The organism is Streptomyces sp. NPDC088747, assembly GCF_044751025.1.
GTDB lineage: Bacteria > Actinomycetota > Actinomycetes > Streptomycetales > Streptomycetaceae > Streptomyces.
Genome location: NZ_JBIVKZ010000005.1, coordinates 115,344 through 229,603, shown reverse-complemented (window position 1 = coordinate 229,603; position 114,260 = coordinate 115,344). Strand labels below are relative to the sequence as shown.

105 protein-coding genes and 2 riboswitches (2 of these 107 cut by a window edge) are annotated in these 114,260 nt (G+C 71.3%); of the genes, 57 read left to right on the top strand and 48 right to left on the bottom strand.

Translation table 11 applies throughout. The annotated features are described in order from the left end of the window. Both ACIP79_RS14390 and ACIP79_RS14385 read left to right on the top strand, forming a co-directional pair. Positions 1–152, top strand: the 3' portion of a protein-coding gene (locus ACIP79_RS14390) for an acyl-CoA dehydrogenase family protein (protein WP_401223006.1). Its footprint begins 1,024 nt before the window's first position; 152 of the gene's 1,176 nt are visible here — the last part of the coding sequence; the start codon falls outside the window, past its left edge; it ends in the stop codon at positions 150–152. Between the two features lie 316 nt (positions 153–468). Beyond that, positions 469–969: a flavin reductase family protein gene (locus ACIP79_RS14385; RefSeq protein WP_401223418.1), complete on the top strand. Its 501-nt coding sequence runs from the start codon at positions 469–471 to the stop codon at positions 967–969. A gap of 149 nt (positions 970–1,118) precedes the next feature. Here the strand turns inward: ACIP79_RS14385 and ACIP79_RS14380 are convergent, their stop codons facing one another. From ACIP79_RS14380 to lipB, 4 genes are all read right to left on the bottom strand, one after another. Then, complete coding sequence (locus ACIP79_RS14380; protein WP_401223004.1) at positions 1,119–1,817, bottom strand: DUF4191 domain-containing protein; 699 nt, start codon at positions 1,815–1,817, stop codon at positions 1,119–1,121. Positions 1,818–1,903: 86 nt separating this feature from the next. Then, on the bottom strand, positions 1,904–2,101 hold the full coding sequence (locus tag ACIP79_RS14375) for a hypothetical protein (RefSeq protein ID WP_401223002.1): 198 nt from the start codon (positions 2,099–2,101) through the stop codon (positions 1,904–1,906). Between the two features lie 401 nt (positions 2,102–2,502). Next, positions 2,503–3,468, bottom strand: coding sequence for a lipoyl synthase (gene lipA, locus ACIP79_RS14370; protein WP_401223000.1), 966 nt, complete (start codon positions 3,466–3,468; stop codon positions 2,503–2,505). Between the two features lie 134 nt (positions 3,469–3,602). Continuing rightward, complete coding sequence (gene lipB / locus ACIP79_RS14365; protein WP_401222999.1) at positions 3,603–4,400, bottom strand: lipoyl(octanoyl) transferase LipB; 798 nt, start codon at positions 4,398–4,400, stop codon at positions 3,603–3,605. Positions 4,401–4,687: 287 nt separating this feature from the next. On the opposite strand from lipB, the gene ACIP79_RS14360 reads away from it, so the two are divergent. Beyond that, entirely contained in the window at positions 4,688–6,127 is a 1,440-nt protein-coding gene (locus ACIP79_RS14360; protein ID WP_401222997.1) for a regulator, read from the top strand. A 3-nt stretch (positions 6,128–6,130) separates the two neighbouring features. Here ACIP79_RS14360 and ACIP79_RS14355 read toward each other — a convergent pair whose 3' ends face one another. Together ACIP79_RS14355 and ACIP79_RS14350 are read right to left on the bottom strand one after the other, a co-directional pair. Next, positions 6,131–7,552, bottom strand: a complete 1,422-nt coding sequence (locus ACIP79_RS14355; protein WP_401222995.1) for an NAD(P)/FAD-dependent oxidoreductase — start codon at positions 7,550–7,552, stop codon at positions 6,131–6,133. Positions 7,553–7,779: 227 nt separating this feature from the next. Then, entirely contained in the window at positions 7,780–8,631 is an 852-nt protein-coding gene (locus ACIP79_RS14350) for a peptidoglycan recognition protein (RefSeq protein WP_401222994.1), read from the bottom strand. 198 nt (positions 8,632–8,829) lie between these two features. Between ACIP79_RS14350 and ACIP79_RS14345 the strand changes: the two genes are divergently transcribed. Then, on the top strand, positions 8,830–10,014 hold the full coding sequence (locus tag ACIP79_RS14345; protein ID WP_401222992.1) for a MarP family serine protease: 1,185 nt from the start codon (positions 8,830–8,832) through the stop codon (positions 10,012–10,014). A gap of 85 nt (positions 10,015–10,099) precedes the next feature. On the opposite strand, the gene ACIP79_RS14340 is transcribed toward ACIP79_RS14345, so the two are convergent. Continuing rightward, complete coding sequence (locus tag ACIP79_RS14340) at positions 10,100–10,588, bottom strand: GNAT family N-acetyltransferase (protein WP_383684068.1); 489 nt, start codon at positions 10,586–10,588, stop codon at positions 10,100–10,102. Between the two features lie 71 nt (positions 10,589–10,659). Here ACIP79_RS14340 and ACIP79_RS14335 point away from each other — a divergent pair, with 71 nt between their 5' ends. Then, positions 10,660–11,577: a TIGR01777 family oxidoreductase gene (locus ACIP79_RS14335; protein ID WP_401222990.1), complete on the top strand. Its 918-nt coding sequence runs from the start codon at positions 10,660–10,662 to the stop codon at positions 11,575–11,577. 312 nt (positions 11,578–11,889) lie between these two features. Beyond that, positions 11,890–12,126 (top strand): hypothetical protein, encoded by a 237-nt coding sequence (locus ACIP79_RS14330; RefSeq protein WP_401222988.1) that lies wholly within the window; start codon positions 11,890–11,892, stop codon positions 12,124–12,126. A 31-nt stretch (positions 12,127–12,157) separates the two neighbouring features. On the opposite strand, the gene ACIP79_RS14325 is transcribed toward ACIP79_RS14330, so the two are convergent. The 8 genes from ACIP79_RS14325 to ACIP79_RS14290 all read right to left on the bottom strand — a co-directional run bounded on the left by ACIP79_RS14325 (position 12,158) and on the right by ACIP79_RS14290 (position 23,994). Beyond that, positions 12,158–12,676 carry a DUF4240 domain-containing protein gene (locus tag ACIP79_RS14325; protein ID WP_401223417.1) on the bottom strand — a complete coding sequence of 173 codons (519 nt, stop codon included), beginning with the start codon at positions 12,674–12,676 and terminating at the stop codon, positions 12,158–12,160. Between the two features lie 133 nt (positions 12,677–12,809). Further along, a complete protein-coding gene (locus ACIP79_RS14320; protein WP_401222986.1) occupies positions 12,810–13,781 on the bottom strand; it encodes a helix-turn-helix transcriptional regulator in 972 nt (323 codons plus the stop codon). A gap of 99 nt (positions 13,782–13,880) precedes the next feature. Next, entirely contained in the window at positions 13,881–16,583 is a 2,703-nt protein-coding gene (gene aceE, locus ACIP79_RS14315; protein ID WP_401222984.1) for a pyruvate dehydrogenase (acetyl-transferring), homodimeric type, read from the bottom strand. Positions 16,584–16,855: 272 nt separating this feature from the next. Further along, a complete protein-coding gene (locus ACIP79_RS14310; RefSeq protein WP_383688025.1) occupies positions 16,856–17,479 on the bottom strand; it encodes a GntR family transcriptional regulator in 624 nt (207 codons plus the stop codon). 369 nt (positions 17,480–17,848) lie between these two features. Beyond that, positions 17,849–19,666, bottom strand: a complete 1,818-nt coding sequence (sucB, locus tag ACIP79_RS14305) for a 2-oxoglutarate dehydrogenase, E2 component, dihydrolipoamide succinyltransferase (protein ID WP_401222982.1) — start codon at positions 19,664–19,666, stop codon at positions 17,849–17,851. Positions 19,667–19,758: 92 nt separating this feature from the next. Continuing rightward, positions 19,759–21,147, bottom strand: coding sequence for a dihydrolipoyl dehydrogenase (gene lpdA / locus ACIP79_RS14300; RefSeq protein WP_383684379.1), 1,389 nt, complete (start codon positions 21,145–21,147; stop codon positions 19,759–19,761). 271 nt (positions 21,148–21,418) lie between these two features. Next, positions 21,419–22,948 carry a leucyl aminopeptidase gene (locus ACIP79_RS14295; protein ID WP_401222980.1) on the bottom strand — a complete coding sequence of 510 codons (1,530 nt, stop codon included), beginning with the start codon at positions 22,946–22,948 and terminating at the stop codon, positions 21,419–21,421. Positions 22,949–23,211: 263 nt separating this feature from the next. Then, complete coding sequence (locus ACIP79_RS14290) at positions 23,212–23,994, bottom strand: adenosylcobinamide-GDP ribazoletransferase (protein ID WP_401222978.1); 783 nt, start codon at positions 23,992–23,994, stop codon at positions 23,212–23,214. A gap of 71 nt (positions 23,995–24,065) precedes the next feature. Here ACIP79_RS14290 and ACIP79_RS14285 point away from each other — a divergent pair, with 71 nt between their 5' ends. Continuing rightward, positions 24,066–24,833, top strand: coding sequence for a hypothetical protein (locus ACIP79_RS14285; RefSeq protein ID WP_401222976.1), 768 nt, complete (start codon positions 24,066–24,068; stop codon positions 24,831–24,833). 118 nt (positions 24,834–24,951) lie between these two features. Here the strand turns inward: ACIP79_RS14285 and cobT are convergent, their stop codons facing one another. Beyond that, complete coding sequence (cobT, locus tag ACIP79_RS14280) at positions 24,952–26,148, bottom strand: nicotinate-nucleotide--dimethylbenzimidazole phosphoribosyltransferase (protein ID WP_401222974.1); 1,197 nt, start codon at positions 26,146–26,148, stop codon at positions 24,952–24,954. Between the two features lie 130 nt (positions 26,149–26,278). Here cobT and ACIP79_RS14275 point away from each other — a divergent pair, with 130 nt between their 5' ends. Beyond that, positions 26,279–27,394, top strand: coding sequence for a class I SAM-dependent methyltransferase (locus ACIP79_RS14275; protein WP_401222972.1), 1,116 nt, complete (start codon positions 26,279–26,281; stop codon positions 27,392–27,394). Between the two features lie 6 nt (positions 27,395–27,400). Here ACIP79_RS14275 and ACIP79_RS14270 read toward each other — a convergent pair whose 3' ends face one another. Continuing rightward, positions 27,401–28,603, bottom strand: a complete 1,203-nt coding sequence (locus tag ACIP79_RS14270) for a bifunctional adenosylcobinamide kinase/adenosylcobinamide-phosphate guanylyltransferase (protein ID WP_401222970.1) — start codon at positions 28,601–28,603, stop codon at positions 27,401–27,403. A gap of 113 nt (positions 28,604–28,716) precedes the next feature. On the opposite strand from ACIP79_RS14270, the gene ACIP79_RS14265 reads away from it, so the two are divergent. After that, positions 28,717–28,932 (top strand): hypothetical protein, encoded by a 216-nt coding sequence (locus tag ACIP79_RS14265; RefSeq protein ID WP_266826299.1) that lies wholly within the window; start codon positions 28,717–28,719, stop codon positions 28,930–28,932. 51 nt (positions 28,933–28,983) lie between these two features. Here the strand turns inward: ACIP79_RS14265 and ACIP79_RS14260 are convergent, their stop codons facing one another. The 3 genes from ACIP79_RS14260 to ACIP79_RS14250 all read right to left on the bottom strand — a co-directional run bounded on the left by ACIP79_RS14260 (position 28,984) and on the right by ACIP79_RS14250 (position 31,550). Beyond that, entirely contained in the window at positions 28,984–30,078 is a 1,095-nt protein-coding gene (locus ACIP79_RS14260) for a S1C family serine protease (RefSeq protein ID WP_401222967.1), read from the bottom strand. Between the two features lie 63 nt (positions 30,079–30,141). Then, positions 30,142–30,843: a class I SAM-dependent methyltransferase gene (locus tag ACIP79_RS14255; protein ID WP_387180583.1), complete on the bottom strand. Its 702-nt coding sequence runs from the start codon at positions 30,841–30,843 to the stop codon at positions 30,142–30,144. A gap of 83 nt (positions 30,844–30,926) precedes the next feature. After that, positions 30,927–31,550: a DUF3043 domain-containing protein gene (locus tag ACIP79_RS14250; protein ID WP_401222965.1), complete on the bottom strand. Its 624-nt coding sequence runs from the start codon at positions 31,548–31,550 to the stop codon at positions 30,927–30,929. A 309-nt stretch (positions 31,551–31,859) separates the two neighbouring features. Between ACIP79_RS14250 and ACIP79_RS14245 the strand changes: the two genes are divergently transcribed. The 6 genes from ACIP79_RS14245 (at position 31,860) to ACIP79_RS14220 (ending at position 39,698) form a co-directional block, all read left to right on the top strand. After that, entirely contained in the window at positions 31,860–32,654 is a 795-nt protein-coding gene (locus ACIP79_RS14245) for a PspA/IM30 family protein (protein WP_387180585.1), read from the top strand. 31 nt (positions 32,655–32,685) lie between these two features. After that, complete coding sequence (locus tag ACIP79_RS14240; RefSeq protein ID WP_401222964.1) at positions 32,686–32,964, top strand: hypothetical protein; 279 nt, start codon at positions 32,686–32,688, stop codon at positions 32,962–32,964. A gap of 204 nt (positions 32,965–33,168) precedes the next feature. Then, positions 33,169–34,386 carry a sensor histidine kinase gene (locus ACIP79_RS14235; protein ID WP_383684399.1) on the top strand — a complete coding sequence of 406 codons (1,218 nt, stop codon included), beginning with the start codon at positions 33,169–33,171 and terminating at the stop codon, positions 34,384–34,386. Continuing rightward, positions 34,383–35,066: a response regulator gene (locus ACIP79_RS14230; protein WP_383684401.1), complete on the top strand. Its 684-nt coding sequence runs from the start codon at positions 34,383–34,385 to the stop codon at positions 35,064–35,066. Before ACIP79_RS14235 ends, ACIP79_RS14230 begins: the two co-directional genes overlap by 4 nt. 156 nt (positions 35,067–35,222) lie before the next feature. After that, positions 35,223–38,354 carry an efflux RND transporter permease subunit gene (locus tag ACIP79_RS14225; RefSeq protein WP_401222961.1) on the top strand — a complete coding sequence of 1,044 codons (3,132 nt, stop codon included), beginning with the start codon at positions 35,223–35,225 and terminating at the stop codon, positions 38,352–38,354. Between the two features lie 228 nt (positions 38,355–38,582). Next, positions 38,583–39,698 (top strand): glycoside hydrolase family 19 protein, encoded by a 1,116-nt coding sequence (locus ACIP79_RS14220; RefSeq protein WP_401222959.1) that lies wholly within the window; start codon positions 38,583–38,585, stop codon positions 39,696–39,698. Positions 39,699–39,810: 112 nt separating this feature from the next. Here ACIP79_RS14220 and nadA read toward each other — a convergent pair whose 3' ends face one another. Then, complete coding sequence (nadA, locus tag ACIP79_RS14215) at positions 39,811–41,007, bottom strand: quinolinate synthase NadA (RefSeq protein WP_401222958.1); 1,197 nt, start codon at positions 41,005–41,007, stop codon at positions 39,811–39,813. A gap of 300 nt (positions 41,008–41,307) precedes the next feature. Between nadA and ACIP79_RS14210 the strand changes: the two genes are divergently transcribed. After that, a complete protein-coding gene (locus ACIP79_RS14210) occupies positions 41,308–41,664 on the top strand; it encodes an iron-sulfur cluster assembly accessory protein (RefSeq protein ID WP_365427349.1) in 357 nt (118 codons plus the stop codon). A gap of 177 nt (positions 41,665–41,841) precedes the next feature. Here the strand turns inward: ACIP79_RS14210 and ACIP79_RS14205 are convergent, their stop codons facing one another. Next, positions 41,842–43,389 (bottom strand): hypothetical protein, encoded by a 1,548-nt coding sequence (locus ACIP79_RS14205; protein WP_401222956.1) that lies wholly within the window; start codon positions 43,387–43,389, stop codon positions 41,842–41,844. A gap of 205 nt (positions 43,390–43,594) precedes the next feature. Beyond that, positions 43,595–43,804, bottom strand: a complete 210-nt coding sequence (locus ACIP79_RS14200; RefSeq protein WP_401222955.1) for a hypothetical protein — start codon at positions 43,802–43,804, stop codon at positions 43,595–43,597. A gap of 144 nt (positions 43,805–43,948) precedes the next feature. Here ACIP79_RS14200 and ACIP79_RS14195 point away from each other — a divergent pair, with 144 nt between their 5' ends. Further along, on the top strand, positions 43,949–44,923 hold the full coding sequence (locus ACIP79_RS14195) for a carbohydrate kinase family protein (protein ID WP_383683587.1): 975 nt from the start codon (positions 43,949–43,951) through the stop codon (positions 44,921–44,923). Here ACIP79_RS14195 and ACIP79_RS14190 read toward each other — a convergent pair whose 3' ends face one another. After that, positions 44,924–46,306, bottom strand: a complete 1,383-nt coding sequence (locus ACIP79_RS14190; protein WP_401222954.1) for a cysteine desulfurase/sulfurtransferase TusA family protein — start codon at positions 46,304–46,306, stop codon at positions 44,924–44,926. A gap of 359 nt (positions 46,307–46,665) precedes the next feature. Between ACIP79_RS14190 and coxB the strand changes: the two genes are divergently transcribed. From coxB to ACIP79_RS14170, 4 genes are all read left to right on the top strand, one after another. Further along, entirely contained in the window at positions 46,666–47,658 is a 993-nt protein-coding gene (gene coxB, locus ACIP79_RS14185) for a cytochrome c oxidase subunit II (protein ID WP_383683584.1), read from the top strand. Then, the gene (ctaD, locus tag ACIP79_RS14180; protein WP_383683582.1) at positions 47,655–49,391 is read left to right on the top strand and encodes a cytochrome c oxidase subunit I; all 1,737 of its coding nucleotides are present in this window, start codon (positions 47,655–47,657) and stop codon (positions 49,389–49,391) included. The genes coxB and ctaD overlap by 4 nt, the downstream gene beginning before the upstream one ends. Beyond that, positions 49,388–49,786: a cytochrome c oxidase subunit 4 gene (locus tag ACIP79_RS14175; RefSeq protein WP_383683581.1), complete on the top strand. Its 399-nt coding sequence runs from the start codon at positions 49,388–49,390 to the stop codon at positions 49,784–49,786. Before ctaD ends, ACIP79_RS14175 begins: the two co-directional genes overlap by 4 nt. A 130-nt stretch (positions 49,787–49,916) precedes the next feature. Continuing rightward, the gene (locus ACIP79_RS14170; protein WP_401222952.1) at positions 49,917–51,179 is read left to right on the top strand and encodes an Ig-like domain-containing protein; all 1,263 of its coding nucleotides are present in this window, start codon (positions 49,917–49,919) and stop codon (positions 51,177–51,179) included. 110 nt (positions 51,180–51,289) lie between these two features. Here ACIP79_RS14170 and ACIP79_RS14165 read toward each other — a convergent pair whose 3' ends face one another. Further along, positions 51,290–51,691, bottom strand: coding sequence for a hypothetical protein (locus ACIP79_RS14165; RefSeq protein WP_383683578.1), 402 nt, complete (start codon positions 51,689–51,691; stop codon positions 51,290–51,292). Between the two features lie 187 nt (positions 51,692–51,878). Between ACIP79_RS14165 and ACIP79_RS14160 the strand changes: the two genes are divergently transcribed. From ACIP79_RS14160 to ACIP79_RS14135, 6 genes are all read left to right on the top strand, one after another. Beyond that, positions 51,879–52,499: a heme-copper oxidase subunit III gene (locus tag ACIP79_RS14160; RefSeq protein WP_383683576.1), complete on the top strand. Its 621-nt coding sequence runs from the start codon at positions 51,879–51,881 to the stop codon at positions 52,497–52,499. 64 nt (positions 52,500–52,563) lie between these two features. Beyond that, complete coding sequence (locus tag ACIP79_RS14155; RefSeq protein WP_383683574.1) at positions 52,564–53,370, top strand: c-type cytochrome; 807 nt, start codon at positions 52,564–52,566, stop codon at positions 53,368–53,370. Further along, positions 53,370–54,437, top strand: a complete 1,068-nt coding sequence (locus tag ACIP79_RS14150; protein ID WP_383683572.1) for a Rieske 2Fe-2S domain-containing protein — start codon at positions 53,370–53,372, stop codon at positions 54,435–54,437. The genes ACIP79_RS14155 and ACIP79_RS14150 overlap by 1 nt, the downstream gene beginning before the upstream one ends. Further along, on the top strand, positions 54,434–56,083 hold the full coding sequence (locus ACIP79_RS14145; RefSeq protein ID WP_401222949.1) for a cytochrome bc complex cytochrome b subunit: 1,650 nt from the start codon (positions 54,434–54,436) through the stop codon (positions 56,081–56,083). The genes ACIP79_RS14150 and ACIP79_RS14145 overlap by 4 nt, the downstream gene beginning before the upstream one ends. Before the next feature lie 154 nt (positions 56,084–56,237). Further along, complete coding sequence (gene trpD, locus ACIP79_RS14140) at positions 56,238–57,302, top strand: anthranilate phosphoribosyltransferase (RefSeq protein ID WP_383683568.1); 1,065 nt, start codon at positions 56,238–56,240, stop codon at positions 57,300–57,302. 141 nt (positions 57,303–57,443) lie between these two features. After that, positions 57,444–57,560, top strand: a riboswitch (SAM riboswitch). Between the two features lie 190 nt (positions 57,561–57,750). Then, positions 57,751–59,112 carry an aminotransferase class V-fold PLP-dependent enzyme gene (locus tag ACIP79_RS14135; RefSeq protein ID WP_401222947.1) on the top strand — a complete coding sequence of 454 codons (1,362 nt, stop codon included), beginning with the start codon at positions 57,751–57,753 and terminating at the stop codon, positions 59,110–59,112. Positions 59,113–59,163: 51 nt separating this feature from the next. On the opposite strand, the gene ACIP79_RS14130 is transcribed toward ACIP79_RS14135, so the two are convergent. Then, entirely contained in the window at positions 59,164–59,445 is a 282-nt protein-coding gene (locus ACIP79_RS14130; RefSeq protein WP_383683564.1) for an Lrp/AsnC family transcriptional regulator, read from the bottom strand. Then, positions 59,442–60,173 (bottom strand): rhomboid family intramembrane serine protease, encoded by a 732-nt coding sequence (locus ACIP79_RS14125; protein WP_401223415.1) that lies wholly within the window; start codon positions 60,171–60,173, stop codon positions 59,442–59,444. The genes ACIP79_RS14130 and ACIP79_RS14125 overlap by 4 nt, the downstream gene beginning before the upstream one ends. 152 nt (positions 60,174–60,325) lie before the next feature. On the opposite strand from ACIP79_RS14125, the gene ACIP79_RS14120 reads away from it, so the two are divergent. From ACIP79_RS14120 to ACIP79_RS14100, 5 genes are all read left to right on the top strand, one after another. Beyond that, positions 60,326–60,565 carry a hypothetical protein gene (locus ACIP79_RS14120; protein WP_266465096.1) on the top strand — a complete coding sequence of 80 codons (240 nt, stop codon included), beginning with the start codon at positions 60,326–60,328 and terminating at the stop codon, positions 60,563–60,565. A gap of 33 nt (positions 60,566–60,598) precedes the next feature. Next, positions 60,599–61,945: an NYN domain-containing protein gene (locus ACIP79_RS14115; RefSeq protein ID WP_401222945.1), complete on the top strand. Its 1,347-nt coding sequence runs from the start codon at positions 60,599–60,601 to the stop codon at positions 61,943–61,945. Positions 61,946–62,250: 305 nt separating this feature from the next. Then, positions 62,251–63,285: an NlpC/P60 family protein gene (locus ACIP79_RS14110; RefSeq protein WP_401222943.1), complete on the top strand. Its 1,035-nt coding sequence runs from the start codon at positions 62,251–62,253 to the stop codon at positions 63,283–63,285. A gap of 252 nt (positions 63,286–63,537) precedes the next feature. Continuing rightward, positions 63,538–64,560 (top strand): NlpC/P60 family protein, encoded by a 1,023-nt coding sequence (locus tag ACIP79_RS14105; RefSeq protein ID WP_401222941.1) that lies wholly within the window; start codon positions 63,538–63,540, stop codon positions 64,558–64,560. 31 nt (positions 64,561–64,591) lie between these two features. Then, positions 64,592–65,785 (top strand): hypothetical protein, encoded by a 1,194-nt coding sequence (locus ACIP79_RS14100; RefSeq protein ID WP_401222940.1) that lies wholly within the window; start codon positions 64,592–64,594, stop codon positions 65,783–65,785. Positions 65,786–65,842: 57 nt separating this feature from the next. Here the strand turns inward: ACIP79_RS14100 and ACIP79_RS14095 are convergent, their stop codons facing one another. Beyond that, positions 65,843–67,054: a glycosyltransferase 87 family protein gene (locus ACIP79_RS14095; protein ID WP_401222938.1), complete on the bottom strand. Its 1,212-nt coding sequence runs from the start codon at positions 67,052–67,054 to the stop codon at positions 65,843–65,845. Positions 67,055–67,229: 175 nt separating this feature from the next. Between ACIP79_RS14095 and ACIP79_RS14090 the strand changes: the two genes are divergently transcribed. After that, entirely contained in the window at positions 67,230–68,372 is a 1,143-nt protein-coding gene (locus tag ACIP79_RS14090) for a glycosyltransferase family 4 protein (RefSeq protein WP_401222937.1), read from the top strand. Between the two features lie 162 nt (positions 68,373–68,534). On the opposite strand, the gene ACIP79_RS14085 is transcribed toward ACIP79_RS14090, so the two are convergent. Then, a complete protein-coding gene (locus tag ACIP79_RS14085; RefSeq protein ID WP_401222935.1) occupies positions 68,535–70,331 on the bottom strand; it encodes an AMP-dependent synthetase/ligase in 1,797 nt (598 codons plus the stop codon). A gap of 297 nt (positions 70,332–70,628) precedes the next feature. Between ACIP79_RS14085 and ACIP79_RS14080 the strand changes: the two genes are divergently transcribed. The 6 genes from ACIP79_RS14080 to ACIP79_RS14055 all read left to right on the top strand — a co-directional run bounded on the left by ACIP79_RS14080 (position 70,629) and on the right by ACIP79_RS14055 (position 76,118). After that, a complete protein-coding gene (locus ACIP79_RS14080) occupies positions 70,629–71,426 on the top strand; it encodes a metallophosphoesterase (protein ID WP_401222933.1) in 798 nt (265 codons plus the stop codon). A 268-nt stretch (positions 71,427–71,694) separates the two neighbouring features. Beyond that, entirely contained in the window at positions 71,695–72,135 is a 441-nt protein-coding gene (locus ACIP79_RS14075) for an SRPBCC family protein (RefSeq protein ID WP_401222931.1), read from the top strand. Positions 72,136–72,276: 141 nt separating this feature from the next. Continuing rightward, entirely contained in the window at positions 72,277–73,449 is a 1,173-nt protein-coding gene (locus ACIP79_RS14070) for an ArsA family ATPase (protein WP_401222929.1), read from the top strand. Positions 73,450–73,507: 58 nt separating this feature from the next. After that, a complete protein-coding gene (locus tag ACIP79_RS14065) occupies positions 73,508–73,981 on the top strand; it encodes a DUF5304 domain-containing protein (protein WP_401222927.1) in 474 nt (157 codons plus the stop codon). A gap of 54 nt (positions 73,982–74,035) precedes the next feature. Beyond that, positions 74,036–74,989 carry an ROK family glucokinase gene (locus ACIP79_RS14060; RefSeq protein ID WP_383685623.1) on the top strand — a complete coding sequence of 318 codons (954 nt, stop codon included), beginning with the start codon at positions 74,036–74,038 and terminating at the stop codon, positions 74,987–74,989. Between the two features lie 358 nt (positions 74,990–75,347). Next, positions 75,348–76,118, top strand: a complete 771-nt coding sequence (locus ACIP79_RS14055) for an endonuclease/exonuclease/phosphatase family protein (protein WP_401222925.1) — start codon at positions 75,348–75,350, stop codon at positions 76,116–76,118. Positions 76,119–76,136: 18 nt separating this feature from the next. Here ACIP79_RS14055 and ACIP79_RS14050 read toward each other — a convergent pair whose 3' ends face one another. Together ACIP79_RS14050 and ACIP79_RS14045 are read right to left on the bottom strand one after the other, a co-directional pair. After that, positions 76,137–76,817, bottom strand: a complete 681-nt coding sequence (locus ACIP79_RS14050; RefSeq protein ID WP_401222924.1) for a hypothetical protein — start codon at positions 76,815–76,817, stop codon at positions 76,137–76,139. Further along, a complete protein-coding gene (locus tag ACIP79_RS14045) occupies positions 76,810–77,619 on the bottom strand; it encodes an alpha/beta hydrolase (protein WP_401222922.1) in 810 nt (269 codons plus the stop codon). Before ACIP79_RS14045 ends, ACIP79_RS14050 begins: the two co-directional genes overlap by 8 nt. A 258-nt stretch (positions 77,620–77,877) precedes the next feature. Here ACIP79_RS14045 and ACIP79_RS14040 point away from each other — a divergent pair, with 258 nt between their 5' ends. From ACIP79_RS14040 to ACIP79_RS14020, 5 genes are all read left to right on the top strand, one after another. Next, positions 77,878–78,702, top strand: coding sequence for a lysophospholipid acyltransferase family protein (locus tag ACIP79_RS14040; protein WP_383685630.1), 825 nt, complete (start codon positions 77,878–77,880; stop codon positions 78,700–78,702). Positions 78,703–78,739: 37 nt separating this feature from the next. Beyond that, the gene (gene macS / locus ACIP79_RS14035; protein WP_401222920.1) at positions 78,740–80,113 is read left to right on the top strand and encodes a MacS family sensor histidine kinase; all 1,374 of its coding nucleotides are present in this window, start codon (positions 78,740–78,742) and stop codon (positions 80,111–80,113) included. Further along, positions 80,110–80,790: a response regulator gene (locus ACIP79_RS14030; protein ID WP_383685633.1), complete on the top strand. Its 681-nt coding sequence runs from the start codon at positions 80,110–80,112 to the stop codon at positions 80,788–80,790. The genes macS and ACIP79_RS14030 overlap by 4 nt, the downstream gene beginning before the upstream one ends. 143 nt (positions 80,791–80,933) lie before the next feature. Next, positions 80,934–81,962, top strand: coding sequence for a 6-phosphofructokinase (locus ACIP79_RS14025; RefSeq protein ID WP_401222918.1), 1,029 nt, complete (start codon positions 80,934–80,936; stop codon positions 81,960–81,962). A 294-nt stretch (positions 81,963–82,256) separates the two neighbouring features. After that, complete coding sequence (locus ACIP79_RS14020; RefSeq protein WP_401222916.1) at positions 82,257–83,252, top strand: 2-hydroxyacid dehydrogenase; 996 nt, start codon at positions 82,257–82,259, stop codon at positions 83,250–83,252. Here the strand turns inward: ACIP79_RS14020 and ACIP79_RS14015 are convergent. Then, entirely contained in the window at positions 83,204–85,084 is a 1,881-nt protein-coding gene (locus ACIP79_RS14015) for an anthranilate synthase family protein (protein WP_401222914.1), read from the bottom strand. The genes ACIP79_RS14020 and ACIP79_RS14015 overlap by 49 nt on opposite strands. A gap of 116 nt (positions 85,085–85,200) precedes the next feature. After that, entirely contained in the window at positions 85,201–85,257 is a 57-nt protein-coding gene (locus ACIP79_RS14010) for a trp operon leader peptide (protein ID WP_078602827.1), read from the bottom strand. Between the two features lie 89 nt (positions 85,258–85,346). Here ACIP79_RS14010 and ACIP79_RS14005 point away from each other — a divergent pair, with 89 nt between their 5' ends. The 3 genes from ACIP79_RS14005 to ACIP79_RS13995 all read left to right on the top strand — a co-directional run bounded on the left by ACIP79_RS14005 (position 85,347) and on the right by ACIP79_RS13995 (position 88,522). Beyond that, the gene (locus ACIP79_RS14005) at positions 85,347–86,594 is read left to right on the top strand and encodes a glycoside hydrolase domain-containing protein (RefSeq protein ID WP_401222912.1); all 1,248 of its coding nucleotides are present in this window, start codon (positions 85,347–85,349) and stop codon (positions 86,592–86,594) included. A 135-nt stretch (positions 86,595–86,729) separates the two neighbouring features. Next, positions 86,730–88,085, top strand: coding sequence for a class II 3-deoxy-7-phosphoheptulonate synthase (locus tag ACIP79_RS14000; RefSeq protein WP_383685640.1), 1,356 nt, complete (start codon positions 86,730–86,732; stop codon positions 88,083–88,085). Between the two features lie 185 nt (positions 88,086–88,270). After that, a complete protein-coding gene (locus tag ACIP79_RS13995; RefSeq protein WP_401222910.1) occupies positions 88,271–88,522 on the top strand; it encodes a bacterioferritin-associated ferredoxin in 252 nt (83 codons plus the stop codon). Positions 88,523–88,601: 79 nt separating this feature from the next. Here the strand turns inward: ACIP79_RS13995 and bfr are convergent, their stop codons facing one another. Continuing rightward, complete coding sequence (gene bfr, locus ACIP79_RS13990; RefSeq protein ID WP_383690202.1) at positions 88,602–89,081, bottom strand: bacterioferritin; 480 nt, start codon at positions 89,079–89,081, stop codon at positions 88,602–88,604. A 157-nt stretch (positions 89,082–89,238) separates the two neighbouring features. Here bfr and ACIP79_RS13985 point away from each other — a divergent pair, with 157 nt between their 5' ends. After that, the gene (locus tag ACIP79_RS13985) at positions 89,239–89,871 is read left to right on the top strand and encodes a sulfite oxidase-like oxidoreductase (protein WP_401222907.1); all 633 of its coding nucleotides are present in this window, start codon (positions 89,239–89,241) and stop codon (positions 89,869–89,871) included. Between the two features lie 40 nt (positions 89,872–89,911). Here the strand turns inward: ACIP79_RS13985 and ACIP79_RS13980 are convergent, their stop codons facing one another. The 6 genes from ACIP79_RS13980 to thiO form a co-directional block, all read right to left on the bottom strand. After that, positions 89,912–90,415: a DUF4396 domain-containing protein gene (locus tag ACIP79_RS13980; RefSeq protein ID WP_401222906.1), complete on the bottom strand. Its 504-nt coding sequence runs from the start codon at positions 90,413–90,415 to the stop codon at positions 89,912–89,914. 119 nt (positions 90,416–90,534) lie between these two features. After that, entirely contained in the window at positions 90,535–91,413 is an 879-nt protein-coding gene (locus tag ACIP79_RS13975) for a deoxyribonuclease IV (RefSeq protein ID WP_401222904.1), read from the bottom strand. A 139-nt stretch (positions 91,414–91,552) separates the two neighbouring features. Further along, complete coding sequence (gene pknB / locus ACIP79_RS13970; RefSeq protein ID WP_401222902.1) at positions 91,553–93,499, bottom strand: Stk1 family PASTA domain-containing Ser/Thr kinase; 1,947 nt, start codon at positions 93,497–93,499, stop codon at positions 91,553–91,555. Positions 93,500–93,615: 116 nt separating this feature from the next. After that, positions 93,616–94,410 carry a thiazole synthase gene (locus tag ACIP79_RS13965; RefSeq protein WP_401222900.1) on the bottom strand — a complete coding sequence of 265 codons (795 nt, stop codon included), beginning with the start codon at positions 94,408–94,410 and terminating at the stop codon, positions 93,616–93,618. 3 nt (positions 94,411–94,413) lie between these two features. Next, positions 94,414–94,626: a sulfur carrier protein ThiS gene (gene thiS, locus ACIP79_RS13960; protein WP_401222898.1), complete on the bottom strand. Its 213-nt coding sequence runs from the start codon at positions 94,624–94,626 to the stop codon at positions 94,414–94,416. Beyond that, positions 94,623–95,864: a glycine oxidase ThiO gene (thiO, locus tag ACIP79_RS13955; RefSeq protein ID WP_401222896.1), complete on the bottom strand. Its 1,242-nt coding sequence runs from the start codon at positions 95,862–95,864 to the stop codon at positions 94,623–94,625. The genes thiS and thiO overlap by 4 nt, the downstream gene beginning before the upstream one ends. Next, a riboswitch (TPP riboswitch) is annotated at positions 95,862–95,975 on the bottom strand. (Overlaps the previous gene by 3 nt.) 52 nt (positions 95,976–96,027) lie before the next feature. On the opposite strand from thiO, the gene ACIP79_RS13950 reads away from it, so the two are divergent. The 6 genes from ACIP79_RS13950 (at position 96,028) to ACIP79_RS13925 (ending at position 101,084) form a co-directional block, all read left to right on the top strand. Beyond that, positions 96,028–96,432: a hypothetical protein gene (locus ACIP79_RS13950; RefSeq protein WP_401222894.1), complete on the top strand. Its 405-nt coding sequence runs from the start codon at positions 96,028–96,030 to the stop codon at positions 96,430–96,432. Positions 96,433–96,527: 95 nt separating this feature from the next. Beyond that, a complete protein-coding gene (locus ACIP79_RS13945) occupies positions 96,528–97,697 on the top strand; it encodes an NAD(P)/FAD-dependent oxidoreductase (RefSeq protein ID WP_401223413.1) in 1,170 nt (389 codons plus the stop codon). 137 nt (positions 97,698–97,834) lie between these two features. Next, complete coding sequence (locus ACIP79_RS13940) at positions 97,835–98,206, top strand: Rv2175c family DNA-binding protein (protein WP_399212590.1); 372 nt, start codon at positions 97,835–97,837, stop codon at positions 98,204–98,206. A gap of 90 nt (positions 98,207–98,296) precedes the next feature. Next, complete coding sequence (thiE, locus tag ACIP79_RS13935) at positions 98,297–98,965, top strand: thiamine phosphate synthase (RefSeq protein WP_387180413.1); 669 nt, start codon at positions 98,297–98,299, stop codon at positions 98,963–98,965. A gap of 155 nt (positions 98,966–99,120) precedes the next feature. Further along, positions 99,121–100,044, top strand: coding sequence for a methylenetetrahydrofolate reductase [NAD(P)H] (metF, locus tag ACIP79_RS13930; RefSeq protein WP_383681413.1), 924 nt, complete (start codon positions 99,121–99,123; stop codon positions 100,042–100,044). A gap of 56 nt (positions 100,045–100,100) precedes the next feature. Beyond that, entirely contained in the window at positions 100,101–101,084 is a 984-nt protein-coding gene (locus tag ACIP79_RS13925) for a hypothetical protein (RefSeq protein WP_401222891.1), read from the top strand. A gap of 161 nt (positions 101,085–101,245) precedes the next feature. On the opposite strand, the gene ACIP79_RS13920 is transcribed toward ACIP79_RS13925, so the two are convergent. The 5 genes from ACIP79_RS13920 to ACIP79_RS13900 form a co-directional block, all read right to left on the bottom strand. Then, the gene (locus tag ACIP79_RS13920) at positions 101,246–102,754 is read right to left on the bottom strand and encodes a phytoene desaturase family protein (RefSeq protein ID WP_401222889.1); all 1,509 of its coding nucleotides are present in this window, start codon (positions 102,752–102,754) and stop codon (positions 101,246–101,248) included. Between the two features lie 43 nt (positions 102,755–102,797). Further along, positions 102,798–103,412, bottom strand: a complete 615-nt coding sequence (locus ACIP79_RS13915) for a DUF4126 domain-containing protein (RefSeq protein ID WP_401222887.1) — start codon at positions 103,410–103,412, stop codon at positions 102,798–102,800. Positions 103,413–103,860: 448 nt separating this feature from the next. Beyond that, a complete protein-coding gene (locus ACIP79_RS13910; protein ID WP_383681420.1) occupies positions 103,861–104,490 on the bottom strand; it encodes a TetR/AcrR family transcriptional regulator in 630 nt (209 codons plus the stop codon). A gap of 35 nt (positions 104,491–104,525) precedes the next feature. Next, positions 104,526–106,610, bottom strand: coding sequence for a YhgE/Pip family protein (locus tag ACIP79_RS13905; RefSeq protein ID WP_401222885.1), 2,085 nt, complete (start codon positions 106,608–106,610; stop codon positions 104,526–104,528). Continuing rightward, a complete protein-coding gene (locus tag ACIP79_RS13900; protein WP_401222883.1) occupies positions 106,582–107,478 on the bottom strand; it encodes an ATP-binding cassette domain-containing protein in 897 nt (298 codons plus the stop codon). Before ACIP79_RS13900 ends, ACIP79_RS13905 begins: the two co-directional genes overlap by 29 nt. Before the next feature lie 222 nt (positions 107,479–107,700). Here ACIP79_RS13900 and ACIP79_RS13895 point away from each other — a divergent pair, with 222 nt between their 5' ends. The 3 genes from ACIP79_RS13895 to ACIP79_RS13885 all read left to right on the top strand — a co-directional run bounded on the left by ACIP79_RS13895 (position 107,701) and on the right by ACIP79_RS13885 (position 109,892). After that, positions 107,701–108,240, top strand: coding sequence for an SAV_6107 family HEPN domain-containing protein (locus ACIP79_RS13895; protein WP_383681426.1), 540 nt, complete (start codon positions 107,701–107,703; stop codon positions 108,238–108,240). Between the two features lie 210 nt (positions 108,241–108,450). After that, positions 108,451–109,221, top strand: coding sequence for a methyltransferase (locus ACIP79_RS13890; protein ID WP_387180431.1), 771 nt, complete (start codon positions 108,451–108,453; stop codon positions 109,219–109,221). 275 nt (positions 109,222–109,496) lie between these two features. After that, positions 109,497–109,892, top strand: a complete 396-nt coding sequence (locus tag ACIP79_RS13885) for a DUF3040 domain-containing protein (RefSeq protein ID WP_383681429.1) — start codon at positions 109,497–109,499, stop codon at positions 109,890–109,892. A gap of 345 nt (positions 109,893–110,237) precedes the next feature. Here ACIP79_RS13885 and ACIP79_RS13880 read toward each other — a convergent pair whose 3' ends face one another. The 3 genes in view from ACIP79_RS13880 to ACIP79_RS13870 are tightly spaced (each overlapping or abutting the next) and all read right to left on the bottom strand, a layout consistent with a single transcriptional unit that may run on beyond the window. Further along, entirely contained in the window at positions 110,238–112,631 is a 2,394-nt protein-coding gene (locus tag ACIP79_RS13880) for a DUF3488 and DUF4129 domain-containing transglutaminase family protein (protein WP_401222881.1), read from the bottom strand. Beyond that, positions 112,628–113,989, bottom strand: a complete 1,362-nt coding sequence (locus ACIP79_RS13875; protein WP_383681433.1) for a DUF58 domain-containing protein — start codon at positions 113,987–113,989, stop codon at positions 112,628–112,630. The genes ACIP79_RS13880 and ACIP79_RS13875 overlap by 4 nt, the downstream gene beginning before the upstream one ends. Continuing rightward, positions 113,986–114,260, bottom strand: the end of a protein-coding gene (locus ACIP79_RS13870) for an AAA family ATPase (RefSeq protein ID WP_387180441.1). Its footprint extends 766 nt past the window's final position; 275 of the gene's 1,041 nt are visible here — the last part of the coding sequence; its start codon lies beyond the right edge, outside the window — the gene reads right to left on this strand; the stop codon is at positions 113,986–113,988. Before ACIP79_RS13870 ends, ACIP79_RS13875 begins: the two co-directional genes overlap by 4 nt.

Here is a 114,260-nt window from a genome sequence, read left to right as displayed (position 1 = left end):
CGTCGGGGCAGTCCTCGTCCGACCCCGTACAGCGGTTCTGGAGGGACGTGAACAGCGCTGCTTCGCACGTGGCGCTGTCCTTCGAAACCACCGGTGCGGCTTACGGCGCCTGGGCGCTGTCCGGCGACGAGCGGACGAACGCGGTGCGATGACCCCGGTTCGGCAGGCCGCTTCGGGCACCCGTTCGGCGGCACCTCTCGAACGCGGCACGCCCGGGGCGCGGGGACGGGAGCGCCGCGTCGACGCAGGTGGTGAGCGCCGCCGGGGCACCACTGGTCCGGTTGCCCGTCCGGAACGGCGACGGCATAGTCGTCCTGGACGCGCGTGACATCTCGAACACGGTGGGTGGCCTCCACATCGCCGTGACCGACATCCACGATCGCCATGAACGCGGCCAAGCAGAGCGCTCGCCTGTCAGTCCTCCGGGAGTTGACGATGGTTCAGCAGATCGACGGCGGTTCCGCTGCCATGACGGATCGCCAGGACGCGATGGACGCCGAAGCGACCTCCGAGCAGTTCCGTGCCGCGATGGCGCGTTTTCCCTCGGGCGTGGTCGTGGTGACCACCCGTTGCGCGGACGGAACCCCCCGGGGATTCACGGCCAGCTCCTTCTGTTCGGTCTCGCTGGAGCCGCCGATGATCCTCGTGTGTCTGGCGAACTCGGCCGATTCGGCGGCGTCGTTCGAGTGCTGCGACCGTTTCGCGGTGAGTGTGCTGGCCCCGGACCACCGTCCGCTCGCACTGCGCTTCGCCACCAAGGGCACCGACAAGTTCGCGTCGGGCGGGCTGGGCCTCAGCCCCGACGGGCTGCCGACCGTCGAGCGGGCGCTGTCCGAACTGGACTGCGCGGCGCACGCCCGTCACCGGGTCGGGGACCACACGGTCCTGATAGGCCGGGTGAAAGCCGTGCGCCTCGGTGAGGGGTCCCCGATGGTGTACTACGACCGGGCGTTCAGAACCCTGGTCTGACGGCGTCCGCGCGGCCTGCGGGACGCGTCACGGTTCCCCGGTCGTCACACACAGACGCTCCCCGCAGCCGCTCCCGTACACAGAGATGCTCCCGTACACAGAGATGCTCCCCGTCATGTGGATGACGGGGAGCATCGGAACAAGAATCGTCAGCGCATCTTGCCGCGCGGCATCCGCATGCCCTTGGGCATCGGCCCCTTCGGCAGCGGCATGTTGCTCATCAGGTCGCCCATCGCGCGCAGCCGGTCGTTGGTCGCGGTGACCTGCGGGCCGGCCAGCACACGCGGCAGCTTCAGCATCGTCGTGCGGAGCTTCTTGAGCTCCACCTGGCCCTCGCCGGTGCCCACGAGGATGTCGTGCACCGGGACGTCCGAGACGATCCGCGCCATCTTCCTCTTCTCGGCGGCCAGCAGGCTCTTCACCCGGTTCGGGTTGCCCTCGGCCACCAGCACGATGCCGGCCTTGCCGACCGCGCGGTGCACCACGTCCTGGCTGCGGTTCATCGCCACCGCCGGAGTCGTGGTCCAGCCCCGGCCGATGTTGTCCAGCACCGCCGCGGCCGCGCCCGGCTGGCCCTCCATCTGCCCGAAGGCGGCCCGCTCGGCCCTGCGTCCGAAGACGATCGCCGTCGCGAGGAAGGCGAGCAGGAGGCCGAAGATCCCGAGATAGATCGGGTGGCCGATCAAGAAGCCGATCGCGAGGAAGACACCGAGGGTGACGATTCCGACAGCCGCGAGAACAAGACCGATCTTTGAGTCGGCCTTGCGGGTCATCTTGTAAGTCAGAGCGATCTGCTTGAGTCGCCCGGGTTCGGCAGCGGCGTCCGCTGCGCTTTCCTTCCTCGCCATGCCTGGAAGTCTACGTGGCCCGGCGAGCGCCTTCGACGGCAGTACCGGCGGAGGCCCGCCCGGGTGCCGGGAGGGCCCGGCGGAGACTACAGACGCGTCGCGACGGCTTCCAGCACCTGCTGCGCCTCGACCCTGTCCTTGGCGCGGCGGCGGTCCTCCAGGACGGACGTCCAGGCGTTGCGGCGGGCGGTGCGCTGGCCGCCGCTCAGCAGGATCGACTCGACGGCACGGAGTGCATTGGTGAACGACGGAATCGCGGTGGCGCGTACGGGCGCGGCCTGCATGATGGTGTTCCCCCCTCGGGACATCGGCTCTGGCGGGTGCGGTACGGGGTCTGCAACCAGGGTCACTGATTGGTGTTACCAGGGCGTGACCGACCGGTCAAACACGAATGAAACGTTGACGTTCCGGGGCCGATCCTTGACGCGTCCCCGGCGAGGCCCCCATCTGCGGGGAAGGCGTCAGGGGTGCCGAACGGGCCATTGTGCGTGGTGAGTTGCTTGTGTGCCGATTCACATGAAAGCGGTGGCACTCAGTGCCACCGCTCTCCTGGACCCACTCGCTCCACCGAGCCCGTCCGACTAGGCCGTACGAGGCCCTGAGTCGTCCTGGACCGTCCTGGTCCGTCCGGCGCCGTCCGGATCTCCGACCGCCGCGCCCGTACGAGCCGGACGCGGACCGCTCCTCAGACCGCCTGCGAGGCGACGTACGCGCCGCGCTTCTCGACGGCCATCTGGTAGAGCCGGCCGGCCCGGTAGGAGGAGCGGACCAGCGGGCCCGACATGACACCGGAGAAGCCGATCTGCTCGGCCTCGTCCTTCAGCTCCACGAACTCGTGCGGCTTGACCCAGCGCTCCACGGGGTGGTGACGCACGGAGGGCCGCAGGTACTGCGTGATGGTGATCAGCTCGCAGCCCGCCTCGTGAAGCTGGCGGAGCGCCTCGCTGACCTCTTCGCGGGTCTCACCCATGCCGAGGATCAGGTTCGACTTCGTGACCAGACCGTAGTCGCGGGCCTCGGTGATGACCTTCAGTGAGCGCTCGTAGCGGAAGCCGGGGCGGATGCGCTTGAAGATCCGGGGGACCGTCTCGACGTTGTGCGCGAAGACCTCGGGGCGCGAGGAGAAGACCTCGGCGAGCTGCTCGGGCTCGGCGTTGAAGTCGGGGGCGAGCAACTCGACCTTGGTGCGGCCGGTCTCGCGGCCCGACGTCTGGGCGTGGATCTGGCGGACCGTCTCCGCGTACAGCCAGGCGCCGCCGTCCGCCAGGTCGTCGCGGGCGACGCCGGTGATCGTGGCGTAGTTCAGGTCCATCGTGACGACGGACTCGCCCACGCGGCGGGGCTCGTCGCGGTCCAGCGCCTCGGGCTTGCCCGTGTCGATCTGGCAGAAGTCGCAGCGCCGGGTGCACTGGTCGCCGCCGATGAGGAAGGTGGCCTCGCGGTCTTCCCAGCACTCGTAGATGTTGGGACAGCCCGCCTCCTGGCAGACGGTGTGCAGACCCTCGCTCTTCACCAGGGCCTGCATCTTCGTGTACTCGGGACCCATTTTCGCCCGGGTCTTGATCCACTCGGGCTTGCGCTCGATGGGGGTCTGGGCGTTCCGGACCTCCAGGCGCAGCATCTTGCGTCCGTCGGGTGCGACTGCGGACACATCGGCTCCCTGTTTATTGCTGGGCGTAGTCTTCGAATCTTCGGCGTACACCAGGGTACGCCCGTGCGGTTCCTGGTCCTTGCGGTGGTCAACCTTCGGGAACGGGGGTGCATTCCCGGGGTCCCGGACAGCCGTCAGGCCGACGCCCGCTCCACGAGCCGCGGCTTGAGGTCCGCGTGCTCCAGCACGTCCCGCAGATGCCGCTCGGCCACCGGCAGGACCTCGTCGATGGTGATGTCGCGGCCCAGTTCGCCGGCGAGCGAGGCGACCCCCGCGTCGCGGATGCCGCACGGGATGATCCGGTCGAACCAGACGTTGTCGGGGTTCACGTTCAGCGCGAAACCGTGCATCGTGACGCCCTTGGCGACCCGGATGCCGATCGCCGCGATCTTGCGGTCCTCGCGGCGCTGGCCGGCGTTGGAGGGGGCGTACTCCGGGCCGTTCATCCGCGGGTCGAACTCGTCGTCCGTCAGGCGGGGGTCGAAGTCGAGGGAGAGCCCGCCGAGTGCCGGACGCTGTTCCACGGGGTCGCCGAGTATCCAGACACCGGAGCGGCCCTCGACGCGGCTGGTCTCCAGGCCGAACTCCGCACACGTACGGATAAGAGCCTCTTCCAGACGGCGTACATGTGCTACCACGTCCACCGGGCGGGGCAGTTTCTGGATCGGGTAGCCCACCAGCTGGCCGGGCCCGTGCCAGGTGATCTTGCCGCCGCGGTCCACGTCGATGACCGGGGTGCCGTCGAGCGGCCGCTCGTTGTCCGCGGTGCGCCGGCCCGCCGTGTAGACCGGCGGGTGCTCCAGGAGGAGACAGGTGTCGGGGACCTCGTCCAGGAAACGGGCGGCGTGCACGCGGCGCTGCTCGTCCCACGCCTCCTGGTAGTCGACGGCCCGCGCGCCGAATCCCATCCGGACGAACCGCAGTTCACTCACGGCAAGCGCCTCCCTTAGAAGCCTCGTCGGGCACGCGGATCACACGAGGTACCTGTGTCAGGCATGTAACGCGCCCACGCCACTGTACGTCCGGCCGATGCCCGTCAGCCCAGCGGTCAATCCTCACACGATCGGATGAATGCCCGTGGAATTGTGCGACCAGGCGCTTACGCTCCGCTACATTCGCGCCGTTCAAGAGGCCAAAAGGGCTGCTCACAGGCAATCCGGGCCACCTCTGCGGCTCCAAGGCCGCTCAGAGGCCCGAAAGGCAGGAGACCGCACCGCAGATGACGGAACGACCCGCGCAGCGCACTCCCAACCGCCAGCTCGCCGCGCTCATCGCAGAAGCGGGGTTCTCCAACGCAGGTCTCGCCCGTCGCGTGGACCAGCTCGGCCTCGAACACGGCCTCGACCTGAGATACGACAAGACCTCGGTCACCCGGTGGCTGCGCGGGCAGCAGCCGAGAGGAACCACACCCGCGCTGATCGCCGAGGTGTTCACCCGCCGCCTCGGACGCCGGCTCAGCGCGCAGGACCTCGGGCTCGACGCCTGCGCCCCGGTGTACGCCGGGCTGGAGTTCGCCGGTTCCCCCGAAGAGGCCGTCGACATCGTCAGCGGCCTGTGGCGCAAGGACTCCGGCAGCCACGCCGAGCTGCGCAAGATCGCCTTCACCCCGGCGGGACTCGTCGTCCCCAGTCGGGACTGGCTCATCGGGAAGGCCGACGAGCGGGTGAGCCGCGGCGAGCCCGCCCCGGGACGGGTGCCCGCGCAGGGCCGCTCCGCCGTGCCGAGACAGCGCGGCCAGACCGAGCGCGGACCCGGCCTGAAGGTCAGCGGCGGCGACATCGCGGCGCTGCGCTCGGTCGGCGAACTCTTCCGCACCCTCGACCACGCCTACGGCGGCGGCCACGCCCGCCAGGCACTGGTCCGCTATCTGGAACACGAGGCCGAGCCGATGCTGCGCGGCGCGTACGGCGAGCAGACCGGACGCCGTCTGTTCGCCGCCACCGCCGACCTCACCCGCCTCGCCGGCTGGACCTCGTACGACATCGCCGCGCACGGCCTGGCCCAGCGCTACTTCGTCCAGGCGCTGCGCCTCTCGCAGGCGGCCGGGGACCGCGGGTACGGCTCGTACGTGCTGGTGACGATGAGCAGGCAGGCGGTCTACCTGGGACACGGCAGGGAGGCCGTACAGCTCGCGAGGGTGGCCCAGCAGGGCGTCGGGGCGGCGGCGTCGCCCGTGGTGCAGGCCATGCTGCACTCCGTCGAGGCGCGCGGGCACGGGGTGCTCGGGGAGGTACGGGCCTGCACGGCGTCCCTGGTGCGCGCCGAGCGGGCGCTGGAAGCGGCCCGCGCCGGGGACGAGGTCCCCTACTGGGCGCGGTTCTTCGACGAGGCACAACTCGCCGACGAGTTCGGGCACTGCCACCGCGACCTCCAGCAGTACCGGGCCGCCGCGCAGCACGCCGAGCGCTCGCTCCAGTTGCGGGCGCCCGGCTATGCGCGCAGCCGGCTGTTCTGCCGTGTGGTGCTCGCCTCGGCGCGGCTCGGCCTCGGGGAGCTCGACCAGGCCTGCCAGCTGGGGGCCGAGGCCGCCGGGCAGGCGCAGGAGATGCGGTCGGTGCGGGCCATCGAGTACGTACGGGACTTCGAGCGCCGGCTGGAGCCCTACCGGGACGCGGCCCCCGTACGCGGATACCGGGACCGGGTGGCGGCGCTCGGCTGAGGCTCAGGCCGCCTCCGCCTCCCGGGACTCCTCGCGTAAGGCGGGGCGGGCGCCCAGGTCCATGAGCACGGCGTGGGCCGCCCGGCGGGCCGAGTGGAGCGCGCCCTGCACGGTGCTCGTGTCTCGGTGGTCCCCGCACACGTACAGGCCCGCCAGGAGGCGTACCGGGCGGTGCAGGTCGTGCGGCGGGGGCATCGCCGGGACCGCCTCCGGGTCGTGGTGGACCGCGAGGAGCTCCCAGCGCGCGGTCGACGTCCCGTAGAGGCGGGCCAGTTGGGCGCGGACCGCCGCGTCCAGCCGGCCGGGCGCTGGCGGAGTGCCGAGGACGGTGGAGGAGACGAGCGCCCGTCCGGCCGGGGCGCGGGTCGCGTCGACCTCGCTGATGACCGCCGTGTGCGCCACCGGGCCGCTCCGGTCCGCGTCCAGCAGGAGGGCGGGTTCCGTGAGCGGGGGCTCGTCCGTGGTGTGGTGCACCACCGTCACCGGGTGGAAGGCCGGCACGTGCAGGCCGGGCAGCAGCTCGGCGGCGGCGCGCGCTCCGGTCGCCAACAGGACGGCACGGCAGCCGAGTTCGCCGTGCTCACGGGTCGTCACCCTGGTGGTGGAGACCGCGTCGACCCGGACGCCGGTGCGGACCGTGCCCGGTGGGAGCGAGGCCGCGAGCAGTTCGGGCAGCGCGTCCGCTCCGCCCTCCGGCAGACACAGCCGGCCGGTGACGAAGGAGTGCAGCGCCAGGTCCGCGCAGCGGCTGGAGGTCCGCAGGTCCGGGTCGCAGAGGAGGGCGGCGAGCAGCGGACGCAGGAAGCCCTCGACCGTGCGGGGCGGCAGACCGAGAGCGGCCGACGACTGGCCGGCGGGGAGATCCGGGCGGGCCAGGAGGCGGGCCGGCGGGGTGTCGGCGAGGCGGGCCAGCGCGGTGGCGAGCCGGGTCTGGTCGAAGGGATCTCCGGGGACGCCGGACCGGGACGCGTCCGCCTGGAGCCGGGGTCGGGGAAGGCGGGGGGCGCTCGCGAGGGCGCGTGCGGCGTTGAGTGCGCCCCTCGCGCTCCGGGGTGCGAGAGGGGTGCTCGCACGATGGTGCCGACCGCCGCTGTGGAGCAGGACCCCCGGGGAGAACGGGCGCAGGGTCAGGCTGTCCAGACCCGGCGTGCGCCGGAGTTCGGGGTACGCCGTGGAGAGCAGCCGGCCCGCGCGGTCGAGCCGGAAACCGTCGACTTTCTCCGTGGACATGCGGCCCCCCACGTGCCGGGTGGCCTCCAGGACGGTGGCCGTGAGGCCCGCCCTGGTCAGGTGCTGGGCGGCTGCGAGGCCGGCGGCCCCGGCCCCCACGATGACGACGTCCACGTCTTGCGCCGGGCGAGCGGGCTCTAGCACGTGCTCCTCCTCGAGGTTGCGCGACAGTGCCTTGCCGGGTGGGGACGTCATGCCCCCAACGGGCTTACGGGAAGCCCGAGTTCGGACCGAGGCTAGGGACGTCACGGGCGAGGTCAAGTCGTGCGGAGACCGTGCACGGTCGCATGGGGGTGCGCGCCGCTGAAATCCTTTCAGCCCGTCCGGCGTCTGAGGACGAGCGCGAAGCGCGACAGCGGGGGTCTGGGGGCGGCAGCCCCCAGGAACGGGACGGGTAGGGGCGGAGGGGGCGAAAAAGCCCCTCAGCGCCCCTGAAGCCGCGCCGCCGTCTGCCGGATCTCCGGCAGCCGGGCCGTCAGCGCCGCTCCCGGGCAACTCGTCATGAACCCGTCGTTGTGCCCGGACAGCGTGTGCAGCACGGCCGACGTCCCGGCGGCGTACCGCGCGAGGTCGTTGCTGGAGACGAGCCGGACCGTGGCCCGCGGATCCACGTCCGACAGCCCGAGCTTCCAGGCCGCGACCGCCGCGATCGCCTCGGTCATGGCCCGCGGCACCGGCGTACCCGCCGTGAACGTCCCGATGGCCGCGATCCCCGCGGTGCGATGGTTGAACCCCTGCGCGTGCGCCCCGGTCACCGCCCGGTCGACGCCCCCCGCGCGGCCCTCGTAGATCGTGCCGCAGCGGTCGACGAGGAAGTTGTAGCCGATGTCGTCCCACTGCCGGGCGCCGGTCTGGCCGGCGTACAGGTAGCGGATGATCCGGGGCGCGTCCGCGCAGGCGTACCCGTTCGGCGAGTCGGTGTGGTGCACGAAGACGGCGACGACCCGGTCGTCGTAGCGGGCGGGCGGCTGGTCGTGCCTGCTCTCGGCGTCCAGCCAGTGGGACCGGGGGACTATGGGTGGCTTGGCGGCGGGGTGGGCCACGGCGGGCCGGGCCGCGACCGGCGGACGCGCGGAACGGTCTCCCGCACCGCCCAGCCACAGGGCGCCCAGGACCAGCAGCAGGACGGCGATCAGCCCGGGTACGCAGACGAGCGCGACGCGCGCCGCCAGCGGCAGCGGTACCTCCCGTGCCGGGAGCAGGCGGCGCACCGCACGCCACGCCCGCTCCCCGCTCCGTATTCGGACCCCCCGCGCCTTCCACGAGACACGCATGCACTCACCCTGACCCGGATGCCCCCACCCCGCGATGTGTGTTGTGCCACCCGGACGAACCACGTTGGAACCATCGGCCCGGTGCGGGACGTTTTTAGAGGTCCAGGCACGCGTGGCCGTTTCCCGGCGCCACACGCGCGTGTCTGATCACTGGGCCCGCGGCACGCGTACTGGGGGGCCCGAGAGAAAGGCGGCCCCGTGGACGTGCTCGACCTACTGCTGTTGCTGGTGATCCTGGGCTACGCGGCGTCCGGCTACCGCCGGGGCCTGGTCGCGGGCTGTCTCTCGCTGGCCGGGTTCGTGGGCGGCGCCGTCATCGGCGTATGGGTGCTGCCCTGGATGATGGAGCTGGTCACACCGGGCACACCCGGGGCGACGGTGACAGCCGTGCTGACCGTCCTGGTCCCCGCCGTGGTGGGCCACGAACTGATGGGGCGGCTGGCCATGAAGGTGCGCCGCGAGCTGGACCGCGGGCCGCTGCGGGTGGCCGACGGGATCGGCGGGGCCGCGGCGAACACGGTGGCCGTGCTCCTGGTGGCATGGGTGGCGGCGAGCGTCCTGGGCGCGTCCTCGTCCGCCGTCGTCACCCAGTCGATCCGCAACTCCGCCCTGCTGGGCGCCGTACAGAACGCGATGCCCGAGACCACGCCGACCTGGTTCTCGCGCGCCACCTCCGCGCTCACCGAGGCGGGCTTCCCACAGGTCTTCAACCCCTTCGAGAACGAACCGGCGGCGGGCGTCGCCAAGCCCTCGGGGGACAGCGTCACCGTCGCCGCGACGAACGCCGCCAAGAACAGCACGGTCAAGGTCGAGGGCGTCTCGGGCAACCAGGGCCGCGAGGGCAGCGGCTTCGTCTACACGTCCGAGCACGTGATGACCAACGCCCACGTGGTGGCGGGCATCGACGACCCGACCGTACGGGTGGGCGGTGTGGGCCGGGCGTACGAGGCGAAGGTGGTGCTCTTCGACCCGCAGAAGGACGTCGCCGTCCTGTACGTGCCGGACCTCCGGGCGCCCGTGCTCCCCTTCGACGACACCGCCTCGCGCGGCGACTCGGCGGTCGTGGCGGGTTACCCCCAGGACGGCGGCCTCGACCTCCAGGCGGCCACGGTCGCGAGCCGGATCGACGCCACGGGCCAGAACATCTACAGCACGGACACCGTCACCCGCGAGATCTACTCGATCCGCTCCACCGTCCGTCCCGGCAACTCCGGCGGCCCTCTCCTCACCACCGAGGGCAAGGTGTACGGCGTCGTCTTCGCCCGCTCGACCTCCGACGCCGAGACGGGCTACGTCCTGACGGCCGACGAGGTCGCCCCGGACGCCAGGCAGGCGCGGAACGCCACGGCGCCGGTGGACACGGGAGACCTCATCTCCTCCTGAGTCCGCCGCCGCGGACCCGGCGGGCGAGGGCCCGCCGGGTCGGACCGGAGCCGGGTTAGACGGAGCCCGGTTAGACGGAGCCGGTTCAGACCGTGCGGCCCATGAGCACGTCGTCGACGTAACCGCCGTCGAGCAGGAACTCCTCGGGCAGGATCCCCTCGACCACGAACCCCTCGGACTCGTAGAGCTTCCTCGCCGGGGTGTTGTGCCCGAGGACGCGCAGCGTGAGGCGCCGGGCACCCTGCCGCCGCGCCTCGTCCAGCACCGCCCGCAGCAACGCCCGCGCGACCCCCGCCCCGCGCGCCTCCTCCGAGACGACGAGCCCCTGGATCTGCCGGACATGGGAGTTGCAGGGGAGGGGCGTGGGGAACCCCAGCCGGATGTAGCCGACGACCTCGCCGCCGATCTCGGCGAGGAGATGGTCCCGTGGGCCGAACCGCTCGTTGTAGAAGGGCTCGTACGGCGGACGCGGGCGCGGCGTGACCGCGTGCAGCGTGGACCAGGTGACGCGGTCGAGTCGGCCGAGCGTGTCCTCGTCGTCGAAGGTGGCGAAACGTATATGCGGATCCGGCATGAGGATCACTGTACGGCGGCCACCCGGGGCCCCGTCCCGTGATTTTCCGCCCGGCGGGGCAGGATGGACCCATGAGCGAATCGCCCCTTGCCCCCGGTTCCCGCGTCGCGATCGCCGGTGCGTCCGGCCTGATCGGTTCGGCGCTGGCACGCTCCCTGACCTCGGACGGACACGAGGTGATCCGTCTCGTCCGCCGCGCGCCCCGCGGGAGCGACGAGGCCCGGTGGGATCCGGAGAGCCGCCGGGTCGACACGGCGCGGCTGGAGGGCTGCGCCGCGGTGGTCAACCTCGCCGGCGCGGGGGTCGCCTCGCGGTACTGGACCAAGGAGTACAAGGAGAGGATCCGGCGCAGCCGGGTGGCGGGCACGACGACGCTGGCCGACGCGGTCGCCTCGCTCGACTCGCCGCCGCGGGTCTTCGTCAACGGCAGCGCCATCGGGTTCTACGGCGACACCGGCACCCGGGCGGTGGACGAGTCGGCGCCGCCCGGAGACGGCTTCCTCTCCTCCGTCTGCGTGGAGTGGGAGGGGGCGACGGGCGCCGTGGCGGAGGCGGGCGTCCGTACGGTCTTCGTCCGTACCGGGCTGGTGGTGGCCCGTGAGGGCGGTGCCTGGGCGAAGCTCTTTCCGCTCTTCAAGGCGGGGCTGGGCGGGCGGTTGGGGTCCGGTGAGCAGTACTGGAGTTTCGTCTCGCTGCATGACGAGGTGGCGGCGATCCGGCATCTCATCGACGCGGAGGCCCTGTCCGGGCCGTTCAACGTGACGGCCCCGGAGCCTCTCACCAACCGTGAGATCACCGAGGCCATGGGCCGCGTCCTGCACCGGCCCACCGTCCTCGCCACCCCGGCGCCCCTCCTCCGCCTCGCCCTGGGCGAGATGTCCGGCGACATCCTCGGCAGCCAACGCGTCCTCCCCACCCGCCTCCTCGAATCAGGCTTCACCTTCGCCTTCCCGACGATCGAGGACACACTGCGCGCGGCGACGCGCTGACGGGTTTTTTCGCCCCCTCCGCCCCTTCCCGTCCCGTTCCTGGGGGCTGCGCCCCCAGACCCCCCTTTCGCGCTTCGCGCTCGTCCTCAAACGCCGGACGGGCTGGAAATCTCTAGCGCCGCCCGGGGGGAAAATTTCAGCCCCTCCGGCGTTTGAGGAGCGGGGGTTCGGGGGCGGAGCCCCCGAGAGACGGGACGGGAAGGGGCGGAGGGGGCGAAGAAACAACGCCCACAGCCAAGCCGCAGCCACCTCACAGACTCCCCAGAGCCCCCCGTCCTACGGTCGGCACAGGCACTGACCGGAGGTGGGGATATGAGCAGCAGTCGGAGGAAGACCCCGGAGCGGCGGGGGACGGGCTGGGCGAGGGCGGGACGAGGCCCGTGGACGGTGCTGTGCGCGGTGGCCACGGTGATCCTCGGCCCGGCCGCGGTCACGGCATCCGCCCTGGACCAGGCCAACGCCGCACCCATGCACCACGCGGCGAAGGCCGAGCAGCCACAGGCGTACATCCCGTCTGACCCGGGCCGCCGCAAAACCACGGCGGGCTGAAGCGGCGGGTCGACGCACCGCCCGCGTCAGCTCAGCCCCTGAACCGCTCCCACAACTTGGGATAACGCTCCGAGAGAGCCGCCTCGTTCTCGAAGTCGAGCGGCGTGCCCTCCGGCTCGGGCGGCGCGGGCGGAACCCCCAGGTCCGGAGCGACGACACCGGTGAGCTGTTCGTAGGCCTCGTCCGCCGAATAGCCCAGCTCCTCACCGTCACCGTCGATCTCGTCGTCGAACTCGTCCACGAGATCGGCCAGCGAGTCCGGGTCGTGGACGGCGCCCTCGAAGACCTCCCGGCCCTGGCCGATCAGCCAGCACCGGAAGAAGTCGAAGACGTCGTCGCCGGCCCCGTCGAGGAGTACCCAGGCGGCGCCCCACAGGTCCCAGCGGTAGGCGCGGTTGTAGCGGGACTCGAAGTGCCGGGCGAAGTCCAGGACCGAGTCGGGGTCCAACTGGACGAGCCGCTCGACGAGCAGGTCGGCCTGCTCCTCGGGGTCCCCCTCGGCGGCCTCACGGGTCGCGTCCACCAGCTCCCAGAACTCCGTCTCGTCCATCACGGGTCAAGCATCGGGCCTGGACGGGAGGGACGCACGCGGAGTGCCGCAGATTGTTATGCGTGCACATGCCGAAGGCAGAACCACCGGGTTCGTCCGTATTTAAGGGACGCGGTCACCCATGGCGACGCGGTCACCCGTACAGCGCCGCCAGCCGGGCCGCGTCCGCGGCGAAGCGGTTCCGCAACGCCGCCGGGGACAGCACCTCCGCCTCCGGCCCGAGCCCGGTGAGCTGGCTGTGGGCGATCTCCTCGGACTCGACGCCGAGGGTGACGGTCACCCGGCCCGTGCCGTCGGGCGGGCGGGCGGCGGACAGCGCCTCACGGGCGGAGGCGGGATCGACGACGTACGGCAGCCGGCGCACGCCGGCCGGGGACAGCCGGACGACCACCTCCGTCCGCAGGATGGACCGGGCGAACTCCTCGGCCCGCTCCTCCCAGAAGGCCGGCAGGTCGAAGCCCTCGTCCCGGGCGAAGCGTTCCTCCGAGCCTTCCACCGCCGTGAACCGGTCGAGCCGGTACACCCGGAAGGTCCCCGCCTCGGGAACCCGCGCGCACAGGTACCAGACGCCCGCCTTCAGCACGAGGCCGTACGGTTCGAGGGCCCGCTCCACCTCGGCCGGCCCGCGCAGGTAGCGGGTGGTGATCCGCCGGTCGTCCCACACCGCGTCCGCCACCGCGGGCAGCAGCTCGGGTGCCTTCGGCTCGCTGAACCAGGCGGGCGCGTCCAGATGGAACCGCTGCGCGGCCGTCCGTGAGGCGTCCCGCAGGGACGGAAGCAGCGCCGCGGACACCTTCAGCCGGGCCGCCGAGGCGGCGTCCTCCAGACCCATCTCGCGCAGCGCCCCCGGCACCCCGCTCAGGAACAGCGCCTCCGCCTCACCGCGCGCGAGACCCGTCAGCCGGGTGCGGTAGCCCCCGACCAGTCGGTACCCGCCGGCCCGCCCCCGGTCCGCGTACACCGGGACGCCCGCCTCGCTCAGCGCCTGGGCGTCCCGGGTGACCGTCCGCTCGGACACCTCCAGCTCCCGCGCCAGCTCGGCGGCGGTCATCGAGGGCCGGGACTGGAGCAGCAGCACCATCTTGATCAGGCGGGCAGCGCGCATCCGTCCATGATGCCGGGGATGCCGGGCCCCACCGACAGCGAAGGGGCACGGCGGCCGCCGTACCCCTTCACCCGGTTCACCCGGAACCAGCCGGCAGGCCTACAGGCCGTACCGCTCCCGTGCTTCCTTCACCGCGGTGGCCTTGACCTCGCCACGCCGCGCGAGCTGCGCCAGCGCCGCGACGACGATCGACTCCGCGTCGACGCCGAAGTGGCGGCGGGCGGCGTCACGGGTGTCGGACAGACCGAAGCCGTCGGCACCGAGCGAGGAGTAGTCCTGCTCGACCCACTGCGCGATCTGGTCCGGGACCTGGCGCATGTAGTCGGAGACCGCGAGGACCGGGCCCTCGGCGCCGTGCAGCGCCTGCCGTACGTACGGCACCCGCTCCTCGCCGCGCAGCAGGGCCGCGTCCGCGTCCAGGGCGTCGCGCCGCAGCTCCGTCCAGGAGGTGGCGGACCACACGTCGGCGGCCACCCCCCACTCCTCGGCGAGCAGCTTCTGCGCGGCGAGGGTCCAGTGGATCGCCGTACCGGAGCCGATGAGCTGGACGCGGGCGGCGTTGGCGGCCGGGGTCAGTCCGGCCGACTCGGCGGTGTTGAAGCGGTACAGGCCCTTGACGATCCCCTCGTCGATGCCGGGTCCGCCCGGTTTGGCGGGCTGCGGGATCGGCTCGTTGTAGACCGTCAGGTAGTAGAAGACGTTCTGGTCCTCGCCGGGGGCCGCCTCGCCGTACATCCGGCGCAGACCGTCCTTGACGATCGCCGCGACCTCGTAGGCGAACGCCGGGTCGTACGACATGGCCGCCGGGTTGGTCGCCGCGATGACGGGGGAGTGGCCGTCCGCGTGCTGGAGGCCCTCACCGGTCAGCGTCGTGCGGCCGGCCGTCGCGCCGACCAGGAAGCCGCGGCCGAGCTGGTCGCCGAGCTGCCACATCTGGTCGGCCGTGCGCTGCCACCCGAACATCGAGTAGAAGATGTAGAAGGGGATCATCGCCTCACCGTGCGTGGAGTACGCGGTGGACGCGGCGATGAAGTCCGCCATGGAACCGGCCTCGGTGATCCCCTCGTTGAGGATCTGGCCGTCCTTGGCCTCCTTGTAGTACATCAGCTGGTCGCGGTCGACCGGCTCGTACGTCTGGCCCTTGGGCGAGTAGATGCCCAGGGAGGGGAAGAGGCTCTCCATGCCGAAGGTGCGCGCCTCGTCGGGGACGATCGGCACCCAGCGCTTACCGGTCTGCTTGTCGCGGACCAGGTCCTTGACGAGCCGGACGAACGCCATCGTCGTCGCCACGTTCTGCGAGCCGGACCCCTTGTCGAAGGACGTGAACGCCTTGTCGGCGGGGGCGGGCAGCGGGGCGAGCGGGTGCGTACGGCGGGCCGGGGCGGGGCCGCCGAGGGCCGCGCGGCGCTCCTGGAGGTAGCGGACCTCGGGGGAGTCGGCGCCCGGGTGACCGTAGGGGACCACGCCGTCGACGAACTGGCTGTCGGAGATGGGCAGTTCGAGCAGGTCACGCATCTGCTTGAACTCGTCCGTCGACAGCTTCTTCATCTGGTGGTTGGCGTTCTTCGACGCGAAGCCCTGGCCGAGCGTGTGGCCCTTGACCGTCTGGGCCAGGATGACCGTCGGAGCACCCTTGTGCTCGACGGCCGCCTTGTAGGCCGCGTACACCTTGCGCGCCTCGTGACCACCGCGCGAGAGGTGGAAACACTCCAGGATCTTGTCGTCGCTCAGCAGCTTCGCCATCTCGACGAGCGCCGGGTCGGCACCGAAGAAGTCCTGGCGGATGTAGGCGGCGTCGCGGGTCTGGTACGTCTGCACCTGCGCGTCGGGTACCTGGCGCAGCCGGCGGACGAGCGCGCCCGTGGTGTCGAGCCGGAACAGCTCGTCCCAGGCGTTGCCCCACAGCGACTTCACGACGTTCCAGCCGGCGCCGCGGAACTGGGCCTCCAGCTCCTGCACGATCTTGAAGTTGGCGCGGACCGGGCCGTCGAGGCGCTGGAGGTTGCAGTTGATGACGAAGGTCAGGTTGTCCAGACCCTCGCGGGAGGCCAGCGCGAGTGCCGCCGTCGACTCCGGCTCGTCCATCTCGCCGTCACCGAGGAACGCCCACACGTGGGACGCCGAGACGTCCTTGACGCCGCGGTTGGTGAGGTAGCGGTTGAAGCGGGCCTGGTAGATCGCGGAGAGCGGGCCGAGGCCCATGGAGACGGTCGGGAACTCCCACAGCCAGGGCAGCCTGCGCGGGTGCGGGTAGGAGGGCAGACCGTCGCCGCCGGACTCGCGGCGGAAGTTGTCGAGGTGGTGCTCGGTCAGCCGGCCGTCGAGGAAGGCGCGGGCGTAGATGCCGGGGGAGGCGTGGCCCTGGATGTAGAGCTGGTCGCCGGACCCGTCACCCTCCTTGCCCTTGAAGAAGTGGTTGAAGCCGGTCTCGTAGAGCCAGGCCGCGGAGGCGAAGGTGGCGATGTGGCCGCCGACGCCGTACTTGCTGCCCCGGGTCACCATCGCGGCCGCGTTCCAGCGGTTCCACGCGGTGATCCGGTTCTCCATCGCCTCGTCGCCGTCCACGGAGGGCTCGGCGGCGGTGGGGATGGTGTTGACGTAGTCGGTCTCAAGCAGCTTGGGCAGCGCGAGACCGTTGCCCTCGGCGCGCTCCAGCGTGCGGCGCATCAGGTACGCGGCACGGTGCGGCCCGGCCGCCTTGGTGACGGCGTCCAGGGAGGCCTGCCATTCGGCGGTCTCCTCGGGGTCGCGGTCCGGGAGCTGGTCGAGCTCGCTCGGCTGGATAGCGGTGGGGTCGGTCATTGCGCCGCCTTCCGGATGCGGAGGGGGGTTCCCTCGTCGGTAAGGGGTTTTCGGGTGCCCTTGTGTCTTTGGCAGGACAGGGCTGCGGGCTCTGGTGGGAGCCCGCCTGAGACTGTAACTCCCTGATCGATGATCGATCAAAGGGTTCCAGCGGAAAATCTCTTGATCACGGGAAAGTAGGCACGCGGTGCCTCGCCGACGGGCACGCGGTGCCGTGAATTCGAGGGGTTTCCGCAGGTGAGCGCGGGTGCGCTCACAGCGTCACGACAGGGTCACGGCCGTGGCGCGCAGCCGAGCACGTGCGCCTTCACCAGGTCGGCGATCAGCGGGTCCCGCCGCCGGAACGCGGCCACGAGTGCCTCGTGCTCCTCCGCGTACGACTGCTGTACGGTCCCCAGCCAGCGGATGGACAGGGCGGTGAACACCTCGATGCCCAGGCCCTCCCAGGTGTGCAGGAGGACCGAGTTCCCGGCGGCCCGCACCAGTTCCCGGTGGAAGGCGACGGTGTGCCGGACCTGGCCGGTGCCGTCGGCCAGCCGGTCGGCCTGGTACAGCGCGGTGACGTGCGGCTCCAGGGCTGAGCAGTCCAGGGCGAGCCGTTCGGCCGCGAGTTCCGCCGCGATGGCCTCCAGGCCGGCCCGCACGGGGTAGCTCTCCTCCAGGTCGGCGGCGGTCAGATTCCGTACCCGTACGCCCTTGTTGGGGGCCGACTCGATCAGCCGGAGCGACTCCAGCTCGCGCAGCGCCTCGCGCACCGGCGTCTGGCTGACCTCCAGCTCGGTCGCGATCCTGCGCTCCACGATCCGCTCGCCCGGCTTCCAGCGCCCGCTGACGATCCCCTCCACGATGTGCTCGCGGATCTGCTCGCGGAGCGAGTGGACGACGGGCGCGGTCATGAGGGCTCCTTTGCTGGGGGCGTACCGGCCCCAGGGGCGTTTGACCATTAGACAATAAGGCCGACCTCACGCCGACGAGAGGCGCACGGGGGCGCTTTCGCGCAGGTGAGACGAGACTTACACGCTGTCAGGGCGAGCCCTCCTGTAAAGACCCGTACCGGCTGCGGTGCGGAGCGGTCACGTCCGCGCCACCCCGGGAACCCCCGGGCCCCGCACGGAGTGACGGCGAGCACGGGGGCCGCCGGACCGGGCACCCCGGACCACGGCCTGCGTGCCCGCGTGCCTTCGGTCACGACGGCCAGGTCGGACACGGAAACGCGCTGCCCCCGGCCGGAACTCCGGACGGGGGCAGCGCGTGAGCGGTGGGGGCTACAGGCCGAGTTCGACCTCGAACTCGCCCGCCTCCAGGATCGCCTTGACCGCCGTCAGGTAACGGGCCGCGTCGGCGCCGTCCACCAGACGGTGGTCGTAGGAGAGTGTCAGGTACGTCATGTCGCGGACGCCGATGACCGTGCCCTCGTCCGTCTCGATGACGGCCGGACGCTTGACCGTGGCACCGATGCCCAGGATCGCGACCTGGTTCGGCGGCACGATGATCGTGTCGAAGAGCGCGCCGCGCGAGCCGGTGTTGGAGATGGTGAAGGTCGCGCCGGACAGCTCGTCCGGGGTGATCTTGTTCGCCCGGACCTTGCCCGCGAGCTCGGCGGTGGCCTTGGCGATACCGGCGATGTTCAGGTCGCCCGCGTGCTTGATGACCGGGGTCATCAGGCCCTTCTCGGAGTCCACCGCGATACCGATGTTCTCGGTGTCGAAGTAGGTGATCGTGCCCTCTTCGACGTTGATCCGGGCGTTGACGGCCGGGTGGGCCTTCAGCGCCTGGGCCGCCGCCTTCACGAAGAACGGCATCGGGGAGAGCTTGACGCCCTCGCGGGCCGCGAAGGAGTCCTTCGCCTGCGCGCGGAGCTTCATCAGCCGGGTGATGTCGACCTCGACGACCGAGGACAGCTGGGCCTGCTCGTGCAGGGCCTTCACCATGTTGTCGCCGATGACCTTGCGGATGCGAGGCATCTTGACGGTCTGGCCGCGCAGGGGCGAGGCCTCCAGGGTCGGCGCCTTCTTGGCGGCGGCCGGGGCGGCGGCGGGAGCCGGAGCCGCGGCGGCGGCCTTCGCGGCCTCGGCGGCGGCGATGACGTCCTGCTTGCGGATACGGCCGCCGACGCCGGTGCCCTTGACGCTGGACAGGTCGACGCCGTTCTCGGCGGCGAGCTTGCGCACCAGCGGGGTCACGTACGCGCCGTCGTCACCGGAGGTCGCGGCGGGAGCCGGGGCCGGGGTGACAGGGGCGGGCGAGGCCTTCGCGGGCGCCGGCATGGGAGCCGGAGCGGCGGGCTGGGCCGGAGCCGGGGAGGCAGCGGCCGGGGCGGCCGGAGCAGCGGGGGCCGGGGCAGCGGGCGCCGGAGTGGCAGGCGCGGCCGGAGCCGGCGCGGGAGCCGCGGGGGCGGCCGGGGCAGCGGCGGCGGGAGCCTCCGGAGCCTTCGGGGCAGCCGCGGCCGGAGCCGAGCCGGGAGCACCGACGACGGCCAGCTTGGCGCCGACCTCGGCGGTCTCGTCCTCGCCGACCACGATCTCCAGCAGCACGCCGGAGACCGGCGAGGGGATCTCGGTGTCGACCTTGTCCGTGGAGACCTCGAGCAGCGGCTCGTCCTCCGCGACCTCCTCGCCGACCTCCTTCAGCCAGCGGGTGACGGTGCCCTCGGTGACCGACTCGCCCAGTGCGGGCAGCACGACGTCGGTGCCCTCGGCGGAACCGCCGCCGGAAGCGGCCTCCGCGGTGGGAGCGGGCGCGGGCGCCTCGGCCTCGGCCGAGGGGGTGGCCTGCGGGGCGGGCTCCGGCTCGGCGGCCGGGGCTTCCTCGGCGGCCGGGGCGGGGGCGGCTGCGGGCGCGCCCGTGCCGTCGTCGATGACTGCCAGCTCGGCGCCGACCTCCACCGTCTCGTCCTCGGCGACCTTGATGGATGCGAGCACACCGGCGACGGGCGAGGGGATCTCGGTGTCGACCTTGTCGGTCGACACCTCCAGCAGCGGCTCGTCGGCCTCGACGCGCTCGCCCTCGGCCTTCAGCCAGCGGGTGACAGTGCCCTCGGTGACGCTCTCACCGAGCGCCGGAAGGGTTACGGAAACCGCCATGGTTTCTGTTGCTCCTTAACGATGGTGCGGAAGTCTGTGGTCGTCGCGCCCAGGTGCGACGCGGTGACTGATGTGCGGCCGGTGACGGCTGATCAGTCGTGCGAGTGCAACGGCTTGCCCGCGAGGGCCAGGTGGGCCTCGCCGAGTGCCTCGTTCTGCGTCGGGTGGGCGTGGATGAGCTGGGCCACCTCGGCCGGCAGCGCCTCCCAGTTGTAGATCAACTGGGCTTCGCCGACCTGCTCGCCCATACGGTCACCGACCATGTGGACGCCGACCACGGCACCGTCCTTCACCTGGACGAGCTTGATCTCGCCCGAGGTGTTGAGGATCTTGCTCTTGCCGTTGCCCGCGAGGTTGTACTTCAGAGCGACGACCTTGTCCGCGCCGTAGATCTCCTTGGCCTTGGCCTCGGTGATGCCCACGGAGGCGACCTCGGGGTGGCAGTACGTCACCCGGGGGACACCGTCGTAGTCGATCGGAACGGTCTTGAGACCGGCCAGACGCTCCGCCACCAGGATGCCCTCGGCGAAGCCGACGTGCGCGAGCTGGAGCGTCGGGACCAGGTCACCGACGGCGGAGATGGTCGGGACGTTCGTGCGCATGTACTCGTCGACCAGGACGTAGCCGCGGTCGAGCGCGACGCCCTGCTCCTCGTAGCCCAGGCCCTGCGAGACCGGGCCGCGGCCCACGGCGACGAGCAGTACCTCGGCCTCGAACTCCTTGCCGTCGGCGAGGGTGACCTTGACACCGTTCTGGGTGTACTCGGCCTTCGAGAAGAAGGTGCCCAGGTTGAACTTGATGCCGCGCTTGCGGAAGGCGCGCTCAAGAAGCTTGGAGGAGTTCTCGTCCTCGACCGGGACGAGGTGCTTGAGGCCCTCGATCACCGTCACGTCGGTGCCGAAGGACTTCCACGCGGAGGCGAACTCGACGCCGATGACGCCGCCGCCGAGCACGATCGCGGACTCCGGGACGCGGTCCAGGACCAGCGCGTGGTCGGAGGAGATGATCCGGTTGCCGTCGATCTCCAGGCCCGGCAGCGACTTCGGCACGGAGCCGGTCGCCAGGAGCACGTGGCGGCCCTGGACACGCTGGCCGTTCACGTCGACCGAGGTCGGCGAGGAGAGGCGGCCCTCACCCTCGATGTACGTCACCTTGCGGGAGGCGATCAGCCCCTGAAGGCCCTTGTAGAGGCCCGCGATGACCCCGTCCTTGTACTTGTGGACGGCCGCGATGTCGATGCCCTCGAAGGTGGCCTTGACACCGAACTGCTCGCTCTCGCGGGCCTGGTCGGCGATCTCACCCGCGTGCAGCAGAGCCTTGGTGGGGATGCAGCCATTGTGCAGGCAGGTACCGCCGACCTTGCCCTTCTCGATCAGGGCGACGTCCAGGCCCAGCTGAGCTCCGCGCAGGGCCGCGGCGTACCCGCCGCTACCGCCACCGAGGATCACTAGGTCGAAAACGGTGCTGGCGTCGTTCGCCACGTCACGTCCTCCATGCATGTGCGCCGTACGCCGGTCGACTGCGACCGGGCGGCGGCTGGTGTCCGGCCGCTCTTTCTCCGGCCCTGTGGTGGGGGCCCTGTCCTGCCGAGAACCCATCTTCGCACTTGTCGGGGGCGAGCGAGACGCCGGGCCGGTGTGTGACGCGTCCCACCGGCTCCGCGAACGCCTCCACAGGCTCCGCGAAGGGGACAAAACGGCCCCGGGGTGACTTGTCACCCCGGGGCCGTCCACTACGGACGTCGAGGCGGACCTAGCCGAGGTCGCCCGCGGCGGTCAGCTCGGCGAGACGCACCAGCGTCCGCACCGCGGTGCCCGTACCGCCCTTGGGGGTGTAGCCGAAGGGACCGGCCTCGTTGAAGGCGGGGCCGGCGATGTCGAGGTGCGCCCAGGTGATGCCCTCGCCCACGAACTCGCGCAGGAAGAGCCCGGCCACCAGACCGCCGCCCATCCGCTCACCCATGTTGGCGATGTCGGCGGTGGGCGAGTCCATGCCCTTGCGCAGGTGCTCGGGGAGCGGCATCGGCCAAGACTCCTCGCCGACCTCCTCCGCGGCGTCCACGATCGAGGCGCGGAAGGCGTCGTCGTTCGCCATGACGCCGAAGGTGCGGTTGCCGAGCGCCAGCACCATGGCGCCCGTCAGCGTCGCCACGTCGACGATCGCGTCGGGCTTCTCCTCGGACGCCTTCCACAGCGCGTCGGCGAGGACGAGCCGGCCCTCGGCGTCCGTGTTGAGGACCTCGACGGTCTTGCCGCTGTACATGCGCAGCACGTCGCCGGGGCGGGTCGCGGAACCGGAGGGCATGTTCTCGGCCAGCGCGAGCCAGCCGGTGACGTTGACCTCCAGGCCCAGGCGCGCGGCGGCGACCACGGCGGCGAAGACCGCCGCCGCACCGCTCATGTCACACTTCATCGTCTCGTTGTGCCCGGCGGGCTTCAGCGAGATGCCGCCCGAGTCGTAGGTGATGCCCTTGCCCACGAAGGCGAGGTGCTTGGTGGCCTTGGCGGAGGTGTACGACAGCTTCACCAGGCGGGGACCGGCGGCCGAGCCCTTGCCGACGCCGAGGATGCCGCCGTAGCCGCCCTTCTCCAGGGCCTTCTCGTCGAGCACCTGCACCTTGACGCCGTGCTCCTTGCCGGCCGCGGTGACCACGGCGGCGAAGGACTCGGGGTTGAGATCGTTCGGCGGGGTGTTGATCAGGTCGCGGGCGCGGTTGAGCTCCTCGGTCACGGCGGTGGCGCGCACGATGGCGGCCTTGTACGCCGCGTCGCGGGGCTTGCCGCCGAGCAGGGCGGCCTCGCCGAGCGGGCCCTTGCCGTTCTTGGCACCGGCGCCGTTCTTCCCGCTCTCCTTGTACGCGTCGAAGGCGTACGCGCCGAGGCGGACGCCCTCGGCGACGGCACCGGCGTCGGCGGGGTCGGTGATCGGCAGGGCGAACGCGGCCTTCTTCGCGCCGGCCAGGGTGCGGGCGGCGGCACCGGCCGCGCGGCGCAGCGCCTCGGCGTCGTACGTCTCGTCCTTCTCCGGGACCGCTCCCAGGCCGACGGCCACGACGACCGGGGCCTTGAAGCCGGAGGGCGCGGGCAGCTTCGTCACCTCGCCCTCGGCCCCTGAGGCGCCGAGGGTCTCCAGGATGCCGGCGAGCCCGCCGTCGTACGCCTTGTCGACGCCTTCGGCACCCGGTGCGACGACCGGCCCCTTGGGGCCCTTCGCGACACCGACGACGATGGCGTCGGCCCGCAGACCGGACGCCGCGGCGGTGCTGAGAGTGAGAGCAGTCACGGTGGTGAAATCTCGCTTCCGTAGGAATTACTGCGGCCGAATGAGGATGGGTCGACCGGGCCCGGCAATCGACCCTGGATCCGGCCCTGAGGGGTGGGCCTTACCGGGGCGGGGCAAGTACCAGGGTCGAGCCTACGCTCGGGGCCGCGTTCGGCTCATACCGGCAGGTGTTCACCGCCGGGTGACGTGGATGTCGGATCCCCGCCGCTCGCTCGCGGTGACATGCGCCGCACCGTCCGTGTTGGCCCGGTATGGCGGCGGGCTCAGCCGAGTGACAGGACCACGAGCGCTGTCGTCGCCGCCGTCTCGGCGACGCCGCCGAAGACGTCGCCGGTGATTCCGCCGAAGCGGCGCGTGCAGTGGCGCAGCAGCAGTTCGGCGCCGGCGCAGGCGGCGAGCACCGCCAGCACCGCTCGAACCAGGCCGGACGTGCCCAGCAGCGCCCCGGCGCCGGCCGCCGCCACGGTGACGGCGGCGGCCACCAGCAGGGCCCCGCGCACCGGCACCGTGCCCGCGACCGCCGCGCCCAGGCCGTCGGGGCGGGCCGGCGGGACCCCGGTGCGCGCGGCCAGGGTGAGGGCGAGGCGGGCCGCGGTCGCGGAGACGACGGCCGCGAGCACGCCCCGGGCCCAGGAGGTGTCGTACGCCTGGAAGAGCGCGGCCACCTGCGCGAGCAGTACGAAGAGCAGGGTGATCACGCCGAACGGGCCGATGTCCGACTGCTTCATGATCCGCAGCGCGTCCTCGGCGGGCTTGCCGCTGCCGAGGCCGTCCGCGGTGTCGGCGAGTCCGTCCAGGTGCAGGCCCCGGGTGAGGGCGGCCGGTACGGCGGCGGTGGCCACGGCGGCGAGCAGCGGCCCCGCGCCCGACGCCAGCAGTGCCACACCCGCCAGCGCCGCGCCCGCCCCGACGGCCAGCCCGGCCCACGGCGCGCACAGCATCCCGCCGCGCGCGGCCTCGCGGTCCCAGCGGGTCACCGTCACCGGGAGCGCGGTGAGGGTGCCGAAGGCGAACCGGAGGCTGTCGGCGAGGGAGGGCTTGGGCACCGGCGCAGGCTATCCGGCCGTCCGAGGAGCGCCGACGGCGGCTGTCGGCGGCCATGGATAAAGTGCGCAATATGGGTCATTGGTTGTACCGCAACGTCATCGAGCCGGGGAAACTGCCGCTTCTGCTGGCACTCGCCTCGTTCGTGCTGACCTTCCTGATCACCCGGATCATCGTCCGGCTGATCCGGGCGGGCAAGGGCCCGTTCGGCAACATGCAGGCGGGCGGGGTGCACATCCACCACGTGGTGCCGGGTGTCGTGCTGACGGTGATCGGCGGGTTCGGGTCGGTGGCCAGCAGCCGGCACGGCTTCGGCTCGGCGGCCTTCGCCGTGGTGTTCGGGATCGGTACGGGCCTGGTGCTGGACGAGTTCGCGCTGATCCTGCATCTGGACGACGTCTACTGGACCGAGGCGGGACGCCAGAGCGTCGAGGTCGTCGTGGTCACGGCGGCCCTGGTCGGTCTGGCGCTCGCCGGTTTCCTGCCCTTCGGCGTCAACGACCTCAGCCAGCAGGAGCTCCAGGACCGCGGCGGCGCGATCGTGAGCATCCTGGTGAACTTCGCCTTCGCCCTGCTGGCCCTCGGCAAGGGCAAGGTCCGGATGGCGATCTTCGGCGTCGTCATCCCGTTCGTCGCGATCGTCGGCGCCATCCGGCTGGCCCGCCCCGGCTCGCCGTGGGCCAAGCGCTTCTACCGCCGCCGGCCGCGCGCCCGTGCCCGGTCCACCCTGCGCGCCTTCCACCACGACCGCCGCTGGGCCGGCCCCTCCCGGGTCGTCCAGGACTGGATCGGCGGAAAGCCGGACCCCGAGCCCGTCCCCCCACTGCCCGGCGGCCGGTGACCGGACCCCGCGCCCGAGCGCGGCCCAGGAGATGACGGCTCCTCAACTCGCCGTCCCCGTCGGCGCGTTCGAGCGTCACGCACCGCCGACATGACCGGCGTGCCGGGCACGCCCTCTGTTACGCCTCCCGGGCCGAGGGCTCCGCTTCCGCGCGTGCCCCGGCCGCGGTCCCCGGCTCCGGTTCCGGGTCGGCCGCGGTCCCGGCCTCCACCTCTGTTTCCGGCTCCGGATCCGGAACCGGCTCGTCTTCCGTTTCCTCCGCCTCCGCCGACGGCTTCTCCGGAAGCTCCGCCGCCAGGGCGGCCGCCGCCTGGACCAGGGGGAGGGCGAGGAGGGCGCCCGCGCCCTCGCCGACCGTGACCCCGTGGTCGAGCAGCGGCTCGATGGCCATCCGGTCCAGCGCCTTGGCCTGCGCCGGCTCCCCGCTGTTCTGGCCGGCCAGCCACCAGTCCGGCGCGCGGAAGGCGACCCGCTGCCCGACCAGGGCGCAGGCGGCGGCCACGACGCCGTCGAGGACCACCGGCATCTTGCGTACCGCGCTCTGCAACAGGAACCCGGTCATCGCCGCGAGGTCGGCCCCGCCGACCACCGCGAGCAGCTGGAGCTGGTCCCCGAGCACCGGCCGGGCCCGCCGCAGCGCGTCCCGGACAGCGGCGCACTTGCGCATCCACGCGAGGTCGCCGATGGCGAGCCCGCCCCGCCCGGTCACCACGGACGCGTCGGTCCCGCACAGCGCGGCCACCAGCACCGCCGCCGCCGTGGTCCCGCCGACGCTGATGTCGCCGAGCACCACCAGATCCGTACCGGAGTCCGCCTCTTCGTCCGCGACTGCGACCCCCGCGCGGAACGCGGCCTCCGCCTCCTCCTGCGTCAGCGCGTCCTCGACGTCGATACGGCCCGAACCGCGCCGCACCCGGTGCCGTACGACCTCGTCGGGCAGCCCCGCAGGATCGCAGTCCAGCGCCATGTCGACCACGCGCACGGGAACGCCGAGCCGGCGGGCCAGGATCGACGCGGGGCTCGCACCCTCCAGGACCGCCCGCACCAACTGGTCGGCGCTGCCCGCCGGACGCGCCGAGACACCGAGTCCGGCGATCCCGTGGTCCCCCGCGAACAACACCGCACGCGGGTGCTCGATCGGCCGCACCGGTACGGCTCCCTGCGCCGCCGCCAGCCACTCGCCCAGTTCGTCGAGGCGGCCCAGCGAGCCGGGCGGCACGATCTGGCGCTCCCGGTACGCCTCGGCGTCACGGCGGACGCCTCCGTCGGGGCGCTCGATCAGATCGGTGAAGTCGTCGAGATTAAGCGAGCTCATTCGCCGAACAGTACCGGCACCGATCGAACACGTCCGCGCCACGTCGTTGCGCCGGGGACCGCCCTTCAATACGTACCTTTTATGTCGGATTGTCGTGCGACTCGTCCCCACAGAAGCACCAGGAGCACTCATGCCCCCCACCTCGCCGTCGACCGCGGCACGCCGGGCCGCCTGGCTCGGCGAACTCGCCCAGGGCACCGACCGGTTCCACGAACCGCGCCGGGACGACTGCCCCTGGTGCGGCTCGAAACGGCTGCGCACCCGGCTCCGTACGCCGGACCTGCGGCAGCGCAAACCCGGCACCTTCGTCGTCGACGAGTGCGGGGACTGCGCCCACGCCTTCCAGAACCCCCGGCTGACGGCGGAGGGAGTGGCCTTTTACCACCTGGACCACGACCTGGACCACCACTTGGACCAGTACCCCGACCACCACCCGGACCACCACGCCGACACGCCCGACGGCCTCGCCGACCGCATCCTCGCCGCCCGCGCCGGACGAGGTCGCCACCTGGCCGCCGCCCGCGCGATGCTGTCGCACCCCGAGCCGGAGAGCTGGCTCGACGTCGGCACCGGGCACGGGCACTTCCCCGAGGTGGCCAGGGAGATCTACCCGTACACCGCCTTCGACGGCCTCGACACCACCCGGCGCGTCGAGAGGGCCCTGGCCGCCGGACGGGTCGAGGAGGCCCACCGCGGCCGGCTCACCGACCCGGCGACCGCCGAGCGGCTGCGCGCCCGCTACGACGTCGTCAGCATGTTCCACCACCTGGAGCACACCCCCGACCCGCGCGAGGAACTGCGCGCCGCGCTGACGGTGCTGCGCCCCGGCGGCCTGCTCCTCGTCGAAGTCCCGGACCCCGACTGCGCGTTCGGCCCGCTGCTCGGCAAGTGGTGGGTGTCCTACGGGCAGCCGCGCCACCTCCACCTGATGCCGCTGCCCAACCTGCTGGCCGAACTGGAGTCGCTCGGCTGCGAGATCGTGTCGACGGACCGCCGCGAACCGCACATCCCCTACGACCTCTCCGGCGCCGTCGCGCTGGTCCTCAGCCGGGTCCTCCCCGGCCTCGACGCTCCCTGGCGCCCGCTCCCGCCGACGCCGCTCCAGCGCGGACTGCGTACGGCTCTGACGCGGGCGGCCCTTCCGCTGCTCGCCTCGGCCGCCGCCGCGGACCACGTGCTGGCGCCCCTCTTCCGCCGTACCCGCTTCTCGAACGCGTACCGCGTCATCGCGCGCCGCCGGCCGTGAGCGGCCTCAGCCCCGCAGCGTCACCGCCTGACCCGCCACCACCAGCAGCAGGTGCTCGCACTCGCTGCCGAACGCCGCGTTGAGACGGCCGAGTTCGTCCCGGTAGCGGCGGCCCGACGCCGTGGCCGGGACGATCCCCGAACCGACCTCGTTGGAGACGGCGACAAGCGTGCGGCGGGTGTTCCGCACGGCGGCCGTCAGCTCCGCCACCCGGGCCCGCAGCGCGCGTTCCCCGCCGCAGGACCACTCCGCGTCGTCCCAGGCGTTCACGGAGTCCATCGCGTCGGTCAGCCAAAGGGAGAGGCAGTCGATGAGCAGCGGCGCGCCGTCCGCCTCCAGGAGCGGGACGACGTCGCAGGTCTCGACGGTGCGCCAGGAGCCGGGACGGCGCTCGCGGTGGGCGTGCACGCGCGAGGCCCACTCGTTGTCGCCGCTGCGGGTCCCGCCGGTGGCGACGTACACGACGTCGGGGAAGGCCTCAAGACGCCGTTCCGCCTCCACCGACTTGCCGGAGCGCGCGCCGCCGAGCACGAGGGTGCGGCGCGGCACGTCGGGGACGTCCTCGTAGACGCCCACGTCCAGCGTCGACCCGTCCGGGACGGCCCGCGCGCCCGCCGCCGCCAGCCGCCGGCGCAGTTCGGCCCCCGGAGGCACGTCATGGTCCAGGTGCACCGCGATCACGTCCGTCGCCGGGCCGACGGCACCCACCGCGCGCAGCTTCGCCAGCGCGTCCGGGCGCCCCACCACGTCGGCGGCCACCATGTCGTACGGCGGGTCGCCGTTCACGTCGAGACCGGCGGGCGCCGCGCCGGGCGGCAGATAGAGCAGCCGCTGCCCGTCGGGCCCGGTCACCGCGTACCCCGTGCCGGGCGCGTCCATCGCCACCGCCCGCACCCGGTGCCCGGTCAGCAGCGCCAACTCCCGGCCGTCGGGCACCCTCCCGGGCTGCGGCAGCCCGGCCGGCACCTCGACCGCGGGGCCGTCGTGGGGATGCGAGAGCAGCACCTGTCGTACGCCGCCCAGCGAGTGCCCGGCGCGGGCGGCCGCCAGTACGGCGCCGGGGGTGAGGTCGAGCAGCAGCGTGCCGTCCACGAGCAGCGCGGTCGCCGCCCGCGCGTGCTCGCCGTGCGCGGTCGCGCAGGCCGCGCAGGGGCAGTCGGGGCGGGGGAGGCCGTCGGGGGCGCCGGTGCCGAGCAGTGTCAGTTCCACGGAGCTGATTTTCGCGTGTCCCCGCAGGTCTTGCCCGTCCGGCTAGGCTTCGGGCAGAAGTCGGATCTTGTCCGGCTTCCGCTGTGCAGTGAGCCGATACCTGGGAGGCGTACATGGCGGCATGGACGTGGCGGTTCGAGAAGGCCGACGGGACAGAGGTCCAACCCGTGGTGCAGCCCGAGGAGTTCACCACCCAGGGGGACGCGGAGTCCTGGATCGGCGAGGTGTGGAAGGAGCTCCTCGAGGGTGGCGCGGAGCAGGTGTTCCTCTTCGAGGACAGCACACAGATCTACGGGCCGATGAGCCTGCACGCCGCCTCCGAGGCGTAGGCCGGCCGGGGTGCCGACGGGTGCCGGGGTTCCCTCCGGCACCCGGGCCCTCTACTGCTCGCCCAGCGTCACGCCCACCGTCTTCTCGGTGCCGTTCCTCGTGTAGGTGACCGTCGTCCTGTCACCCGGCTTGTCGGCGGCGAGGGCCTCGGAGAGCGAGGTGATGGTGGTGATCGCGGTGTCCCCGAGCCCGGTGATGATGTCGCCCGGCGCGATGCCCGCCCTGTCGGCCCCGCCGCCGTCCTTCACCTCGACCACGGCGACGCCCGCCGCCCGGTAGTCGGCGTCGACGACGGTACGGCCGGTGACACCGAGCGCGGCCCGGCCCGAGTCGGTGACCCTGCCGTCCTGGATGATCTGGTCGGCCACCTTCGTCACCATCGACGCGGGGATCGCGAAGCCGATACCGGGAGCCGTACCGCCCCCGAGGTTCGGATCGGACGCGGCCAGCGTGGGAATGCCGATGACCTTGCCGTCGAGGTCGACCAGCGCGCCGCCGCTGTTACCCGGGTTGATCGCCGCCGACGTCTGCACCATGTTCGCGATGGTCGCCCCGGTGCCGCCGTCGCTGCTGCCCTCGCTGACGGTGCGCCCGGTCGCCGACACGATGCCCTGGGTCACGCTGGACGACAGCCCGAGCGGTGACCCCATCGCCAGCACGATCTGGCCGACCTCGACCTTCGAGGAGTCCCCGAACGACGCCGCCTTCAGGCCGTCCGGCACCTTGTCCAGCTTGACGACGGCGAGATCCTGCTCCGGGTAGGCGTACACCAGCGTCGCCGTCTGCTCGTCCTCGCTGTTGGCGGTCGTGACCTTGAACGTCTTCTCGTCCCCGACCACGTGCGCGTTGGTGACGATGTGCCCCTTGTCGTCGTACACCACCCCGGACCCCAGATCGCTGCTGGCCTGGATCTGCACCACCGACGGCAGCACGTCCTTGATCACCTTCAGGTAGTCGTCCTGGAGGTCACCGGCCGCGACCGGGGCCGCCGCCTGCGTCGTCGTGCCGTCCTTCGCGGACTTCGTGGACCTCGTGGGAGAGGACCCGGAGGAACAGCCGGCGAGCAGGGCGGCGGAGCAGGCGAACACGGCCAGGGGGACGTACAGACGGGAACGGGTGCGGGCAGGGGTACGGAAAGCGTCCATGCCCGAAGTGTCCCTTCGGGGGGCTTTCGCCGACCTGCGGTGCGCACCCGAACGGGTCGGCTGTCAGCCCCGCACTCCGCACAGGTGCAGCAACGCCGCCACCTGACGGTACGGATCGGTCCGCCCGGCCCGTTCCTCCACGGCGAGGAGGGCTTCCAGGTCCGGCGGGACGGGAGCCCCGTCCGGCGCGGTGTCCGTGAAGACCCGCACGCCGTACCAGGCGTGCAGGGGCGCCCCGATCCCGGCGAGCGTCGCCGTCAGCGTGGAGAGCCGGTCGGCGCGCACGTCGAGCCCGAGCCGGTTGCGGTAGACGGTGGTGTCGAACGCCGCGGGCGCCGCCGCCCAGTCCCCGGAGAGACCGGGGCGCATGGCCAGCGCGTCGGCGTTGCGCACCAGCAGCGAGAGCAGCCCGCCGGGGGCCAGCATCCGCGCGAGACCCGCCAGCAGCGGATCGGGTTCCTGGACGTACATCAGCACGCCGTGGCAGAGCACCACGTCGAAGCTTCCCGGCAGGAAGTGGACGCCCGTCTCGCGGCCGTCGCCCTCGATGAGACGCACCCGGCACTGGATGCCCTCGGGCTCAGCGCACAGGGCCTCGCGGGCCACCGCGAGCATCTTCGCGTCCTGTTCGAGCCCGGTCACCTGGTGCCCGGCCCTGGCCAGCCGCAGCGCCTGCGTGCCCTGGCCCATCCCGACGTCCAGCACCCGCAGCCGCTGCCCGACGGGGAACCGCCCGGCTATCTGCTCGTCGAGCTGCCGGGCCACCAGCTCCTGCCGTACGACATCACGCAGTCCGCCCAGCTTGTTCAGCCAGGCGTCCACCGCGCCCCCGGAGAAGGGATTCGCGCTCAGGGCCGCTCTCCGCGCTTGACCTGCGGCTTCGGCAGCCGGAGTCGACGCATCTGGAGGGTGCGCATCAGCGCGTAGGGGACCGCGCCCTTCTTGGGTAGCTCGGGGAAGCGGGTGTTGAGCTGCTTCTTCAGGCGGACCGCGATGCCGACCGAGTCGACCACGATCATCAGGATGACCACGAGCCACAGCAGCAGCGCGATGTTCTGGAGCGAGCCCACCCGCACCATGCTCAGCACGAGGATGAGGACGGCGAGCGGCAGGAAGAACTCGGCGATGCAGAACCGCGAGTCCACGAAGTCGCGCGCGTACTTCCGCACCGGCCCCTTGTCGCGGACGGGCAGATAGCGCTCGTCACCGCTGGCCAGCGCCTGACGCTGCCGCTCCATCGCGGCACGACGGTCGTCGCGCTGCCGCTTCGACGCCTCCTTGCGCGTCGTCGGCGTGTTGGCGACGCTACGACGCTGGGTCTGGGCCTCACTGCGCTTGGGCGTGGGGCGGCCCTTGGGGGCCTGCGGATCACGGGTCAGCTTGGAGTCGGCCAGCGCCTTGTCGGCGGGGGCCTTCTCTTCGTTCGCACGGCTTCGGAACACAAAACCCAAGGGTACGCGGTATGTGCGCATGGACGTCATTCGAGTGGGGAACGATCCGGCAACACCGTACGTCTGTACTGGGAAAGTACTGGGGCAGAGGGGACGTTGCGCACGGTTTCACCGGGCGGGCCCATCGGAATTCCCCAGGTGTTCCGCGGGAACCCCTGGTGGACCCCGAGGTTCACCTACTCCCTACGCCGGAGCGGTGCCGTTCGCAGTCGTCCTTGGGGATGAGCGCATCCGTCCCCGAACAGTGCGGTAATGGATGCAGGGCCCGTACTGTGGGACCTGTTGCAGTACCTGGAGCTGGAGTCCGTCAGAAGGGGGCGCGCGAAGCCCATGAGCGGTGTCATGAAGCGTATGGGAATGATCTTCCGCGCGAAGGCGAACAAGGCCCTTGACCGGGCCGAGGACCCGCGCGAAACCCTCGATTACTCGTACCAGAAGCAGCTGGAGCTGCTCCAGAAGGTGCGCCGCGGTGTCGCCGACGTGGCGACCAGCCGCAAGCGCCTGGAACTGCAGCTGAACCAGCTCCAGAACCAGTCCTCCAAGCTGGAGGACCAGGGCCGCAAGGCGCTGGCGCTCGGCCGGGAGGACCTGGCCCGTGAGGCGCTGTCGCGCCGGGCCGCGCTCCAGCAGCAGGTCACCGACCTGGAGACGCAGCACCAGACCCTCCAGGGCGAGGAGGAGAAGCTCACCCTCGCGGCGCAGCGGCTCCAGGCCAAGGTGGACGCCTTCCGCACCAAGAAGGAGACCATCAAGGCCACGTACACCGCGGCCCAGGCGCAGACCCGGATCGGCGAGGCCTTCTCCGGCATCTCCGAGGAGATGGGCGACGTCGGCATGGCCATCCAGCGTGCCGAGGACAAGACCGCGCAGCTCCAGGCGCGCGCCGGCGCGATCGACGAACTGCTCGCCTCCGGGGCCCTCGACGACCAGTCGGGGCTGGCCAAGGACGACATCCAGACCGAGCTGGACCGGCTCTCCGGTGGTACGGATGTAGAGCTGGAGCTGCAGCGCATGAAGGCCGAGCTGGCCGGTGGCTCCGCGTCGAAGCCGGCGATCGAGGGCAGCCAGGGCCAGGGTCAGTCGCAGTCCCAGCCGCAGGACACGCCGCGCTTCGACAAGCAGTAGCAAGCGGCAACCCACGCCTTAGGAGGGCGACATGATCGTACGGATCATGGGGGAGGGACAGGTGAGGCTGGACAGCAGCCACCTCACCGAACTGGACCGGCTGGACGACGAGCTCCTCGCCGAGGTCGAGAGCGGCGACGAGCCCGGCTTCCGCCGCACCCTGGGCGCCCTCCTGGAGGAGGTCCGCCGCCTGGGCGCACCCCTCCCGGACGACGCCCTGGAACCGTCGGAACTGATCCTCCCGTCCCCGGACGCGACGATCGACGAGGTGCGCGAGATGCTCGGCGACGGGGGCCTCATTCCTGGCTGACGGCGCGATCTCTCAGCCCGTCCGGCGTTTGAGGACGAGCGCGTCAGCGCGATGCGGGGGTCCGGGGGCGGCAGCCCCCGGGAACGGGACGGGCAGGGGCGGAGGGGGCGAGAAACCCCTCCGGGCCCACCCCCGGCCCGCGCCGCCCGACGGATACCGGACACCCCCGTTCCAAGCCCCGCACGGGCCCCGTACCGTGAACGGGTGACCACGCTGGAGCGGACGAAGTGCAGGGCCCGCGCCCACCCCCTGGCCGTGGACGCCACGCTCGCCGCGGGCGTCCTCGTCTGCATGGTGGGCGGCTCCTTCGTCGACCCGCACGGCGAGAACGGCGCCACCTGGATCACCCGCACCCCCAACGCCCTCAGCCTCACCCTGATGGTGCTCGGCGCCGCCGTCCTGGTCTTCCGCCGCCGCGCGCCCATCACCGTCCTCGCCGCGACGAGCGCCGTCTCCCTCGTGGAGCTGGTGGTCGGCGACCCCAGGGCCCCGGTCGCGATGTCCGCAGTCGTCGCCCTCTTCACCGTCGCCTCGGCCACCGACCGACACACCGCCTGGCGCCTCGGCCTGGTCACGATGACCGTGCTGACCGCGGCGGCGATGCTCGCGGGCCCGCTGCCCTGGTACGCCCAGGAGAACCTGGGCATCTTCGCCTGGACCGGCATGGCCGCCGCCGCGGGCGACGCCGTACGCAGCAGGCGCGCCTTCGTGGACGCCATAAGGGAACGCGCGGAACGCGCCGAGCGGACCAGGGAGGAAGAGGCCCGCCGCCGGGTGGCCGAGGAACGGCTGCGGATCGCCCGGGACCTGCACGACGTCGTCGCGCACCACATCGCGCTCGTCAACGTGCAGGCCGGGGTCGCCGCCCATGTGATGGACAAACGGCCCGACCAGGCCAAGGAGGCGCTCGCGCACGTACGCGACGCCAGTCGCTCCGCCCTCAACGAACTCCGCGCCACCGTCGGCCTGTTGAGGCAGACCGGGGATCCCGAGGCGCCCACCGAGCCGGCCCCCGGCCTCGGCCGCCTCGACGAACTCGCCGACACCTTCCGCAACGCGGGCCTTCCCGTCGAGGTGGCCCGCGACCACGGGACCGGCCTGCCCGCCGCCGTGGACCTCGCCGCGTACCGCGTCATCCAGGAAGCCCTGACCAATGTGCGCAAGCACGCGGGACCGGACGCGAAGGCCGAGGTCAGCGTCGTACGCGTGGGCCCGAACGTGGAGGTGACCGTCCTGGACAACGGGCCGGGGCAGGACGAAGGCCCGGAGGAGGGCGGCGGGCACGGACTGCTCGGGATGCGGGAGCGGGTCACCGCGCTCGGCGGCAGATGCACGGCCGGTCCCCGCTACGGAGGCGGCTTCCGGGTCCATGCGATCCTTCCGGTCAAGAACCGCACACCCGCCAGGGGGGCCACCGTATGACCATCCGCGTCCTGCTCGCCGACGACCAGGCACTGCTGCGCAGCGCCTTCCGGGTGCTCGTCGACTCCGAGCCCGACATGGAGGTGGTCGGCGAGGCGTCCGACGGCGCGGAGGCGGTGCGGCTGGTGCGTCAGGAGCGGGCCGACGTCGTGCTGATGGACATCCGGATGCCGGGGACCGACGGGCTGGCCGCCACCCGGCTGATCACCGCCGACCCGACGCTGGAGCACGTACGGGTCGTGATGCTGACGACGTTCGAGGTCGACGAGTACGTGGTGCGGTCGCTGCGGGCCGGCGCGTCCGGGTTCCTCGGCAAGGGGGCCGAGCCGGAGGAGCTGCTGAACGCGATCCGGATCGCGGCGGGCGGCGAGGCGCTGCTGTCCCCGGCGGCGACCAAGGGCCTGATCGCCAAGTTCCTCGCGCAGGGCGACGGTCTGGACGACGAGCGCGACCCCGCCCGCGCCGAGCGGCTCGACGCGCTCACCGGACGTGAGCGCGAAGTGCTCGTGCAGGTCGCCGGCGGGCACTCGAACGACGAGATCGCCGAGCGGCTGGAGGTGAGCCCGCTGACGGTGAAGACGCACGTCAACCGGGCCATGGCCAAGCTGGGCGCCCGCGACCGCGCACAGCTCGTCGTCATCGCGTACGAGTCGGGGCTGGTACATCCGAGGGTGGACTGAACGCCGCCGTCGTGTACTGCGCCTGGAGTAGGTTCCGCATAAGGAAAGGGACCTGCGGGCGACGGATCGGCCGCCGGTGATGGCTCAAGGTGTGAGCGGGGGTGCTCAGATGTGCCCCTCCTGCCGCTCACACCACAGAAGAGAGACCCCTCACCCATGTCCTGGCTGTCCAGATTCAGCCTCGCGCAACGGGCCCTGATAGGTCTGATGTCCGTGGTCGCGCTCGCCTTCGGGGCGATCGCGATCCCCCAGCTCAAGCAGCAGTTGCTGCCCACCTTCGAACTGCCCGTCGTGTCGGTGCTCGCGCCGTACCAGGGTGCCTCTCCCGATGTGGTCGAGAAGCAGGTCGTCGAGCCCATCGAGGACAACCTCGAGTCCGTCGACGGCATCACCGGCGTCACGTCGACGGCGAGCGAGGGCAACGCCCTGATCATGGCGTCCTTCGACTACGGCAACGACACCAAGCAGCTGGTCGCCGACGTCCAGCAGGCCGTCAACCGGGCCCGCGCCCAGATGCCCGACTCGGTCGACCCGCAGGTCTTCGCCGGCTCCACGGACGACATACCGACCGTGGTCCTCGCCGTCACCTCGGACGAGGACCAGCAGGCCCTCTCCGACCGGCTCGACCGGACGGTCGTGCCGGACCTGACCGGCATCGACGGGGTCGGACAGGTCACCGTCGACGGCGTACGGGACCTCCAGGTCACCGTCACTCCGGACGACAAGGACATGGCGCGGGCCGGTCTCACCTCCGCCGCGCTCGGCCAGGCCCTCCAGGCGGGCGGCGCGACCGTCCCCGCCGGTTCCTTCGACGAGGACGGCAGCAACCGCACCGTCCAGGTCGGCGGCGGCTTCACCTCGCTGGAGCAGATCCAGGACCTGATGGTCGTGGGCGCCCCGGGCAAGAAGCCCGTACGGCTGGCCGACGTCGCCACCGTCAAGGAGGAGCAGGCCACCGCCGACTCCCTGACGCGTACGGACGGCAGGCCCAGCCTCGCCGTGAACGTCACCATGGACCACGACGGCAGCGCGGTCGCGATCTCCGACGCGGTTCAGGACAAGCTCGCCGACATGCGCGCGGACCTGGGCGCCGGGGCGGAGATCACCGTCGTCAGCGACCAGGGCCCGGCCGTGAAGAAGTCCATCGACGGTCTGACGACCGAGGGCGCGCTGGGTCTCCTCTTCGCCGTCCTCGTCATCCTGGTCTTCCTGGCCTCGGTCCGCTCGACGCTGGTGACGGCGGTGTCGATCCCGCTGTCCGTGGTGCTCGCGCTGATCGTCCTGTGGACGCGCGACCTGTCGCTCAACATGCTCACCCTCGGCGCGCTGACCATCGCGATCGGCCGGGTCGTCGACGACTCGATCGTGGTCCTGGAGAACATCAAGCGGCACCTCGGGTACGGCGAGGAGCGCGAGGAGGCGATCCTCAAGGCGGTCCGCGAGGTGGCCGGTGCGGTCACCTCCTCGACCCTCACCACGGTCGCCGTCTTCCTGCCGATCGGCCTCACCGGCGGCATGGTGGGCGCGCTGTTCGGCTCCTTCAGCCTGACGGTCACGGCGGCGCTGCTGGCGTCCCTGCTCGTCTCGCTGACCGTCGTACCGGTGCTGTCGTACTGGTTCCTGCGCGCTCCCAAGGGCACCCCGGCGGACGCCGAGGAAGCGCGGCGCAGGGCGGAGGAGAAGGAGGAGCGCAGCAGGCTCCAGCGTTTCTACGTTCCCGTACTGCGCTTCGCGACCCGGCGCAGGCTGACGAGTGTGGCGATCGCGGCCGTCGTCCTGATCGGCACGTTCGGCATGGCGCCGCTGCTGAAGACCAACTTCTTCGACCAGGGCGAGCAGGAGGTCATCAGCGTCAAGCAGGAGCTGAAGCCGGGCACCAGCCTGGCGGCGACCGACGCCTCGGCCAGGCAGGTCGAGAAGATGCTCGACGGTGTCGAGGGCGTCAAGGACTACCAGGTCACCATCGGTTCGTCCGGGTTCATGGCCGCGTTCGGCGGTGGCACGGACACCAACCAGGCCTCGTACCAGATCATGCTGGAGGACTCGGCCTCCTTCGACGACGTCCAGGACGGCATCGAGGAGGGGCTCGGCAAGCTCTCCGGCGTCGGTACGACCACGGTCGCGGCCGGGGACGGGTTCGGCAGCCAGGATCTGAGCGTCGTCGTGAAGGCGGCCGACGCGGGCGCCCTGCGCGAGGCCGCCGAGAAGGTGCGTGACGAGGTCGCGAAGCTGGACGACGTCACGGACGTGACGAGCGACCTGGCGCAGAGCGTGCCGCGCATCTCGGTCAGGGCCAACTCCAAGGCCGCGGCGGCCGGTTTCGACGACGCGACGCTCGGTGCGGCCGTCGGTGAGGCGGTCCGCGGCACGACGACCGGCAAGGCCGTCCTGGACGACACCGAGCGGGACATCGTCATCAGGTCGGCGGAGCCGGCCCGGACGCTCGCCGAGCTGAAGGCCCTCCCGATGGGCGCCGCGAAGCTCGGTGACATCGCGACCGTGCGGTTGGTCGACGGCCCGGTCTCCATGACCCGGATCGACGGTCAGCGAGCCGCCACCATCACGGCGAAGCCGACCGGCGACAACACGGGCGCGGTCAGCGCCGACCTCACGTCGAAGCTGGACGCGCTCAAGCTGCCGTCCGGGGCGACGGCGGAGATCGGCGGGGTCTCGCAGGACCAGGAGGACTCCTTCGCCGCGCTGGGCCTGGCGATGCTGGCGGCGATCGCGATCGTCTTCATGCTGCTGGTGGCGACGTTCAGGTCGCTGATCCAGCCGCTGATCCTGCTCGTCTCGATCCCGTTCGCGGCGACCGGCGCGATCGGCATGCTGATCGTCACCGGTACCCCGATGGGTGTCCCGGCGATGATCGGCATGCTGATGCTCATCGGCATCGTGGTCACCAACGCGATCGTGCTGATCGACCTGATCAACCAGTACCGCAAGCAGGGCTACGGCACGGTCGAGGCCGTCATCGAGGGCGGCAGGCACCGGCTGCGGCCCATCCTGATGACGGCGCTCGCGACCATCTTCGCCCTGCTCCCGATGGCGCTCGGCGTGACCGGCGAGGGCGGCTTCATCGCCCAGCCGCTGGCCGTGGTCGTCATCGGCGGCCTGATCTCCTCGACGCTGCTGACGCTTCTGCTGGTGCCGACGCTCTACACCGTCGTCGAGCTCCGCAAGGAGCGCCGGGCGAAGAAGAAGGCGGCCAAGCGGGCGGCGAGGTCCGGCGGGACCACCGCTCCCGCGGGTGACGAGGACAAGTCCCCGGAACCTGCGGGAGTCTGACCTACCCGCGGCTCGAAGAGGGCCCTTGTCCCGGCGCGACCCGCGCCGGGACAAGGGCCCTTGGCCGTTCAGAGGTCCGTCCGGCACCGTTCCCCGATTGGTCCATACCAAAGCCTTGACGCCGTTTCGCTCACGCCTTAAAACAAGCAATGAAGGACTTGTGAAGGTTCAACGCCCCTCTTTCGACTCCCCACTTGAGCGCAAAACGGCGAAAGGCATGACATGGGCATGAAGGTCAGATGGAGGCGTGCGGCCTACGCCGCGGCCGGCTCGCTGCTGGTAGGTCTGCTGAGCGTGCTGCCCGCGTCTCCCGCCGCGGCGGCCACCGGCCAGATCAGCGGCCTGGCGGGCAAGTGCGTCGACGTGGCCGGCGCCTCGGCGGCCAACGGCACGGCGGTTCAGCTCTACGACTGCAACGGCACCGCCGCCCAGCAGTGGAACGTCGGCTCCGACGGCACCATCCGGGCACTCGGCAAGTGTCTGGACGTCTCGAACAACTCGACCGCCGACGGAGCGCAGATCCACCTGTGGGACTGCGTCGGGGGCGCCAACCAGCAGTGGGTCGTGACGGCGGCCCGGGACATCGTCAACCCCCAGGCGAACAAGTGCCTCGACGTCAGCGGCAACAACTCCGCCAACGCCACCCGGCTGCAGATCTGGACCTGCACCGGCGCCGCGAACCAGAAATGGACGGCTCCGGCCACCGGGGGCGGCGGTACGCCCAGCGGATTCGTCGTCACCGAGGCGCAGTTCAACCAGATGTTCCCGGGCCGGAACTCCTTCTACTCCTACGGCGGTCTGACCGCCGCGCTCGGCGCCTACCCGGCCTTCGCCAACGCGGGCAGTGACACGGTGAAGAAGCAGGAGGCGGCGGCGTTCCTGGCGAACGTGAACCACGAGACCGGCGGGCTTGTCCACATCGTGGAGCAGAACACCGCCAACTACCCGCACTACTGCGACTGGGGCCAGTCCTACGGCTGCCCGGCCGGACAGGCCGCCTACTACGGGCGCGGTCCGATCCAGCTGAGCTGGAACTTCAACTACAAGGCCGCCGGTGACGCGTTGGGCATCGATCTGCTCAACAACCCCTGGCTGGTGCAGAACGACTCCTCGGTCGCCTGGAAGACGGGCCTCTGGTACTGGAACACCCAGTCCGGACCGGGCACGATGACCCCGCACAACGCCATGGTCAACGGGGCGGGCTTCGGCCAGACCATCCGCTCCATCAACGGCTCCCTGGAGTGCGACGGCCGCAACCCCGCGCAGGTCCAGAGCCGCGTCGACGCCTACAACCGCTTCACCGGCATCCTGGGCGTCAGCCCCGGCGCCAACCTCTACTGCTGACCCTCCCGACCGGCCACGTGACCGGGTCCGTGTGAGCGGCCCTGGACCGCTTGGCCTACGGGTAAGGGGCGCCGGCAATGGCCGACGCCCCTTACCCCGACAGCCGTACGGGCTACGGCAGCGCCAGCATCCGCTCCAGCGCCAGCTTCGCGAACTGCTCCGTCTCCCGGTCCACCTCGATGCGGTTGACGAGGTTGCCCGCCGCCAGGGACTCCAGGGTCCACACCAGGTGGGGCAGGTCGATGCGGTTCATGGTCGAGCAGAAGCAGACCGTCTTGTCGAGGAAGACGATCTCCTTGTCCTCGCTCGCGAAACGGTTCGCCAGCCGCCGTACGAGGTTCAGCTCCGTGCCGATGGCCCACTTGGAACCGGCCGGAGCCGCCTCCAGGGCCTTGATGATGTACTCCGTGGAGCCCACGTAGTCGGCCGCCGCGACGACCTCGTGCTTGCACTCGGGGTGCACCAGCACGTTCACCCCGGGGATCCGGGCGCGCACGTCCTCGACCGACTCGACGGAGAACCGGCCGTGCACGGAGCAGTGGCCGCGCCACAGGATCATCTTGGCGTCCCGCAGCTGCTCGGCGGTGAGGCCGCCGTTCGGCTTGTGCGGGTTGTAGACGACGCAGTCCTCCAGCGTCATCCCCATGTCCCGGACGGCGGTGTTGCGGCCCAGGTGCTGGTCGGGCAGGAAGAGCACCTTTGTCGTTGAGGGCTCCCCCTGCCCGAAGGCCCACTCCAGGGCGCGCTGGGCGTTGGAGGAGGTGCAGATCGTGCCGCCGTGCTTGCCGGTGAACGCCTTGATGTCCGCCGAGGAGTTCATGTACGAGACGGGCACGACCTGTTCGGCTATCCCGGCCTCGGTCAGCACGTCCCAGCACTCGGCGACCTGCTCGGCGGTGGCCATGTCGGCCATCGAGCAGCCCGCGGCGAGGTCGGGCAGCACGACCTTCTGGTCGTCGCCGGTGAGGATGTCCGCGGACTCAGCCATGAAGTGCACACCGCAGAACACGATGTACTCGGCCTCCGGGCGCGCGGCCGCGTCCCGGGCCAGCTTGAAGGAGTCGCCCGTGACGTCCGCGAACTGGATGACCTCGTCGCGCTGGTAGTGGTGGCCGAGGACGAAGACCTTGTCCCCGAGCTTCTCCTTTGCCGCGCGGGCACGCTCCACCAGGTCCGGGTCGGACGGCGAGGGCAGGTCACCGGGGCACTCGACGCCACGCTCGCTCCGCGGGTCGGCCTCGCGGCCGAGCAGCAGCAGGGCGAGGGGCGTCGGCTGTACGTCGAGCTCCTGGGCTTGGGCGGTGGTCACGACACCAACCCTTTCTTTTGCGCGGCTCGCTCGGATCACGGTGGCGATCCAGCGGAACATGCCTTTTCGTCGAATTGACGTTATCTATCATAACTGCTTCACGTCACTTTGACGACTGCCATAGCGTCGATGTGACGTGAATCCCGGAGGGGTTGTCCACAGGGCGCTGTGCGTGTCCGGGCCCGTGTGCGAGCATGAAGGGAGAACGCGAAGAACAAGGGCTCGGCCCGGAATGAATCCGCGGCCCCGGCGGTTGGAACCGTCGGCAAGCAGTCTCCGAACAACCCGGGAGAGAAGCAGATGTCCGTATCGGACGAGACCACCACCGTGAACGACGGCATCATCCTGTCCGAGTCGGCCGCGGCCAAGGTCAAGGCCCTGCTCGACCAGGAAGGCCGCGAAGACCTGGCGCTGCGCGTCGCTGTCCAGCCCGGCGGTTGCTCCGGCCTGCGTTACCAGCTCTTCTTCGACGAGCGCTCCCTCGACGGCGACGTCGTCAAGGACTTCGGCGGCGTCAAGGTCGTCACCGACCGCATGAGCGCCCCGTACCTGGGCGGCGCGTCCATCGACTTCGTGGACACGATCGAGAAGCAGGGCTTCACGATCGACAACCCGAACGCGACGGGCTCCTGCGCCTGCGGCGACTCCTTCAGCTAGACCGCGGCCCGCGGCCGAGCTCCCGGCTCACCGCCGCACGCACGCGTACGAAGGCGGCGTCCCCCTCCGGGGGGACGCCGCCTTCGCGTCTGCGGAGTCCGCTCCCGCGTAACCGTCACCGCGGTTGTGCCGCTCCCACGTAGCCGTCACCGCGGTTGTGCCGACCCCGCGTAACCGTCACCGCGGCTGTTCCGGCTTCTCCACGGCGCCGAGGTCCGTGCCCTCCGGGATCTCCTTGCCGTTCGTTCCCATGACCTCGCGGTCACCGAGCGGCTTGTCCAGAGGCACCTTGAGGTCCATCGCCTTGGCGATCATGATGCAGACCTGGCCGGGCTTCGACTTGCTGGTCACCTTGACCGTCACCTTGCCGGAACTCTCGCTCGCCGAGGCCGAGTAGTCGCTGCACACGCCGCCCCAGAAGCTCACGGTCAGTTCCTTGCCGTCGGCGCTGTAGCCCTCCACCTTCACGTCCCCGGAGGTGGACTTCCCGGTCGGCGCGGGGGACTCACCGGTCCTCGGTGAGCTCAGATAGCGCGGTTCGACCGCCGGGTTCGTCACCGTGACGCCGCCCTGCACACCGGGCGCCCGGATCTCGAACAGCCACGACGGCACCAGCGTCCGCCGCCCGTCCACCGAGTGCGCCGCCAGCCCGAACGTGGCCTTCTCGACCGTCGCCGTCGCGGGCTCCGGAGTCACGGTGGACGCCTCGCACGGCACCTCGTCCCGGTCCTTCAGCGGTACGGGACTGGCGCAGCCGCCGATCCCCTCGCGTCCGCCGCCCGAGGACTGGCCGTTCATCAGGTCCAGGGTCTCCCGCGCCGTCAGCACGGGATACGTGTCGCCCTTCACCGGCGCCTTCAACTGCCCGCTGCCGCCGATGATCCGGCCCTCGGAACCAACCTGTACGCCGGTCGTCCAGCCGTACGTGGGCAGCCCGCCGACCACCGGGTCCGCGTTCACCACGCGTACCCGGTCGTCGTTCATGAGCTGACCGGCGTCCAGCTTCGCGTCGTCCTGGCCGACGGCCTTCAGCACGGGGGCGGCCGCCTTCTTCGCCTCCGCCTCGCTCACCGCCGGCGGACGCATCCCCGCCAGGCCGCTGGACCCGACGGGCCCGCACGGCTTGTTCTTGGCGCAGTCGTCGCCGCCCGGCACGTACGAGCTGTAGGTCCAGGTCCCCGGCGCGGCCCGGCTCACCCGGAGGTTCGGCTCGGACGCGTCGTTCGTGGAGCCGACCGTCCAGTCGCTCCCGTCCGTCCGCGGCGTGCCCGCCACCCCGAGCGCCTCGGCCAGCCGCGCCACCTCGGCCTTGGTCACCTCGCCCTTCGCCGCGTACACGGGGGCCGAGTCCGGGCCGTCGGCGAGGTCGCCGTCCGCCCGGTAGGTCGTGCCGTACGGGTTCGGCTCACCCGGCGCGATGCCGTTCGGCTCGCCCGGGTCGGCGGTACCGCCCGTTTCGCCCGGGGCGCTCGCGGAATAGTCGTCGAGGGTGAGTGCCGGGGGAGTGCCGGCGCCCGCGGGTGTCCCGGCGCCGTTGTTCCCCTTACCGCCGTCCGACGCGGTCGTGGCGAAGTACGCGCCGCCGCCGCCCGCGAGCAGGACCGCGGCCGCGACGGAGACGACGGCCACCGGGGAATGCCGCCGACGCGGCTTCGCCGTCTCGCCGTCCGTCTCGCCACCCTCGGCGGGTTCGGTCGCCTCGTTGTCGGGTCGCTCGGTGCTCACCGCATCGCTCCTTAGGCTCCACTGCTGTCCTGACGACCCGGCCCGGTCAAGAATGGGGCGCCGGAAAAGAGGCGCTGTGGGTCGTATACCGCATCCCCTTTACGGGGGACAGCGATGGGACGCAGCGGGGGAGCGCACGGTTCCCCGCGAGCGCGGTTTCCGGCCGCTTTTCCGGCCGTCTTCCGTCAGTCCGCTTCCGAGCCCGTCAGTTTCCGTACTCGGACATCGCGTCCAGCAGCCGTGCCGAGGTGGGCGGCACCGTCACGCCGTGGATGAGGGAGGGCGGCACGGGAACGGCGGTGACGGGGTCGGGCGCGCTCCACTGCCCGGCCATCCGCGCGCAGTCGCCGCGCAGGGACTCCAGATCGCCTTCGAGGTCGTGCGGAGCGGTGCCGTGGACCTTCAGGTTTGTCATAGCGGCACCGTAGGCACGGTGGAGCTCGCGAAGAAAGATCTACTATCGGGTAGTTTTTGCCGCTTCAGTGCGCGCGCGTCGACCGGGTAGCGTGAACTGTCAACGCCAGCCCCTCCACATCCCTCGCAGGAGCGTGTCCTCGCCGTGCGTATCGCAGTCACCGGCTCCATCGCCACCGACCACCTCATGACCTTCCCCGGCCGTTTCGCCGACCAGCTGGTCGCGGACCAGCTGCACACGGTCTCCCTCTCCTTCCTGGTCGACAACCTCGACGTACGCCGGGGAGGGGTCGGCGCGAACATCGCCTTCGGCATGGGCCAGCTCGGCACCAAGCCGATCCTGGTCGGCGCGGCGGGCTCCGACTTCGACGAGTACCGCGCCTGGCTCGACCGGCACGGCGTCGACACCGACTCGGTGCGCATCTCCGAGGTGCTGCACACCGCGCGCTTCGTGTGCACCACGGACGCCGACCACAACCAGATCGGCTCCTTCTACACCGGCGCCATGAGCGAGGCCCGCCTCATCGAGCTCAAGGCCGTGGCGGACCGCGTCGGCGGCCTCGACCTCGTCCTGATCGGCGCGGACGACCCCGAGGCGATGCTGCGCCACACCGAGGAGTGCCGCTCCCGCTCGATCCCCTTCGCCGCCGACTTCTCGCAGCAGATCGCCCGGATGAGCGGCGAGGACATCCGGGTCCTGCTGGACGGCGCGACGTACCTCTTCTCCAACGAGTACGAGAAGGGGCTCATCGAGTCCAAGACCGGCTGGAGCGACGAGGAGATCCTCGGCAAGGTCGGCACCCGGGTGACCACCCTCGGCGCGCAGGGCGTGCGCATCGAGCGCGCCGGCGAGGAGCCGATCGAGGTCGGCTGCGCCGAGGAGGAGCGCAAGGCCGACCCCACGGGCGTCGGCGACGCCTTCCGCGCGGGCTTCCTCTCGGGCCTCGCCTGGGGCGTCTCGCCCGAGCGCGCCGCCCAGGTCGGCTGCATGCTCGCCACCCTGGTCATCGAGACGGTCGGCACACAGGAGTACCAGCTGCGCCGCACCAACTTCATGGACCGCTTCACCAAGGCGTACGGCCATGAGGCCGCCGCCGAGGTCCAGATCCACATGGTGTAACTAGGACACCCGGCGGACCACGTACGCGAAACCGTGGTCCGCCGGCTCCTCGCCCAGGTACTCCTGCCCGCGCATCTCGCACCACGCCGGAATGTCCAGCCGCGCCGCCTCGTCGTCCGCCAGGACACGGACGGTGCCGCCCACCGGGACATCTCCGATGACCTTGGCCAGCTCGATGACCGGGATCGGACACCGCCTGCCGAGCGCGTCCACGACGAGCGAATCCCCGGCCGCGGGCGCCTTCGTCGGCGCCGCGGGGGCGCCCAGCTTCTCCCGTACGGCCGAGACCGCGCCCGGCAGCACCGACAGGAACCGCTCGACGTCCGCCTCCGGCACACCCGGCGGCAGTGACACCCGGACATTTCCCTCGGTCAGCACGCCCATGGCCTCCAGCACATGGCTGGGTGTCAGCGTGCTGCTCGTGCACGAGGAACCCGAGGAGACCGAGAAGCCCGCGCGGTCCAGCTCGTGCAGCAGAGTCTCCCCGTCGACATAGAGACAGGAGAAGGTGACGACGCCGGGCAGCCGGCGCTGCGGGTCACCGACCACCTCGACGTCGGGAACCAGCTGGGGCACCCGCAGCCGGATGCGGTCCGTCAGCTCCCGCAGCCGCGCGCCCTCCGTGGCCGCCTCGGCCCGCACGGCCCGCAGCGAGGCGGCCGCCGCGACGATCCCGGGGATGTTCTCGAACCCGGCGGCCCGCCCCGACTCCCGCTCGTCCACGGGCCCTTGCGGAGCGAACCGCGCCCCCTTGCGCACGACGAGCAGCCCGACACCCGAAGGGCCGCCCCACTTGTGGGCGCTCGCCGTGAGCAGGGACCAGTCGCCCTCCACCCGGCCCCACCCCAGCGACTGCGCCGCGTCGACCAGCAGCGGTACGCCCGCCGCCCGGCACTCCTGTGCCACCGCGGCCACCGGCTGCTCCGTGCCCACCTCGTGGTTGGCGGACTGGAGGCAGGCGAGCGCGGTGTCCGGGCGCAGGGCGGTGCCGTACGCCGAGGGGGACACCTCGCCCGTACGTGCGACCGGGACCCGGGTCACCGAACCGCCCGCCGACTCGTGGACCTCGGCCGAATGGAGTACGGAGGAATGTTCGACGGCTGACACGATCAGGTGGTCTCCCACGCGCCGCCGTCCGGCCAGCGCGCCCGCGATCCCGGAGTGCACGGCCCGGGTCCCCGACGAGGTGAAGACCAGCTCGTCCGGGCGGCAGCCGACCGCGTCCGCCGCCGCCTCCCGCGCCGCGTCGAGCAGCAGCCGGGCCCGCCGCCCTTCCCTGTAGAGGCGTGCGGGGTCCGCCCACCCCTCGTCCAACGAGGCCTGCAGGGCCTGCCGGGCAACGGGATGGAGAGGGGCGGCGGAAGCGGCATCGAAGTAGGACACACCGCAACGCTAAGTCCTCCGGTCACGGGAGCGTCCCGCACGGGGCGCGGGACGGTGACATGTGCGGCTCCGCCGCGGGCGCGATCAGCACGACGGGCGAGCCGCCGCCGTACGAGAACCACCTCCGAGCCGGTGGGCGCCCCGAACCCCCCGTCAGAAGCGGCCCAGGACAGGGCAACCCCCCCCTTCTCGAAACCCGGCGGCGCGTTGCGCACCCCTCCCCGCGCGACCCCAAATAGCGTCCAGTAGGGTTTGCTCCGCATAAACATCCAAACCCCTGCCCGTGTGCCAGGGCGGCGAGCGACCAGCGAGAAGGCCGTAGCCAACCAGCGCGGGCGAGACTCTCGGGAAGGCGCTACGTGAGTCCCAACGGCTCCGACCTCCCCCGCTCCCTGAAGGGCGCGGGCGGTACCCCCACGCCGCGGCGCCCGATTGGGCGGAAGCTGCTGCAGGCGATGACAGCGGGCCTGGTCCTGTCGACCGCCACCGGTTGCACATACAAGGACTTCCCCCGCCTTGGTTTTCCCACCCCGGTTACGGACGAGGGTCCGCGGATCCTCTCCCTCTGGCAGGGCTCGTGGGCGGCCGCGCTCGCCACGGGCGTGCTGGTCTGGGGCCTGATCCTGTGGAGTGTGTTCTTCCACCGGCGCAGCCGTACCAAGGTCGAAGTTCCCCCGCAGACCCGGTACAACATGCCCATCGAGGCGCTCTACACCGTGGTCCCGCTGATCGTCGTCTCAGTGCTTTTCTACTTCACGGCCCGCGACGAGACGAAGCTCCTCAGCCTCGAAAAGAAGCCCGACGTCACCATCAACGTCGTGGGCTTCCAGTGGAGCTGGGGCTTCAACTACATCGAGAACGTCGACGGTTCCACCGGTGACGCGGCGACCGACAAGAACCTGGCGGCCATTCCGAGCCGGTTCTACGAGGACTTCCCGGCGAACGCCGGCGGTGTCTACGACGTCGGCACGCCGAGCACGCGGAACCCGCAGACGAACAACCCCGGTCCGACCCTCTGGCTCCCCAAGGGCAAGACGGTCCGCTTCATCCTCACTTCGCGTGACGTCATCCACTCCTTCTGGGTGGTGCCGTTCCTGATGAAGCAGGACGTCATTCCGGGGCACACCAACTCCTTCCAGGTGACCCCCAACAAGGAGGGCACCTACCTGGGCAAGTGCGCCGAACTCTGCGGCGTCGACCACTCCCGGATGCTCTTCAACGTCAAGGTCGTCTCTCCCGAGCGCTACGAGGCCCACCTCAAGGAGCTCGCCGAGAAGGGCCAGACGGGGTACATCCCGGCCGGCATCGAGCAGACGGACCCCGAGAAGAACCGGGAGACGAACAACCTGTGAGCATCCTCAACGAACCCCAGGGTGCCGCCGAAGCCGAGGACTCGTACGAGAACGAGTTGCCGCTACGGCGCAAGGAGCCCGGCAGTGTCGTGATCAAGTGGCTCACCACCACTGACCACAAGACGATCGGCACGCTCTATCTGGTCACGTCGTTCGCGTTCTTCTGCATCGGCGGCGTCATGGCGCTGCTCATGCGCGCCGAGCTGGCGCGTCCGGGTCTGCAGATCATGTCGAACGAGCAGTTCAACCAGGCGTTCACGATGCACGGCACGATCATGCTGCTGATGTTCGCGACGCCGCTGTTCGCCGGTTTCACGAACTGGATCATGCCGCTCCAGATCGGCGCGCCCGACGTGGCGTTCCCGCGGCTGAACATGTTCGCCTACTGGCTCTACCTGTTCGGCTCGCTCATCGCGGTCGGTGGCTTCCTCACCCCGCAGGGCGCGGCCGACTTCGGCTGGTTCGCCTACAGCCCGCTGTCGGACGCGGTCCGCTCGCCGGGCATCGGCGCCGACATGTGGATCATGGGTCTGGCCTTCTCCGGCTTCGGCACGATCCTCGGCGCGGTCAACTTCATCACCACCATCATCTGCATGCGCGCTCCCGGCATGACGATGTTCCGCATGCCGATCTTCGTGTGGAACGTGCTGCTGACCGCCGTACTGGTCCTGCTGGCCTTCCCCGTTCTCGCCGCCGCGCTGTTCGCGCTGGAGGCGGATCGGAAATTCGGGGCACATATCTTCGATGCCGCGAACGGCGGGGCACTGCTGTGGCAACACCTCTTCTGGTTCTTCGGCCATCCAGAGGTGTACATCATCGCGTTGCCGTTCTTCGGAATCATCTCCGAAGTGATCCCGGTGTTCTCGCGCAAGCCGATGTTCGGCTACATGGGCCTGATCGGCGCGACCATCGCCATCGCGGGCCTCTCCGTGACGGTGTGGGCGCACCACATGTACGTCACCGGCGGCGTACTCCTACCGTTCTTCTCCTTCATGACGTTCCTCATCGCCGTACCGACAGGCGTGAAGTTCTTCAACTGGATCGGAACGATGTGGAAGGGGTCACTGTCGTTCGAGACCCCGATGCTCTGGGCCACCGGCTTCCTGATCACCTTCACCTTCGGTGGTCTGACCGGTGTCATCCTGGCCTCGCCGCCGATGGACTTCCACGTCTCCGACTCGTACTTCGTGGTGGCGCACTTCCACTACGTGGTCTTCGGCACCGTGGTGTTCGCGATGTTCTCCGGCTTCCACTTCTGGTGGCCGAAGATGACCGGCAAGATGCTCGACGAGCGACTCGGCAAGATCACATTCTGGACGCTGTTCGTGGGCTTCCACGGCACGTTCCTGGTGCAGCACTGGCTGGGCGCCGAGGGCATGCCGCGCCGGTACGCGGACTATCTCGCCGCCGACGGGTTCACCGCGCTGAACACGATCTCGACGATCAGCTCGTTCCTGCTCGGCCTGTCGATCCTGCCGTTCCTCTACAACGTGTGGAAGACCGCCAAGTACGGCAAGAAGGTCGAGGTCGACGACCCGTGGGGTTACGGCCGTTCGCTCGAATGGGCCACGTCCTGCCCGCCGCCGAGGCACAACTTCCTCACCCTGCCGCGGATCCGTTCGGAATCCCCGGCGTTCGACCTGCATCACCCTGAGATCGCCGCTCTCGACCAGCTCGAGAACGCCGGTCACGGTGAGAAGGCCCTCGCTGGTGGCAAGGAGGCCGGCAAGTGAAGGTCCAAGGCAAGATGTTCATCTGGCTGGCCGTCTTCATCCTGGTCATGGCCATCGTCTACGGCGTGTGGTCCAAGGAGCCCGCCGGTACGACGGCGCTCTTCCTGGCCTTCGGCCTGAGCATCATGATCGGCTACTACCTGGCCTTCACGGCCCGGCGGGTCGACGCGCTGGCGCAGGACGACAAGGAGGCCGACGTCGCGGACGAGGCCGGCGAGGTGGGCTTCTTCAGCCCGCACAGCTGGCAGCCGCTGACGCTCGGCGTCGGAGGCGCGCTGCTCTTCCTGGGCGTCGTCTTCGGCTGGTGGCTGGTGTACTTCTCGGCCCCGATCCTGCTGATCGGCCTGTGGGGCTGGGTCTTCGAGTACTACCACGGTGAGAACCGCACCCAGTAGCACGCGCTGAACGCCCGGGAGCCCGGACACTCCGTCAGGAGAGTCCGGGCTCCCTCGTTTGCCACACCGCTTGTCCCTCGCTCGGCTCACTCGGCGCGCCGTGGCCGACGCCGGTTCATAGCGTGAGCCCATGAGCCACTCACCGCGATTCCGTACGGTAGCCAGCTGCACCACGCTGCTGGTCGTCCTTGGCGCGGGCATCACCGCCTGCGGCTCCGACGGCCACCCGCTCTCGGCCGCGCCGTACGACGCGGCGGGCCAGATCGCCTTCAACGGCCCCAAGGACGAGAGCCGCAAGGCCGACCCCGACATGCCCCTGGAGTTCACCGTCGACGGTGACGAGGGGCGCATCACCGACGTGACGGCCACCGACGCGTCCGGCCGCTACGTCGCGGGCGAACTCTCCGCCGACGGAGGCCGCTGGCACAGCACCTCACCGCTGGCCGCGGGAGCCCGCTACACCGTGCGCGTCAGCACCGAGAACGAGGACGGCGCCCCCGGCCGCAAGGTCCTCGCCTTCGACACCGGTACGCCCACGACGAAGAAGCGGCTGAACGTGACCTTCGGGCCCAAGGCCGGCAAGTACGGCGTCGGCCAGCCCGTCACGGCCGAACTCAGCGCCCCCGTCAAGGACAGGGCGGCCCGCGCGGTCGTCGAACGCGCCCTCAAGGTCGACTCGAAGCCCGCCGTCGAGGGCGCCTGGCACTGGGTGGACGACAAGACGCTGCACTACCGCCCCAAGGAGTACTGGCCCACGCAGGCCACCGTCCGGGCCCACAGCAACATGGGCGGCATCAAGATCGCGGAACGCCTGTGGGGCGGCGACGCGAAGCCCCTGGACATCACCATCGGCGACCGGCTCGTCGCCGTCACGGACGCCTCCGCGCACACCATGACGGTCTTCCGCAACGACGAGGCGATCAAGGAGATCCCGGTCACCACGGGCAAGCCCGGCTTCGACACCCGCAACGGCGTCAAGGTGGTGCTCGGCAAGGAGTACTTCGTACGGATGCGCGGTACCAGCGTCGGCATCGCCGAGGGCTCCGCGGACTCCTACGACCTGCCCGTGTACTACGCGACGCGGGTCACCTGGAGCGGCGAGTACGTGCACGCCGCGCCCTGGTCGACCGGCTCGCAGGGGTCCGCCAACGTCAGCCACGGCTGCACCGGGATGAGCACGGACAACGCCGCCTGGTTCTTCGAGAACGTCCGCGAGGGCGACATCGTGAAGGTCGTCAACTCGCAGGGCGAGGACATGGACCCCTTCGGCAACGGCTTCGGGGACTGGAACGTCGACTGGAAGAAGTGGCGCACCGGCAGCGCCCTGGTCGACGGAGCCCCCGACGGGCCGAGCCAGGCGGAACGGGCCCGCCTGCGTCCCGAGTCGGCGTGAGAGCCGCGTCCCGTCCGGGGCGCGGGGCTGTGACGTACGCGGACCGGCCGGGCGGGCGCCGCGGGCCGCGTACGGCCCGCGGTCGCCGGACGGCGCGCGTGGCGGGGCCGTCAGGTGCCCGCGAGGGCCTTCCGGCGCAGCAGAGCGGCCAGCTCGGCGGCGAACTCGACCGGATCGACCGGCAAGGTCACCGCGGCGTCCGCACGGCTCCAGGTGGCCAGCCAGGCGTCCTGAGGGCGTCCGATCAGCACCAGGACGGGCGGGCAGTCGAAGATCTCGTCCTTGATCTGACGGCAGACACCCATGCCGCCCATCGGCACGGCCTCGCCGTCCAGCACGCAGATGTCGATCCCGCCCTTGTCCAGCTCCGTCAGGACGGCGGCGGGCGTCGCGCACTCGACGAACTCGACCAGGGGGACGTCGACTGCCGGCCTGCGGCCTGTCGCGAGCCGCACCTGCTCCCGGGTGTTGGAGTCGTCGCTGTAGACCAGCACCGTGGCGGTCGGCTGCATTCTTCCTCCGAGACGTCGGTGTCATCGAGACGGGACGGACAGTGTCCGCTGCGCGGATGCTACTCCTCCGGACACCTCGTCAACACCGGTTCGGACAGCCCTTCGATGGGCCATTTGGGCTGGACACACCCCATCAACACTCCGAACGGCACCCCCCGGGGTGAGGGCGGGATAAGCGACCGACATAATGTCGGTCGTGGCGACAGCAACGACAGTAGAAACCGGGCACGCGCACCCGTCGGTCAATCGGCCGAACCTCACCAGCGTCGGAACCATCATCTGGCTGAGTTCCGAGCTGATGTTCTTCGCGGCCCTCTTCGCGATGTACTTCACCCTGCGATCGGTGACCGGGCCGGATCACTGGAAGGAAATGGCCGAGTCGCTGAACATTCCGTTCTCAGCGACGAACACCACGATCCTGGTGCTCTCCTCACTCACCTGCCAGCTCGGCGTGTTCGCCGCCGAGCGCGGTGACGTGAAGAAGCTCCGGATGTGGTTCATCGTCACCTTCATCATGGGTGCGATCTTCATCGGCGGTCAGATCTTCGAGTACACCGAGCTGGTCAAGAAGGACGGGCTCTCGCTCTCCTCCGACCCGTACGGCTCGGTGTTCTACCTGACCACCGGCTTCCACGGCCTGCACGTGACGGGAGGTCTGATCGCCTTCCTGTTCGTCCTCGGCCGCACCTACGCGGCCAGGAAGTTCACCCATGAGCAGGCAACCGCAGCCATCGTCGTGTCCTACTACTGGCACTTCGTCGATGTCGTCTGGATCGGCCTTTTTGCCACGATCTACCTGATCAAGTAATCGGGCCCACCGCCCGAAACATCCAGAAGCACCGACGCAGAAGATCCTGACACCGGGGTAATCCGTGAAAAAGCTCTCCGCACGACGACGCCATCCGCTGGCGGCGGTCGTCGTCCTACTCCTCGCGCTGGCGGCCACCGGGGGGCTGTACGCCGCGTTCGCACCCGCGAGCCAGGCGCAGGCCGACGAAACCGCCCAGTCCCTTGCCATCGACGAGGGCAAGAAGCTCTACGCCGTGGGCTGCGCAAGCTGCCACGGAACCGGCGGTCAGGGCAGCTCCGACGGTCCGAGCCTGGTGGGCGTGGGCGCAGCCGCCGTCGACTTCCAGGTCGGCACCGGTCGCATGCCGGCCCAGCAGCCGGGCGCGCAGATCCCGAAGAAGAAGAACATCTACTCCCAGGCAGAGATCGACCAGCTCGCGGCGTACATCGCCTCGCTGGGCGCCGGTCCCTCCGTGCCGACCGAGAACCAGGTCAGCCCCGAGGGCGCGGACATCGCCAAGGGTGGGGAACTCTTCCGTACCAACTGCGCGCAGTGCCACAACTTCACCGGCAAGGGCGGTGCGCTGTCCGAGGGCAAGTTCGCGCCGGACCTGGAAGGTGTTACTCCGAAGCACATCTACGAGGCCATGCAGACCGGCCCGCAGAACATGCCGTCCTTCCCCGACACGATCATGTCGGAGCAGAACAAGAAGGACGTCATCGCGTACCTCCACGCGGTCAACGGTGACGACACCGTGGAGCCGGGCGGGCTCAGCCTGGGCGGCCTCGGGCCGGTCAGTGAAGGCCTGTTCGCCTGGATCTTCGGACTCGGCGCCCTGATCGCTGTCGCCGTCTGGGTCGCCGCTCGGACCGCAAAGGCCAAGAAGTGATGAGTAGCCAAGACACTCCAGAAGAGAACCTGCCCGCAGAGCGGGCCACCGACGACCACGGACACGGTGCGGTGTCGGTCGCGAACGAGCAGGATCCGTTCGCCGACCCGGGGCTGCCGCCCCACGAGCACCGCGTCCAGGACATCGACGAGCGGGCCGCAAAGCGCTCCGAGCGTGTCGTCGCCTTCCTGTTCACGCTGTCGATGGCCGCGACCGTCGGATTCATCGCCTCGTACGTGGCGATCCCCGAGGACAAGGGCGTCTACATCTTCCCGATCGGACACGTCAGCGCGCTCAACTTCGCGCTGGGTGTGACGCTCGGCGTCGCGCTGTTCTCCATCGGAGCGGGCGCGGTCCACTGGGCCCGCACCCTGATGTCCGACGTGGAGATCGCCGACGAGCGTCACGCGATCGAGGCGCCGCCCGAGGTCAAGGCCAAGGTCATGGCCGACTTCAAGCAGGGTGCCAAGGAGTCCGCGCTCGGCCGCCGCAAGCTGATCCGCAACACGATGTTCGGCGCGCTGGCCCTGGTCCCGCTCTCCGGTGTCGTGCTGCTGCGCGACCTCGGTCCGCTGCCGGGCACGAGCCTTCGCCACACGATGTGGCGCAAGGGTCTGCAGCTCGTCAACATGAACACGAACGAGCCGCTGCGTCCCTCGGACGTCGTCGTCGGCTCGCTCACCTTCGCCAAGCCCGAGGGCCTGGAGGAGCACGACGAGGACTTCCAGGTCCAGATCGCCAAGGCGGCCCTGATGATCGTCCGGCTCCAGCCGGACAACATCAAGGACAAGCGCGAGCTCGAGTGGTCGCACGAGGGCATCGTGGCCTACTCGAAGATCTGCACCCACGTCGGTTGTCCGATCTCCCTGTACGAGCAGCAGACGCACCACGTCCTCTGCCCGTGCCACCAGTCCACCTTCGACCTCGCCGACGGTGCCCGAGTGATCTTCGGCCCGGCGGGTCACGCCCTGCCTCAGCTGCGCATCGGTGTGAACGCTGAGGGCTATCTCGAGGCGCTCGGCGACTTCGACGAGCCCGTCGGTCCTGCTTTCTGGGAGCGCGGATGAGTACTGCTGCGAACACTGCCGACCCGGTCGACGCGAACTCGCGGAAGAAGGCACCCGCGGGCGAGCGGGTCGCCGACTGGGCCGACGGCAGGCTGGGCATCTACGGCCTGGCCAAGACCAACATGCGCAAGATCTTCCCGGACCACTGGTCCTTCATGCTGGGCGAGATCTGCCTCTACAGCTTCATCATCATCATCCTCACGGGTGTGTATCTGACGCTGTTCTTCCACCCGTCGATGAACGAGGTGGAGTACCACGGCAGCTACATCCCGCTGCAGGGCCAGCTGATGTCCGAGGCGTTCAACTCGACCATGCACATCTCCTTCGATGTGCGCGGTGGTCTGCTGATCCGGCAGATCCACCACTGGGCGGCGCTGATCTTCCTCGCCGGCATGTTCGTGCACATGATGCGCGTGTTCTTCACGGGTGCGTTCCGCAAGCCCCGCGAGGTCAACTGGCTCTTCGGGTTCCTGCTGTTCGTCCTGGGCATGTTCACCGGGTTCACCGGCTACTCGCTCCCTGACGACCTGCTCTCCGGCACCGGTGTCCGCTTCATGGAGGGCGCGATCCTGTCCGTGCCGATCGTGGGCACGTACCTCTCGTTCTTCCTCTTCGGCGGCGAGTTCCCGGGCGGCGACTTCGTGGCCCGCTTCTACTCGATCCACGTCCTGCTGCTGCCGGGCATCATGCTCGGCCTGGTGGTCGCCCACCTGATCCTGGTCTTCTACCACAAGCACACGCAGTTCGCGGGCCCCGGAAAGACGAACAAGAACGTCGTCGGAATGCCGCTGCTCCCGGTCTACACCGCGAAGGCCGGCGGCTTCTTCTTCCTGGTCTTCGGTGTCATCACGATCATCGCGGGCATCGCCTCGATCAACCCGATCTGGACGATGGGCCCCTACCGGCCGGACCAGGTGTCTACGGGCGCCCAGCCCGACTGGTACATGGGCTTCTCCGAGGGCCTGATCCGCGTCATGCCGGGCTGGGAGATCAACCTTTGGGGGCACACGCTCGTCCTGGGTGTGTTCGTCCCGCTGATCATCTTCCCGCTGGTCCTGGTCGCGATCGCGGTCTACCCGTTCATCGAGTCCTGGGTCACCGGCGACAAGCGCGAGCACCACATCCTGGACCGCCCGCGCAACGTCCCGACCCGTACGGCCTTCGGTGTCGCGTGGATCACCTGGTACATGGTCCTGCTGATCGGTGGTGGGAACGACCTCTGGGCCACACACTTCCACCTGTCGATCAACACGATCACCTGGTTCGTACGGATCGCGTTCTTCGTCGCTCCGGTGCTCGCGTTCATCGCCACCAAGCGGATCTGCCTCGGCCTCCAGCGCCGGGACCGTGACAAGGTGCTGCACGGCCGCGAGTCGGGCATCATCAAGCGCCTGCCGCACGGTGAGTTCATCGAGATCCACGAGCCGCTCAGCCAGGAGTCGCTGCACACGCTCACCGCGCACGAGCAGTACAAGCCTGCCGAGATCGGTCCGCCGGTCGACGAGAACGGTGTCGAGCGCAAGGTGAAGGGTGCGCAGAAGCTGCGCGCCAAGCTCAGCAAGGGCTACTACGGGGAGGACAACCAGATCCCCAAGCCCACCGTCGAGGAGTACAAGGAGATCACGAGCGGCCACGGCCACCACTGATCACCCGCATGATCCTCGCTGATCGCCACGGCAGGAGCCCCGTCCATTGCATGGACGGGGCTCTTTGCCCTCTCCGGGGCTGGATAGGGTGGACTCCTTCCCACGTGCCGGGGCGAGCCCGCCCGCGCACCTCTCCGAGAACCCAGGAGCGACCATGAGCGCTGTGAACCCCGCCGGCGGCGACACCGCGGCGGACCGTTCCTGGCCCAGGTTGCTGAACGGCCTGCTCGACGGCCGTGACCTGAGCGCGGACGACACCGCCTGGGCGATGAACCTGATGATGCGCGGTGAGGCGACCGACGCCCAGATCGCCGGGTTCGCGGTGGCGCTGCGGGCCAAGGGGGAGACCGTCGAGGAGATCTCCGGGCTCGTACGGATGATGTACGAGCACGCCAACGTCATCGAGGTGCCGGGCCGGACCGTCGACATCGTCGGTACGGGCGGGGACGGGGCCAAGACCGTCAACATCTCCACCATGTCGGCGATCGTCATCGCCGGAACGGGCGCGAAGGTCGTCAAGCACGGCAACCGGGCGGCCTCCTCCGCCTCCGGGGCGTCCGACGTCCTGGAGAAGCTCGGGGTCAATCTGGAGCTGACGACGAAGCGGGTGGCGGAGGTGGCCGAGGAGGCCGGGATCACCTTCTGCTTCGCCGTGAAGTTCCACCCGGCGCTGCGTCATGTGGGCGCCGCGCGCGGGCAGTTGGGCATCCGGACCGTCTTCAACGCGCTCGGTCCGCTGACGAACCCGGCGAGGGTGCGGGCCCAGGCGGTCGGAGTCGCGGACCCGCGCATGGCGCCGATCGTCGCGGGCGTCTTCGCCGAGCGGGGCAACTCCTCGCTGGTCTTCCGCGGCGACGACGGGCTCGACGAGCTGACGATCACCTCCACCTCCCGGGTGTGGGTCGTACGGGACGGAAAGGTCACCGAGGAGTCCTTCGACCCCCGGGACGTCGGCATCGACCTCGTCCCGATCGAGGCACTGCGGGGCGCGGACTCCGTGTACAACGCCGACGTCGCGCGCCGGCTCCTGGACGGCGAGACCGGGCCCGTGCGGGACGCCGTACTGCTGAACTCGGCGGCGGCCCTGGTGGCCCTCACGCCGGGCGAGGGGCCGCTCGCCGGGCAGATCCGTGCCGGGATGGCGAAGGCGGCGGAGGCCATCGACTCGGGGGCGGCCAAGCGGACGCTGGAGCGGTGGGTGGCGGCCACCAACGCGTAGCGCCTCCTGGATGCGGCGGCGGCCTGCGCGCAGGCATTTCGAAGGGCCGGGCCGATGAGGTCCGGTCCCTCGCCGTCTCCCTGTTCCGGGATCCGGACACGGGTTGCGCGGTCGCGATCAGGTCGCGTAGGTTTTTCGGCAGGTCATGAGTGACAGTCATGAGGCCCCGGCCGACTGTCCGGCAACCCTCCGTCCGTGGCGGGGTGCCCCGGGTGAAGACCAGGCCGTAGGCAGCGAGGTCTGCGGCAAGCGCGGACCCCTCGCCCTCTTCTGAGTGGTGTACGGCCCAGGGGTCCTGGTGTTCGAGGGAGCCTTCTGTGAGCAAGCGAATGCGATAGGGCGTAGAGCCCCTATTCCGCGTACCCGTTTTCGCCCTTTCCCGCGTTGAGCCCCGCCCCTGTCGCGGACCGGTCTCGCGCGGTCCCCCCGCGTCTCACAGGAGCTCGCCATGTCTGTCTCCACCGCTGCCGCCGACCAGGCCGTTTGTTCCCCTCTGCCCGTTCTGGGCGGGGATGTCACCGTCCCGCTGGTCACCGGTGGCGAGGTCACCTACGCGGCCCTCGACTACGCCGCCAGCGCCCCGGCCCTCCAGCGCGTCTGGGACGACGTGGCCGCGTACGCCCCGTACTACGGGAGCGTGCACCGTGGCGCCGGGTACCTGTCCCAGCTCTCCACCGACCTCTTCGAGAACTCCCGTGAGACCGTCGCCGGGTTCCTGGACTGCCGGGACGACGACCAGGTCGTGTTCACCCGGTCGACCACCGACTCGCTCAACCTGCTGGCCGCCGCCCTGCCGGCGGACTGCCAGGTCTTCGTCTTCGAGACCGAGCACCACGCCTCGCTGCTGCCCTGGCGGGACGCGCGGGTGACCTACCTCGACGCCCCCCGTACGCCGGACGAGGCCGTCGCGACCCTGGAGCGCGCCCTCACCGAGCGCGACCCCCGCGGGCCGGCCCTCGTCTGCGTGACCGGTGCCTCGAACGTCACCGGTGAGCTGTGGCCGGTGCGTGAGCTGGCCGCCGCGGCCCACGCGCACGGCGCGCGCATCGTTCTCGACGCCGCGCAGCTCGTCCCGCACCAGCCGGTGTCGGTGCGCGACCTCGACGTCGACTGGGTGGCCTTCTCCGGGCACAAGCTGTACGCACCCTTCGGCTCCGGCGTCCTCGCGGGCCGCTCCGACTGGCTGCGCGCGGCCGAGCCGTACCTGGCCGGCGGGGGAGCGAGCCGCAAGGTCAGCCGGCGGGTGGACGGCGGCGTGGACGTGGAGTGGCACGACACCGCCGCCCGGCACGAGGCCGGCTCGCCGAACGTGATCGGCGTCTACTCCATCGCGTCGGCCTGCAAGGCCCTCACCGACGAGGGCTTCGACAGGCTCGTGGCCCGTGAGCGGCACCTGATCGACACGGTCCGCGCGGGCCTCGCCGAGGTCCCGCAGGTCCGGGTCCTCTCCCTCTTCGGTGACGACGCCCCGCGGGTCGGCGTCATCTCCTTCGTCGTCGAGGGCTGGAACAGCTCGCACTTCGCGGCCGCGCTCTCCGCCGAGTACGGCATCGGGGTGCGCGACGGCCTGTTCTGCGCCCACCCGCTGGTGCGCACCCTCCTCGGCAGCGACCCGGAGACCCAGGGGGAGTGCGGCGCCCCCGAGGCGGCGCCCGGCGAGAAGTCCCTCAACGCCATCCGGGTCAGCTTCGGCGCGGGCACCCCGGACGAGCACGTCGAGCGGTTCGTGCGGGCGGTCGGGGAGCTGGTCCGGGACGGCGCGAAGTGGAACTACCGTACGGAGGGCGGGCGTTGCGTCCCCGCCGTGTGACCGCCGGGCCGTGACGGGGGAGACGGCCCGGCCCGCACCGGGAGGCGGCCGTCAGCCGTCCAGGCCGATGGCGAACGCCGCCTCCAGGTCGTGCTGGGAGTACGTGCGGAAGGCCACGTGGGTGTCCGTGCCCTCGACGCCCGGGATCTTGCTGATGCTGCCGGGGATGACGTCCGCCAGATCGTCGTGCGCCTTCACCCGGACCATCGCGATCAGGTCGTACGTGCCGGTGACGGAGAAGACCTCGCTGACGCTTTCGAGGGCGGCGATCGACTCCGCGATCTCGGGGATCCGGTCCACGCTGGTCTTGATGAGAACGATCGCGGTGATCACGGCTGGTTTTCTCCCTCGGGGGCCACTGCTGGGGCTTTCACTGTAGTCGTCCGGCCGAAACGCACCCACGCGTAGGCGAAGCCGAGGGAGAAGCCCACCAGGTGGGCCAGATAGGCGACCCCGGGGCCCGCGGAGACCCGGCTCGCCGCCAGCCACTGGAGAGCCACCCAGAAGGGCAGCACCAGCCAGGCCGGGAACCGCAGCGGCAGGAAGAAGAGGAACGGGAAGAGACTGGTCACCCGGGCCTTGGGGAACAGGTAGAGGAACGCCCCGAGCACCGCGGAGATCGCGCCGGAGGCGCCGACCAGGGTCTGCTCGGACTCCGCGTTGGCGACCGCGTAGCCCACCAGGGCGAGACAGCCGCAGCCCAGATAGAAGAGGGCGAACTCCACATGGCCCATCCGCTCCTCGGTCATCACCCCGAAGACGTAGAAGAAGAGCATGTTGCCCAGCAGGTGGAGCCAGCCGCCGTGGATGAACTGCGCCGTGGCGGGGGTGAGCCACGCGCGCGGGGCCCCGCCGAGGAGCTCCACCGGCACCACACCCCAGCGGCGGAACCAGGCCCGCTGGGCGGCCAGCAGCTCGTCCCCGGTGCCGTACGAGGGATTGAGTCCGGACGCCGGGCCGATGACGAAGACCAGACAGGTCACGACGATCAGCCCGTACGTCACCGGTGCCGATTTGCCGCGCACGGCCCTGCCGACCGTCGTACTCCAGTGCCCGATCATGTTACAGAGCATGGCGTAACCGGACGGATGCGCACAGATCGCCTCGCCGCAGTGGACGGCCGAGCGTCGAGTACCCGCCAGGCCTTAGGGTTACGAGCCATACGCGCCGGGGCGGCCGGCGCGGTGCGGACATCCGAAGAAAGCGACGCCACATGACGGTTCCCCTCCCGACGGCCGAGACCCGCTGGCGCTGCACGCTCTGCGGCAACCTCACGCGTTTCGACGTGACCCGTTCGTCGAAGGTCGTCGAGTACGTGCACCTCGACCTGGCCGGGGAACCCAAGGTCGAGGAGCGCGAGGTGGTCAGTGAGACCATCGAGTCGGTGCGCTGTCGCTGGTGCAACGCGTTGGATCAGGTGGAACTCGTGGACAGGCCGGGTGCCGGCTCCTGAGGGAGCGGGCCCGTACGGATATTGGGGTGACGGATGGTGGAGACCAGCGGGGAGCCGGACGACGGCACCGCCGAGGTGCTCGACCGCCCGCTGCCCGACGGGGTGCGCCGACGGGTCGTGCAGATCGTCTCGGACGGGTTCGGCGGCCTCACCATCGGTGAGCTGCCCACGCAGTTGCGGCAGTTCGCGCGGTTCGCGCCCAACAGACGGGCCAAGTTCGCCGGCAACGCGATGGCGGCCGCGCTGGAGACCGACCCGCTCTTCAGACAGCGCATCGCCGAGAAACTGAGAGAGACGCAGCCGGAACTGACCGGCGCTCTCGACTCGGGCGCGCCGCCCCCGGCCGCGGATCCGCTGGACGTGGCGGCCGCGGCCTACGTGCTGCGGCCCACCGGCTGGGTGAAACTGGTGGCCGCCGCGGGCGAGGAGGCCCTGCGGGCGGACGCCGAGCGCGCCGACGAGGAGAGCCGGGCCGAGCTGGAGCGGCTGCGCCGGGAACTCGCGGAGGCCCGCGGCCAGACGAAGGCGGAGACCGAACGGCTGCGTACGGAGCTGGAGTCGGCCAAAAAAGAGGCCGAATCGCTGCACCGCAAGCTGCGCGGCGCCTTCAGCGACGTCAAGCGCGGCGAGGCGGCCGTGCGCAAGCTCCAGGCCGAGATGGACACCGCGCGGGCGGAGGGCCAGGCCCAGGTGTCCGCCGCCGAGAGCGAGGCCCGGCGCCTCAAGTCGCGGCTGGGGGAGGCCGAGGCCGCGCTGGAGACGACGCGGAGAGCGGCGCGAGAGGGCCGCAGCGTCGAGGACATGCGCGTACGACTGCTGTTGGACACCGTGCTGGAGGCCACCCAGGGGCTGCGGCGGGAGCTCGCGCTGCCGCCGGTGTCCGTGCGGCCGGCCGAGACGGTCGACGCCGTCGAGCCGGGACGGATGACCCCGAAGGACATCGCGGCGCGCGCCCTGTCCGAGAACGACCCCGCGATCCTCGACCAGCTCCTCGCGCTGCCGCAGGCCCATCTGGTGGTCGACGGCTACAACGTCACCAAGACCGGCTATCCGCAGATGCCGTTGGAGAAGCAGCGGCTCAGACTGCTCGGGCAGCTCTCGCAGCTCGCCGCGCAGACCGGGGCCGAGGTCACCTGCGTCTTCGACGGGGCCGAGCTGGCCGCGCCGGTGCTGCTCGCGCCGCCGCGCGGGGTGCGGGTGCTGTTCTCCAAGGCCGGTGTCACGGCGGACGAGTTGATCCGTCAGCTGGTGCGCGCCGAGCCGCCGGGACGGCCGGTCATCGTGGTCTCCACCGACCGGGAGGTGGCCGACGGGATCGCCAAGGCGGGTGCGCGGCCGGTGGCTTCGGTGGTGCTCCTCAAGCGCTTCTCGCACGGATAGCCGACTGGGCCGTACGCCCCATAGGTTGCCTACGCACCATGCGTAACCTCTGGGTGTGATGCCCGGATTGATCGGATCCTTACGCAACGTAGTGTCAAGTGGACGTTACTGCTGGTGAGTTGTCGGCAAAGAAACGTTCGGTGACCGAGATTTTTCCTATCAGGATTTGAACTGATCACAGGAAGGTCACTAGGGTCAGGCCTCGAACCTCTGCTCGGGTGATCACTCATTGGGAGTGACGGTGGAGGGGGCCCCGCCCGTCGGAGTGATCGGCAGGCGGCTGGAGGAAGAAGGAGCTCGCCTTCGTGGCGTCCCACCGTCGACCCAAGCAGCCGAGCCGCACCCGTGTGACCGTGCTCACCACCGCCGCGGCCGCCGCCGTGGTCCTGAGCGCGAACGCCGCCAACGCCGCGCCGAGCGAGAAGCCGACCGTGGACGACGTCAAGTCCAAGGTCGACAAGCTCTACGAGCAGGCGGAGCAGGCCACCGAGAAGTACAACGGGGCCAAGGAGAAGCAGGAGAAGCTCCAGAAGGAGATCGACACTCTCCAGGACAACGTGGCCCGCGGTCAGAGCGATCTCAACGACCTGCGTGACGGCCTCGGTTCGATGGCCACCGCCCAGTACCGCACCGGCGGCATCGACCCCTCCGTGCAGCTCTTCCTGTCGGCCGACCCGGACGACTACCTCGACAAGGCGTCCACGATGGACCAGCTGAGCAATCAGCAGGTCGAGACGCTCAAGAAGGTCCAGGAGAAGCAGCGTTCGCTCGCCCAGCAGCGCGCGGAGGCCTCCGAGAAGCTCAAGGACCTCGCGGACACCCGCACCGAGCTCGCGAAGAAGAAGACCGAGGTCCAGGGGAAGCTCGCCGACGCGCAGAAGCTCCTCAACACCCTCACCGCCGCGGAGAAGGCGGCCCTCGACGCGAAGCAGGCGCAGGCCAGCGCCACCGCGCAGACCGCCGCCACCAGCGGTTCCACGGCCCCCGCCTCCGGCCGCGCCTCCTCCGCGTACGGCGCCGCGCAGTCCAGGCTCGGCTCGCCGTACGTCTACGGCGCCTCGGGACCGTCCTCGTTCGACTGCTCGGGTCTGACCTCCTGGGCCTACGCGCAGGCGGGCATGACCATCCCGCGCACCTCGCAGGCGCAGGCGAACGCCGGCACGCGGATCTACTCGCAGAGCGACCTCCAGGTCGGCGACCTGGTCATCTTCTACGGCGACCTGCACCACGTCGGCTTCTACGCGGGCAACGGTCAGGTGCTGCACGCCCCGCGCTCCGGCACGGTCGTCCGCTACGAGTCGATCAACAACATGCCCTTCCAGTTCGGCGTCCGGATCTGACCCGGACCCGCTGAGGCGCCCCCGCCGGTCTCCGACCGGGAGCCTCGCCACGCGTCGCTCGCCGCGCCGCCCAAACGGGCGAATTGCGGTGGCTCCCGCTGACCCCGCGCCCCGTCGGTGACCTGCGTCTCCGGCGGGGTGTCACGTTGTGTGCCCGCCGGGGTCTTTGGCCCGCGCGTAGTCGCACGGCTACTGTCTGCCGCGTTTCCCCCAACTCCGGGGGATCGTCAGCGGAAGGGAGAGCGGCTACTCGTGGGGTCCCATCGCCGCCTTGTACCGTCCGGCACCGACCGGGGCGCCGGCGCCGCCGGTCTCGCCGTCTGCGTGATGTCCGCCGCCGCCGCGGCCCTCGGTGCCGTACCCGCCGCCGGAGCGCCGCAGGACGACACCCGGGCCGAGGTGGACCGCCTGTACGAGCAGGCCGAGAAGGCCACCGAGTCCTACAACAAGGCCGACGAGCGCGCGGACTCGCTGCGCGAGGAGGTCCGTGTGGCCCAGGACGAGATCGCCAGGCAGCAGGAGCGGGTCAACACCATGCGGGACGCGCTCGGTTCGCTCGCCGGGGCGCAGTACCGAGCGGGCGGCATCGACCCGTCCCTCGCGCTGCTGTTCTCCGAGGACCCCGACGACTACCTCGACAAGGCCGCCGTGCTCGACCGGATCAACGCCCGGCAGGCCGGCGAGCTCAAGGACCTCCGCTCCGCCATGCGAGACCTCGCCCAGCACCGCGAGGAGGCCGCCGCGGATCTCGCCGAGCTGGAGAAGAGCCGCGAGGCCGTCGCGAAGCACAAGCGCACCGTCGAACGCAAGCTGGCCCGCGCCCGGGAGATGCTCAACGCCCTGCCGGACTCCGCGCGCGACGCCTACGACCGCGCGTCCCGCTCCGGACGCGCCGACCTGCCCGACCTCGGGAACGCCGCCCCCGCCTCGGGACGCGCGGCGGCCGCCGTCGCCGCCGCCCGCTCCGCGCTCGGCCGCCCGTACGTGTGGGGCTCCAACGGGCCCGGCGGCTTCGACTGTTCGGGCCTGATGCAGTGGTCGTACGGGCAGGCGGGGGTCGGGCTGCCGCGCACCTCGCAGGCGCAGCGCCACGCCGGACAGCAGGTGTCGCTCTCCCAGGCCAAGCCGGGCGACCTGGTCGCCTACCGCGACGACGCCAGCCACATCGGGATGTACGTGGGCAACGGGCAGGTGATCCACGCGCCCTACCCCGGCGCACCGGTCCGCTACGACCCCGTGGGCATGATGCCGGTCTCCTCGGTCACCAGGGTCTGACCCGGCGCGAACTCGCCGTACGATCGGGAACGTGGCTGGTCGAAGGCGCGCGTCGGGCGCGGGGCTCTGTCTGGTGCTGCTGCTCGCCGCCCTGGTCGGCTGCGGCGGCACGGCCACGGACCCCGCGGCGGCCGAGGTGCGGCGGGTCCTGGACCTGCGGGCGGCGGCCGTCCTGGCCCGGGACGAGCCGGCCTACCGGGCGACCGGGCGGCCGGGCACCTCCGTCACCGGGTTCGAGAACCTCCGCGACGTCCCGCTGGCGGCCTGGTCCTACCGCGTGACCGGCTTCCACCGCTCCGGTGACCGGGCCACCGCCGACGCCGAGCTGAGCTACCGCGTCGAGGGCTACGACACGGCACCGGTGACGAGCGCCCGCAACCTTGACCTGACCCGCGCCGACGGCAGGTGGTACGTCGCCTCCGACAGGCCCGCCGAGGGCGCGAGCGAGCAGTTGTGGGAGCAGGGCGCGGTGACGGTCGTACGGGGCGCGCACAGCCTCGTGATGGGGGTCGGGCAGTCGGACAAGGGGCTGCGGGCGTACGCGGCGCTCGCGGACCGCGCCGCGCCGGCCGTGTCGCGGGCGTGGGGCGACGACTGGGCGGGGCACGTCGTGGTGCTCGTACCGAGGTCGCTGGAGGGCATGGCGGGGCTGCTGGGCGCCCCGGCGTCCGGGTACCAGGGCATCGCGGCGGTCACCACCGGCGAGGCGGGAGCCGGGGCGAAGGCGCCCGCGGACCGGATCATCGTCAACCCCGACGCGTACGGCGTCCTCGGCGACTTCGGGAAGCAGGTCGTGCTCACCCACGAGACCACGCACGTCGCCACCCGCGCCCACACCACCGCCGCGACCCCGCTGTGGCTCTCCGAGGGGTACGCGGACTGGGTCGGCTACCTCGACAGCGGGCGCGGCCCCGCGCAGATCGCCCCCGAGCTGGAGCGTGCCGTCCTGGACGGGGACGTACCGGCCGCGCTGCCGGACGACGCGGACTTCGGGTTCGCCGGGGACGCGACGCGGCTGGCGCGGGCGTACGAGGGCGGCTGGCTGGCCTGCCGGCTGATCGCCGACCGCTGGGGAGAGGCCCGCCTCGACGCCTTCTACCGTGCCGTGGGCGCGCACGACGGGCGGACGGGGGCGGTCGAGGGCGCGCTGCGGGACGTGCTGGGCACGACGCCGGAGAAGTTCACCGAGCAGTGGCGGGAGTATCTGCGGGCACAGCTCGGCTGAGGCGGGTCCGGCGTCACCCGGGGTGTCGGCGTCCCCCGGGGTCTTCGGCGGGCGGGCTCAGGAGGAGGGCAGGCTCTCCTTGGCGCGGGACGGCTGGACCGGGAGCGACGGGGCGGGCGGGGACACCGTGTCGCGCCACAGGGCCACCGCGCCGGTCACGGTGGCCAGCACCAGCAGGCCGTTGCGGACGAACAGGAGGGTCACGCCGAGACCGTCGCTGACGACGACGTGCGAGAACCAGATCGGGAACTCCAGGACCGTCACGAACGAGGCGATCAGCACCAACCCGACCGGCAGGGTCATCCGGCTGGCGCGGAAGCACATGCAGACGGCCGCGAGCCCGACCAGCCACACCATGTACTGCGGGCTGATCACCCGGCTCGTGGTCGTGAACATCAGCACCGCCACGAACGCGGCGTCGGCGAGCGTGTGCGTCAGGAACCGCTTGGCGCACAGCCGCCACAGCAGCAGCCAGCCGAAGGAGACCGCGGTGAGCACCAGCGCCAGCGTGCTCACCAGGTCGACACCCGGGCCGAGAAACTCCACGGAACCGTAGTTGAGCAGCACCTGGCCCTCCCAGCCGAACTGCTGGGCCACGTGGAAGACGAGGGAGCCGAGCGACTCCACCTCGGTGCCGCGGTCGCGCTGGAAGGTCAGGAAGGCGAAGGCGCCCGGCATGGACACCGCGAACACCACCGCGATCGCCGCCGCGGAGACCGCCGCCGCGGCCCACGCCCGGCGCCTGACGGCCCCGACCAGCAGCAGCACCGGCCACACCTTCAGCATCGCCCCGAAGCCGACCAGCACGCCCATCACCCGCGGATGACGCGCCCCGGCGAGCAGCGCCGCCACCGCGACGGCCGTGACCACGATGTCGTAGCGCGCGTACACGGTCGGCCCGAGCAGCGGTACGCCCACCACCCACACCCAGGCGCCGCGCAGTGACCTGCCGGAGCGCAGGCCTGCGTACTGGAGGAGCCCGAACACCACGAAGTCGGCGGCGGCGGCGAGCACGAAGAAGGCCGACGTGTAGTCGAGGGCGGGCAGCAGGGCGGGGAAGAGGATCGGCAGGGCGGCGGCCGGCGGGTACTGCCAGGTGACGTCGTCCAGCGGGAAGGTGCCGGTGCGCAGGACCTCGTACCAGCCCTGGTAGATCACGGAGACGTCGGTGGTGACGTCGGGGCCCGGCAGTATGAAGATCTTGATGACGAAGAGCAGCAGTACCAGCCTGGTCAGGGCCCAGGTTCCCGTCAACGCGTACGGAGCCATCGCCCCCCTTGCGCCCGTCATTCGCACCTGGCCCTCGTTCGTCCGTATCTCGCGTGTGCCGGCGAGCTTCCGCGGATGTCTTTTGGCGGGGTCATGATGGCGCGCGGTGCTGTGCGGGAGCCATCAAGCGCGGCCGTGCGGAGCTGTGAGTATAGGTTCGATATCGTCGAACACGATGCACAAGACCCTGATCGTGACGAACGACTTCCCGCCCAGGCCGGGCGGCATCCAGGCCTTCCTGCACAACATGGCGCTGCGCCTGGACCCCGAACAGCTCGTCGTCCACGCCTCCACCTGGAAGCGCGGGCCCGAGGGCGCGGAAGCCACGGCCGCCTTCGACGCCGAGCAGCCCTTCCCCGTCGTACGGGCCCGTACCACGATGCTGCTGCCCACCCCGGCCGCCACGCGGCGTGCCGTCGGGCTGCTGCGGGAACACGGGTGCACGTCAGTGTGGTTCGGGGCGGCGGCGCCGCTCGGCCTGATGGCGCCCGCGCTGCGGTCGGCGGGCGCGCGGCGGCTGGTGGCGACCACCCACGGGCACGAGGCCGGCTGGGCCCAACTGCCCGCCGCGCGCGGGCTGTTGGGCCGGATCGGCGAGTCCACGGACACCATCACGTACCTGGGCGAGTACACGCGCTCCAGGATCGCCCGCGCGCTCACCCCGGCGGCGGCCGGGCGGATGGTCCAGCTGCCGCCCGGCGTCGACGAGAAGACCTTCCACCCGGGTTCCGGAGGCGACGAGGTCCGCGCCCGGCTCGGGCTCACCGACCGGCCGGTCGTCGTCTGCGTCTCGCGGCTCGTCCCGCGCAAGGGGCAGGACACGCTCATCCTCGCGATGCCGCGCATCCTCGCCCGGGAGCCGGAGGCGGTGCTGCTGATCGTCGGCGGCGGGCCCTACGAGAAGCAGTTGCGGGCGCTCGCGCACGAGACCGGGGTCGCCGACTCCGTCCGCTTCACCGGCGCGGTGCCCTGGTCCGAACTGCCCGCGCACTACGGCGCCGGTGACGTCTTCGCGATGCCCTGCCGTACGCGCCGCGGCGGTCTCGACGTCGAGGGGCTCGGCATCGTCTACCTGGAGGCGTCCGCCACCGGGCTGCCGGTCGTCGCCGGAGACTCCGGGGGCGCGCCGGACGCGGTGCTGGACGGTGAGACCGGGTGGGTCGTCCGCGGCGGTTCGCCCGAGGAGTCCGCCGAGCGGATCCTCACCCTGCTCGGCGACGCGGAGCTGCGCCGCCGGATGGGGGAGCGGGGGCGGGCGTGGGTGGAGGAGAAATGGCGCTGGGATCTGCTGGCGGGGCGGCTGCGGGAGCTGTTGTAGCGCCTGCGGGGGTGCCGCTTTCCGGCCTCCGGCGACTGCGGGTCGGCCGCGCAGTTCCCGCTCCCGGGGAGGCGCCCTGAAGGGGCGCGGGGAACTGCGCGAGCAACCAGCCACGGCCGGTACGCCGCAAAAGACCGCCCACCCCTACGGCGAGTAGGCGCGTCAACCCCGGTAAATCGCTTCGATCTCGTCGGCGTGATCCTTGGCGACCACGTTCCGCTTCAGCTTCAGGGACGGCGTGAGGTGCCCCGACTCCTCGGTGAACTGCGAGGCGAGGATCCGGAACTTCCGGACCGACTCCGCCTTCGACACCGCCGCGTTGCCGTCGTCGACCGCGCTCTGGATCGCGGCCAGCAGATCCGCGTCCTCGCGCAGCGACACCGCGGTGGAACCGGCCGGCTTGCCGTGCTCGTCGGCCCAGCGGCCCAGGAACTCGTCGTCGATGGTGATCAGCGCGCCGACGAACGGGCGCCCGTCGCCGACCACCATGCACTCCGCGACCAGCGCGTGCGCCCGGATGCGGTCCTCGATCACGGCCGGGGCGACGTTCTTGCCGCCCGCGGTGACGATGATCTCCTTCTTGCGGCCGGTGATCCGGAGGTAGCCGTCCTCGTCGAGGGTGCCGATGTCACCGGTGTGGAACCAGCCGTCGGCTAGCGCCTCGGCGGTCGCGGCCTCGTTGTTCCAGTACTCCTTGAACAGGTGCTCGCCGTGCAGCAGCACCTCGCCGTCGTCCGCGATCCGCACGACCGAGCCGGGCAGCGGCTGGCCGACCGTGCCGATCTTCTGGCGGTCCCACGGGTTGAAGGTGGTCGCCGCGCAGGACTCGGTCAACCCGTAGCCCTCCAGGACCGTGAAGCCGATGCCGCGGAAGAAGTGGCCGAGGCGCTCGCCGAGCGGGGCGCCCCCGGAGATCGCGAACTCGCCCTTGCCGCCGAGGACCGCCCGCAGCTTGCTGTAGACGAGCTTGTCGAAGGTGCGGTGCTTGATCTTCAGGCCGAGGGACGGGCCCGAGGGCGTGTCCAGCGCGCGGCTGTACGCGATCGCCGTGTCCGCGGCCTTGTCGAAGATCTTGCCCTTGCCGTCCGCCTGCGCCTTGGCGCGCGCCGAGTTGTAGACCTTCTCGAATACGCGCGGCACACCGAGGATCAGTGTCGGCCGGAACGAGGCCAGTTCGTCGGTGAGGTTTTTGATGTCGGGCACCAGGCCCAGCTTGATCGGCGCCATCATCGGCGCGACCTGGACGAGCCGGCCGAAGACGTGCGCGAGCGGCAGGAAGAGGAGCACCGAGCACTCGCCGGTACGGAACAGCGGACGCAGCCGCTCCACGATGTTGCCGCACTCCGCGAAGAAGCTGCGGTGGGTGAGGACGCATCCCTTGGGGCGGCCCGTCGTCCCGCTCGTGTAGACGATGGTCGCCGCGTCGTCGGCCTTGGCGCGCGAGCTGCGCTCCTCGACCGTCTCGTCGGTGACGTCCTTGCCCGCGCGGCCCAGCGCCTCGACGCCGCCGCCCTCGATCTGCCACACCGTCCGCAGGGCGGGCAGCCGGTCGCGCACCGACTCCACGGCGGCGGCGTGCGCGTCCAGCTCGACGACGCAGGCGGTCGCGCCCGAGTCGCTGAGGATCCACTGCACCTGCTCCGGCGAGCTGGTCTCGTACACCGGTACGGTGACCGCGCCCGCGCTCCAGATCGCGAAGTCGAGCAGCGTCCACTCGTAGCGCGTACGGGACATCAGAGCGACCCGGTCGCCGGGCTCCACGCCCGAGGCGATCAGACCCTTGGCCGCGGCGCGTACCTCGGCGAGGAAGACGGTGGCGGTGACATCCGTCCACACGCCGCCGACCTTGCGGGCGATGACGGCGACGTCCGGATGCTGCGCGGCGTTTCTACGGACGATATCGGTCAGATTTCCGTCCGCAGGGACCTCGTACAAAGCCGGAAGGCTGAACTCGCGCAAGACTGCTGCTCCTCATAGGGCGCCGACGCCACGACTCTGTGTGATGCGACGGTGCGGTCCAAGGCTCGGGCGGGCACCCAGGGAGATCGTTGTTGAAATCCTGAGTACGACTGGACTGCCCGGACGTTACCCGTCGGTATGGCTTCTTCGACAGGGGGGTCCGACGAGATGTTCGCTGCGTCACACAGGTTGGTGTTCCTGGCCGCAGAGTAGTCGACGGCTTTCTCGACTGGCCAGTAAGCGCAGGTCCGGCCCCCTTCTGTTCACGTATGCCGCACAGGCCTACGCTTGATCGTCATGGCACCCACACCAGGCGGCAACGGCAGGACGCGCGTTCATGTGGTCAGTGACGTGCACGGCAACGCCCGTGACCTGGCCAGGGCCGGGGACGGCGCGGACGCGCTGGTCTGCCTCGGTGACCTCGTGCTCTTCCTGGACTACGCCGACCACTCGCGCGGCATCTTCCCCGACCTCTTCGGCGTCGAGAACGCGGACCGCATCGTCGAGCTGCGCACCGCCCGCCGCTTCGAGGAGGCCCGGGAACTCGGGGCCCGGCTGTGGTCCGGCGTCGGCACGGACCGGGCCGCCGCCATCGAGGAGGCGGTACGCAAGCAGTACGCCGAGATGTTCGCCGTCATGCCGACACCGACGTACGCGACCTACGGCAATGTGGACATACCGATGTTGTGGCCGGAATACGCCGGACCCGGCACGACGGTGCTTGACGGGGAGCGGGTGGAGATCGCCGGCCGGACCTTCGGTTTCGTCGGCGGCGGACTGCGGACCCCGATGCGCACCCCCTACGAGATCAGCGACGAGGAGTACGCCGCCAAGATCGAGGCGGTCGGCGAGGTCGACGTGCTCTGCACGCACATCCCGCCCGAGGTACCGGAACTGGTCTACGACACGGTGGCGCGCCGCTTCGAACGCGGCAGCCGCGCCCTGCTGGACGCGATCCGCCGCACCCGGCCCCGCTACTCGCTCTTCGGCCACGTCCACCAGCCGCTGACACCGCGGATGCGGATCGGGACGACCGAGTGCGTGAACGTGGGCCACTTCGCCGGCACCGGGCGGCCGTGGGCCCTGGAGTGGTGAGGCGGGGTCTTCCGGCTTCCGGTGGCCGGCGGCCGGTAGGCAGTGGCTGGTGGCTGGTGGCTGGTGGCTGGTGGCTGGTGGCCGGTGGCCGGTAGGCGGTAGGCGGGTGCCCGGGTGGCGGGGTGGCGGGGTGCCGGGTGCCGCGTGCGGGGTGCCGGGGCGCGGGGTGCCGGGTGACGGTGGCCCGTCCGGTGCGCGGTAGCCTTCACGCTGCACACACGTGCCCACCACCCTCCCTCACCGGACCGCATCTGGAGGAGCCACGTCGATGGCTGAACACACCAGCTCGAGCATCACGATCGAGGCGGCACCGGCTGACGTCATGGCGGTCATCGCCGACTTCGCCCGTTACCCGGACTGGACCGGCGAGGTGAAGGAGGCGGAGGTGCTCGCCACGGACGCCCAGGGCCGCGCCGAGCAGGTTCGCCTCGTCATGGACGCCGGCGCGATCAAGGACGACCAGACCCTCGGCTACACCTGGACCGGCGACCACGAGGTCTCCTGGACCCTGGTCAAGTCCCAGATGCTCCGCTCCCTCGACGGCTCCTACATCCTCAAGCCCGCGGGCACCGGCGCCACCGAGGTCACCTACCTCCTCACGGTCGACGTCAAGATCCCCATGCTGGGCATGATCAAGCGCAAGGCCGAGAAGGTCATCATCGACCGGGCGCTCGCTGGCCTGAAGAAGAGGGTCGAGGAGACCCCTTAACCCGTCCGGGGGCCCGGGGGCGGACCCCCGGATGACGGGACGGGAAGGGGCGGAGGGGGCGAGATCCTCCACGCCCGTCGGATACGCGGGACGCCCCCGGTCCGGCCGAGGCCCCCGTCGGCCCAGGTACCGTTCACCCCCATGCGCACCATCCTGATCACAGGCCCCGGCGGCTCCGGCCGTACCACCGTCGCCGCGGCCACCGCGCTGAAGGCCGCCCGCGAGGGCACCCGCACCCTCCTGCTCAGCGCCGACCGCACGGACACCCCGGGCGCCGCCCTGGGCGTACGGACGGGCGCGCACCCGGCGGAGGCCGAACCGCACCTCACCACCTGGCGCCCCGACGCCACGGAACGTTTCCGCGCCGACCTCACCGCCTTCCAGGACCGCGCTGCCACCGCCCTCGACCTCCTCGGCGCGACCCGCCTGGACGCCGAGGAGGCCACTCCGCTGCCCGGCGCCGAGGAACTCGCCCTGCTCCGCGCCCTGCGCGACGCGGCGGCCTCGGACACGTACGACCTCCTCGTCGTCGACCTCCCCCCGGCCCCCCGGGCCCTCGCCCTCCTCGCCCTCCCCGAGGAACTCCGCCGCTACCTGCGCCGCCTGCTGCCGTCCGAGCGCCAGGCGGCCCGCGCCCTGCGCCCCGTCCTCGGGCGGCTGGCCGGCGTCCCGATGCCCGCCGAGTGGCTGTACGAGACGGCGGCCCGCTGGGACCTCGAACTGGCCGCCGTGCAGGCGGTCGTCGAGGACCGCGCGACGACCGTACGACTGGTCGCCGAGCCGGGTCCCGCGGGCGCCGACGCCGTACGCGGGACCGGCACGGCCCTGGCCCTGCGCGGCCTCCGCGTCGACGTCCTGGTGGCGAACCGTGTGCTGCCCGCCGACGGCCCCGACACCTGGCTCGGCGCGCTCGCCGCCCAGCAGCGCAAGGCGCTGGAGGAGTGGCAGGAGACGTACGACGTGCACGTGGTCGCCCATCGCGGGCACGACCCGCGCGGCACCGACGACCTCGCGGCGCTGCCCGTACCCGGTGCCGTCAACGAGACGCCGCCCACCGTCGAGTGGCCCGTCGAGGACCGGCTCGCCGACGAGGGCGTCCTGGTCTGGCACATCCCGCTGCCCGGCGCCATACGCGACGAACTGGACCTGATCCGACGCGGCGACGAACTCGTCGTCACCGTCGGGACGTTCCGCCGGATCGTGCCGCTGCCCTCGGCCCTGCGGCGCTGCACCGTGGACGGCGCGGCCCTGCGCGAGGGCTCGCTGAGGATCCGATTCGCGCCGGACCCCGGACTGTGGCCGCGGACACGCTGAACCACGTACCTCCGTTCGGGTACCGTCGGAGGGACGAAACGTAGTCAGGAGAACCGCCATGAGCGAAGAGCGACCGACGTCCGACGCCGCTCAGCAAGCGGCTGACGAAGTCCGCGCGACAGACGTCGACGCCGATGCCTGGGCGACGGCGTGTGCCGAGGACCTCGCGGCGGAGAAGGCCCGTCGCCGCACCCAGTACGGCACACCGCCCGGCTCGGCCGCCGATGAACTGCGCAAACTGGTCGACGCGGTCGCCGACAAGCTGACCGGTCTCCAGTCGCCGCTGTTCGGCGCGGTCGCGGGCGGCGCCGCCCAGCAGATGGTCAACCAGGTCGTCCAGCAGGCCAGGGCCGCCGTCGAACCGGTGATGGAGCGCAACCCCGACGTCTTCGACCACCTCGCCACCGCCGGCTCCGAGCTGCTCGCCGCCTACCGCTCGGCGGTCGAGGCACAGGAGCGGCGCTGGACCACCCGGGACGGGGGTCCTCGCGACGAGGGCACCGGTCCTGGGGAACACATCGACTTGGACTAAGGGCAGCTCGGGTACGGTTGGCCGTAGCGGGGCTCGACCGAAACTGAGGGATTCATGGGACTCACCATCGGCGTCGATATCGGCGGCACGAAGATCGCGGCCGGTGTGGTCGACGAGGAAGGCAGCATTCTCTCGACCCACAAGGTGCCGACCCCCAGCACGCCGCAGGCCATCGTGGACGCCATCGCCTCCGCCGTGGAGGGCGCCCGCGCCGGGCACGAGATCGTGGGTGTGGGTATCGGTGCGGCCGGATACGTGAACCGCCAGCGCTCGACGGTGTACTTCGCGCCGAACATCGACTGGCGGCAGGAGCCGCTGAAGGCCGAGGTCGAGGCGCGCGTGGGGCTGCCGGTCGTCGTCGAGAACGACGCGAACGCGGCCGCGTGGGGCGAGTACAAGTTCGGCGCGGGCAAGGGCCACCGGAACGTCATCTGCATCACGCTGGGCACCGGCCTCGGCGGCGGCATCATCATCGGCAACAAGCTGCGCCGCGGCCACTTCGGGGTGGCCGCCGAGTTCGGGCACATCCGCATGGTGCCGGACGGACTGCTGTGCGGCTGCGGATCACAGGGCTGCTGGGAGCAGTACGCCTCCGGGCGCGCCCTCGTCCGTTACGCGAAGCAGCGGGCCAACGCCACCCCCGAGAACGCGGAGATCCTGCTCGCCCTCGGCGACGGCACCCCCGACGGCATCGAGGGCAAGCACATCTCGGTCGCCGCGCGCCAGGGTGACCCGGTCGCGGTGGACTCCTACCGCGAGCTGGCCCGCTGGGCCGGCGCCGGGCTCGCCGACCTGGCCTCGCTCTTCGACCCGTCCGCCTTCATCGTCGGAGGCGGTCTGTCGGACGAGGGCGAGCTGGTTCTCGACCCCATCCGCAAGTCGTACAAGCGCTGGCTGGTGGGCGGCAACTGGCGTCCGGTCGCCGACGTCATCGCGGCGCAGCTCGGCAACAAGGCCGGGCTCGTCGGAGCGGCGGATCTGGCCCGGGAGCCGGACCCGATCATGTGACACCTGCCGTGCCGCGATGTGCGCCCGCCGTGCCTCTTCCAGGGGCGGCGGGCGCCGTTGTGTCGGGGGGTTCGGCTGCGCCGGTGTTCCGGTGTCGCGTTGCGCTGGTGGTCGGGTTTCGCGTCGCGCCGTCGGGGGGCGGGGCCGCGCCGGTACATCCGCCCGCATCCGAACGGATCTGCTGTGGGTTTCAGGGGGCTGTTTCTTCTTGATCCGTTCGGATGCGGGCATTTGATGTACCGACACGGCCCCTTCCGTGCGTGGGCGGCCGGCGGTTGTCGGTCGATCCGTCGATCTGCCAATCGGACGTGGTGGCGTCGGAGGTCCGTGCGGGTGTGGCTGTCGTATCTTGATCGTCATGTCGACTAGCTCGCCCGGTGCGATCGGGCCGCTGCCCAACTCCCTTACCGAGCCTGACGGTTCAGCCGTTGTCCGGGTGCTCAGTTACAACATCCGTTCGATGCGGGACGACACCGACGCGCTCGCCCGGGTGATCGGCGCCTGCTCGCCGGACCTCGTGCTGGTGCAGGAGGCGCCGCGGTTCTTCCGCTGGCGCAAGAAGCTGGCGCGCCTCGCGGCGGCGTCCGGGCAGGTGGTCCTGTCGGGCGGGGCCACCGCCTCAGGGCCCGCCCTGCTGTGCTCGCTGCGGGCCACGGTCGAGCGAACCGAGGACGTGCTCCTGCCGCGCACCCCCGGCCTGCACCGGCGCGGGTTCGCCACCGCCGTCGTCCGTTTCGGTGACGTACGCCTTGGCGTGCTGAGCTGTCACCTCTCGCTCCAGCAGGACGAGCGGTACGCGCAGGGCGGCGAGCTCCTGGAGTGCCTGGCCGGCCTGGGCACCCCGCACGCGGTGGTGGGCGGTGACCTCAACGAACGGCCCGGCGGGCGCACCTTCAAGCGCCTCGCCACCGCCCTCCAGGACGGCTGGGCGACCCGGCCCTGGGGCGCCGAGCAGACCTCCACGCCGGCCGACCCGCACCAGCGCATCGACGCGATCTTCGCCACGGAGGGCGTGCGGGTCCTCGGCTGCGGGGTCCCGCGGGGTCTGCCCGGCGTGACGGAGGCCGACCTCAGGAGGGCGACCGATCACCTGCCGGTGCTGGCCGCCCTCAGAGTGCCGGCCTCTTAGGACGGGGAGGGACCGGGGTCAGACGACCGCGCCCCGGCCCGGGTCGTCCTCGTCCTCGTCGTCGCTCTTCATCCGGGTCACCAGCGTGGCGAAGCCGCCGAGGAAGCCGCCGATGCCGAGGGTGGCGAGCCACCAGGTCATGTCCCAGCCGAGCAGTATGGCCAGCAGGAGCAGGACGGGGCCGCCGAGCACGGCGAGCCAGGCGAACTTGGCCGTGGTGTCGGCGGCGGGCAGCGGGGGCGGCTCGGGCGGTACGAAGTGGCCCTCGTCGTCCTCGTCGAAGTCGTCCTCGGTGGGCTCGGGGGACCGGAAGTCACGCGGGCCCGAGACACCGGGGGCGAAGGCGACCGAACTGCCGAGGGGCTTCACGGGGGAGGACTTGTCCCCGGCCGGGTCCGTCGTGCCGTCCCCGGCCTCGGCGTCCTTGCTCCCCTTCTCGCCCTTCTCGTTCTTGGCGTCCTTGCCGCCCTCGGTGCCGTCGAGGTCGTCGTTCGTCTCGGGTTCGAGGAGGGCCAGGTCCTCGACCGACTTGAACGGTTTCGCACCGGGCGGGTCCTTGGGCTCCTCGCCGTAGCCGGAGACGATCGCCTGCCAGGCGGCCTCCTCGTCGAAGGGCACGCTCTGCTCGTCGCCGGGGGACCCGCCGACCGGCACGCCCTTCTCCTCGGAATCGTCGCGGTCCGCCTCGTGCTCAGCCACCGGTGGCCGTCCCTTCCTGCTGAACCCGTCGAGCGGCACCGGACTCCTCGCCGGCACCGGGTGCGAGCCGGCCGATGAACGCGTAGGTCTCCGCGAAGATCCGGTCCGCGTCGTGGTCCAACGTCGCGACGTGGTAGCTCTGTTCCAGCAGGATCTCCGTCACGTCCGTGGACGACACCCTGCTGAGGATCCGCGCCGAGTCGGCGGGCGGCACCACGTGGTCCTGCGGGCTGCGCAGAAGCAGCAGGGGCTGGGTCACCTGGGGCAGCTCGCCGTCGAGGAGTTGGTAGAACCTGCGCATCGAGTGCGCCGCGTGCAGCGGGACCTTGTCGTAGCCGACCTCCTCGCTGCCCTCCTTGGCGATGTCGCTCGTGATCCCCTTCACCGTGGGCACGACGTGCCGGATCACCGGAAGGGCGTACGCCGCCAGACCGTGCACCTTGTTCGCCGGGTTGACGACGACGACTCCGCTCACCTCGTCCCCGTGCTTGGCGGCCAGCCGCAGGGCCAGCGCGCCGCCCATGGAGAGGCCTAGGACGAACACCCGGGAGCACCGCTCGCGCAGGGCGCGCAGCTCGCGGTCCACCTCGGCGTACCAGTCCTGCCAGCCGGTGAGCCGCATGTCCTCCCAGCGGGTGCCGTGTCCGGGCAGCAGCGGCAGCGTGACGGTCAGACCGCGCTCGGCGAGATGGTCCGCCCAGGGTCGAAGCGACTGAGGGGAACCGGTGAAACCGTGGCAGAGAAGGACGCCGACCTCTCCGCCCTCATGGCGGAACGGCTCGGCTCCAGGCAGGACCGGCACCTTCGGTCTCCTGTTCATGAGACGGGCGGGACAGAACGCGGAACGGGAACAAGACAGCGGTACGGAGGCGGGACAGAAGGGTGGAGCGAGGTGGTGGGACGAGGGCATGGGAAGCGAGGACATGACCCCGGCACTTCGGGGCGTACTTCACCGTACGCGACCGCACTGACACCGACCAGGGTCGTCGGGGCCTTTGACAGTGCTCCGGGTTAAGGTCTGACCTACGACACAGGAGGCACTCGGTTGATCTACGGCGCAATGAAGTTTTCCATCGGAGGGCCGCTGAAGCTCGCCTTCAGGCCCTGGGTGGAAGGCCTCGAGCACATCCCCGCCGAGGGCCCCGCGATCCTTGCGAGCAATCATCTGTCGTTCTCGGACTCGTTCTTCCTGCCCGCGGTCCTCGACCGCAAGGTGACGTTCATCGCGAAGGCGGAGTACTTCACGACGCCCGGCGTCAAGGGCCGGATGACCGCCGCCTTCTTCAAGGGCGTCGGCCAGCTCCCGGTGGACCGTTCCGGCGCGCGCGGCGCGGGCGAGGCGGCCGTCAAGAGCGGCATCGACGTCCTGGAGCGCGGTGAGCTGTTCGGCATCTATCCGGAGGGCACGCGCTCGCCGGACGGCCGCCTCTACCGCGGCAAGCCCGGCGGCCTCGCGCGCGTGGCACTCGCCTCCGGCGCGCCCGTCGTCCCGGTCGCGATGATCGACACCGAGAAGATCCAGCCGCCGGGCAAGGTGATGCCCAAGCTGATGCGGCCGGGCATCCGCATCGGCAAGCCGCTCGACTTCAGCCGGTACAACGGCATGGAGCACGACCGTTTCGTGCTGCGCGCCGTGACCGACGAGGTCATGTACGAGATCATGAAGCTCTCCGGCCAGGAGTACGTCGACATCTACGCGACGGCCGCCAAGCGGCAGATCGCGGAGGCGGCGAAGGCCGAGAAGCAGGCGAACAAGGAAGCCGAACAGGCGCAGAAACAGGCCGAGAAGGCCGCCGCCGAGGTCGAGAAGGCCACCGAGGCGGCACAGGTTGCCGAGGAGGCGGCGGCAGCCGCGGCCGCCGCGAGGGAACGGGCCGGCTCCTAGACGCGTCGTGTGGGGTGTGGGCTATGGGGTGGGGGACATGACCAAGCGCGAGCGCGTCATGAGGATGTCGGTCGAACAGCCGCTGTGGCGCGCCCTCAGCGGCTACCGCCTGCTGACGCTGGTGTACGCGATCGGGCTCTTCGTGACCTCGTACGACAGGTTCGCGAGGCCCTGGGTGGCCATCACGTACTACGTCGTGCTGGCCGGGTGGACCGTCGCGACACTCCCCAGGGTCGCCAACGCGGCCAGCTGCACCAAGCGCTTCCTCGCCGCCGACCTGACCATCGCGCTGGCCGGCATCCTGCTCACCCGGGTCGCCGACGACGCGGCCCGGATCGAGGCCGGCGGTCCGACCCTGCCGTCGATATGGACCGCGGGCTCCGTCCTTGCCTTCGCGATCAAGGGCGGCTGGCGCTGGGCGGCGTTCGCCTCCACACTCGTCGCGGCGGCCAACGTCCTCCAGCGCGGCGCCCCCACCCGCGACACCGTGCACAACGTGGTGCTGGTCTGGGTCGCCTCCATCGCCATCGGGTACGTCGTCGAGGTCGCCCGCGCCTCCGAGCGCACCCTCGCCCGAGCCCTGGAGATCGAGGCCGCCACCCGCGAACGCGAGCGCCTGGCCCGCGACATCCACGACGGCGTGCTCCAGGTCCTCGCCATGGTGCAGCGGCGTGCCTCCGCGCTGGGCGGTGAGGCCGCCGAGCTCGGCCGGATGGCCGGCGAGCAGGAGGTGGCGTTGCGCACGCTGGTCTCTGGCGGCCTGGTGCCCGTCTCCCGGGTCTCCGAGGACGCCGCGATGGGCGCCGTCGTGCGGGCCGTCGACGAACCGGACGAGGACGAGGACGCACAGGGCCCCGTCGACCTGCGCGCACTCCTCGCGCCGTACGCCAGCTCGCACGTGACGTTCTCGGAGCCCGGTGCGCCGGTGCCGCTGGGCCGGGCCGCCGCCAGGGAGCTGGCCGCGGCTGTCGGCGCCGCCCTGGACAACGTCCGCAGGCACGTCGGCGAGGACGCCCGCGCCTGGATCCTGGTCGAGGACGAGCCGGACGCGGTGATCGTGACCGTGCGCGACGAGGGCCCCGGCATTCCGGAGGGGCGGCTCGCCCAGGCCGAGGGGGAGGGGCGGCTCGGTGTGGCCCTGTCCATCCGTGGGCGGCTGCGTGAGATCGGCGGCACGGCCGAGCTGATCTCGGTCCCCGGGCAGGGCACGGAGGTCGAACTGAAGGTGCCGAAGGCGGGATCCGCGCGGGCCGAGGGCTCGGCGGACGATCCGGCGGCTTCGACGGCGACGGCACCGGACGGCTCGAAGGATTCGACGGTTTCGAAGGACTCGAAGGATTCGCGGGTTTCGAAGATCGAGATACTCGCGAAGGTCTCGCAGATTTCACGGGGTAAGGGGGAGCGGGCATGAGTGAGCAGCAGGCGGGGCCGATCAGGGTCATGGTGGTGGACGACCACCCCATGTGGCGGGACGCCGTCGCCCGTGACCTCGCGGAGGCCGGCTTCGACGTGGTCGCCACCGCGGGCGACGGCGAGCAGGCTGTGCGCCGCGCTCAGGCCGCCGCGCCCGACGTCCTCGTGCTCGACCTGAACCTGCCCGCGAAGCCCGGTGTCCAGGTCTGCAAGGAACTGGTCGGCGCCAACCCGGCGTTGCGCGTCCTCGTCCTGTCGGCCAGCGGTGAGCACGCCGACGTCCTGGAGGCCGTCAAGTCGGGTGCGACGGGCTATCTGCTCAAGTCGGCCTCCACGGAGGAGCTGACAGACGCGGTGCGCCGCACGGCCGTCGGCGATCCGGTGTTCACGCCGGGCCTCGCGGGCCTGGTCCTCGGCGAGTACCGCAGGCTCGCCTCCGACCCCGGCCCCGCCACGGGCGGCGACGAGCCGAGGGCCCCGCAGCTCACCGACCGCGAGACCGAGGTGCTCCGCCTGGTCGCCAAGGGCCTCAGCTACAAGCAGATCGCCGAGCGCCTGGTCATCTCCCACCGCACGGTCCAGAACCACGTGCAGAACACCCTCGGCAAGCTGCAACTCCACAACCGGGTCGAGCTGGTGCGCTACGCGATCGAGCGCGGGCTCGACGACGCGTAGGGCTCGCGACCGGCCTTCCGAAGCGCCGCGAGTGATCAACAGCCCCACAATTCACCGGAATTGACCATCCGCACCATGCCGAAGTGACCTGTATCACCTTTAGCGTGAGTCCTGTCAGCCATCCATGGCGAAGGGACTTTTCCATGCGGGTCGGAGTACTGACCGGAGGCGGCGACTGCCCCGGGCTCAACGCCGTCATCCGGGGCATCGTCCGCAAGGGCGTGCAGGAGTACGGCTATGACTTCGTCGGCTTCCGGGACGGCTGGCGAGGGCCGCTCGAAGGTGACACCGTCCGGCTCGACATTCCCGCCGTGCGCGGCATCCTGCCGCGCGGCGGCACCATCCTCGGCTCCTCGCGCACCAACCCGCTCAAGCAGGAGAACGGCATCCGCCGTATCAAGGACAACCTCGCCGAGCAGGCCGTCGACGCGCTCATCGCGATCGGCGGCGAGGACACCCTGGGCGTCGCGGCCCGCCTGGCCGACGAGTTCGGCATCAAGGTCATCGGCGTACCGAAGACCATCGACAACGACCTGTCCGCCACCGACTACACCTTCGGCTTCGACACCGCCGTCAACATCGCCACCGAGGCCATCGACCGGCTGCACACCACCGCCGAGTCGCACATGCGCGTCCTGGTCGTCGAGGTCATGGGCCGTCACGCGGGCTGGATAGCCATCCACTCGGGCCTGGCCGGCGGCGCGAACGTGATCCTCATCCCCGAGCAGCGTTTCGACGTGGAGCAGGTCTGCGGCTGGGTGACCTCCCGTTTCAAGGCCTCGTACGCCCCGATCGTGGTCGTCTCCGAGGGGGCCATGCCCAGCGACGGCGACGTGGTCCTCAAGGACGGTTCGCTCGACGCCTTTGGGCATGTCCGGCTCTCCGGCGTCGGCGAGTGGCTGGCCAAGGAGATCGAGCGGCGCACCGGCAAGGAGGCCAGGACCACGGTCCTCGGGCACGTCCAGCGCGGCGGTACCCCCAGCGCGTTCGACCGCTGGCTCGCCACCCGGTTCGGCCTGCACGCCATCGAGGCCGTCCGGGACGGCGACTTCGGCAAGATGGTCGCCCTGCGCGGCACGGACATCGTCCGCGTCCCGATCGCGGAGGCCACGGCCACGCTGAAGACGGTGGACCCGAAGCTGTACGAGGAGGTCGGCGTCTTCTTCGGCTGACGGGGGGCGCCCTCCGGGGCGGGGGTCCACCCGAGGAGGCCGAGGTCCACCCGAGGGGGCCGGGTCCCACCGGGTCCCTCCCGCGGAGCCTGGGGCCCACCCCCGCGGAGACCGGGGCCCACCCGCGGAGGCTGAGCCCACCCCCGCGGAAGCCGGGGCCCACCTCCGCGGAGGCCGGGGCCCGCCGGGGCCTCCACCCCGCCCGGCACCCACCGTGGCCCCCTCCTCCCCGCCCGGCACCCAGGTGGTTACCGCTCTATATTCGGCGGTAACCACCTCAGACCAGGAGGAACCGTGGAGATCCTGGCCTTCGGCGTCCAGTCCGACGAGCGGCCGCTGATCCAGCGGGCCTTCGCCGGACACCACGACGTCCGCTGCCTCGACGTCTTCCTCACCGAGGACACCGCTCCCATCGCGGCGGGCCACGAGATCATCTCCACCAGCGTCAACTGCGGACTGGGCCACCGCGTCCTGCAGACCCTCGCGGCCGGCGGCACGCAGATGATCGCCCAGCGCTCCACCGGCTTCAACAACATCGACCTCGACGTCGCCGAGCGGCTCGGCATGACCGCCGCGCGCGTCTCGTACTACTCGCCGTACTCGGTCGCCGAGTTCGCCTGGACCCTCGGCATGGCCGTCAACCGCCGTATCGTCCGCGCCGCCACCCGCACCCGGGACTTCGACTTCCGGCTCGACGGCCTGATGGGCCGCGACATGCGCGGCCGCACCGTCGGCGTGATCGGCACCGGCAAGATCGGCGAGGCGTTCACCCGGATCGCCCACGGCTTCGGCATGAGTCTGCTCGGCTGGGACGTCGCCGAGAACCCGGCCTGCCGGGAACTCGGCATGGAGTACGTCTCCAAGGAACGGCTCCTCGCCGAGTCCGACCTGATCACCCTGCACGTCCCACTGATGCCCGCGACCCAGCACCTCATCGACGCCGCCGCGCTGCGCGCGATGAAGGACGACGCGATCCTGGTGAACTCCAGCCGCGGCGGCCTCGTCGACACCGCGGCCCTCGTCTCCGAGCTGCGCGAGGGCCGCTTCACGGGCGTCGGCCTCGACGTGTACGAGGCGGAGGCGGGCCTCTTCTTCCTCGACAAGTCGATGGAGGCCGTCGAGGACGACACCCTGGCCCGGCTCGTCACCTTCCCGAACGTCCTGGTCACCTCCCACCAGGCCTACTACACGCTCGACGCCGTCGGCCAGATCATCGACACCACCCTGAACAACGTGCTCGACTACACCGCGGGCCGCCGCTCCGAGAACGTGCTGGTCCCGCGCAGCTGACCCAGCAGCTCCCGTACGACGTCGGAGCCGCGCAGCGACAGCACCGACTCCGGGTGGAACTGGACGCCGGCGAACCCGGGCCCCCGCAGCGCGTGCACCTCGCCGGTCCCGTCGCGGGCGACCTCCACGCCGTGGGCCGCGAGCTCGGCGGCGGCCCCGTCGTCGCACCGCGCCACGAAGCTGTTGTAGAAGCCGACGGTCTCCGCCCGCCCGAAGAGATCGATCTCTGTCTGCGCGCCCTGGTAGGGCACGTCCTTGCGCACGATCTCCAGGCCCAGTTCGGCCGCGATCAGCTCATGGCCGAGGCAGACGCCGAGCACGCCGTGCCGGTGGGTCCGCAGGACCTCGGCGGTCAGCTCGCGCAGGAAACGCATCTTGGGGTCGCGGAGGTCGCCCGGATCGCCGGGACCGGGACCGAGGACGACCGGCCCCGCGTGCTGCAGGACCGCCTCCCGCAGCCCCGGCTCGTCGTACCGCCGTACCGTCACGTCGAGACCCGACGACCGCAGCACGTGCGCGAGCATCGCCGTGAACGTGTCCTCGCCGTCCACGACCAGCGCGTGCCCCTCCAGCGCGTCGGTCCGCTCCCGCATCCGCAGCCAGAACGGCGCGAGGGCGGCCCGCCGCCCGTCGAGCGCAGCCTGTACCCGCGGATCGTCGGCGAGCCGCACCCCCGCGCCCTCCTCGCGCGGCCTGCCCTCCCGGACCCCGAGGGCCGCCAGGACCCCGGCCGCCTTCGCGTGCGTCTCCGCGACCTCGCCCGCCGGATCAGACCCCCGTACGAGGGTGGCGCCGACCGGCACCCGAAGCCGCCCGGCCGCGTCGATGTCGGCGGTCCGGATGAGGATGGGGGAGTCGAGGGTCTGGGCGCCGCCCGCGTCCCGTCCGAGGAGGGCCAGCGCGCCCGCGTAGTAGCCCCGCCCGCCGACCTCGTGCCGCTCGATCACCCGGCAGGCGTTCTGCACCGGGGACCCGGTCACGGTGGCGGCGAACATGGTCTCGCGCAGGACGTCGCGCACGTCCAGCGACGAGCGGCCCCGCAACTCGTACTCGGTGTGCGCGAGATGGGCCATCTCCTTGAGCCGCGGCCCGATCACCACCCCGCCCATGTCACCGACCGTGCACATCATCTTGAGCTCCTCGTCGACGACCATCGAGAGCTCCTCGATCTCCTTGCCGTCGGAGAGGAACGCGAGCAGGTCCTCGGGCGTCGGGCCGCCGGCCGGATAGCGGTACGTGCCGCTGATGGGGTTCATGACGACCGTCCCGCCCGCCATCCGGACGTGCACCTCGGGGCTCGCCCCGACCAGCGTCCGCTCCCCGGTGTGCACGACGAACGTCCAGTACGCGCCCCGCTCGCCCACCAGCAGCCGCCGGAAGAGGGCCAGCGCGTCGGCCTTCCCGAACCCCGGGATCTCCCCCTCGTACGTACGCCGGATGACGAAGTTCGCGCCCTCGCCGCTCCCGATCTCCTCGTGGAGCACGCGCCCGACGATCCCGGCGTACTCGTCGTCGGCGACGTCGAAGCCGCCGCCCGTCACCCGCACGTCGTGTGCCGGCAGTTCCGCCAGGGCCCGCTCCAGTGGCAGTTCGTGCGTCTCCTCGGGGACCAGCACGGCGAGCGGCGTGCCGTCGTCGCGGACGTCGAAGCCGCGCTCCCTGATCTGGCGGAACGGGATCAGCGCGAGGCCCTCGTCGGGGAGGTCGGCGAGGCGGTCGTACGCGTGGACGGGGCCGAGCAGGACCTCGACCACGTCATGGTCGTGGCCGGGTGTGCGGCGGCGGAGCAAGGCGGACGGACGTGGATCGTCCAGCAGATCGAGCAGGTTCATCGGTCCCGTTTCCTTCTCGGAGAGGTCTGAGTGACTCAGAACGGAGAGGGACGGGCTCCGGAAACGCCGAAGGCCGCCCTCTGGGGCGGCCTTCGCGAAGTCTTGAGTACGCGCAGTCAGCGGGCCGCCGGATGAGCGGTCCACCACCAGGTCTGGATCGAGTGCGCGAACATGCGCCGCACCCTACCCGACTCCCGGACCCGGGCAACAGCGTGAACCGCGCCGACACCGGGTTCGGGACCCCCGGCCGGCGGCCATTGATGTGTTCACAGCACCGCTGAGCAGCCCGACCGAGGAGAGAGTCATTCACGCAGCCCGTTCACCCCTGTCCCGTCGCGGCGGCGCGCGCGCCCTCACGGCCCTCGCCGCCGCCGCGGTCCTCGCCGCGGGCTGGCCCGGCGCCGCCCGGTCCGCCCCGCGTACCGCCGAACCCGTCGACACCACCCAGGTCACCTACCGGGGCCACGAGTTCACCGTCCCCGGCTCCTGGCAGATCGTGGACCTGGCGCGGAACCCGCGGGCCTGCGTCCGCTTCGACCGCCACGCCGTGTACCTCGGCACCCCCGGAGGCCGGCAGGACTGCCCGGCGCGACTGCGCGGACGTACCGAGGCGCTCCTCGTCGAGCCCACCGGCGCCGCCGTGAACGCCGTCACCGAGAACCGCACGGCCCGCACCTACCGGGCCACCGCCGACCGCATCGCCGTGACCGCCGCCTACGGCGAGGACCGCCCGGCCATCCAGCGGATCCTGCGCAGCGCCGGTCTGCCGGTCGCCGCCACGCAGACCGAGCAGGTGGCCGCGGAGCCCGTCCCCGCCGACGCCACGTCCTTCCGGGGCGAGGGCTTCGACGCCTGCACCGCGCCGAGCCAGTCCGCGATGAACGCCTGGCGGGACGCCTCCGGGTACGGCGCCGTCGGCGTCTACATCGGCGGCCTCAACCGGGCCTGCGCCCAGCCGAAACTCACCGCTGCGTGGGTGCGGACGCAGTACGCCAACGGCTGGCGGTTCTTCCCGCTCTACGTCGGCCGGCAGCCCTCCGCCGACGGCGGCAGCTGCGGGGGCGGCTGCGCGTCGATCACCGACCCGGCCCCGCAGGGCACCGCGGCCGCCGACGACGCCGCCAAGCAGGCCGCCGCGCTGGGCCTCGGCAAGGGCTCGGTGATCTACAACGACCTGGAGCACTACCCGCGCGGCGGCACGGTGACCGCCCGGGTCCTCGCCTACGTCGACGCCTACACCGAGCGCCTGCACCAGCTCGGCTACCGCTCGGGCGCCTACGGCAGCGTCTCGTCCCTGGTCGCCGACCTGGTGGCCAACGCGAAGACCATCACGCTGCCCGACGTCATCCACTTCGCCCGCTGGAACGGCGAGTCGACGACCACCGACCCGTCGATCCCCGCGGACCTGTGGCCCGGCAGCCGGCGCATCCACCAGTACGTGGGCGACACGACCGAGACCCACGGCGGTGTGAAGATCAGCATCGACCGTAACCGGCTCGACGTGGACTAGGCCCGTCCCGCCTGTCCGGGCGGCGGTACGGGCCCTCTCGTACGGCCGTCCGGGGCGCGCCGCGATCGAGCGCCCCCCGTCTCAATTGATGAGCAGGTGAATGGACGCCCGACACGACCCCGTAATGTTTACGGGGTGACCGTGAACGCTGATTCCCAAGCCATCGCCGCCAAGGCGACCTGGCGTGACCTGCCCGCGGCGCAGCAGCCCGAGTACCCCGATGCCGAGGCTCTGCGCGATGTGATCGCGGACCTCGAGTCGTATCCGCCACTGGTCTTCGCCGGTGAGTGCGACCAGCTGCGTGCCCGTCTGGCGGCCGTCGCGAAGGGCGACGCGTTCCTGCTCCAGGGCGGCGACTGCGCCGAGTCCTTCGACGCGGTGAGCGCCGAGCACATCCGGGCCAAGCTCAAGACCCTCCTCCAGATGGGCGCCGTCCTCACCTACGCGGCCTCCGTGCCGGTGGTGAAGGTCGGCCGGATCGCGGGCCAGTACTCCAAGCCGCGTTCCAAGGGCACCGAGACCCGTGACGGCGTGACGCTGCCGACGTACCGCGGTGACTCGGTCAACGGCTTCGCCTTCGAGGAGAAGTCCCGCGTCCCGGACCCCGAGCGGCTGAAGCGGATGTACAACGCCTCCGCCTCGACGCTCAACCTGGTGCGCGCCTTCACCACCGGCGGCTACGCCGACCTGCGCCAGGTGCACGCCTGGAACCAGGACTTCGTGAGGTCCTCGCCGTCCGGCCAGCGGTACGAGCAGCTGGCGCGGGAGATCGACAACGCGCTGAACTTCATGCGGGCCTGCGGCACCGACCCGGAGGAGTTCAAGACCGTCGAGTTCTACGCCTCCCACGAGGCGCTGCTCCTCGACTACGAGTCGGCACTGACCAGGGTCGACTCGCGTACGGGCCACCTGTACGACGTCTCCGGGCACATGGTGTGGATCGGTGAGCGCACCCGTCAACTGGACGGCGCGCACATCGAGTTCGCCTCGAAGATCCGCAACCCGATCGGCATCAAACTGGGCCCGACGACGACGGCCGAGGACGCGCTCCAGTACATCGAGCGCCTCGACCCCGACCGCGAGCCGGGCCGCCTCACCTTCATCGTCCGGATGGGCGCGGACAAGGTCCGCGACAAGCTGCCCGAGCTGGTGGAGAAGGTCACGGCGTCCGGTGCGACGGTGGCCTGGATCACCGACCCGATGCACGGCAACACCTACGAGGCGGCCTCGGGTCACAAGACCCGTCGTTTCGACGACGTGCTCGACGAGGTGAAGGGCTTCTTCGAGGTCCACAAGGCGCTGGGCACCCACCCGGGCGGCATCCACGTCGAGCTCACCGGTGACGACGTCACCGAGTGCGTGGGCGGCGGCGACGAGATCTTCGTCGACGATCTGCACCAGCGCTACGAGACGGCCTGCGACCCCCGCCTGAACCGGAGCCAGTCCCTTGACCTGGCGTTCCTGGTCGCGGAGATGTACCGGGACCAGTAGGAGATCACCAGACGGTGCAGTAGTAGATCACCAGGTGATCGACCTCTTACATACAGCGGCGGTGGGGCGCGGATCACATACGATCCGCGCCCCACCGCACTTTTACGGCTCCTGCGCGACGGGTAAGGTTAGGTTAGCCTCACCGATTAACGGGATGGCACGACCTTGGGAATCCCCGACGGGAGGTGGACCGCGTGTACGTCTGCAACTGCTTCGGTGTCACCGAGGCGCAGGTGAAGAAGCACGCGGAGGACGGTGCCTGCACCCCCCGCCAGATAGCGTCGGCGAGCAAGGCGGGCACGGACTGTGGTTCGTGCGTCCGTCACATCCAGGCCCTGCTCGGCCGGGGCGCGTGCCCCCGCCGCGAGCTGATGGACAAGGGTGCGCCGGTCCTGTCGCAGGTCCCGGTGTCCGCGTCGTTGGACGAGGCCGCCTGACGGGCTCTCCGGGCCGGGCTCAGCTGTCCGGCGCTCGGTTGCCCGGGGCGCAGCCGTCCGGGACTCAGCCGTCCGGGACTCAGCTGTCCGGCTGCTCGATCTGCTGCGCGATGTAGAGCGCCTCACCGAGCTTCTCGACCAGGTCGAGCTGGGTGTCCAGGTAGTCGATGTGGTGCTCCTCGTCCGCGAGGATCTCCTCGAAGATGTTCGCGGACGTGATGTCGCCCTTGGTCCGCATCACCTCGATCCCGCGCTTGAGGCGGTCGATCGCCTCGACCTCCACCTGCCGGTCGGCCTGGAACATCTCGGTGAGCGTCTGCCCCACCCGTACGTGGAACAGCCGCTGGTAGTTCGGCAGGCCGTCCAGCATGAGGATGCGCTCGGTGATCTTGTCCGCGTGCTTCATCTCATCGATGGACTCGGAACGCGTGTACTTGGCGAGCTTGGTCCAGCCGTTGTTGTCCTGGATGCGGTAGTGCAGCCAGTACTGGTTGATCGCCGTCAGCTCGCCGGTGAGCTGTTCGTTCAGAAATTCGAGGACCTCGGGGTCGCCCTGCATTGCAGAGGCTCCTTCCAGGCGGGGAATCCGGGCAGGTTGCGCCGCATCCTCGCACCGGCGATCTCGGGACGTCCAGTAAGTGCACGCTTAGTAGGAGTTGCCGGAATCGGAGCCGGGCTGGTCAGGCGCATCGCCCCGGGTCTGTCAGGATGGAGTCATGGGTCAGCCGGTGGAGCGTGAATCTGGAGCGGCGGCGCGGTCGGAGCTCCCACCGGGACAGCGGCTCCAGCGCGGCTGGCCGGTCACCCACTACGGTCCCGTACCCAAGTTCCGTCCCGAACGCTGGGATTTCAGGGTCTTCGGCGCGACCGCCGACGGTGAGAAGCGCTGCTGGACCCACGAGGAGTTCACCGCCCTGCCGTACGCCTCGGTGGTGGCCGATCTGCACTGCGTCACGAAGTTCAGCATGGTCGGGGCGGAGTGGGGCGGTATCCCCGCCCGGACGATCCTGGAGATCGCCCCGCCGGCGCCCACCGTCACGCACGTCATGGTCTGGGCCGAGTACGGGTTCAGCTCGAACCTCCGGCTCGACGACTTCGCCTCCGAGCGCACGCTCTTCGCCACCCACAAGGACGGCGAACTGCTGACGGCGGAGCACGGCTTCCCGCTCCGCCTCGTCGTCCCGCAGCTCTACGCCTGGAAGGGCCCCAAGTGGGTCCGCGGCGTGGAGTACATGACGGCGGACCGCCGCGGCTTCTGGGAGGAGCGCGGCTACCACAACGTCGGCGACCCGTGGCGCGAGCAGCGCTACTCCTATCAGGAGGAGCCCGGGGACGGGCCCGAGCTCTGATCCCGGTCGTGGCCGACGCCGGTGGCCCTGCCGGCCTCGGTCAGTGGTGGTACCGGTGCACCACCGCGTGGCCCTTGCCGCGGCCGATCATCCACTTGTTGACCGGCGTGGTGATCACGAACGCGGCGGCGAGCGCGATGGCCAGGACCCACCAGAACGCCGCGTCGGCGAGCTCCGCGTCCATCGCGCCCGGCCACAGGACGATCACGCCGTTGTCGATCAGTTCCATCACGGCGATGGAGAGGGTGTCGGCGGCGAGCGCGACCCGGATCGCGGCCCTGACGCCGATGCCCGCCTTCAGGACGCCGCGCAGCGTGAGCAGGTAGCCGAAGAAGAAGGCGAGCGCGATCGCCAGGATCAGCGTGGGGACGTTGCCCCAGCCGAGCGCGGTCCCGATCACCATGCCGAGGACCTCGCCGATGGCGCATCCGGTGAGGCAGTGCAGGGTGGCCTGCGCGGCCATGGACCAGCTGGCCGTGCCGGAACCGTGCGGTTCGTGCGCGTGAGCGTGTGCGTGGTCGTGAGTGTGTTCGTCGTGCTGCATGGGGAGCCCCCGATCAGGTGGCGGTGCCTGTCACCGAGCGACAACTACATACCCCCGGGGGGTATTCCCTACGCTCGTCGGGATCCGTTGCCTCGGGGAGAGGACTCCGGGCCCCCGGATCACTCCCGGAGCTTCTTCAGGCGCTCGACATCCCCGGCATGCCCCTCCTTGCCGCCCGGCGTCTCGATGATCAGGGGTACGCCCTCGGTCGCGGGGTGGGTCATCAGGGCGCGGAACGGATCCTCGCCGATATGGCCGGAGCCGATGTTCTCGTGCCGGTCCTTGTGGGCGCCGACCACGTCCTTGGAGTCGTTGGCGTGGATCAGCCTGAGCCGCCCCTCACCGACCGTGTCCACCAGCAGGTCGAGGGTCTGGTGCATCCCGCTCGGCCCGGTCAGGTCGTGGCCCGCGGCGTAGATGTGGCAGGTGTCCAGGCAGACGCCCAGCTTCGGGTGGGCGTCGAGCGCCTCGAAGTACGGCCCGAAGTCCCAGGTGCGCGAACAGAGGGAAGCGCCCTGCCCCGCGGTCGACTCCAGCAGCAGATACGGATCGTCGTCGTGCGTCAGCTCGTCGAGCAGCGGCAGCAGGTGTTCGCGCACCTGCGCGAGGGCGACGGAACGCTCCCTGCCCCCGGTGGCGCTCCCCGTGTGCACGACCACCCCCAGCGCGCCGATCTCCCGGCCCCTGCGCAGCGAGTGCCGCAGCGACTCCACGGACCTCTCGACCGTCGCCTCGGTGTGCGAACCGAAGTTGATCAGGTACGGGGCGTGGACGTACGCGGGAATCGACTCGGCGGCACAGGCGGCCCGGAAGTCCTCGTCCTGCCGCGGGTTGCCGGCCGGCGTCGCCCAGCCCCGCGGGTTGGCGACGAAGACCTGAACGGCCTCGGCACGCAGAGCACGGGCGTAGCTCAGCCCGACGGAACTGAGACCGCCGGCCACGGGGACGTGACCGCCGACGGGATTGCGGGACGTGAAGGGGAAAGGTGTTCTGCTCATATCCCGACCCAGCATGCCAGGACGGGTGCGGGAGCCCTCCGATGAGGGTACGACCCGGACGCCGTCTTCGGCCCGCCGGCCCTCGTCCCGAGTGGTCCCGCTCAGTCGGCGGACCCGCGGGGCCGGTCCGCCGAGGGCCTCATTCGATCTCGATGGTGATCGTCGACCCCTTGGGTGCCGTGTCGCCGCCGTCCACCGACTGGCCCTTGACCGAGTTCCCGAAGAGGCTGAGCAGGCCGCGGTCCTCGTCGACCTCGAAGCCGGCGTCCTCCAGCTGCTGCCTGGCGTCGTCCACGCTGTCGCCCACGACGTCCGGGACCTCGACGAGCTCGGGGCCCTTGGAGACCGTCAGCGTGATGGTGGCGCCCTCGGCGGCCTCGCTGCCCTCGCCGGGGGACTGTTCGGCGACCAGGCCCTTGTCGAACTCCGAGTTGACCTGCTCGGCGGCGATCTTCACCTTCAGACCGGCCTCCTCCAGCTCCGCGGTGGCGTCCTCCACCGAGGCTCCCGTGACGTCGGCGACCTCCACCGGGCTGCCCTTGCTGACGGTGATCCTGATGGCGGAGCCCGCGCGTCGCTCGGTGCCGGCTTCCGGGTCGGTGCTGATCACCGAGCCGCTGGCGACGTCGTCGCTGAACTCGCGGGTCACGATGCCCGCCGCCAGGCCCTTGTCCTTCAGTTCGGCCCTGGCCTCGTCCAGCTCCGAGCCCTGGAGGTCGGGCACCTTCACCGTCTCCGGGCCGTCGGAGACGGTCAGGTCGACGGAGTCGTTGTCACGGATGCGGTCGCCCACGGCCGGGTCGCTGCTGATGACGCTGCCGCGCTCCACGGTGTCGCTGTAGGCGTGCTTGACCTTCCCGGCGTCCAGACCGGCGTCCGCCAGCCGATCCTTGGCCTGGGCCTCGGTTACCGCCAGGACCGCCGGGACCCGGGTGAACTGACCGGAGTTGATGTACCAGACGCCCGCGCCGACGCCGAGCACCAGAAGGACGGCGGTGACGATCGCGAGCGTGGTGCGCCGGGACCGGCCCGGACCGCGCCGCGCGGGCGCGAACCCCTCGGACGCGAACTGGCCGGTCCGCTCGAACCGGCTGGTCGCGTCGAGCGGGGCGCCGCCCTCGTACTCGTTCACCGGCAGCGGGCGCGGCACGGACAGCGAGCGCGGGATCACGCTCGTACGGTCGTCGGCGTTGTGGTGACCCGTGGCGAGGGCCTGCGGCGGTACGGCGTCGAGTTGGGCGGCGCTGAGCTCCGCCCGGGCCTCCAGGGCGTCTCCCAGCAGCGCAACCGCGTCGGGCGGGCGCACCGCGGGGTTGCGCGCCGTCGCGGAGGCGACCAGCTCGTCGAGCTGGAACGCCAGCCCCGGCACGGCTGCCGACGGCGGCGGTACGTCCGCGTGGAGGTGCTGGTAGAACACCTGGGCGGGGGAGTCCCCGGAGTGCGGCTTGGCGCCGGTGAGCATTTCGTAGAGGACGATTCCGCAGGCGTAGACGTCGACGCGGGCGTCCGCCGTGCCGTGCTCGATCTGCTCGGGGGCGAGATACGAGACGGTGCCGAGGACCGCGCCCGTCGTGTTGGTGACGGTGTCCACGGCCCGCACCAGCCCGAAGTCGGCGACCTTCACCCGGCCGTCGTCCCCTATCAGGACGTTCTCCGGCTTCATGTCGCGGTGCACGAACCCGGCGCGGTGGGCCGCGCCGAGGGCGGCGAGCACCGGCTCCAGGATGTCGAGCGCGGCCCGCGGCTGGAGGGCGCCGCGCTCGCGCAGCACGTCGCGCAGGGTGCACCCGGCGACGTACTCCATGGCCAGATAGACGTACGACCCGGCCGTGCCCTGGTCGAAGACCTGCACCACGTTCGGGTGCGCGAGCCGGGCCACCGACTTGGCCTCACGGATGAACCGCTCGACGAACGAGCCGTCCGCGGCCAGGGCCGGGTGCATCACCTTGAGGGCGAGCACGCGGTCGAGGCGGGTGTCCAGGGCCCGGTAGACCGTGGCCATCCCGCCGACCGCGATCCGCGCGTCGACGCGATAGCGGCCGTCGAGCAGCTGCCCGACAAGCGGGTCCTGAAGGGTCGTATCCACGCAGGTGAGTCTACGAGCCGCCACTGTCACACCCCACCCGTTCGGCCCATACCGGGGCTGGACTGCAGCCGAGCTGTGACGCACCTCGCACGCGCGGGGACCGCCGGACGGAACCCCTAGAACGCCGGCCGCTCCGGATCCAGCCGGGCCAGACCCTCCGCCGGAGAGGACGCCTCGGCGAAGTGGCGCCGGGGAATCCGCCCCGCGCGGCGGGCGAGCCGTCCGGCCTCCACGGCGTGCCGCATGCCCTCCGCCATGAGCACCGGCTCCTGCGCCCGGGTCACGGCCGAGGCGAGCATCACACCGGCACACCCCAGCTCCATCGCGAGCGCCGCGTCGGACGCCGTACCGGCCCCCGCGTCCAGGATCACCGGCACGCGCGCGTGCTCCACGATCAGCTGGAAGTTGTGTGGATTGCGGATGCCGAGGCCGGATCCGATCGGCGACCCCAGCGGCATGACCGCGGCGCACCCGACGTCCTCCAGCTTCCGCGCGAGCACCGGGTCGTCGTTCGTGTACGGCAGCACCGTGAACCCGTCGTCCACCAGCGTCTCCGCCGCGTCTAGGAGCTCGATCGGGTCCGGCAGCAGCGTGCGCTCGTCGGCGATGACCTCCAGCTTGACCAGGTCGGTGCCCAGCGCCTCGCGCGCGAGGCGGGCGGTCAGCACGGCCTCGCCCGCGGTGAAGCACCCCGCCGTGTTGGGCAGCACCCGGATGCCGAGCCGGTCGAGCACGGACAGCACCGAACCGTGCGCGGACGCGTCGACACGGCGCATCGCGACCGTCGTCAGCTCCGTGCCCGAGGCGACGAGCGAGCGCTCCAGGACGTCGAGGCTGGGCGCACCCCCCGTACCCATGATCAGCCGGGACGAGAAGGACGTACCCCCGAGGACGAAGGGATCGTCGGCCATGGGTCAGCCTCCTTGGACGGCGGTGAGGACTTCGACGCGGTCTCCCTCGGAGAGGGACGTGGACGACCACCGCGCGCGCGGGACGACGGTCTCGTTGAGGGCGGCGGCGACGCCGGAGGGCGCCGGGGTGAGTGCGGCGACGAGGGTGTCGAGGGCGGTGCCGGCGGCGATCCGCCGCCGCTCCCCGTTGACGAGGACACTGACGAGGACGCTCATGCGGGCTGCTCCGTACGGGCCGGGCTGAAGCGCTGGGGAGTGAAGGGGCGTGCCACCTCGGGGAGTTCACCGGTGGTCAGGGCGTGTGCCAGCGCGTCGCCGGTGACCGGGGTCAGCAGGACGCCGTTGCGGTGGTGCCCGGTGGCGAGGAGGAGGCCGTCGAGCTCGGTCGGGCCGAGCAGCGGCGCGTTGTCCGGCGACCCGGGGCGCAGTCCTGCGCGGGTCTCGGTGAGCGGCAGCTCGGTGATCCCGGGGACCAGCTCATGGGCGTCGCGCAGCAGCTCGTACACGCCGCCCGCGGTCACCGTGGTGTCCCAGCCCAGCTCCTCGCTGGTCGCGCCGACGACGAGCTCGCCGTTCTCGCGCGGCACCAGGTAGATCTGCCCGCCCCGCACCACGGCGCGCACGGTCCGGCTCAGGAAGGGCGCGTACGGCTTCGGCACGGTCAGCCGCAGCACCTGCCCCTTCACCGGGCGCACGGGCGGCAGTACGGCCTCGGGAACGCCCGCCAGGCGCCCACTGAGGCTGCCCGCCGCCAGCACCACCTGTCCCGCCGACAGTTCGGTGCCGTCCGCGGTGGTGACCCCGGTGGCCCGGTCCGCCGTGACGGTCAGCCGTTCGGCCCAGGTCCGGCGGAACACCACCCCGGCGCGCTCGCATGCGGTGACCAGGGCCTTCGCGAGCCGGCGCGGATCGACCTGGTGGTCGCCGTCGACGCGCAGTCCACCGCGTACGCCGGGCGCGAGCATCGGTTCGAGACGGCGGCACTCACGGCCGCTCAGCCACTCCGATTCGAGCCCCGACCGGCGTTGCAGGGCGTGCAGTTCACGCAGGTGGGCGCGGTCGTCGGCGTCCAGCGCGACGGCCAGGGTGCCGCACCTGCGGTAGCCGAGGTCCTGGCCGGTCGCCTCGGTGAGCTCGGCGGCGAAGTCCGGGTAGCGGCGCGCGGAGGCGAGGTTGAGGCCCAGCAGGGTCTCCTCGCCGTAGTGCAGTTCGGTGACCGCGGCGAGCATTCCGGCCGCGACCTGCGCGGCGCCGCCGCCCGGCTCGGGATCGACGAGAGCGGTCGTGAACCCGCGCTGCGCGGCCCGCCAGGCCGTCACGAGGCCGATGATCCCGCCCCCGACGACCAGGACGTCCGCGGTGCGCGAAGTCCGGTGCGCGTGGGACGTGTGAGGCGCGTGAGATGTGCGAGGTTCGTGAGATGTGTGGAACGCGTCCGACGGTGTACGCGACATGGGCGTCCAGCCCCTCCCTTCGCCGGCATGACCCGGATCAGGTTCGTACGGTCGGAGGCCGCTCCAGCCTCCCTCTCAGCCCGGTGCGTCCGGGCTCCCGCGAGTGCTTTACGTTGGCCAGCGTAGCCCGCTGCCGTATGTCTCAGTAAGGGAGCCTCCGTCCATGGCCCGTTCGCTCGACGGCCTCGTCCTGTCCCCGGTCGCCGACCAGGCACCCGGCCAGGTGGGCACCAGCACCCGCTTCGTCTACCGCGAGCGGGACGGCGTGATCTGGGCCGACTACGCGGGCGGAGACGTCGTACGCGGCCACCTCGTCGGCACCCGCGAGGGCGACCGGCTCGACTTCCGCTACGTTCAGCTGAAGCACGACGGCGACACCTCCTCGGGCCACTGCGTCTCCCGCGTGACGGAGCTGCCCGACGGGCGCGTACGCCTGGAGGAGACCTGGGAGTGGGAGTCGCGGCGCGGCAGCGGGACCAGCGTCGTGGAGGAGGTCCGGGCGGCCGAGGGCGACGCGGGCCAGGTCGGGGCGGGCGCTGTGGACCAGGTCACCGAGCACGCCCCCTGACTGACTCCTTGTCAGCTGTCTATGGTGATCAGGTGACCGAGAAGACGCGGGTTCAGGAGCGGGCGGTACGGCAGGTCGTCGTCGTGGGCGCCGGCATGGCGGGCGTGCAGACCGCGGTCGCCCTGCGTGAACAGGGCTTCGCCGGCGACGTGACACTGATCGGCGCGGAACCGCACCAGCCCTACGACCGGCCACCGCTGTCCAAGGCCGTGCTGCTCGGCAAGGCCGAGGGCTCCGCCTTCGACATCTCCTTCGAGGCACTGGGCATCGAACTGCGTCTCGGGAACGAGGCGCTCGGCGTCCGCCCCGGGGACCACGAACTGGACACCGCCACCGGCCCGGTGCCGTACGACGCCCTGGTCATCGCCACGGGCGCCGAACCCATCCGGCTGCCGGGCACCGAGGGCCTACCCGGGGTCCATCTGCTGCGCACCCTGGACGACGCCGAACGGCTGCGGCCGGTCCTCGCGGCGCAGCACGACATCGTGGTGGTCGGGGCGGGCTGGATCGGCGCCGAGTTCGCCACCGCCGCGCGGGAGGCGGGGTGCGCGGTGACCGTCGTCGAGGCCGCCGACCGGCCGCTCGCCGGGGCGCTGCCCGCCGAGGTCGCCGCGCCGATGGCCGCCTGGTACGCGGACAGCGGCGCGTCGCTGCGCACCCACGCGCGCGTGGAGCGCGTCGAGCCCGGCGCGGTGGTGCTGGACGACGGCACCCGGGTGCCCGCGGGCGCCGTGGTCGTCGGCATCGGCGCGCGCCCGGCCACCGGCTGGCTCAGCGGCTCCGGCATCGACCTGGGCGCCCACCGCGAGATCGTGGCCGACGACCATCTGCGCACCTCCCTGCCGGACGTCTACGCGGTCGGTGACTGCGCCTCCTTCCCCTCGGGACGCTACGAGGGCCGTCTGCTGGTCCACCACTGGGACAACGCCCTCCAGGGCCCGCGCACGGTGGCGGCGAACATCATCGGCGAGTCCCCCGTGGCGTACGACCCCGTCCCCTACTTCTGGTCCGAGCAGTTCGGCCGCTTCGTGCAGTACGTCGGCCACCACGCCCTCGCCGACACCACCGTGTGGCGCGGCGACCCGGCCGGTGCCGCCTGGTCGGTCTGCTGGCTGCACGAGGGTCGGCTCGTCGCCCTTCTGGCGGTCGGCCGGCCCCGGGACCTGGCCCAGGGCCGGAAACTCATCGAGGCGGGCACCAGGATGGACCCGGAACTCCTCTCGGACCCGTCGCGGCCCCTGAAAACGGCGACTCCGACGCCGTAGCGAGGCCCGGTTCGCGGAGGGCGCAACCGCCGCGGGACGGGCGATCCAGCAGCTCGGCGGGCGATTCCGCCCCGCGCCGGCCCGTTCCCGACGGGGCTCGGCTACCGAGTGTCAGTCCGGGATGGCAGGCTTGTCCCGTGACCGAGATTGACGCAAAGATCGATGCTCTCGTCCCCGCCTGGCTCACTCTCCCCGACATCGCCGAGCAGTTCGGTGTCGAGGTGACCCGCGTCCGGCAGTTGGTCAGGGAGGGCCAGCTGATCGCCGTACGCCGTGGTGAGAACCGCGCGCTGCACGTCCCCGCCGCTTTCGTCGACGGGGCCGAGCAGAAGGTCGTCAAGGGCCTGACAGGCACCCTGACGCTCCTGCGGGACGACGGTTTCTCCGACGAAGAGATGCTCGAGTGGCTCTTCACCCCCGACCCGAGCCTGCCCGGCACCCCCGCGCAGGCTCTCAGCGAGAATCGCGGCACGGAGGTGAAGCGCCGCGCCCAGGCGCTCGCCGTCTGAGCTGTACGGACAGTCCGACGTCCGGACCATGGCGGCCGGGACCACCCCGGCCGCCATGGTCCCCACGCACCGACCACGGGGGACATACGCATGCCCGACACCGCCGACACCGCACGCGCCCGGCTCGCCGACGCCCGCGTCTATCTGTGCACGGACGCCCGCAGACGCCAGGGTGACCTCGCCGAGTTCCTGGACGCGGTCCTGGCCGGCGGCGTCGACATCGTGCAGTTGCGCGACAAGGGCATGGAGGCGGCCGAGGAACTGGAGCACCTCCAGGTCTTCGCGGACGCCTGCGCACGCCACGGCAGGCTCCTCGCGGTCAACGACCGGGCGGACGTCGCGCACGCTTCCGGCGCCGACGTGCTGCACCTGGGCCAGGGCGACCTGCCGGTCCCCGCGGCCCGCGCCGTCCTCGGCGACCGGGTCCTGATCGGCCGCTCCACCCACGCCGAGTCCGAGGCCGCGGCAGCCGCCGTCCAGGACGGCGTGGACTACTTCTGCACTGGCCCCTGCTGGCCGACGCCCACCAAGCCCGGCCGCCACGCACCCGGCCTCGACCTCGTCCGGTACACGGCCTCGCTGGGCACCGACCGCCCCTGGTTCGCCATCGGCGGCATCGACCTCGGCAACCTCGACGAGGTGCTGGAGGCGGGTGCCCGCCGCGCCGTCGTCGTACGGGCCATCACGGAGGCGGACGATCCGGGGGCGGCGGCCGGAGAGTTCGCCAAGCGGCTGCGCGACGTTCAGCTTTCCCGGTAGGGCGGTGGTCACGACCCGGTGAGCCACCGCCCCGGGGAGTCCGATGGCCGAAAAGCCGTCCTGACCCTGTCCGAAGGGTGGACAAGAAGTCGACAGATCGGACAATTGTCGGGCGTTCGGTTGGGGGACCCGGCCGCCCTGACTAACCTGCGGGTATGGCCCTCGGATCTGCTTCCACCAGGACTGACCGCGCACGGACCGTGCGCGACATGCTCGCGACCGGCAACAAGACGTACTCCTTCGAGTTCTCCGCGCCGAAGACCCCCAAGGGCGAGCGGAACCTGTGGAACGCGCTGCGCCGGGTGGAGGCGGTCGCCCCCGACTTCGTCTCCGTGACCTACGGCGCCGGCGGATCCACCCGCGCGGGCACGGTCAAGGAGACCCAGCAGATCGTCGCCGACACGACGCTCACCCCCGTCGCCCACCTCACCGCGGTCAACCACTCCGTCGCGGAGCTGCGCAACATCATCGGCCAGTACGCGGACGCCGGGATCCGCAACATCCTCGCGGTGCGCGGCGACCCGCCCGGCGACCCCATGGGCGACTGGGTGTCACACCCCCAGGGCCTGACCTACGCGGCCGAACTCGTCCGTCTCATCAAGGAGTCGGGGGACTTCTGCGTCGGGGTCGCGGCTTTCCCCGAGACGCATCCGCGTTCCGAGACCTGGGACCTGGACGTCGCGCACTTCGTCGACAAGTGCCGCGCCGGCGCCGACTACGCGATCACACAGATGTTCTTCCACCCCGAGTCGTATCTCCGTCTGCGTGACCGCGTCGTCACGGCGGGCTGCGCGACCCCGGTGATCCCCGAGGTAATGCCGGTCACAAGTGTGAAGATGCTGGAGAGGCTTCCGCAGCTCAGCAACGCCTCGATCCCGGACGTTCTGAAAGAGCGGATCCTCACAGCCAAAGACGATCCGGCGGCTGTACGCTCCATTGGCATCGAGTTCGCGACGGAGTTCTGCGCGAGGCTGCTGGCCGAGGGAGTACCCGGACTGCACTTCATCACGCTCAACAACTCCACGGCGACACTGGAAATTTACGACAATCTGGGTCTGCACCACCCGCAGCAGACCTAGACCGGTCGCACCCGCGTACGACACACTGCGTAGCGGCCACTGGGAGAGGGGCGTACATGGGCTGGACGGTCCTCTATATCGCGTTCGGTGTCGTCGCGCTGTGGCTGCTGGGCGAGGTGCTGCTGCAGTACAAGGCGCGGCTTCGTTACCGGCTGCTCGCCTTCGCGGGCTTTGTCGGTGTGGTCCTCGGCGTGCTGATCCCCAACGTGTTGGTCATCGGCCTGGGTGCGGTGGCCTTCGCGATCGGTCAGACCTATGTGACGCTGTCGTTCCGCCGCGGCTTCGCGGAGGGCTGGGCCGTCGGCAACCGCCAGGGCGCCGACGACGCCAAGGGCAAGAGCAAGCGCCGCCGGGGCGAGCCGGAGTTCCAGGACCCGACGCTTCAGGTCTCGGGTCTGGAGGCGGCCGAGACCACGACGTTCCCGCCGCAGGGCGAGTACCCGGGCGAGGACGACGTCTTCTCGCCCGCGCAGTCCGACCGCTTCATGCCGCCCGGTTCGGGCGAGCCCGCCGGATCCACCGCCGTGTACGAGCCGCAGCCCCTGCCCGACGACACCGGTTCCTACGGCGTCTACGACGCCAACGCCTACGCGGCGGGGGCCGACCAGTCCTACGCGAACGCTGCCCAGGGCCAGGACCAGCAGGCGTACGCGTACGACGGCTACTCCGGTTACGACCAGCAGCAGTACGGCTACGACAGCAACGGCCAGCAGCAGTACGCCGCCTACTCCGACCCGTACATCGGCACGCAGACGTACAGCGGCGCCTCGTACGACAACACCACCTACGGCGGCGGTGACCAGCAGCAGTACCAGCAGCAGAACTACGGGCAGGACCAGTACGGCGGTTACGCCGGGGACGGCACCCCGCCCGGCGGCGTCTGGGTGCCGCAGCAGCGCAACACCGACGACGCGTACGGCGGCGAACTCCCGCCGGAGCAGCAGTACCCCTACCCGGAGAACGGCAACGGGGGCGGCAACGGGAACGGGAACAGCAACGGGAACGGCTCGGGGTACGACGAGCAGCAGTACCGGTACTGACGAGCAGCGGTACCGGTACCGGTACCGAGGGCGGCCCGCACCGGCGTGGTGCGGGCCTTTGTGCGCCCCGTCCCCGTCCGTGTCTCAGTCCCAGTCGCAGTCCCCGTCTCCGTCCTCATGCGGATCCCTGTCCGCCGACGGCCCTCAGCTCGCCGTGAGGTTCACCGTGAGCCCCGGAACTCCGGTCCCTCGACGACCAGTCCGGCCACCAGCGCTCCCGACATCCCCGCGTGGGGGAGGCCGCCTCCCGGGTGTGCCCAGCCGCCGACCGCGAACAGGCCCGGCAGACGGGTGCTGTTCGCCGGGTGCAGCAGGGTGCCGGCCGAGCCCGCCAGCGAGGGAGCGGGTATGCCGCCGCCCTGGGCGCCGGTCTCCTCCTCCGTGTGCGCGGGAGTGCGCACCTCGCGCCACAGCACCCGTTCACGCAGCCCCGGAACGGCCCGCTCGGCGGCGGTGACCATGCGGTCGGCGAAGTCGTCCGCGGCTCCGGACGCGGTCCAGTCGTGATGGGCACCGGACGGCACCGTCGACGTGAGCACCACGGACTCGTGGGCGCCGTCGGGGCGCAGCCGCGGGTCGTCAGGGCGCTCGACCCAGACGGTCGGCCGCTCGGGTGGGGTGCCGGGTCCGAAAAGGTCGAACTCCCGCTCCCGGTCGGTGGTGTGGACGACCGTGCGGTGCGCGGCGCCGGCCTCTCGCGCGCCGCGCAGGGCCAGGCAGACCAGGACCTTGCCCGCGACGAGGGACTCCGCGGTCGGCCGCACCTCGTCACCCGCGTACAACTCGGGGCGGCTCAGGCCGCTCAGCCGCCAGGGGCCGCTGCCGACGACCGTGTCCGCCTCCGCGACGGTGCCGTCCCGCAGCTCGACCCCCGCGGCCCGGCCGTCCTTCTCCACGATCCCGGTGACCTCGGCGCCGAAGACGAACTCGACCCGCCGGGCGACACACCGCTCGTACACCGCGCGCGCCAACTCCCGCAGGCCGCCGCGCACATACCAGGTGCCGAAGGCGTGCTCCATGTACGGCAGCACCGCGGCGCTCGCCGGGGCGACGCGCGGGTCGAGACCGCAGGCGAGGGCGTGGCTCTCCAGGAGGGCCGTCAGACGCGGGTCCCGCAGCTCCCAGGCGCCGACCTCGGCGAGGGTGGTGGCCCGCCGGGTGCGCAGCAGCCGCTTGTGCGGCACCGCCGGATAGGGCTCGCGCTCGGCGAGCACCTGCCAGTTCGGCCACAGGGGCTCCTCCAGGAGCGGTCTGCGCGTGCGGTCCCACGCCTCGCGCGCCCGCACCAGGAAGTCGCCCCACCGCTCGCCCGCGCCCGCGCCGAGCGCCTCGGTCAGCGCGGTGACGACGCCCGCGCGGGACGCGTTCGGCAGGGAGACGTCCGTGCCGTCCGCGAAGACATGGCGCGAGGACGGGTCCACCTGGACCAGCTCGACGCACGCTTCCAGCGGCTCCTTGCCGGTCTTGAGGAACAGGTCGCGGTAGACCGCGGGCAGCGGCAGCAGCCCGGGTCCCGTGTCGAACGCGAAGCCGTCGCGCTCGAACCGGCGCACCGCACCGCCGTACGTCGCCGTGCGCTCGTACACCACCACCCGGTGGCCCGCGACGGCCAGCCGGGCGGCGGCCGCCATCGCGCCCATCCCGGCGCCCATCACCGCAATTCGTGCCATGCCAGGGACCCTATCGGCCGCCACCGACAATCCCGTCCGACGGTCAGTCGGGCCAACTGCCCACCCGCGCCGCCAGCCGTTTCTCCTCCCGGCGCTGGGCCCTGCGGCGCCGGAAACGTCTGATCCGCGAGATCAGGAAGAAGAGCACCACCAGACCGGCGATCAGCAGGACTGCGGCGATGATCGCGGCGGCCTGGGGGTGGAACATCGCGAAGGTGAGGATCCCCGCGACGCCCAGGTCCTCGGCGGTGCTCATGATGATGTTGCTGAACGGCTCGGGCGAGGTGTTGATCGCCATCCGGGTCCCGGCCTTGACGGTGTGACTCGCCAGCGCCGTCGAACCGCCGATCGCGCCGGCCGCCAGATCGGGGAGCGAGCCGCTCTGCCCGGCGAGCAGCGCTCCGACCACGGCGCCTGACACGGGCCGGATCACCGTGTGCACGGAGTCCCACACCGAATCGACGTACGGGATCTTGTCGGCGAACGCCTCGCAGAGGAAGAGCACGCCCGCCGCGATCAGGACCTCAGGACGCTGGAGGGACTCGGGGACGTCGTCGGTCAGGCCGGTCGCGCCGAAGAGGCCGAGGAGGAGCACCACCGCGTACGCGTTGATGCCGCTGGCCCAGCCGCTGGTGAAGACCAGGGGGAGTACGGACACGGAGGCGATGGTAACCAGTCGGCGACGGCACGTCCTGGGCTTGAGTACGTACGCGTGAGTACTCGTACCCAGGGGGATAGATGAGTACGCGCGCGGATGGGCCCCGACCTGCGCGAACGAGAGAGTGGAGGCACGGAAGGGGGCGCGGTTCCGGCACCGCCGACACGGGGCGGCGGAACGGTTCTCGCGCCCTTGTCCGCTCCTTCCGCCGATCCGTCGGCGGGAGCGAGGCAGGGGACCCGGGGATGACCGGACGGGTCCCGACGGGGGATCAGGGGAAGTACGGGGGAGCAGGGGGAAGTACGGGGGAGCACGGCGAGGCGCCGGTTCGAATGGCCCGCGGGGGACGCGGCCACATCGGACCGGCGCTTTCGTGTGCCGGGTGCCGGGTGCCGGGTGCCGGCGTGCGGGGATGCCGGGGTGGCCCTCGGCGGGTGCCGTGCTGTCCTCAGCGGGTGCCGCTCACCCGTCCCTGGAGCAGCCGGGAGAGGGCCGAGTGGACGTCGTCCAGGGAACGCTCGGACTGGAACGCCTGCCAGTCCAGGGCGGCCACCAGGACCATGCCGACCAGCGCGGCGGCCGTCAGCGGGATGTCGATCTCCTCACTGAGCTCACCGCCTGCCACGCCGTCGCGCAGGACGTCCTCGACGACCGCGACCGCCTCCTGCCTGACCACCAGGAGCGTGGACTGCCAGGCGCGGTTGGTGCGCCACAGCTCGGCCACGTACAGCTGGGCGAAGGCCGGATAGCGGTCGATGAAGACGAGCCCGGCCCGGATCATCGCGTCCAGCGCGTCGACCTTGCTGCCGCCCTCGCCCGCGGTCCGCTCGGCCGCCTCCCGGAGAGAGGCGGTGAGGAGGCCGACGCCATGCCGCAGCAACTCCTCGAAGAGGACGGACTTGCTCGCGAAGTTGTAGTAGACCGTGCCCTTCGCGACCCCGGCGCGTTCGGCGATCTCGTCCACCGTGGTGGCGGAGAAGCCCTGTTCGGCGATCAAAGTTACGGCCGCCTCGTAGAGCTTCTGCCGGGTCGCCTCGCGGCGGCCGCCGCCGGCCGCCGTGGTGCTGCTGCTTTCCATGACCCCGATTGTCACAGGGCCGCCCGCGCGCGCGGTCACAGGCTCAGTTCCGGGTGCAGCCGGTCGAGCGTCCACACCTGCTTGCGGCGTGCGGACAGGGCGGTGAGAGCCAGGGCGCCCACGGTGAAGGCCGTCAGGACGGCGCACGCCTGCCAGACCGGCCCGAGGCCGCCTCCCGTGATGAGCCTCCTGAGGGCGTCGACGACGTAACTCATCGGCAGGAAGGGGTGGATCGCGTTGAAGAAGCCCGGACTGGTCTGGACGGGGTACGTGCCGCCCGCCGAGGTCAGCTGGAGCATCAGGAAGGCGAGCACGAGGATCCGGCCCGCCGCTCCGAAGCGGGCGTTCAGCCACTGCACGATCGCCGCGAAGCACGCCGTCACCAGGAACAGGAAGCCCACGGTTCCGGCCGCGTGGGCCATTTCCAGGCCGATCGCCCAGTGCAGCACGGACATCAGGGCCGCCGCCTGGAGCACCCCGATCGCGGCCACCGGCAGCCAGCCCGCCAGCGCGATACGCCAGGCGGAGGCCCCGGCCGCGAGCGCGCGCCGGTTGAGAGGCTGGATCAGCATGTACGCCACCATCGCGCCCACCCAGAGGGACAGCGGGATGAAGTACGGGGCGAAGCCGGTGCCGTAGTTGGGCGCCTTGTGGAGGTCCCGCGAGGCGAGCCGCACCGGGTCCGACATGACGCCGGTGCGCTGGTCGCGGTCCGGTTCGTCGTAGTCGGGGATCTGCCCGGCTCCGTCGTGCAGTCCGTCGGCGAGGGTTCCGGAGCCGTCGACGAGCTTGTAGAGGCCGCTGCCGAGGTCGCTCGCGCCGGTCGTCAGCTTGCCGAGGCCGGTGTCGAGGTCCGCGGCGCCGGTCTTGGCGGTGCCGAGCCCCGTGTGCAGCGTCTCGGCTCCGTCGGCGACCTTCCCGGCTCCCGCGTTCAGCTTGTTGATCTTGGAGACGGCGTCGTCGAGGTCCTCGGAGAGGTGCGGAGAGCGGTCGGCGAGCGCCTGGGCCTGCTTCTGGAGCGTGGCCAGGTCCTTGTCCAGCTCGTCGAGGCCGCCGTCCTGGTCCGCGACCAGCGTGTTGACGTCCTCGGCGACCGTGGCCACGTCCGCGGCCGCCTGCGTGGCCTTCTTCAGGTCGGGGCACGCGGCGTCCGGGACCGGCAGGGTCACGCAGCGCGCCTCGTAGACCGCGTCGAGCGTGTCGGAGGCGGTACGGGCGCCCTTGGCGGCGGCCGGGGCCGTCCTGACCAGGGTGCCGAGATCGCCGCGGATCCCGGAGGCGGCGTCGGCGACCAGCTGGGCCGTGTCGCCGATCGCCTTCTCGTTGTCCTTCAGGAAGGGGCCCACCTCGTCCGCGACCCCGTTGACCTTGTCGGCCAGGGTCTGCGTACCGTCCGCGACCTGCCGTGACCCGTCCTCCAGGTCACCGGCGCCGGTGTTGAGCTTCTTCAGGCCGGCGGAGAGCTTCCCACTGCCCGCCTTGGCGTCCTTCAGGCCGGCCGAGAGGTCCTTGGCCCCCTGCTCCGCCGTGCCGATCCCGCTCTCCAGCTTGTCGGCGCCCTTGGCGGCCTTCTCGGTCTTCCCGTGGATGTCCGAGAACGAGACGAAGATCCTGTCGAGGAACGACCGGGAGGCCTTCGTGGAAGCGGCCGTGCGCACCTCGCTGAACACCGTCCGGGAGATCTGCCCGACGATGTAGTTGTTCGCGTCGTTCGTACGCACCTGGAGCGCGCCCGTCTCCGGCGCGTCCCCGGAGCTGGAGGCGATCCGCTCGCTGAAGTCACTCGGCATGGTCAGCGACAGGTAGTAACTGCCGTCCTCGACACCCTCCCGGGCCTCTGCCCCGCTCACCTCGTGCCACTCGAAGGTGTCGCTGTCGCGCAGCCCCTTGGTGATGTCGTCGCCCGCGGTGATCTTCTGGCCCGAGGCGGTCGCCCCCTTGTCCTCGTTCACCAGCGCCACGGGGATGCGGTCGAGGCGGCCGTACGGGTCCCAGAACGACCACAGGTAGAGGGCGCCGTAGAGCAGAGGCAGCAGCAGGAGCGCGACCAGCGCGGCACGCGGGAGCCTGCCCCTGCCGAACCGCCTGAGCTCAAGCGAGGCCAGTCTCGGCGCGCGCATCGGCCGTCTCCTTGTCGTGGTGTCGGCCGCTGTCGCTGTCGCTGTCGACAGCCTGCTCGGAGTCGGCGTCGGCGTCTGTGTCCGAAGTCGCGTCCGTGTCGGCGTCTTCGTCGGCGTCCGGGTTCGTGGTGGTGTGGTCGTGCGTCCGCTGGTCCGTGGCCGTCCGGTCGTCCGTGGGCCGGGTGGAGACGGTCACGGCGTCCTCCGGAGCCTCGTCGCACACCGCGACGACCGTGGTCCCGGACTCGGCGAGCGAGCGCAACAGGGCCCAGGCCGCGGCCCGTTCGGCAGCCGGCAACTTGAGATCCAGGTCGTCGACGACCAGCAGGCGCGGACGGCCGATGAGAGCCAGCGCGACCGACAGCCGCAGCGACTCCAGGCGCTCCAGGTCGCGTACGGACGTTCGGGAACCCTTGGGCAGCGTCTCCCGGTCGAGCCCGGCGGCGGCCAGGGCGGTGTCGATCCGCAGCTTCGCCTCGGCGGCCCGTTCGGCACGGGGCCGCAGCAACTCCCGCAGCGAACCCCCGAACCGCCGTTGCAGCAGCGCCCGTTCCAGCAGGTGCTCCCCGACGGTCAGGGCCGGGTCCAGATCGGTGACGCCGGGCACATGGGCCGGCGCGCTGATCCGGCGCACCGCCGACATCTGCTCGGGCAGCGGGAAGGAGCCGACCACGGCCCGCCCCTCGCTCGGCTTCATCCGCCCGCTGAGCGCCAGCAGCAGACAGGTCCGGCCGGAACCGGACGGCCCCACGACAGCGACCAGCGAGCCGGGCCCGGCGGTGACCGCCAGGTCCCGGAACGCCCACCCGCGCGGCCCCTTGAGCCCGAACCCCTCGGCCCTGACGGCGACTCCGTGGTGCTCGCCCACAGCTCCCCCTCCGAGAGCCGACCGGCACGGCCGGCTCCTGAAACCGTTTCCGAACTGACGGGCAGTTCTTGAACTGACTGATTGAACTGACTGGTCAGTGCAAAAACTATCTCGAACCTTCGATCGAAGCAAAAGTGCAGGTCAGGACCGATTGTCAGTGGCATACCTCACGATGGACACATACGGCCACAGGGCCGTCACACAGACGACAGGAGGTTCGTCATGGCCAACTCATCCGCAGCCGCCCCCCACTGGCGCCGCGCCCCCGGCCCTGCCCCCTCACTGACCGGTCCGGCGAGCGACGTGCACCCGGTGCTCCGCCGGGCCACCGCCCCGCCCGCCGCCCTCGAACTGCTCGCCCAGGCCCACGCCGGACTCGACGAGGCGACGGCCCTCGAAACGCCGAACGAGCGATACGCGACGGCCCATCTGGCGGCCCTGCGCACCGCCGCCGCCGTCCTCGCCGCGCGGGGGCGCCCCGAGCCCACCGCCCGACGCAGGGCGCGCATCCGGAGCGCCTGGGAGGTGCTCCCCGAGATCGCGCCCGAACTCGCCGAGTGGAGCGCGCTGTTCGCCTCCGGAGCGACCCGCCGCGCCCGCGCCGAGGCGGGCATACAGGGAGCGGCACGCAGCCGCGACGCCGACGACCTGATACGCGACGTGGAGATGTTCCTGCGCCTCGTCGAGCGGATGCTGGTGCTTCAGCCCGTGCTGCCCCAGCCGAGGCAGGAAGGAGACCACCAGGTCCCGGACGCCGGCTGACCGGTACGGGGGCCGCCACCGCCGTTCCCTGCGGTGAGCCGCGCGGTCCGCCGAACCGGGGCCGAGGACGCCGGAGCCGGTCGGCCGGGAGCCCCGCGCCGCCCACTAGGGTGGAGGCGCCTGAAGCCTTCCGGCCCGAGACGGGGACCGGCGGGCCCCCTGATCGCTCCGCCGCGCAAGAGGCGGTGCCGCGCCGAGGAGTCAACTTCCGTGTCGGACCCGATGCGCCCCCGCGCTTCTCTCCGTACCGCCGTGGTCTGGGAGGTCCTCAAGGACGCCCTGGACCGCCGGGTCAAGGCCACCGGCCGGGAGTCCCTGGACGTCCTCGACACCGGGGGCGGCAGCGGCAACTTCGCGGTGCCCGTCGCCCGGCTCGGCCACCGCGTCACCGTGGTGGACCCCAGCCCGAACGCGTTGTTCGCGCTGGAGCGCCGGGCCGCCGAGGCCTCGGTCGCCGACCGGGTGCACGGCGTCCAGGGCGACGCGCACGGCCTCTTCGACGTCGTCGAGCGCGGTGGCTACGACGCGGTGCTGTGCCACGGAGTCCTGGAGTACGTGGACGACCCGGCCCAGGGTGTCCGCAACGTGGTGGACGCGCTGCGCCCCGAAGGTGTCCTCAGCCTTCTGGCCGCCGGCCTCGGCGGAGCGGTGCTGGCCCGCGCCCTCGCCGGGCACTTCACGGAGGCCAAACGGGCGCTGGAGGACCCGGACGGACGCTGGGGCGAGGGTGATCCCGTACCCCACCGCTTCACCGCCGAGCAGCTCACCGCGCTCGTGGAGGGCGCGGGCCTGAACGTCGCCGCCGTACACGGTGTGCGGATCTTCGCCGACCTGGTCCCCGGAGTCCTGGTGGACACCGAGCCCGGGGCGCTGGAAGGACTGCTGAAACTGGAGGCGGCGGCGGCCGAACTCGCCGCCTTCCACTCCGTCGCGACGCAGCTTCATGTGCTCGGTGAGACGCCGGGGACCGGTGGGGCGTGAGTCGTCCACCGTGGTGCACCGCTGATCAGGGACTTGGCTGCACATGGAGTACGCCACAGGCCCCCCGATCGGGCGCTCGGCGCCGTATGATCGGGGGAGACCGTTCGGCATGAGAGGCCGGTCGCTGGGGAATGTACGCCTCAGTGGATCCGGATGACATGGCGGCTTCCGGTCGGCGAATTGGCGTAGAGGGGCGGGTTTCACGGGGGCGATTCCCTGCCTATCCTGAAGGGGACCCCCGGTCGCCCCGGCGACTGCACGATGAGGAGGACTCCGTGCCGCTCTCGGAGCACGAGCAGCGAATGCTCGAGCAGATGGAGCGAGCGCTGTACGCCGAAGATCCCAAGTTCGCGACAGCGCTTGAGGGAAGCGGGCTGCGTACGTACACCCGGCGACGGGTGTATCAGGCGGTCGCGGGCTTCCTGGTGGGTATCGCGCTCCTCATGGCCGGAATGGTCACGGTGCAGATCTGGCTGAGCGTGGTGGGTTTCCTCGTCATGCTGGGCTGCGCTGTGCTCGCTGTCACCGGTTGGCGCAAGGCCCCCAAACCGGGTGAACAGCCGACCGCCCCAGGCGCGCCGGCCTCACGCGGTCAAGGCCGACAGCGCCGCTCCATGATGGACCGCATCGAACAACGCTGGCAGCGCCGCCGCGACGAACAGGGCCAGTAGCCCTTCAGGCGCCGCAGCCGCAGACATTCCGTGAGGGGGTGTCCACCACACCAGGTGGACACCCCCTCACGCACGCCCTGATTCCGGCCGCCCTGGATCCGGCCGCCCTGGATCCGGCCATCTTGATTCAGGCCACCCTGAACCGGAGTGCGGCGAAGCCGAGAGCTCGGGGGAGTGAGCGGCGCGCGGTGCCGATACCTCGTGAGCGCAGCGGTGCTGGTGGCCCGCCACCGCGGGCCTGTCTCCGTCGGGGTGAGCGTCCGCCGGGGTGACTCGCCACCGTCGGCGCCAACCGCGAACGGCCCCCACCCCAGCCGGGGAGAGGGCCGCACGCAGGTGCTCGACTCAGCTGTGCTGGCCCGCCGAGGGGCGGTGGACCAGGGTCTCCCACCGGGCCGCGAGGCTCCGGGTCAGGGCCGTCCAGCGGTCCGAGGCCGCCCACGCCACCCGGATGGCCGAGCGAGGGGCGAGGAGTGCGCGGAGACGGGCAGGGCGGCTCGCCGAGGCGTGGAAGGAGCCCGCGATCTGACGGGCGTCTTCCGCGAGGCCCGGCGTGGCACGCGGATTCGGCGCGTAGAGCACCTGCTCCACGGCCGCCGCCAGCCGGTGCACCGCGTCCTGGGCCGCCGGATCGAGCTGCCCGATACGGACTATCCGCGCGGCGGCCTTGCGGGGCGTCAGCGAATCGTCCGGCTCGATGCCGTGGTCCCACGCCGTATCGGTCACTTCCAGCCAGGCACCCAGCGTGTACACCGGGACGTCCGCCTCGGTGCGTCCGTGCCCGCCGAGCCGCAGGGACCTTATCCGCATGCGCCACAGCATCGGCAACAGCGGCACACCCAGCACCAGGAGCCCGGCCAGAGCCAGCCCCAGGATCTGGAGCCACGGCAGGCCGTCGTCGTCCGAGCCGACCGCGGCCAGCGCCGACTCGCTCGCGCAGGCTTCGAGCTTCCGCTCCTGCGTCGTGCAGCTCTCGCTGGCCGACGCCTCGGCGGAAGGTGCCGTGGACGCCGACTCCGTCGGCTGCGGCACGGCCGGCACGTCCGTACCGGACGTCTCCGGCTGGGTGTAATCCGGAACCGAGCCGCGGTTCGGGGTCGGCTCGAAGCGCGTCCAGCCCACTCCCTCGAAGTACAGCTCGGGCCAGGCGTGCGCGTCCTTCAGCCCCACCGTCATCGAACCGTCGGGCTGCGCGGAGCCGGGCGTGAATCCCACCGCGACACGGGCCGGTATGCCCAGCGTGCGGGCCATCGCGGCCATCGCGAAGGAGAAGTGGACGCAGAAGCCCTCCCTGTCCTTCAGGAAGCGCGCGATCGCCGCGGAGCCGCTGCCGACCTGCACCTCCGTGTCGTAGGTGAATCCGCCGCTCACCGCGAAGAAGTCCTGGAGCTTGACCGCCTGCTCGTAGTGGTTGGCGGAGCCCGCCGTGACCTCCGCCGCCGTGTCGGCCACGACCGAGGGCAGCGAGTCGGGCACCTCGGTGAACTCGCGCTTCAGGGCCGGATCCGGCTCGGGCGCGTCCGCGAGCTGCTCCGCCGTCGGCTGCACGAGCAGGCTCGTCACCTCGTACCGCACGCCCCGGGTGTTCTGCCCGTGGTCGCCCACGAGGGTGCGGCCCACCGGCTCGTACCGCCAGCTGCCGCCGATCTCGACCTCGCTGGCCGGGTAGGGCATCGGGAGCCAGTCCTGCGCGTACCAGTCGGCCGCCGAGACGCGGGTCCTGATCGTGCTGCGCTGGACGTCGCCCCCGAGGCCGATGGGCGAGGGGAACGTGTCCGGCACGTCGACGATGTGCCGCTGGGCCGGCTTCCAGGCCGTCCCGTCGAAGTCGTCCAGGGAGACGATCCGCAGATACATGTCCTGGGTGTCTTCGGAGTTGGTGCGGTAGGACATGACCTCGCGGTCCTCGTCCACGTTCAGGCTGTCGCGGAGCGAGACCAGCGGGTTCACCGCGGAGATCGTGCCGCCGCCACCGGAGCCCGAACCGACGCCGCCACCCGCGGCGTCCAGCAGGCCGCCGTCGAGGGAGGGCAGGGCGAGCGGCACCACCAGCGCGATGCCCAGGGCGACCGCGCCGATGCGCCGTCCGGTGCGGACGGGCGCGACGGCGACGTCCGGGGCCTCGGGGCCCGCCGCGCGGGAAGCTCCGCCGAAGACACGGCCCCACTGTGAGAGCCGGTCGCGGCCCTCGGCGAGCAGGAGGAGCAGATAGCCGACGGCCGCGAGCAGGAACCACAGCCAGGCGGCACCGCCGCCGGACAGCCCCGCCGCGACCGAGTACAGCGCGAGCAGCGGGAGTCCGGCCGGAGCCGCGCTGCGGAACGTCACCGCGAGGGCGTCCACCGCCAGCCCGATCACCAGGACGCCGCCGACCAGCATCAGCCGGATGCCGTCGGACAGCGGCGCCGGGATCGCGAACCGCCCGACATCGTCACCGCCGGCCTGGAGCAGCATCCCGAACCGGTCGAACGCCTCGGGCCCGGGGATGATCCCGAGGAAGGCCTGTTCCCTGGCGAAGACCAGCGTCAGCAGCAGCAGCGTCACCAACGCCTGCGCCGCCACGGTCAGCGGCCTGGCCAGCGGAACCCGCCGGGTCAGCGCGCCCACACCGGACTGGATCGACAGCAGGAACGCCGCCTGGAAGAGCCAGGTGGCCGGATCGACCAGCGGCAGCAGCGCACACGCGGCCATCAGGGTGGCCGCCGCCGCGAACACCGCCAGTCGCGCACGCCCGCTCACGCACCACCACCCCCAGTCGTTCCCGTCGACGCCACACCCGTGCGCTGCCGGTCCGCCTCACGCCACAGGTCGGCCATTCCCGCCCCCCGCGGCACTCGCACGGCCGTCCAGCCCGCCTCGCGCAGCATGCGCAGTTGATCCTCGCTGTTGTCCAACGGTCCGGGGACGTCGTTGGGTTCCCGCATCCACGCCTCGCTGTCCAGCAGGAAGGCGACGGCCCCGCCGCTGCGCTGGCGCATCTTGGCGAGCACCGTGGCCTGTTCCTCGTCCAGGTCGCCGAGGAAGGCGATCAGCAGCCCTTCGTTGCCGCCGCGCAGCACGTCGTACGCGCGGGACAGCCCTGTGCCGTCCGAGTGGTCGACGACGGCGAGGGTGTCCATCATCAGCCCGGCCGCGTCCGCCGACTCCTGGCTCGCGCCCGTGAACCCGTCCGCGCCCTCACCGGGCACCGAGCTGCCGGTGTCGGTCAACAGCCGTACCGAGAAGCCCCGTTCGAGCATGTGCACCAGGGAGGACGCCGCGCCCGACACCGCCCACTCGAAGGCCGAGTCCGGGCCCGCGCCGTCGTAGGCGATGCCGCGGGTGTCGAGCAGCACCGTGCAGCGGGAGCGCTGTGGCTGCTCCTCGCGGCGGACCATCAACTCGCCGTAGCGCGCGGTCAGGCGCCAGTGCACCCGGCGCAGATCGTCGCCGTAGCGGTAGCCACGCGGGATGATGTCGTCCTCGCCCGCCAGGGCCAGCGAGCGCTGCCTTCCGTCGCCGTACCCCTTCGCCTCGCCGGTCAGCCGTACCGGCGGCAGCGGCTCCACGCGCGGGATGACCGTCAGGGTGTCGTACGTCGAGAAGGAACGCGTCAGTTCGCACATTCCGAAGGGGTCCGTGAGCCGCAGTTGCAGCGGGCCCAGAGGGTAGCGGCCGCGCAGGTCCGAGCGGACTCGGTAGGACACCTCGCGGCGGCCGCCCGCCTCCACCCGGTCCAGGACGAAGCGGGGCCGCGGACCGAGCACGTACGGCACCCGGTCCTGGAGCATCAGCAGTCCGGTGGGCAGCCGCGAGACGTTGTCCATCCGCAGGTGCACCCGGGCCTCCGAGCCGGCGGGGACACGCGCGGGGGCGAGCCTGCGGCTGCCGGAGACCCGGTAGCGGGTGCGGTAGAGCACGGTCGCGCAGACCAGGGGGAGGGTCGCGAGGAGCAGGCCGACCCGGAGCAGGTCGCTCTGTCCCAGGACGTACGCGCAGATCGCGGCCGCGATTCCGGCGGCCAGGAAGGAGCGCCCCCGGGTGGTGAGCCCGGCGAGCGCTGTGCGTACCCCGCCCTTGTCCTCCTCGGCGGTGTACCCCGTCCCTCCTTGCGTCATCCAAGCCTCCGCGGCGGCTGCTGGCCGTAGGCCGTCGCACCGCGGCCCACCGTGAAGCCGGGCTGCTGCTGGGGCGCGGCCGGAACGGCGGTGCGCTGGAGGATCTCCTGGACGACCTGCTCGGCAGTGCGCCGGTTCAACTGGGCCTGTGCCGTGGGCAGCAGACGGTGGGCCAGGACCGCCACGGCGAGTGCCTGGATGTCGTCCGGCAGTGCGTAGTCCCGGCCGCTGAGGGCGGCTGACGCCTTCGCGGCGCGCAACAGGTGCAGCG

Bases quoted from the DNA above. Each gene is read 5' to 3' on its own strand.
- ACIP79_RS14375 (WP_401223002.1), bottom strand. From the start codon at position 2,101: ATGCAGGCCGCGCCCGTACGCGCCACCGCGATTCCGTCGTTCACCAAT.
- ACIP79_RS14360 (WP_401222997.1), top strand. From the start codon at position 4,688: ATGACGGAACGACCCGCGCAGCGCACTCCCAACCGCCAGCTCGCCGCG.
- ACIP79_RS14330 (WP_401222988.1), top strand. From the start codon at position 11,890: ATGAGCAGCAGTCGGAGGAAGACCCCGGAGCGGCGGGGGACGGGCTGG.
- ACIP79_RS14245 (WP_387180585.1), top strand. From the start codon at position 31,860: ATGAGCGGTGTCATGAAGCGTATGGGAATGATCTTCCGCGCGAAGGCG.
- ACIP79_RS14075 (WP_401222931.1), top strand. From the start codon at position 71,695: ATGGCTGAACACACCAGCTCGAGCATCACGATCGAGGCGGCACCGGCT.
- ACIP79_RS14170 (WP_401222952.1), top strand. From the start codon at position 49,917: ATGAGCCACTCACCGCGATTCCGTACGGTAGCCAGCTGCACCACGCTG.
- ACIP79_RS14285 (WP_401222976.1), top strand. From the start codon at position 24,066: ATGGGTCATTGGTTGTACCGCAACGTCATCGAGCCGGGGAAACTGCCG.
- ACIP79_RS13945 (WP_401223413.1), top strand. From the start codon at position 96,528: ATGGCGGGCGTGCAGACCGCGGTCGCCCTGCGTGAACAGGGCTTCGCC.
- ACIP79_RS13975 (WP_401222904.1), bottom strand. From the start codon at position 91,413: ATGAGCAGAACACCTTTCCCCTTCACGTCCCGCAATCCCGTCGGCGGT.
- ACIP79_RS14340 (WP_383684068.1), bottom strand. From the start codon at position 10,588: ATGCCGGATCCGCATATACGTTTCGCCACCTTCGACGACGAGGACACG.
- ACIP79_RS14015 (WP_401222914.1), bottom strand. From the start codon at position 85,084: ATGAACCTGCTCGATCTGCTGGACGATCCACGTCCGTCCGCCTTGCTC.
- ACIP79_RS14060 (WP_383685623.1), top strand. From the start codon at position 74,036: ATGGGACTCACCATCGGCGTCGATATCGGCGGCACGAAGATCGCGGCC.
- ACIP79_RS14165 (WP_383683578.1), bottom strand. From the start codon at position 51,691: ATGCAGCCGACCGCCACGGTGCTGGTCTACAGCGACGACTCCAACACC.
- ACIP79_RS14070 (WP_401222929.1), top strand. From the start codon at position 72,277: ATGCGCACCATCCTGATCACAGGCCCCGGCGGCTCCGGCCGTACCACC.
- ACIP79_RS14065 (WP_401222927.1), top strand. From the start codon at position 73,508: ATGAGCGAAGAGCGACCGACGTCCGACGCCGCTCAGCAAGCGGCTGAC.
- ACIP79_RS13905 (WP_401222885.1), bottom strand. From the start codon at position 106,610: ATGCGCGCGCCGAGACTGGCCTCGCTTGAGCTCAGGCGGTTCGGCAGG.
- ACIP79_RS14160 (WP_383683576.1), top strand. From the start codon at position 51,879: ATGTCGGTCGTGGCGACAGCAACGACAGTAGAAACCGGGCACGCGCAC.
- aceE (WP_401222984.1), bottom strand. From the start codon at position 16,583: ATGACCGACCCCACCGCTATCCAGCCGAGCGAGCTCGACCAGCTCCCG.
- ACIP79_RS14250 (WP_401222965.1), bottom strand. From the start codon at position 31,550: ATGCGCACATACCGCGTACCCTTGGGTTTTGTGTTCCGAAGCCGTGCG.
- ACIP79_RS13910 (WP_383681420.1), bottom strand. From the start codon at position 104,490: ATGGAAAGCAGCAGCACCACGGCGGCCGGCGGCGGCCGCCGCGAGGCG.
- ACIP79_RS14260 (WP_401222967.1), bottom strand. From the start codon at position 30,078: ATGGACGCTTTCCGTACCCCTGCCCGCACCCGTTCCCGTCTGTACGTC.
- ACIP79_RS14095 (WP_401222938.1), bottom strand. From the start codon at position 67,054: ATGGCTCCGTACGCGTTGACGGGAACCTGGGCCCTGACCAGGCTGGTA.
- ACIP79_RS14125 (WP_401223415.1), bottom strand. From the start codon at position 60,173: ATGATCGGGCACTGGAGTACGACGGTCGGCAGGGCCGTGCGCGGCAAA.
- ACIP79_RS14150 (WP_383683572.1), top strand. From the start codon at position 53,370: ATGAGTAGCCAAGACACTCCAGAAGAGAACCTGCCCGCAGAGCGGGCC.
- ACIP79_RS14210 (WP_365427349.1), top strand. From the start codon at position 41,308: ATGTCCGTATCGGACGAGACCACCACCGTGAACGACGGCATCATCCTG.
- ACIP79_RS13895 (WP_383681426.1), top strand. From the start codon at position 107,701: ATGGCCAACTCATCCGCAGCCGCCCCCCACTGGCGCCGCGCCCCCGGC.
- ACIP79_RS14240 (WP_401222964.1), top strand. From the start codon at position 32,686: ATGATCGTACGGATCATGGGGGAGGGACAGGTGAGGCTGGACAGCAGC.
- ACIP79_RS14325 (WP_401223417.1), bottom strand. From the start codon at position 12,676: ATGGACGAGACGGAGTTCTGGGAGCTGGTGGACGCGACCCGTGAGGCC.
- ACIP79_RS14055 (WP_401222925.1), top strand. From the start codon at position 75,348: ATGTCGACTAGCTCGCCCGGTGCGATCGGGCCGCTGCCCAACTCCCTT.
- ACIP79_RS14275 (WP_401222972.1), top strand. From the start codon at position 26,279: ATGCCCCCCACCTCGCCGTCGACCGCGGCACGCCGGGCCGCCTGGCTC.
- thiE (WP_387180413.1), top strand. From the start codon at position 98,297: ATGCCCGACACCGCCGACACCGCACGCGCCCGGCTCGCCGACGCCCGC.
- ACIP79_RS14230 (WP_383684401.1), top strand. From the start codon at position 34,383: ATGACCATCCGCGTCCTGCTCGCCGACGACCAGGCACTGCTGCGCAGC.
- ACIP79_RS14335 (WP_401222990.1), top strand. From the start codon at position 10,660: ATGAGCGAATCGCCCCTTGCCCCCGGTTCCCGCGTCGCGATCGCCGGT.
- ACIP79_RS13980 (WP_401222906.1), bottom strand. From the start codon at position 90,415: ATGCAGCACGACGAACACACTCACGACCACGCACACGCTCACGCGCAC.
- cobT (WP_401222974.1), bottom strand. From the start codon at position 26,148: ATGAGCTCGCTTAATCTCGACGACTTCACCGATCTGATCGAGCGCCCC.
- ACIP79_RS13925 (WP_401222891.1), top strand. From the start codon at position 100,101: ATGGGCTGGACGGTCCTCTATATCGCGTTCGGTGTCGTCGCGCTGTGG.
- ACIP79_RS14220 (WP_401222959.1), top strand. From the start codon at position 38,583: ATGAAGGTCAGATGGAGGCGTGCGGCCTACGCCGCGGCCGGCTCGCTG.
- ACIP79_RS14385 (WP_401223418.1), top strand. From the start codon at position 469: ATGACGGATCGCCAGGACGCGATGGACGCCGAAGCGACCTCCGAGCAG.
- macS (WP_401222920.1), top strand. From the start codon at position 78,740: ATGACCAAGCGCGAGCGCGTCATGAGGATGTCGGTCGAACAGCCGCTG.
- ACIP79_RS14200 (WP_401222955.1), bottom strand. From the start codon at position 43,804: ATGACAAACCTGAAGGTCCACGGCACCGCTCCGCACGACCTCGAAGGC.
- ACIP79_RS14025 (WP_401222918.1), top strand. From the start codon at position 80,934: ATGCGGGTCGGAGTACTGACCGGAGGCGGCGACTGCCCCGGGCTCAAC.
- thiO (WP_401222896.1), bottom strand. From the start codon at position 95,864: ATGTCGCGTACACCGTCGGACGCGTTCCACACATCTCACGAACCTCGC.
- metF (WP_383681413.1), top strand. From the start codon at position 99,121: ATGGCCCTCGGATCTGCTTCCACCAGGACTGACCGCGCACGGACCGTG.
- thiS (WP_401222898.1), bottom strand. From the start codon at position 94,626: ATGAGCGTCCTCGTCAGTGTCCTCGTCAACGGGGAGCGGCGGCGGATC.
- ACIP79_RS14350 (WP_401222994.1), bottom strand. From the start codon at position 8,631: ATGCGTGTCTCGTGGAAGGCGCGGGGGGTCCGAATACGGAGCGGGGAG.
- ACIP79_RS13875 (WP_383681433.1), bottom strand. From the start codon at position 113,989: ATGACGCAAGGAGGGACGGGGTACACCGCCGAGGAGGACAAGGGCGGG.
- trpD (WP_383683568.1), top strand. From the start codon at position 56,238: ATGAGCGCTGTGAACCCCGCCGGCGGCGACACCGCGGCGGACCGTTCC.
- ACIP79_RS14135 (WP_401222947.1), top strand. From the start codon at position 57,751: ATGTCTGTCTCCACCGCTGCCGCCGACCAGGCCGTTTGTTCCCCTCTG.
- ACIP79_RS13950 (WP_401222894.1), top strand. From the start codon at position 96,028: ATGGCCCGTTCGCTCGACGGCCTCGTCCTGTCCCCGGTCGCCGACCAG.
- ACIP79_RS13985 (WP_401222907.1), top strand. From the start codon at position 89,239: ATGGGTCAGCCGGTGGAGCGTGAATCTGGAGCGGCGGCGCGGTCGGAG.
- ACIP79_RS14040 (WP_383685630.1), top strand. From the start codon at position 77,878: ATGAAGTTTTCCATCGGAGGGCCGCTGAAGCTCGCCTTCAGGCCCTGG.
- ACIP79_RS14310 (WP_383688025.1), bottom strand. From the start codon at position 17,479: ATGACCGCGCCCGTCGTCCACTCGCTCCGCGAGCAGATCCGCGAGCAC.
- ACIP79_RS14265 (WP_266826299.1), top strand. From the start codon at position 28,717: ATGGCGGCATGGACGTGGCGGTTCGAGAAGGCCGACGGGACAGAGGTC.
- sucB (WP_401222982.1), bottom strand. From the start codon at position 19,666: ATGGCGGTTTCCGTAACCCTTCCGGCGCTCGGTGAGAGCGTCACCGAG.
- ACIP79_RS14120 (WP_266465096.1), top strand. From the start codon at position 60,326: ATGACGGTTCCCCTCCCGACGGCCGAGACCCGCTGGCGCTGCACGCTC.
- bfr (WP_383690202.1), bottom strand. From the start codon at position 89,081: ATGCAGGGCGACCCCGAGGTCCTCGAATTTCTGAACGAACAGCTCACC.
- ACIP79_RS14145 (WP_401222949.1), top strand. From the start codon at position 54,434: ATGAGTACTGCTGCGAACACTGCCGACCCGGTCGACGCGAACTCGCGG.
- ACIP79_RS14080 (WP_401222933.1), top strand. From the start codon at position 70,629: ATGGCACCCACACCAGGCGGCAACGGCAGGACGCGCGTTCATGTGGTC.
- ACIP79_RS14355 (WP_401222995.1), bottom strand. From the start codon at position 7,552: ATGACGTCCCCACCCGGCAAGGCACTGTCGCGCAACCTCGAGGAGGAG.
- ACIP79_RS13920 (WP_401222889.1), bottom strand. From the start codon at position 102,754: ATGGCACGAATTGCGGTGATGGGCGCCGGGATGGGCGCGATGGCGGCC.
- ACIP79_RS14115 (WP_401222945.1), top strand. From the start codon at position 60,599: ATGGTGGAGACCAGCGGGGAGCCGGACGACGGCACCGCCGAGGTGCTC.
- ACIP79_RS13965 (WP_401222900.1), bottom strand. From the start codon at position 94,410: ATGGCCGACGATCCCTTCGTCCTCGGGGGTACGTCCTTCTCGTCCCGG.
- ACIP79_RS14225 (WP_401222961.1), top strand. From the start codon at position 35,223: ATGTCCTGGCTGTCCAGATTCAGCCTCGCGCAACGGGCCCTGATAGGT.
- ACIP79_RS14320 (WP_401222986.1), bottom strand. From the start codon at position 13,781: ATGCGCGCTGCCCGCCTGATCAAGATGGTGCTGCTGCTCCAGTCCCGG.
- ACIP79_RS14090 (WP_401222937.1), top strand. From the start codon at position 67,230: ATGCACAAGACCCTGATCGTGACGAACGACTTCCCGCCCAGGCCGGGC.
- ACIP79_RS14030 (WP_383685633.1), top strand. From the start codon at position 80,110: ATGAGTGAGCAGCAGGCGGGGCCGATCAGGGTCATGGTGGTGGACGAC.
- ACIP79_RS14380 (WP_401223004.1), bottom strand. From the start codon at position 1,817: ATGGCGAGGAAGGAAAGCGCAGCGGACGCCGCTGCCGAACCCGGGCGA.